General features: G+C 46.1%; 114 protein-coding genes and 1 pseudogene (2 of these 115 cut by a window edge). 18 read left to right on the forward strand and 97 right to left on the reverse strand.

Annotation, left to right across the window (positions count from 1 at the left end):
* From AC5ELV_RS01320 to AC5ELV_RS01525, 42 genes are all read right to left on the reverse strand, one after another.
* Positions 1-368, reverse strand: the start of a protein-coding gene (locus AC5ELV_RS01320; RefSeq protein WP_023988205.1) for a flagellar assembly protein A. It extends 1042 nt beyond the left edge of the window; the window shows 368 of its 1410 coding nt (coding positions 1-368); its start codon is at positions 366-368; its stop codon lies beyond the left edge, outside the window.
* 44 nt (positions 369-412) lie between these two features.
* Positions 413-1201 carry a FliA/WhiG family RNA polymerase sigma factor gene (locus AC5ELV_RS01325; protein ID WP_013309911.1) on the reverse strand — a complete coding sequence of 263 codons (789 nt, stop codon included), beginning with the start codon at positions 1199-1201 and terminating at the stop codon, positions 413-415.
* 14 nt (positions 1202-1215) lie between these two features.
* Positions 1216-1629 (reverse strand): hypothetical protein, encoded by a 414-nt coding sequence (locus AC5ELV_RS01330; RefSeq protein WP_493428848.1) that lies wholly within the window; start codon positions 1627-1629, stop codon positions 1216-1218.
* 2 nt (positions 1630-1631) lie between these two features.
* Positions 1632-2129 carry a chemotaxis protein CheD gene (locus AC5ELV_RS01335; protein ID WP_010346358.1) on the reverse strand — a complete coding sequence of 166 codons (498 nt, stop codon included), beginning with the start codon at positions 2127-2129 and terminating at the stop codon, positions 1632-1634.
* Positions 2122-2748 carry a chemotaxis protein CheC gene (locus AC5ELV_RS01340; RefSeq protein ID WP_071640509.1) on the reverse strand — a complete coding sequence of 209 codons (627 nt, stop codon included), beginning with the start codon at positions 2746-2748 and terminating at the stop codon, positions 2122-2124. Before AC5ELV_RS01340 ends, AC5ELV_RS01335 begins: the two co-directional genes overlap by 8 nt.
* Before the next feature lie 3 nt (positions 2749-2751).
* On the reverse strand, positions 2752-3213 hold the full coding sequence (locus AC5ELV_RS01345; RefSeq protein WP_007430046.1) for a chemotaxis protein CheW: 462 nt from the start codon (positions 3211-3213) through the stop codon (positions 2752-2754).
* Positions 3214-3275: 62 nt separating this feature from the next.
* Positions 3276-5372 carry a chemotaxis protein CheW gene (locus tag AC5ELV_RS01350; RefSeq protein WP_493428849.1) on the reverse strand — a complete coding sequence of 699 codons (2097 nt, stop codon included), beginning with the start codon at positions 5370-5372 and terminating at the stop codon, positions 3276-3278.
* A 33-nt stretch (positions 5373-5405) separates the two neighbouring features.
* Entirely contained in the window at positions 5406-6947 is a 1542-nt protein-coding gene (locus AC5ELV_RS01355; RefSeq protein ID WP_493429335.1) for a chemotaxis protein CheB, read from the reverse strand.
* A gap of 30 nt (positions 6948-6977) precedes the next feature.
* Positions 6978-7865 (reverse strand): MinD/ParA family protein, encoded by an 888-nt coding sequence (locus AC5ELV_RS01360; protein ID WP_493428850.1) that lies wholly within the window; start codon positions 7863-7865, stop codon positions 6978-6980.
* The gene (gene flhF, locus AC5ELV_RS01365; RefSeq protein WP_493428851.1) at positions 7862-9304 is read right to left on the reverse strand and encodes a flagellar biosynthesis GTPase FlhF; all 1443 of its coding nucleotides are present in this window, start codon (positions 9302-9304) and stop codon (positions 7862-7864) included. The genes AC5ELV_RS01360 and flhF overlap by 4 nt, the downstream gene beginning before the upstream one ends.
* Complete coding sequence (gene flhA, locus AC5ELV_RS01370; protein WP_016820963.1) at positions 9301-11334, reverse strand: flagellar biosynthesis protein FlhA; 2034 nt, start codon at positions 11332-11334, stop codon at positions 9301-9303. The genes flhF and flhA overlap by 4 nt, the downstream gene beginning before the upstream one ends.
* A gap of 23 nt (positions 11335-11357) precedes the next feature.
* A complete protein-coding gene (gene flhB, locus AC5ELV_RS01375) occupies positions 11358-12470 on the reverse strand; it encodes a flagellar biosynthesis protein FlhB (protein ID WP_493428852.1) in 1113 nt (370 codons plus the stop codon).
* Positions 12470-13255, reverse strand: coding sequence for a flagellar biosynthetic protein FliR (gene fliR / locus AC5ELV_RS01380; RefSeq protein ID WP_023988198.1), 786 nt, complete (start codon positions 13253-13255; stop codon positions 12470-12472). Before fliR ends, flhB begins: the two co-directional genes overlap by 1 nt.
* Positions 13256-13265: 10 nt before the next feature.
* A complete protein-coding gene (gene fliQ, locus AC5ELV_RS01385) occupies positions 13266-13535 on the reverse strand; it encodes a flagellar biosynthesis protein FliQ (RefSeq protein WP_025723725.1) in 270 nt (89 codons plus the stop codon).
* Positions 13536-13572: 37 nt separating this feature from the next.
* Positions 13573-14328 carry a flagellar type III secretion system pore protein FliP gene (gene fliP / locus AC5ELV_RS01390; RefSeq protein WP_013309901.1) on the reverse strand — a complete coding sequence of 252 codons (756 nt, stop codon included), beginning with the start codon at positions 14326-14328 and terminating at the stop codon, positions 13573-13575.
* Positions 14325-14858, reverse strand: a complete 534-nt coding sequence (locus tag AC5ELV_RS01395) for a flagellar biosynthetic protein FliO (RefSeq protein ID WP_023988197.1) — start codon at positions 14856-14858, stop codon at positions 14325-14327. The genes fliP and AC5ELV_RS01395 overlap by 4 nt, the downstream gene beginning before the upstream one ends.
* A 12-nt stretch (positions 14859-14870) precedes the next feature.
* Positions 14871-15236 (reverse strand): response regulator, encoded by a 366-nt coding sequence (locus tag AC5ELV_RS01400; RefSeq protein ID WP_010346372.1) that lies wholly within the window; start codon positions 15234-15236, stop codon positions 14871-14873.
* A 29-nt stretch (positions 15237-15265) separates the two neighbouring features.
* Positions 15266-16576 carry a flagellar motor switch phosphatase FliY gene (gene fliY / locus AC5ELV_RS01405; RefSeq protein ID WP_493428853.1) on the reverse strand — a complete coding sequence of 437 codons (1311 nt, stop codon included), beginning with the start codon at positions 16574-16576 and terminating at the stop codon, positions 15266-15268.
* Positions 16566-17564, reverse strand: coding sequence for a flagellar motor switch protein FliM (fliM, locus tag AC5ELV_RS01410; RefSeq protein ID WP_029516998.1), 999 nt, complete (start codon positions 17562-17564; stop codon positions 16566-16568). Before fliM ends, fliY begins: the two co-directional genes overlap by 11 nt.
* Before the next feature lie 43 nt (positions 17565-17607).
* Positions 17608-18081 carry a flagellar basal body-associated FliL family protein gene (locus AC5ELV_RS01415; RefSeq protein ID WP_023988194.1) on the reverse strand — a complete coding sequence of 158 codons (474 nt, stop codon included), beginning with the start codon at positions 18079-18081 and terminating at the stop codon, positions 17608-17610.
* On the reverse strand, positions 18078-18302 hold the full coding sequence (locus AC5ELV_RS01420; protein WP_013309896.1) for a flagellar FlbD family protein: 225 nt from the start codon (positions 18300-18302) through the stop codon (positions 18078-18080). Before AC5ELV_RS01420 ends, AC5ELV_RS01415 begins: the two co-directional genes overlap by 4 nt.
* A 60-nt stretch (positions 18303-18362) precedes the next feature.
* Positions 18363-19172, reverse strand: a complete 810-nt coding sequence (gene flgF, locus AC5ELV_RS01425; RefSeq protein ID WP_493428854.1) for a flagellar basal-body rod protein FlgF — start codon at positions 19170-19172, stop codon at positions 18363-18365.
* A gap of 104 nt (positions 19173-19276) precedes the next feature.
* Positions 19277-19657 (reverse strand): TIGR02530 family flagellar biosynthesis protein, encoded by a 381-nt coding sequence (locus AC5ELV_RS01430; RefSeq protein ID WP_272640488.1) that lies wholly within the window; start codon positions 19655-19657, stop codon positions 19277-19279.
* The gene (locus tag AC5ELV_RS01435; RefSeq protein ID WP_493428855.1) at positions 19654-20187 is read right to left on the reverse strand and encodes a flagellar hook capping FlgD N-terminal domain-containing protein; all 534 of its coding nucleotides are present in this window, start codon (positions 20185-20187) and stop codon (positions 19654-19656) included. The genes AC5ELV_RS01430 and AC5ELV_RS01435 overlap by 4 nt, the downstream gene beginning before the upstream one ends.
* A gap of 19 nt (positions 20188-20206) precedes the next feature.
* Positions 20207-21664, reverse strand: coding sequence for a flagellar hook-length control protein FliK (locus tag AC5ELV_RS01440; protein WP_493428856.1), 1458 nt, complete (start codon positions 21662-21664; stop codon positions 20207-20209).
* Between the two features lie 26 nt (positions 21665-21690).
* Positions 21691-22674 (reverse strand): MotE family protein, encoded by a 984-nt coding sequence (locus tag AC5ELV_RS01445; RefSeq protein WP_493428857.1) that lies wholly within the window; start codon positions 22672-22674, stop codon positions 21691-21693.
* A gap of 47 nt (positions 22675-22721) precedes the next feature.
* Complete coding sequence (gene fliJ, locus AC5ELV_RS01450) at positions 22722-23165, reverse strand: flagellar export protein FliJ (RefSeq protein WP_493428858.1); 444 nt, start codon at positions 23163-23165, stop codon at positions 22722-22724.
* Positions 23166-23175: 10 nt separating this feature from the next.
* A complete protein-coding gene (gene fliI / locus AC5ELV_RS01455; protein ID WP_493428859.1) occupies positions 23176-24495 on the reverse strand; it encodes a flagellar protein export ATPase FliI in 1320 nt (439 codons plus the stop codon).
* Positions 24482-25318, reverse strand: coding sequence for a FliH/SctL family protein (locus AC5ELV_RS01460; RefSeq protein ID WP_493428860.1), 837 nt, complete (start codon positions 25316-25318; stop codon positions 24482-24484). Before AC5ELV_RS01460 ends, fliI begins: the two co-directional genes overlap by 14 nt.
* Positions 25311-26327, reverse strand: a complete 1017-nt coding sequence (fliG, locus tag AC5ELV_RS01465; RefSeq protein ID WP_013370674.1) for a flagellar motor switch protein FliG — start codon at positions 26325-26327, stop codon at positions 25311-25313. The genes AC5ELV_RS01460 and fliG overlap by 8 nt, the downstream gene beginning before the upstream one ends.
* Before the next feature lie 11 nt (positions 26328-26338).
* A complete protein-coding gene (fliF, locus tag AC5ELV_RS01470) occupies positions 26339-27922 on the reverse strand; it encodes a flagellar basal-body MS-ring/collar protein FliF (protein WP_013309886.1) in 1584 nt (527 codons plus the stop codon).
* Positions 27923-27957: 35 nt separating this feature from the next.
* The gene (gene fliE, locus AC5ELV_RS01475; RefSeq protein WP_493428861.1) at positions 27958-28272 is read right to left on the reverse strand and encodes a flagellar hook-basal body complex protein FliE; all 315 of its coding nucleotides are present in this window, start codon (positions 28270-28272) and stop codon (positions 27958-27960) included.
* A gap of 39 nt (positions 28273-28311) precedes the next feature.
* Positions 28312-28764, reverse strand: coding sequence for a flagellar basal body rod protein FlgC (gene flgC / locus AC5ELV_RS01480; protein ID WP_013309884.1), 453 nt, complete (start codon positions 28762-28764; stop codon positions 28312-28314).
* A gap of 6 nt (positions 28765-28770) precedes the next feature.
* Positions 28771-29178: a flagellar basal body rod protein FlgB gene (gene flgB, locus AC5ELV_RS01485; protein ID WP_013309883.1), complete on the reverse strand. Its 408-nt coding sequence runs from the start codon at positions 29176-29178 to the stop codon at positions 28771-28773.
* 408 nt (positions 29179-29586) lie between these two features.
* A complete protein-coding gene (gene hslU / locus AC5ELV_RS01490; RefSeq protein WP_493428862.1) occupies positions 29587-30987 on the reverse strand; it encodes an ATP-dependent protease ATPase subunit HslU in 1401 nt (466 codons plus the stop codon).
* A gap of 36 nt (positions 30988-31023) precedes the next feature.
* Positions 31024-31566 carry an ATP-dependent protease subunit HslV gene (hslV, locus tag AC5ELV_RS01495; protein ID WP_013309881.1) on the reverse strand — a complete coding sequence of 181 codons (543 nt, stop codon included), beginning with the start codon at positions 31564-31566 and terminating at the stop codon, positions 31024-31026.
* 26 nt (positions 31567-31592) lie between these two features.
* Entirely contained in the window at positions 31593-32933 is a 1341-nt protein-coding gene (gene trmFO / locus AC5ELV_RS01500) for an FADH(2)-oxidizing methylenetetrahydrofolate--tRNA-(uracil(54)-C(5))-methyltransferase TrmFO (protein WP_493428863.1), read from the reverse strand.
* Between the two features lie 27 nt (positions 32934-32960).
* On the reverse strand, positions 32961-35063 hold the full coding sequence (topA, locus tag AC5ELV_RS01505) for a type I DNA topoisomerase (RefSeq protein WP_493428864.1): 2103 nt from the start codon (positions 35061-35063) through the stop codon (positions 32961-32963).
* Between the two features lie 356 nt (positions 35064-35419).
* Entirely contained in the window at positions 35420-36538 is a 1119-nt protein-coding gene (dprA, locus tag AC5ELV_RS01510) for a DNA-processing protein DprA (RefSeq protein WP_493428865.1), read from the reverse strand.
* Between the two features lie 227 nt (positions 36539-36765).
* A complete protein-coding gene (gene sucD / locus AC5ELV_RS01515) occupies positions 36766-37695 on the reverse strand; it encodes a succinate--CoA ligase subunit alpha (protein WP_342428746.1) in 930 nt (309 codons plus the stop codon).
* Positions 37696-37744: 49 nt separating this feature from the next.
* Positions 37745-38905: an ADP-forming succinate--CoA ligase subunit beta gene (sucC, locus tag AC5ELV_RS01520; protein ID WP_493428866.1), complete on the reverse strand. Its 1161-nt coding sequence runs from the start codon at positions 38903-38905 to the stop codon at positions 37745-37747.
* Positions 38906-39243: 338 nt separating this feature from the next.
* The gene (locus tag AC5ELV_RS01525; protein WP_025723281.1) at positions 39244-39714 is read right to left on the reverse strand and encodes a MarR family winged helix-turn-helix transcriptional regulator; all 471 of its coding nucleotides are present in this window, start codon (positions 39712-39714) and stop codon (positions 39244-39246) included.
* 147 nt (positions 39715-39861) lie between these two features.
* Between AC5ELV_RS01525 and AC5ELV_RS01530 the strand changes: the two genes are divergently transcribed.
* A complete protein-coding gene (locus tag AC5ELV_RS01530) occupies positions 39862-40290 on the forward strand; it encodes an organic hydroperoxide resistance protein (RefSeq protein ID WP_493428867.1) in 429 nt (142 codons plus the stop codon).
* A gap of 335 nt (positions 40291-40625) precedes the next feature.
* On the opposite strand, the gene AC5ELV_RS01535 is transcribed toward AC5ELV_RS01530, so the two are convergent.
* From AC5ELV_RS01535 to AC5ELV_RS01670, 28 genes are all read right to left on the reverse strand, one after another.
* Entirely contained in the window at positions 40626-42248 is a 1623-nt protein-coding gene (locus AC5ELV_RS01535) for a YifB family Mg chelatase-like AAA ATPase (protein WP_493428868.1), read from the reverse strand.
* 163 nt (positions 42249-42411) lie between these two features.
* Entirely contained in the window at positions 42412-42963 is a 552-nt protein-coding gene (locus AC5ELV_RS01540) for a nitroreductase family protein (protein ID WP_493428869.1), read from the reverse strand.
* A gap of 155 nt (positions 42964-43118) precedes the next feature.
* Positions 43119-43502 (reverse strand): YraN family protein, encoded by a 384-nt coding sequence (locus tag AC5ELV_RS01545; protein WP_493428870.1) that lies wholly within the window; start codon positions 43500-43502, stop codon positions 43119-43121.
* Entirely contained in the window at positions 43502-43801 is a 300-nt protein-coding gene (locus tag AC5ELV_RS01550; RefSeq protein ID WP_444955174.1) for an EscU/YscU/HrcU family type III secretion system export apparatus switch protein, read from the reverse strand. The genes AC5ELV_RS01545 and AC5ELV_RS01550 overlap by 1 nt, the downstream gene beginning before the upstream one ends.
* Positions 43798-45915, reverse strand: a complete 2118-nt coding sequence (locus tag AC5ELV_RS01555) for a TP0910 N-terminal domain-containing protein (protein WP_493428871.1) — start codon at positions 45913-45915, stop codon at positions 43798-43800. Before AC5ELV_RS01555 ends, AC5ELV_RS01550 begins: the two co-directional genes overlap by 4 nt.
* Positions 45916-46005: 90 nt before the next feature.
* The gene (gene rnhB, locus AC5ELV_RS01560; RefSeq protein WP_493428872.1) at positions 46006-46653 is read right to left on the reverse strand and encodes a ribonuclease HII; all 648 of its coding nucleotides are present in this window, start codon (positions 46651-46653) and stop codon (positions 46006-46008) included.
* Positions 46654-46861: 208 nt separating this feature from the next.
* Positions 46862-47722, reverse strand: a complete 861-nt coding sequence (gene ylqF, locus AC5ELV_RS01565) for a ribosome biogenesis GTPase YlqF (RefSeq protein WP_493428873.1) — start codon at positions 47720-47722, stop codon at positions 46862-46864.
* An 87-nt stretch (positions 47723-47809) separates the two neighbouring features.
* Complete coding sequence (lepB, locus tag AC5ELV_RS01570) at positions 47810-48436, reverse strand: signal peptidase I (RefSeq protein WP_493428874.1); 627 nt, start codon at positions 48434-48436, stop codon at positions 47810-47812.
* Between the two features lie 101 nt (positions 48437-48537).
* Entirely contained in the window at positions 48538-48882 is a 345-nt protein-coding gene (rplS, locus tag AC5ELV_RS01575; RefSeq protein ID WP_010346403.1) for a 50S ribosomal protein L19, read from the reverse strand.
* Between the two features lie 224 nt (positions 48883-49106).
* Positions 49107-49925, reverse strand: coding sequence for a tRNA (guanosine(37)-N1)-methyltransferase TrmD (gene trmD, locus AC5ELV_RS01580; protein WP_493428875.1), 819 nt, complete (start codon positions 49923-49925; stop codon positions 49107-49109).
* The gene (gene rimM / locus AC5ELV_RS01585; protein ID WP_013309864.1) at positions 49925-50440 is read right to left on the reverse strand and encodes a ribosome maturation factor RimM; all 516 of its coding nucleotides are present in this window, start codon (positions 50438-50440) and stop codon (positions 49925-49927) included. Before rimM ends, trmD begins: the two co-directional genes overlap by 1 nt.
* A 97-nt stretch (positions 50441-50537) precedes the next feature.
* Positions 50538-50768: a KH domain-containing protein gene (locus tag AC5ELV_RS01590; RefSeq protein ID WP_013309863.1), complete on the reverse strand. Its 231-nt coding sequence runs from the start codon at positions 50766-50768 to the stop codon at positions 50538-50540.
* Positions 50769-50791: 23 nt separating this feature from the next.
* A complete protein-coding gene (gene rpsP / locus AC5ELV_RS01595; RefSeq protein ID WP_013309862.1) occupies positions 50792-51064 on the reverse strand; it encodes a 30S ribosomal protein S16 in 273 nt (90 codons plus the stop codon).
* Between the two features lie 67 nt (positions 51065-51131).
* Positions 51132-52508 (reverse strand): signal recognition particle protein, encoded by a 1377-nt coding sequence (gene ffh, locus AC5ELV_RS01600; protein WP_342428742.1) that lies wholly within the window; start codon positions 52506-52508, stop codon positions 51132-51134.
* Between the two features lie 51 nt (positions 52509-52559).
* On the reverse strand, positions 52560-52928 hold the full coding sequence (locus tag AC5ELV_RS01605) for a putative DNA-binding protein (RefSeq protein WP_342428741.1): 369 nt from the start codon (positions 52926-52928) through the stop codon (positions 52560-52562).
* 166 nt (positions 52929-53094) lie between these two features.
* Positions 53095-53745: a PAQR family membrane homeostasis protein TrhA gene (gene trhA / locus AC5ELV_RS01610; RefSeq protein WP_013309859.1), complete on the reverse strand. Its 651-nt coding sequence runs from the start codon at positions 53743-53745 to the stop codon at positions 53095-53097.
* Positions 53746-53903: 158 nt separating this feature from the next.
* A complete protein-coding gene (gene ftsY / locus AC5ELV_RS01615) occupies positions 53904-54920 on the reverse strand; it encodes a signal recognition particle-docking protein FtsY (RefSeq protein WP_025721714.1) in 1017 nt (338 codons plus the stop codon).
* A 38-nt stretch (positions 54921-54958) separates the two neighbouring features.
* Positions 54959-58528, reverse strand: a complete 3570-nt coding sequence (smc, locus tag AC5ELV_RS01620; RefSeq protein ID WP_493428876.1) for a chromosome segregation protein SMC — start codon at positions 58526-58528, stop codon at positions 54959-54961.
* Positions 58529-58784: 256 nt separating this feature from the next.
* Complete coding sequence (gene rnc, locus AC5ELV_RS01625; RefSeq protein ID WP_013309856.1) at positions 58785-59483, reverse strand: ribonuclease III; 699 nt, start codon at positions 59481-59483, stop codon at positions 58785-58787.
* 12 nt (positions 59484-59495) lie between these two features.
* Positions 59496-60734 (reverse strand): beta-ketoacyl-ACP synthase II, encoded by a 1239-nt coding sequence (gene fabF / locus AC5ELV_RS01630; RefSeq protein WP_061832008.1) that lies wholly within the window; start codon positions 60732-60734, stop codon positions 59496-59498.
* A 228-nt stretch (positions 60735-60962) separates the two neighbouring features.
* Positions 60963-61196 (reverse strand): acyl carrier protein, encoded by a 234-nt coding sequence (locus tag AC5ELV_RS01635; RefSeq protein WP_007429985.1) that lies wholly within the window; start codon positions 61194-61196, stop codon positions 60963-60965.
* A gap of 108 nt (positions 61197-61304) precedes the next feature.
* The gene (gene fabG / locus AC5ELV_RS01640; protein WP_025721716.1) at positions 61305-62054 is read right to left on the reverse strand and encodes a 3-oxoacyl-[acyl-carrier-protein] reductase; all 750 of its coding nucleotides are present in this window, start codon (positions 62052-62054) and stop codon (positions 61305-61307) included.
* A gap of 50 nt (positions 62055-62104) precedes the next feature.
* The gene (fabD, locus tag AC5ELV_RS01645) at positions 62105-63049 is read right to left on the reverse strand and encodes an ACP S-malonyltransferase (protein ID WP_493428877.1); all 945 of its coding nucleotides are present in this window, start codon (positions 63047-63049) and stop codon (positions 62105-62107) included.
* Between the two features lie 81 nt (positions 63050-63130).
* Positions 63131-64120: a beta-ketoacyl-ACP synthase III gene (locus AC5ELV_RS01650; RefSeq protein ID WP_493428878.1), complete on the reverse strand. Its 990-nt coding sequence runs from the start codon at positions 64118-64120 to the stop codon at positions 63131-63133.
* 8 nt (positions 64121-64128) lie between these two features.
* Positions 64129-65121 carry a phosphate acyltransferase PlsX gene (plsX, locus tag AC5ELV_RS01655; RefSeq protein WP_493428879.1) on the reverse strand — a complete coding sequence of 331 codons (993 nt, stop codon included), beginning with the start codon at positions 65119-65121 and terminating at the stop codon, positions 64129-64131.
* Positions 65105-65701 carry a transcription factor FapR gene (gene fapR, locus AC5ELV_RS01660; protein ID WP_007429980.1) on the reverse strand — a complete coding sequence of 199 codons (597 nt, stop codon included), beginning with the start codon at positions 65699-65701 and terminating at the stop codon, positions 65105-65107. Before fapR ends, plsX begins: the two co-directional genes overlap by 17 nt.
* 282 nt (positions 65702-65983) lie before the next feature.
* On the reverse strand, positions 65984-66157 hold the full coding sequence (rpmF, locus tag AC5ELV_RS01665; RefSeq protein ID WP_007429979.1) for a 50S ribosomal protein L32: 174 nt from the start codon (positions 66155-66157) through the stop codon (positions 65984-65986).
* Positions 66158-66344: 187 nt separating this feature from the next.
* On the reverse strand, positions 66345-66863 hold the full coding sequence (locus AC5ELV_RS01670; protein WP_493428880.1) for a YceD family protein: 519 nt from the start codon (positions 66861-66863) through the stop codon (positions 66345-66347).
* A gap of 356 nt (positions 66864-67219) precedes the next feature.
* On the opposite strand from AC5ELV_RS01670, the gene AC5ELV_RS01675 reads away from it, so the two are divergent.
* Entirely contained in the window at positions 67220-68455 is a 1236-nt protein-coding gene (locus tag AC5ELV_RS01675; protein WP_493428881.1) for a nucleotidyltransferase, read from the forward strand.
* Here the strand turns inward: AC5ELV_RS01675 and AC5ELV_RS01680 are convergent.
* Positions 68445-69476 (reverse strand): YlbL family protein, encoded by a 1032-nt coding sequence (locus AC5ELV_RS01680; RefSeq protein ID WP_493428882.1) that lies wholly within the window; start codon positions 69474-69476, stop codon positions 68445-68447. The genes AC5ELV_RS01675 and AC5ELV_RS01680 overlap by 11 nt on opposite strands.
* Before the next feature lie 198 nt (positions 69477-69674).
* Between AC5ELV_RS01680 and AC5ELV_RS01685 the strand changes: the two genes are divergently transcribed.
* The gene (locus tag AC5ELV_RS01685; RefSeq protein ID WP_493428883.1) at positions 69675-70964 is read left to right on the forward strand and encodes a nucleoside recognition domain-containing protein; all 1290 of its coding nucleotides are present in this window, start codon (positions 69675-69677) and stop codon (positions 70962-70964) included.
* On the opposite strand, the gene coaD is transcribed toward AC5ELV_RS01685, so the two are convergent.
* The 8 genes from coaD to AC5ELV_RS01725 form a co-directional block, all read right to left on the reverse strand.
* Complete coding sequence (gene coaD, locus AC5ELV_RS01690; RefSeq protein ID WP_013309846.1) at positions 70927-71448, reverse strand: pantetheine-phosphate adenylyltransferase; 522 nt, start codon at positions 71446-71448, stop codon at positions 70927-70929. The two genes, AC5ELV_RS01685 and coaD, sit on opposite strands and share 38 nt — an antisense overlap.
* On the reverse strand, positions 71441-72082 hold the full coding sequence (gene rsmD, locus AC5ELV_RS01695) for a 16S rRNA (guanine(966)-N(2))-methyltransferase RsmD (protein ID WP_061831348.1): 642 nt from the start codon (positions 72080-72082) through the stop codon (positions 71441-71443). The genes coaD and rsmD overlap by 8 nt, the downstream gene beginning before the upstream one ends.
* 314 nt (positions 72083-72396) lie before the next feature.
* Positions 72397-72519 carry a cyclic lactone autoinducer peptide gene (locus AC5ELV_RS01700; protein WP_023988155.1) on the reverse strand — a complete coding sequence of 41 codons (123 nt, stop codon included), beginning with the start codon at positions 72517-72519 and terminating at the stop codon, positions 72397-72399.
* 5 nt (positions 72520-72524) lie between these two features.
* Complete coding sequence (locus AC5ELV_RS01705) at positions 72525-73040, reverse strand: accessory gene regulator ArgB-like protein (protein WP_071640443.1); 516 nt, start codon at positions 73038-73040, stop codon at positions 72525-72527.
* Positions 73033-73665: a hypothetical protein gene (locus AC5ELV_RS01710; protein ID WP_493428884.1), complete on the reverse strand. Its 633-nt coding sequence runs from the start codon at positions 73663-73665 to the stop codon at positions 73033-73035. The genes AC5ELV_RS01705 and AC5ELV_RS01710 overlap by 8 nt, the downstream gene beginning before the upstream one ends.
* Positions 73666-73836: 171 nt before the next feature.
* Positions 73837-74955 carry an acyltransferase family protein gene (locus AC5ELV_RS01715; RefSeq protein ID WP_493428885.1) on the reverse strand — a complete coding sequence of 373 codons (1119 nt, stop codon included), beginning with the start codon at positions 74953-74955 and terminating at the stop codon, positions 73837-73839.
* 178 nt (positions 74956-75133) lie between these two features.
* Positions 75134-76951 (reverse strand): APC family permease, encoded by a 1818-nt coding sequence (locus AC5ELV_RS01720; protein WP_493428886.1) that lies wholly within the window; start codon positions 76949-76951, stop codon positions 75134-75136.
* Positions 76952-77144: 193 nt separating this feature from the next.
* Positions 77145-77981 carry a helix-turn-helix domain-containing protein gene (locus tag AC5ELV_RS01725; RefSeq protein WP_493428887.1) on the reverse strand — a complete coding sequence of 279 codons (837 nt, stop codon included), beginning with the start codon at positions 77979-77981 and terminating at the stop codon, positions 77145-77147.
* 138 nt (positions 77982-78119) lie between these two features.
* Here AC5ELV_RS01725 and AC5ELV_RS01730 point away from each other — a divergent pair, with 138 nt between their 5' ends.
* The 3 genes from AC5ELV_RS01730 to AC5ELV_RS01740 all read left to right on the forward strand — a co-directional run bounded on the left by AC5ELV_RS01730 (position 78120) and on the right by AC5ELV_RS01740 (position 82289).
* Complete coding sequence (locus tag AC5ELV_RS01730; RefSeq protein WP_493428888.1) at positions 78120-80147, forward strand: beta-galactosidase; 2028 nt, start codon at positions 78120-78122, stop codon at positions 80145-80147.
* A 69-nt stretch (positions 80148-80216) separates the two neighbouring features.
* On the forward strand, positions 80217-81443 hold the full coding sequence (locus tag AC5ELV_RS01735; RefSeq protein ID WP_493428889.1) for an MFS transporter: 1227 nt from the start codon (positions 80217-80219) through the stop codon (positions 81441-81443).
* Between the two features lie 210 nt (positions 81444-81653).
* The gene (locus AC5ELV_RS01740) at positions 81654-82289 is read left to right on the forward strand and encodes a hypothetical protein (RefSeq protein WP_493428890.1); all 636 of its coding nucleotides are present in this window, start codon (positions 81654-81656) and stop codon (positions 82287-82289) included.
* A gap of 73 nt (positions 82290-82362) precedes the next feature.
* On the opposite strand, the gene AC5ELV_RS01745 is transcribed toward AC5ELV_RS01740, so the two are convergent.
* A complete protein-coding gene (locus AC5ELV_RS01745) occupies positions 82363-83193 on the reverse strand; it encodes a DegV family protein (protein WP_493428891.1) in 831 nt (276 codons plus the stop codon).
* 21 nt (positions 83194-83214) lie between these two features.
* Positions 83215-83652 (reverse strand): MarR family winged helix-turn-helix transcriptional regulator, encoded by a 438-nt coding sequence (locus AC5ELV_RS01750; RefSeq protein WP_493428892.1) that lies wholly within the window; start codon positions 83650-83652, stop codon positions 83215-83217.
* A gap of 191 nt (positions 83653-83843) precedes the next feature.
* Here AC5ELV_RS01750 and AC5ELV_RS01755 point away from each other — a divergent pair, with 191 nt between their 5' ends.
* Positions 83844-84311, forward strand: a complete 468-nt coding sequence (locus tag AC5ELV_RS01755; protein WP_023988144.1) for a GNAT family N-acetyltransferase — start codon at positions 83844-83846, stop codon at positions 84309-84311.
* A gap of 188 nt (positions 84312-84499) precedes the next feature.
* Here the strand turns inward: AC5ELV_RS01755 and AC5ELV_RS01760 are convergent, their stop codons facing one another.
* The 3 genes from AC5ELV_RS01760 to AC5ELV_RS01770 all read right to left on the reverse strand — a co-directional run bounded on the left by AC5ELV_RS01760 (position 84500) and on the right by AC5ELV_RS01770 (position 87044).
* Positions 84500-85081: an NAD(P)H-dependent oxidoreductase gene (locus AC5ELV_RS01760; RefSeq protein ID WP_493428893.1), complete on the reverse strand. Its 582-nt coding sequence runs from the start codon at positions 85079-85081 to the stop codon at positions 84500-84502.
* Between the two features lie 72 nt (positions 85082-85153).
* Positions 85154-85576 carry a MarR family winged helix-turn-helix transcriptional regulator gene (locus tag AC5ELV_RS01765; RefSeq protein WP_025718540.1) on the reverse strand — a complete coding sequence of 141 codons (423 nt, stop codon included), beginning with the start codon at positions 85574-85576 and terminating at the stop codon, positions 85154-85156.
* A 346-nt stretch (positions 85577-85922) separates the two neighbouring features.
* Positions 85923-87044 (reverse strand): NADH:flavin oxidoreductase, encoded by a 1122-nt coding sequence (locus AC5ELV_RS01770; protein WP_493428894.1) that lies wholly within the window; start codon positions 87042-87044, stop codon positions 85923-85925.
* A 247-nt stretch (positions 87045-87291) separates the two neighbouring features.
* Here AC5ELV_RS01770 and AC5ELV_RS01775 point away from each other — a divergent pair, with 247 nt between their 5' ends.
* Positions 87292-87888, forward strand: coding sequence for a TetR/AcrR family transcriptional regulator C-terminal domain-containing protein (locus AC5ELV_RS01775; RefSeq protein WP_493428895.1), 597 nt, complete (start codon positions 87292-87294; stop codon positions 87886-87888).
* A 95-nt stretch (positions 87889-87983) separates the two neighbouring features.
* On the opposite strand, the gene AC5ELV_RS01780 is transcribed toward AC5ELV_RS01775, so the two are convergent.
* The gene (locus tag AC5ELV_RS01780; protein ID WP_493428896.1) at positions 87984-89135 is read right to left on the reverse strand and encodes an iron-containing alcohol dehydrogenase; all 1152 of its coding nucleotides are present in this window, start codon (positions 89133-89135) and stop codon (positions 87984-87986) included.
* A gap of 344 nt (positions 89136-89479) precedes the next feature.
* Here AC5ELV_RS01780 and AC5ELV_RS01785 point away from each other — a divergent pair, with 344 nt between their 5' ends.
* The 7 genes and pseudogenes from AC5ELV_RS01785 (at position 89480) to AC5ELV_RS01815 (ending at position 98216) form a co-directional block, all read left to right on the forward strand.
* Positions 89480-90514, forward strand: coding sequence for a C40 family peptidase (locus AC5ELV_RS01785; RefSeq protein WP_493428897.1), 1035 nt, complete (start codon positions 89480-89482; stop codon positions 90512-90514).
* Positions 90515-90781: 267 nt separating this feature from the next.
* Positions 90782-91205: pseudogene (locus tag AC5ELV_RS01790) on the forward strand (GNAT family N-acetyltransferase).
* 204 nt (positions 91206-91409) lie between these two features.
* Complete coding sequence (locus AC5ELV_RS01795) at positions 91410-91781, forward strand: iron chaperone (RefSeq protein ID WP_493428898.1); 372 nt, start codon at positions 91410-91412, stop codon at positions 91779-91781.
* Between the two features lie 171 nt (positions 91782-91952).
* Complete coding sequence (locus tag AC5ELV_RS01800) at positions 91953-92630, forward strand: tetratricopeptide repeat protein (RefSeq protein WP_493428899.1); 678 nt, start codon at positions 91953-91955, stop codon at positions 92628-92630.
* A 221-nt stretch (positions 92631-92851) separates the two neighbouring features.
* The gene (locus AC5ELV_RS01805; RefSeq protein WP_493428900.1) at positions 92852-94264 is read left to right on the forward strand and encodes an efflux RND transporter periplasmic adaptor subunit; all 1413 of its coding nucleotides are present in this window, start codon (positions 92852-92854) and stop codon (positions 94262-94264) included.
* Entirely contained in the window at positions 94261-97338 is a 3078-nt protein-coding gene (locus tag AC5ELV_RS01810; RefSeq protein WP_493428901.1) for an efflux RND transporter permease subunit, read from the forward strand. The genes AC5ELV_RS01805 and AC5ELV_RS01810 overlap by 4 nt, the downstream gene beginning before the upstream one ends.
* On the forward strand, positions 97335-98216 hold the full coding sequence (locus AC5ELV_RS01815; protein WP_493428902.1) for a TetR/AcrR family transcriptional regulator: 882 nt from the start codon (positions 97335-97337) through the stop codon (positions 98214-98216). Before AC5ELV_RS01810 ends, AC5ELV_RS01815 begins: the two co-directional genes overlap by 4 nt.
* A 120-nt stretch (positions 98217-98336) precedes the next feature.
* On the opposite strand, the gene AC5ELV_RS01820 is transcribed toward AC5ELV_RS01815, so the two are convergent.
* The 10 genes from AC5ELV_RS01820 to AC5ELV_RS01865 all read right to left on the reverse strand — a co-directional run bounded on the left by AC5ELV_RS01820 (position 98337) and on the right by AC5ELV_RS01865 (position 106723).
* Positions 98337-98975 carry a GDSL-type esterase/lipase family protein gene (locus tag AC5ELV_RS01820; protein ID WP_493428903.1) on the reverse strand — a complete coding sequence of 213 codons (639 nt, stop codon included), beginning with the start codon at positions 98973-98975 and terminating at the stop codon, positions 98337-98339.
* A 71-nt stretch (positions 98976-99046) separates the two neighbouring features.
* Positions 99047-99469: a GNAT family N-acetyltransferase gene (locus tag AC5ELV_RS01825; protein ID WP_493428904.1), complete on the reverse strand. Its 423-nt coding sequence runs from the start codon at positions 99467-99469 to the stop codon at positions 99047-99049.
* A 43-nt stretch (positions 99470-99512) separates the two neighbouring features.
* A complete protein-coding gene (locus AC5ELV_RS01830; protein WP_493428905.1) occupies positions 99513-100067 on the reverse strand; it encodes a nucleotidyltransferase family protein in 555 nt (184 codons plus the stop codon).
* A gap of 19 nt (positions 100068-100086) precedes the next feature.
* Positions 100087-101340, reverse strand: coding sequence for an MDR family MFS transporter (locus tag AC5ELV_RS01835; RefSeq protein ID WP_493428906.1), 1254 nt, complete (start codon positions 101338-101340; stop codon positions 100087-100089).
* A 53-nt stretch (positions 101341-101393) separates the two neighbouring features.
* A complete protein-coding gene (locus AC5ELV_RS01840; RefSeq protein ID WP_493428907.1) occupies positions 101394-103109 on the reverse strand; it encodes an ATP-binding protein in 1716 nt (571 codons plus the stop codon).
* A 48-nt stretch (positions 103110-103157) separates the two neighbouring features.
* Positions 103158-104222: a cobalamin B12-binding domain-containing protein gene (locus tag AC5ELV_RS01845; protein ID WP_493428908.1), complete on the reverse strand. Its 1065-nt coding sequence runs from the start codon at positions 104220-104222 to the stop codon at positions 103158-103160.
* A 191-nt stretch (positions 104223-104413) separates the two neighbouring features.
* Complete coding sequence (locus AC5ELV_RS01850) at positions 104414-104875, reverse strand: MarR family winged helix-turn-helix transcriptional regulator (RefSeq protein WP_013309820.1); 462 nt, start codon at positions 104873-104875, stop codon at positions 104414-104416.
* A gap of 199 nt (positions 104876-105074) precedes the next feature.
* Positions 105075-105524, reverse strand: a complete 450-nt coding sequence (locus AC5ELV_RS01855) for a VanZ family protein (protein ID WP_493428909.1) — start codon at positions 105522-105524, stop codon at positions 105075-105077.
* A complete protein-coding gene (rpiA, locus tag AC5ELV_RS01860; protein ID WP_493428910.1) occupies positions 105524-106192 on the reverse strand; it encodes a ribose-5-phosphate isomerase RpiA in 669 nt (222 codons plus the stop codon). The genes AC5ELV_RS01855 and rpiA overlap by 1 nt, the downstream gene beginning before the upstream one ends.
* 60 nt (positions 106193-106252) lie before the next feature.
* The gene (locus tag AC5ELV_RS01865; RefSeq protein ID WP_307349697.1) at positions 106253-106723 is read right to left on the reverse strand and encodes a GNAT family N-acetyltransferase; all 471 of its coding nucleotides are present in this window, start codon (positions 106721-106723) and stop codon (positions 106253-106255) included.
* Between the two features lie 467 nt (positions 106724-107190).
* On the opposite strand from AC5ELV_RS01865, the gene AC5ELV_RS01870 reads away from it, so the two are divergent.
* The 3 genes from AC5ELV_RS01870 to AC5ELV_RS01880 all read left to right on the forward strand — a co-directional run bounded on the left by AC5ELV_RS01870 (position 107191) and on the right by AC5ELV_RS01880 (position 113917).
* The gene (locus AC5ELV_RS01870) at positions 107191-108960 is read left to right on the forward strand and encodes a methyl-accepting chemotaxis protein (RefSeq protein WP_493428911.1); all 1770 of its coding nucleotides are present in this window, start codon (positions 107191-107193) and stop codon (positions 108958-108960) included.
* A gap of 144 nt (positions 108961-109104) precedes the next feature.
* Positions 109105-112800 carry a non-ribosomal peptide synthetase family protein gene (locus tag AC5ELV_RS01875; protein ID WP_493428912.1) on the forward strand — a complete coding sequence of 1232 codons (3696 nt, stop codon included), beginning with the start codon at positions 109105-109107 and terminating at the stop codon, positions 112798-112800.
* Positions 112801-112918: 118 nt separating this feature from the next.
* Positions 112919-113917: a polysaccharide deacetylase family protein gene (locus tag AC5ELV_RS01880; RefSeq protein ID WP_493428913.1), complete on the forward strand. Its 999-nt coding sequence runs from the start codon at positions 112919-112921 to the stop codon at positions 113915-113917.
* Between the two features lie 90 nt (positions 113918-114007).
* Here AC5ELV_RS01880 and AC5ELV_RS01885 read toward each other — a convergent pair whose 3' ends face one another.
* Positions 114008-114628, reverse strand: a complete 621-nt coding sequence (locus tag AC5ELV_RS01885; RefSeq protein ID WP_493428914.1) for a TraX family protein — start codon at positions 114626-114628, stop codon at positions 114008-114010.
* Between the two features lie 22 nt (positions 114629-114650).
* Positions 114651-115343, reverse strand: the 3' portion of a protein-coding gene (locus AC5ELV_RS01890) for a CBS domain-containing protein (RefSeq protein ID WP_493429336.1). It continues 18 nt past the right edge of the window; the window shows 693 of its 711 coding nt (coding positions 19-711); its start codon lies beyond the right edge, outside the window; the stop codon is at positions 114651-114653.

A 115343-nucleotide genomic window follows, 5' to 3' on the forward strand; every position in this document is an offset into this window, starting at 1 on the left:
TTTACATTTCTTAAACGAGTTAGTTCTTTATAATCCACCCGTCCATCCACGGTTTCAAGCGGTTTATGTGCATCTTCGCCAGTCACAATATCAGCCAGATTAATTTTTCCGTCTGTGCCATGGATCGGCTGCTTTCCCTGAGCAATCAGTAATTTTCCGAAGAAATGATCTTCCGGACTTGCCGCAAATACGCGAATTGCATCGGTCATTAAACCGTAGGATATTTTTTGGTTGCTTAGAAAACGCTCTAATTCTTCCACAGAACAGGCAAAGCCTTCTTCACGTTTGGCAAACTCCAAGTAGGCGGTTTGTTTGTCAGGTGAGACAACCACTTTTAAAAACTGGTCCAAAGCATATTGCTTCTCCACAAGGGTGCTCCTTCCGTCTAACTGTTACTGTAACCTCCCGTACGTTAATCTTTACGCATTAGCAAATCCCGTTGTTTGTCCAATGTCGCTCTCAGACGTAATATTGCTTTGGAATGCAACTGTGAAATTCGCGATGGAGATAGCGACATGACCTCAGCGATTTCGCTGAGTGACAAATCCTCGTAATACAATAAAGAAACAACGATACGTTCTTTTTCAGTCAATTTATCAATGCCTTGTGCAAGGGCATCACGAAGTGTAAATTCATTGACCTTATGATCCGGGTTTTTTGCCTTCTCGTCCACCAAAAGGGAAAGCCGTGTTTCCGATTCCTCTTCGCGGATCGGGTCCTCCAGTGAGACAATCGACATGACGGCGACCTCCTGGATCATATTTTGAAACTCTTTCTCAGAAACGTCCAAATAATGACTCATCTCTTCGTCGCTTACCGTGCGTAGATACCTTTGTTCCAAATGTTGATAGGCATCCTCGATTTTTTTCGCTTTTTCCCTAACGGAACGAGGAACCCAATCCCCTTGACGAAGACCATCCAAAATCGCTCCACGAACACGCCAAGAAGCATAGGTCTCAAACTGCAAACCACGCTCATAGTCAAATTTCTCTAAAGCGTCAATCAAGCCCATAACGCCGTTACTCGCCAGATCATCCTTGGATACATTTTTAGGCAAGCCTACTGCAAGACGGCCTGACACATATTCCACAATATGGAGATACTTTTCAATTAACTGTTTTTTTGCTTCCTTGTCACCGTGTTCTTTCCATTGTTCCCATAGTTCGGAATGGTTTAAATGAGCGGCTTTTCGCTCGTTCATCGGCTTCACCCTCCTTATTTGTCTGTCAGGTGACGAACGGCCTTGGCCAATTCTTCAGGGTCCTTGTTGGAAACCAGCTTAGGTGGGTTTAAAGGTGCGAAATCATTATTCCCCTCGTCCGTCTGCTCTGGTTTCGGTTTCAGCAATTCATTCAGGTCTTCATTTTCGTCTGGTGTCGTCAGGTCCAGATTCCCCCCTACGCCATCTACCTGAGAGCTTGCCCGGCTTTGGGCATTTCCCAGATCTGGCCGCGCTACAACACCTAGTGTCCAGCGCAGCACAAATGCAAGTAGGAACCAAAAAACGAAGGCGATCAAGCCACGAATTAAGCTCGTGGTCAGCAGATTGCTGCCAACGGACAACACAAAAGTCAGAATAAATCCGACTACTCCAGACCAAAGATTAATGCGTAAGCTACCAAATAACATGTTTATAATTCCTTTACACCTTTTTGTACGCTTCGAATATTCAAAACGCCAGTTTCAGAGTCCAACTCAATCGTTCGTCCATAATTGCCACCTGTGTCCTCCGCAATCAAAGGAATGCCGAGATCTACGAGCATTTCCTTGCATGATTCTACATTACGTGGACCAATCCGCATGGTGTCTCCACTACCAGCAAAGGCGAACATCTGCGCTCCCCCTGCCATTTTGGCAATCAGCCTGCGTCGTTCAGCACCCAATTTCAGCATCCGCTCAAATAACTCGGGCAGCGCCGTATCGGCGTATTTAGCAATATTCAGTTGCCCTTCACGTGCAATATCCGAGGATGGTAGCATCACATGTGCCATACCTGCCAGTTTCAAATGAGGATCGTAGAGAGTCAATCCGACGCAGGAGCCAAGTCCTGTCGTGCGAATCGAGTTCGGGTTACTGGTAACATTTAAGTCTGCCATACCCACTTTAATGATGCTTTTATCCTCAATCATCGTTCATCGGGACTCCTAACGACCTAAAGATTTTCCCGAACGATTCTGGATCAGGAATCAGGAAAAATTGACCCTCTATCTGATTCTGCCCTTCCAGAAACGATGTGTCAATCAATAATGCAGCATCCCCCATCTGCCCAAACTGCAGCAGTCCGTAGCTGAGAATTGCTCCTGCCATGTCCAACGCCAGCGCAGGGACTGTTGGATACATAGATAAACGTGTAAAATCGGCCAGCGAAGACAGGTATGAGCCTGCTAAAATGTTTCCGATCTCCGACAGGGCTGAGTGCTCCATTTCATTAAAACTGTCCTCGTCATCTGAAGGAATATTCGCCAAACGGGAAAGTAAGCCTTTTGCCGCCTGAGGCTGCAATATGAAGAATAGATTGCCGGGGGCTTCCCCTTCTACCCTAAAAAATATTGCAACAACAAGTTGCTCATATCCGCCCACTTTGTCCGCAATTTCCTCAAAGGGCAGCATTTGTACTTTGGGGACACCCATGTCGACCGGTTTATTGAGAAGCCGGGAGAGCGCTGTAGCAGCGTTCCCCGAGCCGATGTTGCCGACTTCTTTCAACACATCCAACTTGAAGTCTTCGAGATTCCCAAGATTCTCCATATGTTAATCCTCTAAGCCTTCCAGTTGGTTCATTTCGCTACGATTCAGGACTTCGGACAAGTTCAGCATAATCAACAAGCGCTCTTCGCCAATTTTAGCAACTCCGCGAAGGTATTTAGCCTTAACTCCGCCAATCACTTCCGGTGGTGTCTCGATATTATCAGTATTCAGGTCAATAACGTCATTCGCTGAATCTACGATAAAGCCGACTTGCATTTCGCCCACTGCAACGATAATGATGCGAGTTTGATCGGTATATTCAGCTTCAGGCAATCCAAATCGGCCACGAAGATCAATAACCGGAATGACTACGCCTCTCATGTTGAATACGCCTTTCACAAAATCGTAGGTTCTTGGAACCCGTGTAATCGGCACCATGCGTTCAATAGATTGGACTTTTTCTACTTCAACACCGTATTCCTCTTCACCAAGCTTAAATACGATAACTTTAATTTCTTCTCCCATGTCTAAAAACCCTCCTTATTGATGTCAGCAACTTCACATTTCTTTCATTTCTGATGAAGACATTATTTAATGAAAACATTCGGGTCAATGATCAAAGCAACCTGACCGTCACCCAGAATCGTGGCGCCTGAAATTCCTTGGATATTTGGAAGGTATTTGCCCAGATTTTTAAGAACAATTTCACTTTGTCCCAAAAAGTCCTGTACGGAAAGAGCTGCCAGACGGTCTCCCTTGCGGATGACCACAACCTCTGTCTCTTCTTCTTCATCTTCATTGAAGTCCGGTACCTCAAACAGCTGACTCAAGGAGATGAGCGGGATATGAGAATCGCGGAAAGCAATCATTTTATTACCATGTACAGAACGAATTTGTGTCCGTTTGACGATCGCAGTCTCCACAATGGAGGACAATGGAATCGCATATTTTTCAGAACCGATCTGTATCATCATGGCTGCAATAATGGATAGGGTCAGCGGCAATTGCACAGAGAAATTAGTGCCTTGGCCCAGTGTAGAGTGAACCGTGACATTACCACCCAAAGCGGTGATTTTGGATTTAACAACGTCCAAACCGACACCGCGTCCTGATACGTCTGAAATAACTGCAGCTGTGCTAAAACCCGGAGCAAACAATACCTGATAGGCTTCCTCGTCGGTCATGACCGCTGCTTGCTCTGCTGTCAAAATCCCTTTAGAAATAGCACTGTTTAGTACCTTATCGCGATTAATACCATTTCCGTCATCTTCTATCTCGATGAATACGTTATTTCCGCTATGGAACGCACGCAAGTTAACCGTTCCTGTCTCAGGTTTACCCGCTGCAATCCGATCGGCTACCGACTCAATGCCATGATCCACGGAGTTACGAAGCAAATGCACCAAAGGATCGCCAATTTCGTCGATAACAGTGCGGTCCATTTCAGTCTCTGCTCCAGTAATAACCAAATCAAGTTTTTTGTCCAGCGATTTGGCCAGATCGCGCACCATACGCGGGAAACGATTGAAAACAGTATCTACGGGTACCATCCGCAATTTAAGAACGACGTTTTGCAAATCGCTGCTCACACGACTCATGTGCTCTACCGTTTCTGTCAGTGCTGGATTGGAAGCTTCACTTGCCAACTGCTCTAACCGCACACGGTCAATGAGCAACTCGCTAAATAAGTTCATAAGTACATCCAGACGTTCAATATCCACACGAATCGTACGGTTATGCGTAGGCGCAGCTGCCTTAGCTGCTGGCGCCTTACCTGCAGCTGGCTTAGCCACAGAGGCCGCAGCTGGAGACTGCGGCTGGGATGGAGCAGGTGGTTGCACGGCAACAGGAGCTTCCTGTACCGCAGCAGTCTCAGCCAGTCCAGCAGTAACTTCGCTCATTTGTTTAAGCGATTCCTGATCTAGTTGTACCACTGAGACCGTGTCAATTTCAGAGATACCCGCGATTTCCTTTTCCAGCTCCCCAACTTCTTTCTGCGTTATGTAATATAACGAGAAGCTTTGCTCGAATTTCTCCTGCTCAATATCTTGTACCGACGGATAGGCCTTGACGATTTCACCAGAGTTCTCCAGCGTGTTGAACACCATAAAAGCACGTGCCGCCTTCAACTGGCTCTCTGAGCTGATTGTTACCTGTATATAGTGAACACGATGTCCTTCAGAAATAGATTGCTCCAGTACAGAATACTGGAACTGATCCAAGACAAGCCCAGCACTATCGTTTTTGTCCACTTTTTTAGATGGAGACTCCTCAGTCGAAGCATTTGCGCCGGACTTTTGGAAATCCCCACTCACAATGGATTGTAGTGAAGATACAATAGAGGAGACATCCGCTTTTCCGTCGCCTCCCTCTGTAATGTGCTGCACCATGGACTCCAAAGCATCCAATCCTTTAAATAAGGTATCGAATATAAATTCATGCATCGCCAGCTTGTTGTTACGTACCAGATCAAGAACGTTTTCCATTTGGTGAGTAAGCGATGCTAGGTCTTCAAACCCCATCGTAGCAGCCATTCCCTTGAGGGTATGGGCAGAACGGAAAATCACCTGAACGATGCCTAGATCAGTTGGATTGCTTTCCAGTTGAAGCATTTTTTCGTTAAGAGATTGCAGATGATCATTCGACTCATCAATAAACATGTTTAAATATTGGTTCATGTCCATTGTGAGACACCTCCTCCATGAGTTACACTCCGATTATTTCACAACTTGTACAAGCTTGGGGGCGATCTCCTGCATTGGCAGAAGGTGACGCACACATTTTAACTCTACTGCTGAGCGGGGCATTCCGTACACTACACAAGTTTCCTCATTTTCAGCAAATGTGGATTGTACCCCAGCATCATAAAGCTTTTTCATCATTTTGGCCCCGTCGCTCCCCATTCCAGTGAGCAATACTAGATGCCGCTCCAACGAGGTTAACGAGAGCAACGATTCAAACATCGTGTCTACGGAAGGACGGTGACCATTGCGAGCTTCCTCCATCTTCAGTGACACAGTGTATTTACCACCGGCTCCTGATACAATTCTTAGCTGATATCCCCCTGGGGCAATGTAGGCCGTTCCAGTCTCCAGCGTCATTCCCTGTTCAGCCTCCACAACTCGGAGTGGACTTAACGTGTTTAAGCGTTGTGCCAGCGAACGAGTGAAGTTTGGCGGCATATGCTGAACGATAACGATTGGAGCAGGAAAATCACCAGGAATGCGTTCCAATAGCGTCTTAAGCGCCCGTGGACCGCCCGTAGAACATCCTACCGCCACCAGTTTGCGAAAATTGGACGTGTGTACACCTTTTTTTAGAGATAATCCCATAGGTGCGGCAGGAACTGTAGGTGCCGTTACTGGAGACGTAGCAGCCGCAGGAGTAGCTGATGAAATCACCGTCTTTCGCGACTCCGGCTTAACCAGCCCTGCTTTATCCTTACCATGCAGCGATTTGCCAGCAGCGGTATTAGAACTGTTTAGTTGCCCTGGTGTTCGTCCCATCCCCTTGGACAAGTCTTCCTTTTTCTGAACAGCAGGTGCTTGAACTGACTTGCTTGGCTGAGCAGCTGGCTGCTGTTCTATGCGCCCCGCCGTAACAGATGTTCCAGACTGTTGTCGTTTAGCTTCCTGCTTGGTTGCTGCCGGGGCGGACTTACCAGCATCACGCTTCGGCTGAGCTGGTACAGCAGGTGCAGGAGCATGCGGAACAACAGGAGGCTTGTCTGTTGAAGCTTGACTGCCTGCTCGTTTCTCAGTCACAGCCTGTCCTGGAGGCTTTTCCTGTGGCGTTTTTTTCGCTTGTTCCAATGCAGCCTTGCGCTCATTAGCTTCCTTGCGCTCCAGGCGGCTCCTCACTGCTTGCATAGCAGTGTGCATCTGTTCCAGCAGCGCCTTGCTCACTTGCTGAATATCTTGCGCATGAGCAATAGAAGGCTTTCTTATAAAATCGAAAGCTCCTGCCTCCAAAGCCATGATGGTCTCCTTCATACCTTGTTCATTAATGCCTGACAGCATAATAACAGGTAGCGGATGGGCTGCCATAATCAATGGCAATGCTTCAAGACCATTCATTTCAGGCATCTCGACATCCATGGTGACCAAATCGGGCTGCAATTCCTTCACTTTCTCTACAGCCTCTTTGCCATTGGCGGCTGTACCTACGATGTTGAACGACTCATCCCTTACAATTAAATCTGTAATAATTTTGCGCATAAAGGCCGAATCATCTACAACCAGCACCCGGTAAGCACACATGTTAAACACCTCTGTTTCCTCTCATCAAAATCAATGTACAGAACGCCGCAACCATTTTTGCATAAACCCTTTAATTCCACTCAATGCACCTGATTGCGGAAGCTGTGGCATTGCTGCAAAACGGTGTGCCAGATTCAATACATCTCTTGAAGCCGCACATCCCGGAAAAGCAACCATAAAAGGTACTTGCCTTTTAACTGCTTGTATGACATGAGTATCATCACTGATATGTCCAAGCAACGGGATATCTATCTCCAAAAAGCGTTTCGCAACCAGTGCGATCTTATCAGCAACTTGACGGGCCTCATTATCGTTATCGGCACGATTGACTATAATTTTGAATACCGTATCCTTTTGCAACCCGCTGACGACTTTAATTAGCGCATACGCATCTGTTAAGGACGTCGGTTCCGGTGTGGTTACGACCAGGCATTCGTCAGCTGAAGTGATGAATTTAAGGTTTTCTTTAGATAAACCTGCACCTGTATCAAATAGAATGTAATCCATATCTGCCGCCATTTTTTCTACTTCTTCGGCAAAATAATTCAGATCGTCATCCGATAACGTAAACAATTCGCTCAAGCCTGATCCTCCAGCAATATAAGGCAAACCACCTATACCCGTTTGAATGATTTCATCAATTGATTTTTCACGTTTTAACAGGTGAAGAAGATTGTATTGTGAATTGGCCCCCATTAATACATCAATATTGGCCATACCTATATCAGCATCAAACACAAGTACCTTTCGACCAAGGGATTGCAGAGCTAGAGCAAAGTTCAGCGTAAAATTGGATTTGCCCACCCCGCCTTTGCCACTGGTGATCGTTATAATTTTCGCTTGACGATTACGTGGGGGCAATCGATATTTATCCAAGGAAGAAGCCATTTGTCTAAGTGATTGGGCTTGGTCACTCATATGGAATCTCCGTTAACTCCTATTGATGCTTTGGGTCCAAGCAGCATGCTTGTCACCATTTCTGTATCGGGATGAAGCAGGTCGTCAGGAACATTTTGTCCATTGGTAATATAGGCCAGCTGCATCGGAAATTGATGCAAAAGGTTAAACATTCCACCGCAGCTACCTGTCTCGTCCATCTTGGTAAATACAACCTTACCAAGACCAAACTTACTGAAATGTCCAGTTATATTGAGCATATCTTTGCTTTTGGATGTCAGACTGAGTACCAGATACGTCTCACTTTCATTAATAGGTGAAAGCAGACTTTGCAGTTCCGAAACAAGCAATTCATTACGATAATTTCGTCCTGCGGTATCCATGAGGATTAGGTCACAATGTTCCAGACGTTGAATGGCTCTGTGAACGTCACCGGGAGACTGTACAACTTCAAGCGGTACATTCAAAATCGTAGCATATGTACGCAGTTGCTCGACGGCAGAAATCCGATACGTGTCAGAAGTAATAAATCCAACCTTTCGATGATGCTTAAACAACTGCTCTGCTGCTAACTTAGCAATGGTTGTCGTCTTCCCTACTCCGGTAGGACCCGCCACATACACAATTTTGGTATCTTTAGAGATCCCTTTGTCCAGTCTTGTTTGAATAAAACTGGCCACTTCCTCACGAAAGGCTTGTTCCCAATCAAAAGTTTCAGGTGCAAAGGGGTGCGCACTCCGACGTACATATACCTGTTCGAGCCAATACTCCAGTAAATCACGTTCCACTTCCTGTTCCAGCACACGCTCACAAATCTCTTGCAGCGGTTCCGGCCAAGTACTTTCCAATGAAGAATTTCGGGAAAACCGAGTCATCATGGCTTTCATTTCCCGCAATTCATTAAGCAGAGCCTGATTTTCCTCTGCTCCGCTCTTGTCTGGAACACTTACTTCAATGGGCTGTTTAAACAGCTCACTGGATGATTTCATGTTCGAAAGCAATGCTTCATGAGCAAGTGCTTGAGACATAGTCTCAAAATTATTAGCAGATTTAGATGAAAAATGCTCAGTTGCTGAAGCTGCTTGTTCTGCATCAACCGTTAATTCAGCTTGTTCTTCTCTAGAACTCCCCGTCATCTGCGTTACCCGTCGGTAAGCTTCTGGAGCAGCTTGTCTGGGAACCACTGGCATAAATGATTTTTCCGGCTGCTTAGGAGCGTTCATTTGAGGTGAAGCCGTCTGGGCAAGCTCTTGTGAAGATGGTTCAAACCGTCGTGGCTTTTGAGGTTGCTTCTCCTCTACCGCAGCAACCACTTCGATTTTCTTTTTACTGAACATCCCCATGAAACCACCGACCTTCATTTCCTTTGTACTTAAAATGACGGCGTCTGTTCCTAAGTCACCCCTGATTTGCAGCATAGCTTCTGGCATGGTATCTACTACATATCGTTTCACTCTCATAAGTTCACCACCCCGACACTTTGAATTTCAACGTTCGGCTCCAGCTCACTGTACGACAGCACCGGGACATCCTGCATAGTCCGCTCCATCACTTGCCGCAAATACATCCGGATTGTCGGTGACGTTAACACAATAGGCTGTTGTCCAGATTGAATAAGGCGGTTGATTTGCTCCATCATCCTTTGATACACCGTTTGCGTAGACACCGGATCAAGAGCCAAATAGCTACCTTGCTCCGACTGTTGCACGCTTTCAGCAATCTTCTTTTCCAAACCTGGTCCCACTGTAATAACGCGTAACGTCTCCCCTTGTTGGGCAAATTGCTGCGTAATCTGGCGGGACAACGCCTGACGGACATATTCAGTCAGCACGTCGGGATCTTTTGTATAAGTACCGTAATCAGCTAGTGTTTCGAAAATAGTCACCATATCGCGAATGGAGATTTTTTCTTTCAACAGCTTGGCCAGCACTTTTTGTACATCCCCAATTGCAAGCACAGAAGGAATAAGGTCATCCACCAGCACTGGATAATTCTCTTTGAGATTGTCGACCAGCGAACGTGTCTCCTGTCTGCCAAGCAACTCATGAGCATGTTTCTTGATCGTCTCCGTAAGATGAGTTGCTACAACTGAAGGTGGATCAACTACGGTGTAACCAGATAATTCCGCAACATCCTTGGTGTTCTCATCAATCCAGAGCGCAGGCAATCCGAAGGCTGGTTCCGTCGTTTCGATTCCTGTAATAGAATCATCGTCGTATCCTGGACTCATAGCCAGGTAATGATTTAACAGAAGCTCTCCGCCGCCCACGGTATTACCTTTAATTTTAATCACATACTCGTTAGGTTTGAGCTGAATGTTGTCCCGAATACGAATGACCGGCACAACCAGACCTAGCTCCAAAGCACATTGACGACGGATCATAATAATCCGATCTAATAAATCCCCGCCTTGCTGTGTATCTGCCAGCGGAATTAACCCGTATCCAAATTCAAATTCAATTGGATCTACCTGAAGCAGATTAATGACACTTTCCGGACTACGGACTTCTTCAATTTGTTGCTCCTCTTCCAACTGTTCATCGGCTATCTGCTTGCGTTCCATATTGCCCTGCATTCTTCGAGCCGCGAAAAACAGCAGAATCGCCAGTGGAAGAGTTGTAATGATATGAATAGGTGTGAAAAGCCCCAATAATGCAATTGTGGCAGCCACAATGTAGATCAGTTTTGGATAAGAAAAGAGCTGTCCAGTTAAATCCTCTGCCAAGTTGCCATCCGACGTAGCACGCGTAACAATCAAGCCTGATGCCGTGGATATGAGCAGTGCGGGAATCTGGCTGACCAGTCCGTCACCAATGGTGAGAACAGAATAAGTCGACAGCGCCTCTTGAAATCCTTTTCCCTGAACGGCCATACCGATAATAAAGCCGCCGACCAAGTTAATGATCAAAATGATAATACTAGCAATGGCATCACCTTTAACGAATTTACTCGCACCATCCATCGCTCCGTAAAAATCTGCTTCCCGTTCGATTTTACTGCGTCGTTCACGGGCTTGCTGCTCATTGATCAAACCTGCATTTAGATCAGCATCAATACTCATTTGTTTACCCGGCATCGCATCCAATGTAAACCTTGCGCCTACCTCAGCAACCCGCTCAGATCCCTTGGTGATAACAATGAACTGTACGACCACGAGAATGAGAAAGACAACAAAACCGACGGCAATTTGCCCTCCTGCAATCCAACTACCAAACGTAGCAACTACTTCCCCTGCATGGCCCTCACCTAAAATAAGTTTGGTTGTAGAGATATTAAGTGCTAAACGAAACAACGTTGTAATGAGTAGCAATGAAGGGAAAATAGAGAACTGTAAAGCTTCCTTCGTATTCATAGAAACGAGTAGAATCATCAAAGCAATAGAAATATTAATGACGAGTAGGATATCCAGCAGCCATGATGGGATCGGGAGAATCATCATAAGAACGATGCCGATGACGCCTGCAAGGACAGTTATTTCTTTTATTTTCACGGGTCTCTAGCCCTCCGATCCCTTTATTTCACTTTACCTTTTAATTTATATACATACGCCAGCACTTCGGCAACGGCCTGGAACAGATCAGCTGGTATCGCATCCCCGATTTCGGCTCTTTGAAACAGCGCCCGCGCCAGCGGCTTGTTTTCCATCGTTATAACGCCGTTTTGCTTGGCAATTTCTTTAATTCGGAGTGCAACGTAATCTTGCCCTTTCGCAATAATCTGCGGCGCTTCCATCTCCGAACCGTCATATTTCAAAGCCACAGCAAAGTGCGTAGGGTTGGTGATGATGACATCTGCATTAGGAACCTCCTGCATCATACGCTGCATAGCCATACGGCGCTGACGCTCGCGAATTTTCCCTTTGATCAGCGGATCACCCTCCATTTTCTTGTATTCATCCTTGATGTCCTGTTTGGACATTTTCAGGTTTTTCTCATGCTCATAACGTTGATACATATAATCCAATACCGCTAAAACGAACAGCACCACACCAATTTTGAGCCCCAGTTCCATCGTTAATGAAGCTGTAAAGCTCAACATCTGATCGCCGGACATTTCAGCCAGTTTGGGTAGGTCAGCCTTTGTTTTCCAGAGTACGCTGTACACCAGATAACCAATTACGGTCATTTTTAAAACAGATTTCAGGAATTCAACCAATGACCTCATGGAAAAAATATTTTTGAATCCTTTAATCGGATCAATCTTGCTAAACTTGGGCGTAATGCCCTCTCCGGTTAATAAAAAACCGATCTGCATGTAATTCGCTACTATTCCGATGACAATGGCCCCAATAAAAATAGGTGCCAGCATAATCAAGATCTGCACGCCATACTCGCCCATCATCAGCATCGTTGTGTTCGGCGTTACCTCCATAGTGAGCCGATTCACAAAAATATCTTGAAATAGTCGAACCGCATGGTCCTTAAAATACCCGCCGAAAATCATAAGGCAAAAAAACGTAACCAGCAGGACACCAGCGGCGGGCAACTCCATGCTTTTGGCAACCTGCCCTTTTTGTCTTGCATCCTGTTTCTTTTTGGGTGTAGCTTTTTCCGTTTTTTCCCCTGAGAACAACTGCAGGTTCATAGCATATTTAAATGACAAACTACGTTCCTCCAGACCAGACATTAAGGACGATTACCCATAATATCCAACAAGTTGCGCATGGATTCGAACATCACTGAAAACAATCTTTCGAATATAAAAGCAAAACTTGGCATAAGAAGCAGTAACATGAACAGTCCCACAATAATTTTAAGAGGTACACCAATGACAAATATGTTGAATTGTGGCGCTGTTTTAGCTAAAAAACCGAGTCCCACATCTGTTAAAAAGGTAGCCACTACAATGGGAGCAGCAATTTGAAAAGCAAGCATAAATGATTCCGCAAAAGAACGTACCAGGAATTCAGTTACACTGCCACCATACAGCTTTACAAAAAAATCATTAGTCAACGGTACCCAATCATAGCTGTATAAGATAGCATTTAGCAGATGATGGTGCCCATTTATACTTAAAAAGAACAATACTGCAATGGCAAATTTAAAATTCCCCGTTAAAGGCGTTGAAGCCCCTGTCATGGGATCAAACACACTCGCCATTCCGAAGCCCACCTGTAGGTCTATAAATGAACCTGCGGTTTGAATCGCGGTCATGAACAGATATGCAGTAAACCCCAATAACAACCCAATCAGCACTTCACGACCCACTAACAGCACATATGCTACATCGGTCGGTACCTGTTGATGCGTACCATATGTAAGATACACGACCAAAGCTAGAAATCCTGAAATTCCGACCTTAAAGATATTAGGTACCCCTCGGGTTGAAAAAATAGGCGCTACTACAAAAAATGAGGTAATCCGACAAAAAATCAGCAAAAAAACAGGAAAACTCTGTAACAATATGTTCATAACATTCAGCCTAACCTATATATTTGTACAAATTGTCCAGAATGTTATACGTAAAGTCCACTAATGTGGTCAATATCCAGGGCCCGAACAAAAGCAATGCCAGCAATACGGCGACAATCTTCGGAACAAAGGCCAGTGTTTGCTCCTGAATTTGGGTTGTCGCCTGAAAAATGCTGATAATCAAACCCACGACTAGCCCCAAAATCAGCATCGGAGCACTCACCTTGAGTACAATGAACACCGCTTGCCCAGCCAGGGAAATAATAAACTCCGAAGTCATTGCCGTCCTCCTTGATTGCTGTCCTTGCATGAAGTATTCATGTGTTAAAACTCAGAAGCAATGATTTGACAACCAAATACCAACCATCTACAAGTACAAAAAGCAGTATTTTAAAAGGAAGTGAAATCATTACCGGTGGTAGCATCATCATCCCCATAGCCATGAGTGTACTCGACACCACAATGTCTATAACTAAAAATGGTATAAAAATCATAAAGCCCATCTGAAATGCCGTTTTCAACTCACTGATTGCATAAGCCGGAACCATCACCGTTAGTGGAATATCCTGATAATTCTTTGGTTTTTCCATCTTGGTGTATTTCATAAAGAGCAGTAGATCCTTCTCACGTGTATGAGAGAACATAAAGGTCTTAATCGGTACCGATGCCTTATCCAGCGCCTGAGACTGTGTTATATCCCCCTTGAGATACGGCTGAAGTGCAGTTTCATTCATAGCTGAGAACGTCGGTGCCATAATGAATAAAGTAAGAAACAAAGCCAGTCCGACAAGCACCTGATTAGGCGGCATCTGCTGGGTTCCCAGCGAAGTTCGCACAAAGCCAAGCACAATCACAATTCGCGTAAAACTTGTCATAAGTACAAGCAAAGCGGGCGCTACACTAATGACAGTAATAAGTAAAATAATAGACAGCGAGGTGGCACCGGGCTGTCCTTTGTCCGAATTGCCGACTTGAATATCAATGTTCGGAATCGGTTCCGCAGAGGCCGCCGTCACCGAAATGAAGCTGAACAAGACAAGCAGCAAACATGCAAGTATAATCTTTTTTCTCATGAATCTCCCGACCGATCTGTAGTATTCTCCTCATTGCGCAGCTTTTCAAGTTTATCCTTGCGATTCGGCATTTGCCGAAGCTTGGATTCAAACATCTCGTGAAAAGATGTCTCCTCTTCAGGCTGCTGCTGTGCCGCGTTGTTCCGGCGAAGCTTATCCGCAATTTTAGCGAATAGCGGGGCAATCGGGCCGCGCTGCAGAGAAGCTTCCTGCTCCAGTGCGGCCAAAATTTGCTCCACTTCTTCAGGATCGGATACTTTGTCAACAAGCCGGATATCTTCTCCTACACCAATGAGGTACACACTGCTACCAACTTCAACAAGCTGAAGGGATTTATTGGGACCAAGTCCCACGCCTCCCAGTATGCGAACGGAGCGGTTGCTGAACCAGCTCTGATTTCTTTTACTCAAAAACCGTATCAAGTACACGATCAGTACGATGATAAAGATTAGCACGAAAAGGACCCAGGCAATGTTGCCTATATTGCTGGATGTACTCAATGCGTCAGAGGCACCCTGTTGTGTATCCATACTGGGTGCGCCTTACACACCCAGTGTTTTGTTGATGGCTTCGATAACCCGATCCGATTGGAAAGGCTTAACGATAAAATCTTTTGCGCCAGCTTGAATGGCATCAATAACCATTGCTTGCTGACCCATCGCGGAACACATGATAACCTTTGCGTTCGCGTCAATTTGTTTGATTTCCTTCAGAGCGGCAATGCCGTCCATTTCAGGCATCGTGATATCCATCGTAATCAGGTCCGGACGAAGCTCCTTGAATTTTTCAATGGCCTGTGATCCGTCCTGGGCCTCTCCTACTACTTCAAATCCATTTTTGGACAGGATGTCCCGAATCATCATTCTCATAAATGCAGCATCGTCCACGATCAAAATACGGTTTGCCATCTGAAATAAATCCTCCCTAAATTATGCTTTTATTGTAATTTTTGAATACGGTCCCATTGGCTTACAATATCTGTTACACGCACGCCAAAATTCTCGTCGATGACGACAACCTCGCCCTTGGCAATCAGTTTGTTGTTAACCAAAATGTCCACCGGCTCCCCGGCAAGCTTGTCCAGTTCAATAATTGAACCTTGTGAGAGCTCCAGAATATCTTTAATTTGCTTTTGGGTCCTACCTAATTCTACGGTGACTCTAAGGGGAATGTCCATCAATAAATTTAAATTGTTTTCATCCACTTGCGCAAATGCACCGGACTGCAAGTTAGAAAATTGTACAGGCTGTACATTTACATTACGTCCCGGTACTGCGCCGTAGTGATGAGGCGTTCCGTAAGGAGCTTGCGGCGGTACACCAGCTGGCATTCCATAACCCGGTGTTCCATAGCCTGAAGCGCCTTGCTGCCCATATCCCGGGTCTTGAGGATACGTTGGCGGTTGTTGCCCATAGCTTGCGTCTTGCGGCGCCTGCGCGGCTGCAGGCGGCTGTTGATAGGCTGGTGCCGGCGGTTGCTGTGGAACGCTTGCTTGTTGCGGCGCTTCGGGAGCAGCTGTTGCAGCTACCTGCTGTGCGGACGCTTGCGGTTGTTCCTCATCCTCTCCGCCATTCATTAGGATGCTCACCATTTTTTTGGCGAAATTAACAGGTAACAGTTGCATCAGCGTAGAGTCAATAAGATCCCCGATCAATAACCGGAAGGATACTGTGATGAGCGTCTCTTCATCCGGCAGACTGGATACTCCATCACCGTGCATAGGATCCAAAATATCAATCCCCGGTGGAGAGATATTAACAAAACGATTAAACATGGTAGACATAGAGGTCGCCGACGATCCCATCATCTGGTTCATCGCTTCCTGCACAGCACTAATGTGGATTTCATTCAATTCTTCATCTGCTGGGTTTCCTTCACCACCAAGCATTAAGTCCGCTATCACTTGCGCATCACGTTTTTTGATTACGAGTGAGTTAATACCCTCGAATCCATCGACATAATTTACATGTACAGCTACGTGTGGCTTTGGAAATGCAGTTTCAAATTCAGAACGGGTAATAATTGAAACTTTAGGTGTCGTAATATCCACCTTTTGACCGAGCAGTGTGGAAAGAGCCGTAGCTGCGCTGCCGAACGTTATATTACCGATTTCCCCGAGAGCATCCTGCTCCAGAGGAGTCAGAAAATCGTCAACGGTCTTGCCTGCGGGAGTAGAATCCGTCCCCGCTTCAGACTGTTTCAGCAAGGCATCGATTTCCTCCTGGGACAAATAGTCTTTACTCGTCAATTTCTTCAACTCCTTCGTTGACAATTTCATCAATTTGTACGGCAACACGATCTCTTACCATGCCGGGACTTCCCATAAACTTCAATTTCTCGCCTACCCGGATGGATAGTCCTTCTTTGACAGGCTTGTTCAATGAAATGACATCCCCTACTGAAAGACCCAGAAACTCGGCTACATTTATCCGGGATTCACCCAACTCTGCAATAATAGGGAGCTCTGCTTTGGTGACCCGTAATCTCAAGGCGTCGATCTCTTCGGGCGCCCTTGATTTCTTTTCGGATGTAAACCACTGGTGCGTGGACAGTCTGGCCATAATGGGTTCCAATACCACGTGCGGGATACAGAGGTTAATCATCCCTGTGGTATCACCAATTTTGGTGCTAAGCGAAATCAGAGCAATCGTTTCATTCGGCGAAACAATCTGCATGAACTGCGGATTTGTTTCCATCGCCTCTAGGCGCGGTTCAATGTCCAGTACCGTTTTCCAAGCCTCTTGCAGGCTATCAAAGGTACGACTGAAAATTCGCTCCATAATCGTCGTCTCGATTTCGGTCAACGCAGTAACCTTTGACGGTGCCGAACCTGTTCCTCCGAGAAGCCTGTCCAACATGGCATAAGCAACGTTTGGGTGAACCTCAAGCACCATACGACCTTCCAGCGGTTCAGCTTCAAAAATGTTTAGAATGGTCATTTTCGGAATGGAGCGAATGAATTCATCATAAGGAAGTTGCTCCACCTGAACGACATTAATTTGGACAAAAGTACGAAGCTGCGCTGAAAAATATGTGGTCAGATACCGTGCAAAGTTCTCGTGTATCCGCGTCAGACTCCGTATATGATCCTTGGAAAACCTAAGCGCTCTTTTGAAATCATAAGCGCGAACTTTCTTTTGGGTATCTTCCTTTTTAAGTTCTTCCGCATCCATTTCACCGGACGAAAGAGCTGCTAAAAGGGCATCAATTTCCCCTTGTGACAGTACATCCACCAATGTTATTCACCCCCTTACGTGTTCCTGACAAGTTCACCTGGAATCAAATGGCTGCCAGCAAAAAGTCTGTAATTTTGGCGTTCCCCAGGTGACCTTCAGGGAGCGACTTGTTGATGAGATCCGTCAGCTTGTCACTGAACTGGTCCCGGCCTTTAGCCGTTCTGAGCTCATCAGGTTTGGTGTCTGCAAGTAATTGAATAACAATGGGCTTAATACTGATGTCTTTGATTTTTTCAAAAGATTCTTTTGCTTTGGCATCGTTCAATTGAAAAGATAGGTTCATCTGAACAATGTAATCTGCGTCTGCCAAATTCGTTTTGATACCGGTAATTTCAGAGCTCACTTCCACCAATTCATCTGCTGACAATCTTGGAAGTTGTTCTGCCTGAGCAGCTTGCGCATTCGGTATGACTTCCGACTTCTTCCCGCTAAGCGCTGGTATAAGTACAAAGGCCGCGCCTGCAATCAAAGTAATCGCGAGTAAAATTGTAATGAGCCATGGCAGCATCTTCTTCATTCGTCTTCCTCCATTTGTTGCACTTTTATCGTGGCGGCATGCATGCCGATTTCACGGCTGTAACCCTTGATCAAGGAGACGACATCTGCCGCTTTTTCCAATACAATCAACCGTTTCCCCGTCACCAAAGTGACGTATGTATCCGGTGTTTCCTCCACAGTCTCAATGAGCAGCGCATTAAGCCACATAGGCGAGCCGTTCAGCCGCGTTAACGGGATCATCGTAATACCAACCTCCTGATAGGTGCGGAGGAGCCTCTACTCCTCCGCGTTTAAATGAGATTATCGTTTCAAGTTTACAACTTCCTGAAGCACTTCATCCGAGGTCGTAATGATACGCGAGTTCGCTTGGAATCCGCGCTGAGCTACGATCATTTCGGTAAATTCGCCTGTCAGATCAACGTTGGACATCTCCAGTTGACCTGAGATAATAGCTCCACGCCCCTCTGAGTTGGCTGCTCCAGGCTCAAGTTCATCAATGTTGGAGTTGACCGTTGTACGATACAGGCTGCCTCCAATTTTCTCCAAACCTTCCGGGTTAGTAACTCTGGCTATACCAATTTGCGTGCCATTATTCACTGTACCATCATCTAATTGCTGTACAATCGTGCCATCCTGTGAGATAGAGACTGCCGTAACATTGTCTTCAAGTGTGATTGGATCTCCATCCAAATTTCCCACAAAAAATCCATCGGAAGTAACCAGATTCCGGTTTGCATCTATGTGGAAATCACCCGCACGAGTCAGATAGGGAACTTCCTGTGCATCATTCATTTTGACCAAGAAAAATCCGTCACCATTAATCCGCAAATCCGTTGGGTTATTCGTGGTCATCGCACTACCTGGAAGATGCAGTGTATCAATTGAGCTAACCGAGACCCCCAAACCTACCTGCTTGGCATTCTGCCCGGCGGTTGTTGTTCCGTCTGGTGCACTTGCACCTGAACTCGTTTGGCTCAAAATATCCTTGAACATCACTCGGCTGGACTTGAAGCCTGTAGTATTTACGTTTGCAATGTTGTTACCGATAACGTCCAGCTTTGTTTGAAAGCCCTTCATGCCCGATACACCTGAATACATTGATCTCAACATTGAGTATAAATCCTCCTCTGATTGGTTGCTTAGTTGACCGCATCAGTCGATCCGCGGCTTTTTCATGGCTTTCCTATTCGGGCCAGCCACTTCGTATACATTTTTCATGAAATAATTACAGCACTATCTATCTGCGTAAATACGTTATCCTCCATGGATTTCTTATCCATCGCGGTAACAACTGTTCGATTAGGTACACTTACAATCAAAGCCATATCCTGCATTAAAATCAATGATTCTTTGGCGCCTTTGGCAGCTGCTTTATCCACAGCAGAGTTAATTTTCGCCATTTGGTCACTTCTCAACTCTATTCCCCGCTGCTCTAGACGCTTGGCTGCATGATTGCTCAGCTTGAGCACCTGATCCTGCAATACCTGACCGAATGGTCTGGCATCCTTCGATACCGAATTTACTCGGTTTTGTGAGATCGCTGCCGGGGGCACGTTGGCGGGAAAAAGGCGTCCGACCGTTATCCTGTCATTCATGAGTTCTCACCGCTTCCATTAGAGGAAGAAGATGAAGTTTCCGATTTATCTGTAGCCGGAGTCGTTGTGTTAGCCTGGCTTACTGATGTTACATCTTTTAATGCTACCTCAGCCGCTCCCATTTTGGCATACTGCACACCGTCGCGAATAACGATGGAATCCACGATTCCACTTTTCACTGTACCCGCGCCTGTTTCACCTGTAATGGAGTCTTTTTTACCTGCCTCAATCCAGCTGACTTCTTTTCCTATCAAACCGGAAGCCGTACCCAAAGACTGTCCTAATGCATTCAACTGCGTAGAAATGTTCATCAGTTGTTCCACCGATGAAAACTGGGCCATTTGAGCGATAAATTCTTTATCCTCCAAAGGCTGCATCGGATCCTGATTTTGTAGCTGGGTGATCAAAATTTTCAAAAACTGATCTTTACCCATCGTTTTAGTATCCTTGGCACTCGCTGTTTTGACATTGTTGACATTGTAATTCGGCCAGACGTTACTGGTGGATACATTGTTGTCTGTAGTCGTCATTGTGTTCTCACCTCCATCATTACGCTTGTGCTGTAAAGGAGCCTGTCCGATTCATATCATCTGCGCGTTGTTCAGCTGTCCAGTTACGAAGCTCTTCTGCCATTTCAGCTACCTTCAAAGCATCCTCGCTCTCTTCTCTACCTTGAGCTTTGGATCGTTGATTGGATTGCTGCTGCTGATTAGCTCCAGATCCGCGTCCATCCTGATACATATGGGAGGAAAGCGACTCATTGTGCGTTACTTCTACCTTATCTACCTGGATACCTTGGCTCTGCAGGCTCGTACGCAGCTGCGACATTTGCTGTTCCAGCAAATCCTTCGCTCCGCTATGCTCAGTCATGAACTGGGCAACCAGATGACCATTTTGCATTGTCAGCTTAACCTCCAGCTGACCCAGATGATCTGGACGAAGCATGATAGTCGCTTCCGTCAAACCAGTGTGTTTTACAATGTCAAGTTTCTGCACTACAAATTCGGTCATCTCCTTGGCAAATTGCCGTACATGTACGACTGGTTGAGCCGGAGCAGAAGGTGTTGTTCCTTGCGTTTGTACCGAAAGCTGTCCCGCAGTCGTGATCACTGGAGCCTGATTGTCAGTTGCTGTCGAATCCACTTGCTCAGTCGCATCTACGAATGCACTCGCTTCATCCGTTACAGTCGTCTTAACTGCAGACTGAACGAGAAGATTAGTTGATGAACGTTGTCCATCTGCACCTTGTTGATTAGTTTCGCCCTGACTTGCTTGCTGCTGAGAAGCAACAACCTGTTTGTCAGTAGTAGCTGTAGCTACGGGCTGAGTACCATTTGCTCGATTTGCAGAAGGCTGAACTGTTTGTGAATCCCCACCATCAGCAAGTTCCACAGCTTTCATTACACCATTCCACTGCTCATCGGAAATAGCTCCCGTCCCTGCCGTTGCGCTTTGGAGCGATTGTAGTAACTGTGCCACCTGGGACTTTTGGTCTCCAGAAGCCTGCTCTGCTACATTGGCAAGTTGTGACAAAGCGTCCTGTAATGCAAATCGAAGAGTAGCCGGGTTGGATGCCAAGGCTGTTAAGCCTGTCGCCTCTGTCGTTTCTCCACCGTTTAACTGTTGATTTGTTCCGTCGCCTTGCAAAAACTGTTGTACTTGCTGAATCCACGCTTGCAGAGTTGCAAGCAGAGCAGGATCGGCAGCTACTTGATCATCCAGCTTTTCGAGATTTTGCAGCAAAGGAGCCAGTGTTTCGACCAGCGGCTCGGTTGGAGCTTCCGTGGATTCTCCAGTTGCAATAAGCGGAAGTACCATAACTAATGGAGAACCATTCGCTTCTGTGCCTGCTGAGCCCGTTTGCCCACCTGTCATCATTTGCGTAAGTGTTTGGTTAAAAGCACCTGTAGTTGCTCCGGCAACCGTGGCTGTACTCGTTGTTGAGGCTGTCGTACTGCTAGCTGTTTGACTGGAGCTGACCGATACACTTTGAGAAATAAGGGTCATTTATTTTTCACCTCCCTTCATTTAAATTACTTACTGCCCATCAGTTTGTTCAAAATTTTTGCGGTCTGAGCCGAATCCTTGGCAGACATATTTTGTAGTAAAGAACCACGTGTCGAATCATCCACTGTATTTAATATGTTCAATGCCTTGTCTGGACTGATTTTGTAAGTTTGTAAAATAAGTTCGGCACCGCTCTTCTTGTCCATGGAAGCAAATGTGCTACTGATTTGAGTGCTTTGCAAACTCTTACTCGTTGTTCCAGCTGTGGTACCTTGATCCTTTTTCAGACGAGACTGCAACGCAGCAACTGACAAATCCGTAGATGGCGTTACGTTTTTCAGAGCCATGGTAATATCGGCTGCTTTTTTAGCGTCCATCTTTTGCAAAATCTTTGCACTGTTGGCAGGGTCCATGTAGCTTAACAACTGCACAGTCTCTTCCGTAGTCAGATTCTCCATAATCGGTGCCGCTTTACTAGCTGTCATTCCTTCATACATGCTAGCAAGATCTCTGGCCTGTTTTACATAAGGATCTTCATTTGTTGTTCCACCTGTAGTTTGCGTACCGCCCTGTCCCTGCTGACTGGCCTGTGGCTGCTGTTCCTGTTGCGTTTGCAGCGTATTGACCTGATTCTGCAGTTCAGTAACCTTTTTATCTTGTGTCGTCTTAGCAGCGGTAGCCTTTTTAAGCTCCTCCGTCTGCTTGGCTAAATCTGCCTTTAACTGCTGAATGGTTGCTTCAGAACTTTCAGACTGTGCCTTCTGATCTGCCTCTTTCGTCTGGGTAGCCTTATCTTTCGGTTCAGGTACCCAATTTTTAACAACTGGTATTTTGTTCCCTAATGAAATCATTTCGCTTCTGAAGTCCATATTGAACAATGTAAGCAGGACCCCGACCAGAACGATTGTGAACACAATCGGAATCAGGAAAAACATAAACCGTTCAAATCCCCCGCCTGATTCTTTTCCTAAATCTATATCCAGTTCATTTTCTGCTAACTTCTGTGCCATCGTCTTCCTCCTCAGGCAGCTGATATGCGTATCCTATGACTTTCCGCTTACCGGGCTTTCATGGCAAATCGCACGGAAGCCATTTCATCCAGCTCGTTCTGCTCGCGCAGGAGCATTTCCTGTTGGAATTTCACGTTGGCCTTCTCTCTCGCTTTCAGCCAAACCTGTTCATCCAGCATTTTATCGGTCAAAACGGTTTGTTTGCTTTGCACATTTTGCTGCGCATATTGAACATCCCTATGCTTGCGTGTAATACATTGGTCCAGATGATTAATATAAGCCTGTAATTCCTGAATGGTAGAGAGTGGCGCGCAATCCTCGGCAGCCTTTTGAATGGCTGATATGACCCGATTCCTTTCGCCTACAAGCTGTGTTAATGTCTGCTCCTCAGCCTGCAATTGTCCGACAGCACTGGAAAGCAACCATTCGGCCTGTGACTTTTCGTTGGTTTTCAAGTCTACAACTTTCTGAAAGGAATACTGAAATCTCATCGTTCAACCTTCATCTCCTCGTAAATTCAGAAATCAAACGCTCCCTTACCTCGTCCAGCTCAGCCTTTTCATCTGTTCTTTGTCTTGTAAAATCCCATATATCCCGTATACGCTCCATGGATTCGTCAATTTCTGCATTTGAACCCTGCTGATAGGCCCCGATATTAATCAGGTCCTCCGAATCTTTGTAAACGGCCATCAAGCGCTTAATGTTCTCGGCAGCGTCTATCTGATCTCGTGGTGCGATATCCTTCATGACCCGGCTAATACTCGCTAACACATCAATTGCGGGAAAATGTCCTTTGTTCGCAATCCCACGATTCAAGACAATGTGTCCATCCAAAATCCCGCGCACCGCATCCGCGATGGGCTCATTCATATCATCACCATCGACTAGTACCGTATAAAAAGCGGTTATGGAGCCAGTAGGACCTGTTCCTGCACGTTCTAAAAGCTTAGGTAGACTAGCAAACACGGAAGGGGTGTACCCTCTCATTGCCGGTGGCTCCCCTACGGCTAGGCCGACTTCACGTTGGGCCATCGCATACCGGGTAACTGAATCCATCATCAGCATGACATTCAACCCACGATCTCGAAAATATTCCGCGATCGTCGTTGCAATAAGTGCACCCTTAATACGGATTAACGCAGGCTGGTCGGAAGTTGCCACAATGACCACGGAACGTTCTAGTCCCTCCGGGCCTAAATCCCGTTCAATAAAGTCCAGCACTTCGCGTCCACGTTCCCCGATCAAGGCAATTACATTCACATCGGCTTCCGTATTGCGAGCAATCATTCCCATCAAGGTACTTTTACCTACACCCGAACCTGCAAAAATACCAACCCGTTGTCCTTTACCGATAGTAAGCAACCCGTCGATAGCGCGTACCCCGATACTGATTGGTTCCTGCACACGCGGACGATTCAGCGGATTGGACGGAATATTAAAGGTTGAATATCTCGCCATTCGCGAGGGAATCAATGAGCCATCCAGAGGCTGACCCAAGCCGTCGAGCACTTTGCCTAACAGCTCCGACCCGACCTGCACATTCAACGGCTTCCCTGTTCCTACTACATCACAACCGGGACCAATGGATTGCAATTCTCCAAGTGGCATCAGAAGCACTTTATTGTCCCTGAAGCCTACAACCTCCGCTTGCAACGGCTTTGCCGTTTTACCCGGATAAATGTAACAAACATCCCCGATACTGGCGTCCGGACCTTCCGATTCAACCATCAGGCCGATAACCTGCGTAACCTTGCCATTTACCCGAACCGGGTCCAGCTGGCGCAAATGATCCATGTAGCGCTGCGTATTAAGCCCCTTCATGTCTTCGCTCCTCATTCTCATGTGCCAGACGCAGTAGTTCCTTTTTGATCTCAGCTAATTGCGTATCAATCCGCGCATCCACGCTCCCAAAGGAAGAACGGATAACACAACCGCGATCTTTCACAGTACCATCAGGAATAATTTGCAGTTCTGCCTGCGAATCGACAGTTAATGACAATTCTTCTCGTGCACCTTGCACAAATGCGAAATGCTGAGGTGACACACACAATGTAATGGTTCCTTTTTCCCGCTTACGAGCCAAATTTTTACGAATTAATTCAATCGTGTAGTCCGGCTCAAGGCTCAGCTGTTTCTCAATGACCTTTTCAGCAATAGCACTACTCAGTTCAACCAAAAAAGGCTCAGCTTCCTGAATCAGTTGTTCCTTAATCTCATAGGCCTGACGCAGAATATCCTGTGCTTCTTCCATCATATGCTCCGATTTCGTCTGGAGCTCGGCCTCAGCCAGCTTCTGGCCTTCTTCATATCCTTGCTGAAATCCATCAGCTTTTAACGACTGAGTCAACTGATCGTCATGCTCGCGTCGTTCCTGCCACCAGGCTTCAATCTGTTGCTGTGCCTCCTGAAGCATTCGTTCCGCTTCTTCAGCTGCCTCGCGAACCTGACGTTCGGCAAAATCCTTAGCATCATTCAGCATTTCATCCCGCAGCCGTTCAGCCTCGTGATCTCGCTGAGGCTCCGGCTCCGTATATTCAGTTGTGATTTCTTCGTCCGTCGTTTCTGGCGCATACGTATGTGCCACATCAATTGTTTTCAAAGCCTCTACAGGAACATATTGGAAAGATTTAATCAAGTTAGACAATGATGTCATCTCCTCCGCCGCGTGCGATTATAATCTCACCGGCCTCTTCCAATCTGCGGATCGTCGATACGATACGTGTCTGTGCTTCTTCCACATCACGCAACCGCACCGGTCCCATGTACTCCATTTCCTCTTTGAAGGTTTCTGCCATACGTTTCGACATATTTCGGAAAATCACATCGCGTACTTCTTCACTGGACACTTTAAGCGCCAATTGCAAATCTGCATTGTCGATATCGCGGATAATGCGCTGAATGGAACGGTTGTCCACATTGACGATATCCTCGAACACGAACATTCTTTTCTTGATTTCCTCAGCCAGTTCTGGATCTTGAATTTCAAGCGAGTCGAGAATCGTACGTTCGGTTCCGCGGTCTACGCCATTCAAAATCTGAACAATGGACTCGATGCCACCCGCATTCGTATAATCCTGCGTAGCGGTTGCAGACAGCTTTTGCTCCAACACTCGTTCCACCTGGGAAATAACTTCCGGAGATGTACTGTCCATGACAGCAACACGCCGGGCCACATCTGCCTGTTTTTCCTGTGGCAGAGACGACAGAATTGCAGCCGCCTGCTCAAATTGCAAGTACGAAAGCACGAGAGCAATCGTTTGCGGATTCTCATTCTGTATAAAATTCAATATCTGGTTTGGATCAGCCTTGCGGGCAAAATCGAAGGGTCTTACCTGTAACGTCGCTGTTAGACGGTTAATGACCTCAACTGCTTTTTGCGATCCGAGTGCTTTCTCCAATATTTCTTTAGCGTAATTAATACCACCTTGGGAAATGTACTCCTGAGCCAAACAAATTTGATGAAACTCGGCCATGATGGAGTCCTTCTCAATGGCATCGACCTTCCGCACATTGGCAATTTCCAATGTAAGTTGTTCGATCTCCTCGTCACGCAAATGCTTGAATATTTGAGCAGATACCTCTGGTCCCATTGTGATCAGAAGTATAGCCGCTTTCTGTCTTCCCGTTAAACCTTGACTGCTTGCCTTTGCCAATGAACTCACCTCTATTCGTCAGCCAGCCATGTACGAAGCAGATTGACGAATTCGTCGGGTTTCTTTTTCGCCAGACTTTCAAGCTGTTTACGCACTTGACTTTCATTTGTCACACTTTCCATGGTAATAGACGGGAACTCCGTCGGCGTTGGCATGAGTTGCAATTCTTCATCCAACTCTTCTTCCTGCTTACGACGACCACGTACGATGAGGAAGATTACACCCGCCAGCAGTGCCAGAACAGCAGCTCCAATGCCCCATAGCCAAGGGTTGGAAGCTGAGAAGAATGTATTCGTGCTCGCAGGCGCTGGAACAGCTTGTGAGAACACTGAAACCTTCTTAGCCAAATCAGCGTCTGTAATAGTAGTACCAGAATTCGCCAACGACGCTCTTACAATATTAACCAAAATATTTTGAATTGCTGTCTGAGTTGCAGTATCCAACGTTTGCTGACCTGTTGGTGGTTCAACTGCTACATTAATGGTTAAATCTTTTACAGTGTAGGGACTTTGGATAATATCCCTTGCAATTCGGTTAACTTCGTAGTTAATCGTACTTGAGCTCTTATCTGAGCTGGTATTGCCGGAATTAGCTCCTCCGGGGTAGCCCGGAACATCCTGTGTTCCTGTTCCCGCAACTCCTCCGGTTTGTCCACTACTGCCCGTATAGCTTTCCTGAATTTGTTGGGCGCTAATTTCAATACCCTTCATTTTCGTTTGATCAACAGGTGTGACCATTTGTTCCTTTGATGTCACTTTGTCGAAATTTAGCTGGGACATAACCAGCACATTTACCTTGTCGTCTCCAACAATTTTCGACAAAAATTGTTGGACATTATTCCTTACATCGCTCTCAAACTTCTTCTGTAGAGCCATGTTTTCCTGAACACCACTAGTGAGCCCACCTTGGCCGCCCTTGGCCGTTGGAATCAACTCATATTCCTTATTGGTGATCGTAATGTTTTCCACTGGCAGATTCGGTACAGCCGTTTTCACCAGATTAAAGTAACCGTCGATTGCTTGCTGATTTGGAGTAAAGCCAGGCTCGAATTCCATTTGAATCGAAGCGGAGGCTTTGTCCTTTTCTTCAAGTCCGGCAAAAATGTTTTCCTTTGGCATATTAATAACAGCTTTGGAGCTTTGAACACCATCCATCCGTTCCAACAGTTGCTGTATTTCGCCGTTCAATGCATTATTGTACTTCACATTGAACTCGTTCTCCGTCATACCAATGGCAGAGGAGGACTGGTCAAAGGCACTCATGCCGATTGAACCCTTCTGAATCAGGCCTTGAGACCCAACATCTACCTTCGCCTTATCCGCATTAGCGGTTGGGACTGAGATTTGTGTCCCACCAGCGTTAAGTTGATACGGTATACCCGCAGAATCGAGATACTTAATGACTCCGGCAGCATCGTTAGCATTTAAATCTCGGAAAGCCACTTCATACTCGGTTTTGGTAAACTGCATCGTTAGCACTACAACGGCGATAATGATGAATGCTAATGTCGAAACAAGCAATATCTTCTGTTTTTTGCTGAAATTATTCCAATACCCGGAAATCTTATCCCGATATTGGGCGATTCTCTCGTTCACTCCGTCACCCCATCCGAAACTTTGCTAAACCCTCTTTACATCTGTGTACGCATGATCTCCTGATAGGCTTCGATCGCTTTGTTTCGGACCTGTGTAGTAAGCTGCAGGGAAAGCAGCGCTTGTTGGGAAGTGATCATGACCTGATCTACATCAACTTTGCCTGCCATGAATTGGTCGGACATCTGGTGCGTAGCGGCTTCCTGCTGCCCTACTTCATTAAGAGCATCCTTTAGGAAGGAACCAAAATCCTTCAAGGATTCGGAAGGCGTCGATTTCGTCAACTCATTGTTAGGCGATTGAATCTGCTGTATTACCGGTGTCTGTACATTAAACATGGCGTTCTGAATCATGTTTTACTCTCCCTATTAAGTAGTTAGTAGTCCTAGAACTTAGCGACCGATTTCAAGCGCTTTGGAAACCATAGCCTTTGATGCATTCAGAGCTGTTACATTGGCTTCGTATGAGCGTGTCGCGGAAATCATGTCGACCATTTCTTTCATAATGTCTACATTAGGCATATATACATAGCCATCTTTATCAGCGTCCGGGTGACCCGGATTGTACACAGGCTTTAAAGGTGACTGATCTTCCTGAATTTGCGAAACCTTAACGCCAGCAGCGCTTGTGCTACTTCCTTCCATTTGAGCCTTCAAAACATCGGCAAAGCCAGATTGGTTCGGCTCCAAAACAACCGTTTTTCTCCGATATGGAACTGCTTGTCCATTCTCTACTTTCGCCCGAGTTGTCTCTGCGTTGGCAATGTTGCTAGATATAACGTCCATCCGCAACCGTTGGGCCGTAAGAGCAGATGCACTAATATCAAAGCCGTTGTTAATCTTCACCTAGTCCTATCTCCCTTCTACCGCTGTTCTCATCATCTTGATGCGCTCATTAATTTCTTGGATGTAGGTATTATATCTTAGTTGATTCTCAGCCATAAGACTCATTTCTCTGTCGATATCTACGTTGTTCATATTGTTATTCATGACTGAGTACCCATCTTTGGTGACCGTGGCATCTGGAATGGAGTTCACAGGTCCTATTTGAAAATGTCTTGAATTGGTTACTTTTCCACGTAGTGGTGTGACATCCCCGTCCATTTGCTGCTGAAGCAGTTCTTCAAATGAAACCTCCGAACGCTTAAAATACGGGGTATCCGCATTGGAAATATTGTCAGCCATCACACGTTGTCTCGTATTTGCCGCCTGTACACCTGCCTGAAGCTTTTGAAAGCTCATATCACCCAGCAGATTCATTTAGCTCCTCCCTTCCAGCGTCTACTCCAAAGTAAGATTCAATAAAACAAGATTTTTCACTTTTTTTCGACAATAAAATTTCATAATTATACATTTCTTTTAGGTCTTAAGTAGAAAATAATAACTTTCTGTCATATATTCTAAGTTTCGTAGAGTTGGGACCTAATTACAATAAGAAAAAAGCCCTATCTTTTTTAAAAAAGAGGGCTTTAGATGCATAAATTGTTAAATTTTTCAGGTTTTTTTCAAGAAAATGAATGTTTTCTTAGCACTTTACACCTGTAAAAGATTATACGTCCTACTTTTGGAATAGACAGAAAAATCATCAACTTGACCATTATCTAGGTCTAAACGACGGTGCAAGATAGTGTTATTCTGGACCACACACCCTATTTTTAGAAACCCTATTCATAAAATATACTGACTAAGGTCCCTGTTTTGGGCAATATCTCCCAGCTTCTCACGTACATATTCCGGGGTAATGATCATACGATCCAATGTAAGCTCTGGTGCTTCAAACGACAGATCCTCCAGCAGCTTTTCTAGAATGGTATGCAAACGACGTGCGCCAATATTTTCGGTGTTGCGATTTACAGACTCAGCAATGCTGGCAATCTCACGGATCGCTTCCGCAGAAAATTCGACTTCAATCTCCTCAGTACGGAGTAGATCAGTGTATTGCTTGGTCAGCGCATTTTTAGGCTCCGTCAGTATCGACACAAACTCATCCAAAGTCAGGCTACTTAATTCCACACGGATTGGGAAACGGCCCTGAAGCTCTGGGATTAGGTCAGATGGTTTGGCAACATGAAAAGCTCCTGCAGCAATAAACAGAATGTAATCTGTTCTTACCGGACCATATTTGGTCATGATGGTAGATCCCTCGACAATAGGTAAAATATCGCGCTGGACGCCTTCTCTCGACACATCGGGGCCACTACCCTTACCCTGGCTGGCAATCTTATCTATTTCATCAATAAAAATAATGCCGGATTGCTCAGCACGCTTCACAGACTCCTGAATCACATCATCCATATCGATCAATTTGGCGGCTTCATCTTGAATCAACACCTTGCGAGCTTCCTTGACTGGTAGCTTGCGCTTCTTTGTCCGCTTGGGCAGAAAACTTCCGAACATCTCCTGCATATTCATACCCATTTGTTCATTCCCTTGCCCAGCAAACATATCGAGCATATTGGGTGCAGTATCCTCCACATCAATCTCTATGACATCATCCTCAAGCTTACCGGACAGCAGATCGAATTTAACCTTACGGCGCTTTTCTGCCAAAGATCCATCCTGTTGTTGTGGTTCTTCTTCTACCGAAGTTCCCGTGTTATTGCCAAACAGCATTTCAAAGGGATTACGTTGCGATTTGTTTGACTTTTCTGCAGGTACAAGGATGCTGACAATCCGTTCATTTGCCATATCCTCTGCTTTGTCTTTCACATTCTCTGTTCGTTCCGACTTGACGATGCGAATGGAGGTTTCCATCAGATCACGCACCATGGATTCCACATCGCGACCGACGTAACCCACTTCTGTAAATTTGGTCGCCTCTACCTTGACAAAAGGAGCTCCCACAAGCCGTGCAAGTCTACGTGCAATTTCAGTTTTACCCACACCTGTCGGCCCGATCATCAAAATATTTTTAGGCACAATTTCATCCCGAATATCATCCGGCAGCTTACTACGCCGATAGCGGTTGCGCAAGGCAACAGCAACAGATTTTTTAGCTTCTTTTTGTCCGACAATATACTTATCCAGCTCGGATACCACTTGTCTGGGCGTCAACGATTGATTATTCATTTTGCACTCCTCCACCCTTGAATACTCAGAGCCGATTTACAGTTCTTCCACGATAATCTGATTGTTCGTATACACGCATATTTCCGAAGCAACCTCTAGCGCTTCCCGTGCCATGTCCTTTGCTTCCATGCCAGAGCCATGGCGTTTGAAAGCACGGGCTGCCGCCAATGCAAAATTACCACCTGAGCCAATCGCAAGCACATCATCATCCGGCTCGATAATTTCGCCGCCTCCAGAAATGAGCAGCATCCCGGATGAGTCCATCACAATCATGAGCGCTTCCAGCTTGCGCAGGATACGATCCTGACGCCAGTCCTTGGCCAGTTCCACGGCTGCTCTTTGAAGATTTCCGTGGTGTTCCTCTAGCTTATTTTCAAACTTTTCAAATAACGTGATGGCATCCGCCACCGAACCCGCAAATCCCGCAACGACCTGGCCACGATACAATCTGCGCACTTTTTTAGCCGTCTGCTTCATCACAACACTGTTGCCGAACGTTACCTGCCCATCACCCGCAATAGCTCCTTTGCCATTGTGGCGTACAGCGCAGATGGTGGTAGCATGAAAGGACATATCCATAACGCGCTCCTCCTTTTCCTTCATCCTTATGCCTGTACTTCAGCTGACATAACTCCCGTTTCGTTGATATAACCGTGCAAACTTTCCAGCGCGCGATTAGCGAGAGCTTCATTTTTTTCCTTTTTGTTGCGAATCCGTTTCTCCAGCTTTGGAAGCAAACCAAAGTTTGCATTCATCGGTTGAAAATGCTTAAAATCAGCGGTCGTAATATACCGCGCCATGCTGCCTAATGTCGTTTCTGCAGGAAATACAAACATTTCCTGTCCACGTGCTGCTCGCGCCGCATTCATCCCGGCCAACAGACCCGAAGCCGCCGACTCCACATATCCCTCTACACCGGTCATTTGTCCGGCGAAGAATAGATTACTTCTTCCCTTGAACTGATAGGTTGGATGAAGTTGCTGTGGAGAATTAATAAAGGTATTGCGATGCATCACACCGTAACGTACAAACTCTGCCTCTTCGAGGCCTGGAATCATTGAGAATACACGCTTTTGCTCCCCCCATTTGAGGTGAGTCTGGAAACCAACCAGATTATACAGCGTTCCCGCGGCGTTGTCCTGCCGAAGCTGAACAACTGCGTGGGGCAGTTCACCTGTATGTGGATTTACGAGACCCACAGGTTTCATCGGTCCAAACAATGCCGTTTGTTTCCCACGTTGCATCATCACTTCGATGGGCATACAGCCTTCGAAATAAATTTCTTTTTCAAATTCCTTGACTTGCGCTACCTCAGCCGTAATCAGAGCCTCATAAAAAGCATCAAATTCTGCTTCGTTCATCGGACAATTCAAGTACGCTGCTTCTCCCTTATCATAACGGGAAGCCAGATAAACCTTGCTCATGTCGATAGAGTCCTTTTCTACAATCGGGGCTGCCGCATCGTAAAAATAAAAATACTCCTCTCCCATCAGCGATTTAATCTGTTCCGACAAAGCTGGAGAAGTTAAAGGCCCCGTCGCAATGACCACAATACCGTCCTGTGGGATTTCCTGAAGCTCTTCATTAACAATCTCAATCAAAGGATGTTGATGAAGCGTATCAGTAATATGACCGGAAAATCCGTCACGATCCACTGCCAACGCACCGCCAGCCGGAACAGCATGACGATCCGCTGCACTCAGGATCAAGGAGTTCAGTATTCTCATCTCTTCCTTCAGTACGCCTACTGCATTCGTTAGGCCGTTTGCCCGCAAGGAATTACTGCATACCAGTTCGGCAAATTTATCTGTATGATGTGCTGGTGTTTTTACAACCGGCCTCATTTCGTATAACTTGACTGGCACTCCACGGCTTGCAATTTGCCAGGCAGCTTCGCTGCCCGCCAAACCTGCTCCAATGACCGTTACCTTTTGTAGTTCACTCACGTTTAAATCCCCCTGCTATTGTTGTTCTTAAGAAGTCTCTACGCTCTCATCGCTCTCTTCCAGCATTTCGCTGTGATCGCAGACAGTACAGTTGAGCTTCGTTCCTTGTTTTGTACGTTTTTCGACCATTAGGCTACTGCAACTTGGACAAGGCTTAATGGACGGTTTATCCCAGGAAACAAAATCACATTCCGGGTAGCGGTCACATCCATAGAAGACACGTCCTTTTTTACTCCGTCGTTCGACGACATGGCCCTCACCGCATGTAGGACAATTAATCCCGATATCCTTAACAATTGGCTTTGTGTTACGGCAATCTGGAAAAGCAGAGCAGGCCAGGAATTTACCAAATCGGCCAAGCTTATACACCATTTGGCTGCCACACTTATCACAAATGACATCGGATACTTCATCTTTTATTTCAATTTCTTTCATTTCTTCTTCAGCCACTTCAAGTCGCTTCTCGAATGACTCGTAAAAGTCACTCAACACCTTGACCCAATTACCTTCGCCTTCTTCGACGTGGTCAAGATCACCTTCCATATTAGCTGTAAACTCCACATTCAGAATCTCTGGAAAGAACTCCTCCATCTGTTCGATGACCAATTCGCCCAGCTCTGTAGGGAAAAACTTCTTCTCTTCAATAGCAACGTACCCACGTTTCTGAATGGTTTCCAGCGTCGGTGCATACGTACTTGGACGTCCTATACCCAGTTCTTCCAGCGTCTTCACCAGTCGTGCTTCCGTATAACGGGGAGGCGGTTGTGTAAAATGCTGCTTCGGCTCAACCGCTTCTTTTTTTAATTTATCGCCTGGTTGAAGTGGTGGCAGCAGTTTATCTTCTTCGGTTTTACCGTCGTCATTTCCCTCTACGTACACTTTCATGAAACCTGGAAAACGAACCTTAGAACCTGCTGCCCGGAATATCGTCTCACCCGCTTCAATATCTACGGACAAAGTATCCATAATAGCAGAAGCCATCTGGCTGGCCATGAATCGTTCCCATACCAATTTGTACAAACGGAACTGATCCCGACTCATAAACGGCTTAACTGTTTCCGGATCGCGTAATGCAGAGGTTGGGCGAATCGCTTCATGCGCATCCTGGGCGTTGGCCGCTTTTTTTGAATATTGACGAGGAGTTTCAGGTACAAAAGATTCGCCATATTTTTGAATAATTAATTCTTTCGCTTCCTCTTGAGCTGAAGCGGCGATCCGTGTGGAATCCGTACGCATATACGTAATTAGACCCACGGTCCCTTCTTTCCCTAAATCCACACCCTCATATAGCTGCTGAGCTACAGACATCGTTTTAGATGCACGGAAGTTGAGCTTCCGAGCCGCCTCCTGCTGCAAGGAACTTGTTGTAAACGGAGGAGAAGGATTGCGTAAACGCTCTTTCTCTTTCACGTCGCGCACCTTGTAAGACGATTTCCCTATAGCTTCCAACACTTCTTGTACATCTGCTTCGCTGGAGAGTTCTTTCTTTTCACCGCGCAGCTTATGAAATTTCGCTTCAAAGGTGCTGTCTTTAATAGCTAGTTTAGCTGTAATCGTCCAGTATTCTTCCGGTACAAACTCACTGATCTCGTTTTCCCGATCCAAAATAATTTTCACCGCAACCGACTGCACACGCCCAGCGGATAGACCCTTTTTTACCTTTTTCCAGAGCAACGGGCTGATTTTGTAGCCAACAAGTCGATCCAGTATCCGTCGTGCCTGCTGAGCATTGACCAAATCCATATTGATTTTGCGGGGTGTTTTAAAAGCATCTTTGACAGCCTGCTTCGTAATTTCATTAAATACAACACGGCAATCTGCTGTATCGTCCAGTTCCAGCGCATGCGCCAGATGCCAGGCAATAGCTTCACCTTCACGATCCGGGTCAGCCGCCAGATATACTTTTTTTACTTTTTTTCGGGCATCCTTTAATTCTTTTAGAATTGAGCCTTTACCTCGAATGGTAATGTATTTGGGATTAAAATCATTTTCGACCTCTACGCCGATCTGACTCTTCGGTAAATCCCTAATATGACCCATGGAAGCCTTGACGATATATTTACTGCCTAAGTATTTGCCGATCGTCTTCGCCTTGGAAGGCGATTCCACGATGACGAGTGAATCCGCCATAGGCTCTTCCTCCTCTCAATTACACACATGAATATGATAGACTTCCTGAAATGTGGTGAGCTATAGTTCGTAGAGGAGCTACACGGTGGAATTGATCTTACAATCGCTGTTGTAACGGAATTCTTAGATTTTATAAAACCTTCGACAAAGTTAGAATTCCATTACAAAGGCGAACGCTGTCGCTTTTCCAGATTCAAATCCAACGCTTCACTAGTACGAGCTATAAATTCAACACATTTCAGGAAGTGGGGAAGGAGTAAGAATCCGCGGCGCGGATGAATGCCATACTGCCCTCCACCTGATGTTTAAAATTAAATTTGTGCATTTACTAACTAAGGACTTTGCAAAAACAACTACTAAATAAGCTTGTATTTTGTGCCCGCTAGCTGGGCAATCCTTTTTTTTATGATTAACGATAACAGAACTGCGTGTAAAAGTCCAAAATCCCATGCCGTAGCATCAAGCAGTTCATCCAGTGTCATGGTTCCCTGTTCGAGCAACAGTATGACACGGTTTTCCTCGGAAGTCTCACTTTCTGGCACTTTGGAGACCTGCTTCAGATTAAGACTCTGCTCTCTATTGTATGAAGAAACCTCCCTTGTACGCAAATCTGCTTCATACTCCTCAATAATATCCGAAGCTTCAGTGACTGTTTTGGCTCCTTGCTTAATCAAGCTCAGCGTGCCTCTACTCTTCGGTGAGGTAATGGGTCCGGGAACAGCAAACACATCTCGATTTGCCTCTAGCGCAGCATCAGCTGTAATCAAAGAGCCGCTTCTTGCATCTGCTTCGACGACGAGCGTTCCCTTCGTTAGGCCAGCTATAATCCGATTACGTTGTGGAAACATTCCCGGATGTGACCTCGTGCCTGGAGGATACTCCGATACGATCAAGCCTTTGCTAGCCATCTCTGCAAATAAAGACGCATTTTGGGGAGGATAAATTTGATCAATCGCTGTTCCCAGTACACCAATCGTGTTTCCTCCCCGGCACAGGGCTGTTTCGTGACAAATACTGTCAATCCCTCTCGCCAATCCGCTAACTACTGTAATCCCTGCATTACATAATCCCTCTGTTAGTATCTCCGCTGCTCTACGTCCATAAGCGGTGGGAACGCGAGTTCCTACCATGGCTACAGAACATGTATGCAAAAGTGATTTATCCCCTTTTGTATACATTACCCAAGGTGGGTCAACTGTTTCCTTCATTAATAGGGGATAATCCTCGTCCACATAAGTTACCGTTCCAATATCACCGGATTGAACTCGCTGATATCGTTCATGCACCCATTCTTCATCGTAACACTGGGCCGCAATGCGTGCCTGAGCAGGGCTTAACCCTATCTCGATCCACTTCTGTTCGCTAAAATGCAGTAGCTCATGCAATTGATAGTCACTCGACCAAATACGCTGAATTGTTTTTCTTCCGATTCCCTCTAACTCATGTAAGCCTACCAAAAGCCATCTTTCTTCCAAACTATGGTTCCCCCATTCACGGAAGAGTGAACCCTCCCTTATTTTGTGGCACAATGAATCATTTTGCAAGCGTTTCCCTGATAAGCCTGTCTTAACGCAAAAAAAGCAACCTTTTCATCCCCTGTTTCAGAAGATAAAAAGGTTGCTTACCTTTCTTTCATTATACACTAGCCTGCGGCAAATTTCGATGCAGTTTTATGGCTTGTATATTAATGAAGGAACACGATTTAATGTGTCGTGCACAAATTCAAAATACCACGTGCTTCCAGCACACTTACCAGTGTCGAGCCCATTTCGGAAGGAGTCGGTGCCACCTTGATCCCGCAGGCTTCAAGTGTGGCAATTTTCTCTTTGGCCGTTCCTTTTCCGCCAGAAATAATGGCACCTGCATGCCCCATCCGTTTGCCCGGAGGCGCAGTCACACCACCGATAAAACCAACCACCGGCTTCGTCATATTGTCCCTGATCCACTCGGCAGCCTCTTCCTCGGCTGTACCCCCAATTTCTCCGATCATAATGACAGCGTGAGTGTTGGAGTCCTCATTGAAACGTTGCAAAATGTCAATGAATTCTGAACCTTTAACGGGGTCACCGCCAATACCAACCGCGGAAGATTGTCCTATACCTCGGGTCGTTAACTGATGCACTGCTTCATAGGTCAAAGTACCACTACGTGACACAACGCCTACATGACCTGGTAGATGAATGTAACCTGGCATAATACCGATTTTACATTCTCCTGGTGTAATAACACCTGGACAGTTAGGGCCAATCAGAACGGTCTTTTTACCTTCCATAAAACGTTTGACCCTGATCATATCAAGCACCGGAATGCCCTCCGTGATACAAATCACGAGATCTAAATCCGCATCTACAGCCTCCAAAATGGAATCTGCTGCAAAAGCCGGTGGCACGTAAATCACGCTCGCTGTGGCGCCAGTAGCTTCCTTGGCTTCGCTCACTGTGTTAAACACTGGCAATTTGACCTGTTGTCCGTTCTCCAGTGTAATTTCTACCTCGGTGCCCCCCTTACCTGGAGAGGTGCCACCTACCATTTGTGTACCGTAATCAAGTGCACCCTTGGCATGAAACAACGCCGTTTTTCCCGTAATCCCCTGTGTAATCACCTTTGTATGCTTATCGACCAAAATACTCACGATCTTCACATCCCCTATCGTTTATTCGGCATATCGGAATGCAAACAGGCTATTGAACAAGTTCAACGATTTTTTGGGCGCCATCCGCCATAGAATCGGCTGCCACGATATTCAAACCGGATTCCGCTAAAATCTGTTTGCCGAGCCCAACATTCGTCCCTTCAAGACGGACAACAAGCGGACGAGTCAGCCCCAACTGTTTGGCAGCCTCCACGACGCCGTTCGCAATGATGTCACACTGCATAATTCCGCCGAAAATGTTCACGAAAATACCTTTTACCTTCGGATCGGACAAAATGATTTTGAACGCTTCGGTTACCTTTTCCGTCGTCGCACCGCCCCCCACGTCCAGGAAGTTGGCCGGATCGCCACCGTAATATTTGATAATATCCATGGTTGCCATCGCCAAGCCCGCACCATTGACCATACAGCCAATATTTCCGTCCAGAGCAATATAGCTTAGATCGTATTTCGATGCCTCAATTTCCTTCTCGTCCTCTTCATCCAAATCACGCAATTCCAAAATATCCTTGTGACGGAACAACGCATTAGAATCAAAATTCAGTTTGGCATCCAACGCCAGGACATTCCCATCACCCGTAACGACTAAGGGATTGATTTCTGCAATCGAACAGTCCTTGTCCACAAAAGCTTCGTATAGCGCCAGCATAAACTTGACCGCTTTGTTTACCAGTTCATTGGGGATATTAATGTCATATGCCAACTTACGGGCCTGATACACCTGAAGCCCAACCGCTGGATCAACAACAGCTTTAAAAATCTTCTCAGGAGTGGCTGCAGCCACCTCTTCGATTTCCGTACCGCCTTCTTCTGAGGCCATCATTACGATACGTCCAGTCGCACGATCTACAACAACGCCGACGTAATATTCTTTACGAATATCGCAGCCTTCCTCAACCAAAAGGCGTTTGACCTCTTTACCTTCAGGCCCGGTCTGATGCGTCACCAGTACCTTGCCCAAAATTTCAGAAGCAAAAGTCCGCACCTCATCCAAACCTTTGGCAACTTTCACGCCACCCGCTTTACCGCGTCCACCAGCATGAATTTGTGCTTTTACCACCGTAACAGCGCTTCCAAGCGATTCTGCCGCAGCAACGGCTTCCTCCACCGTATAGGCAACCTTACCGTTCGGTACAGCCACTCCGTACTGCTTCAATACTTCTTTACCCTGATATTCATGGATATTCATTCTGGAATCCTCCTATCAACATGACTGCAACAAGGGCGGTTCACAAGGAAATCTATACTAAACCTACATCATTGTAACATGTTTTTAAAACGCTTTCCTTATAATTTAACCTCATGAATTACAGTATTTTGATATCATTATCATTCCCAAAATCGAATGTTTGGATATTATTGGATATTACTCTTAATACAAATTCACACAAAAAAAGCACCTCTTCAACATGGGATTACCTAATCCACATTAAGAGGCACTTTAATTCTTCAAGCATGATTAGGTATTTTTTCTTTCAGCTGAGAACAACTCATGTCATAAGATTCGCAAGAGCAACTGAAAATACCTTATGATTTTTCAATTTGTACATTCGCTTGATGAACACGATCGAGCAGATCATTGAACTGGAGCAGAAGCGACCCAAATTGATCATGAGTCATACTTGTTTTTTCCTGGATGCATCCTGGTACAGACAGAGCTTTTTCCCGCAATGCGCTTCCCTCTGTCGTCAAAGAAATCAGCACCTTACGCTCATCCTGAGTGGAACGCTTTCGATCGATAAGCCCGGCGTTCTGCAATCTCTTCAATAGCGGAGTTAGTGTGCCGGAGTCCAAATATAGGGCCTCACCCAATTCCTTCACTGTACACTCTTCACGCTCCCATAGCACGATAAGTACCAAATATTGCGAGTACGTCACACCGAGCTTCTCCAGATAAGGCTGGTATAGCTTCGTAATCTCTCTGGAGCATGCATATATGGCAAAGCATAACTGATTATCAAGTTTTAACGCTGTACCTTCATTATGATTGTTTTCCATGCTGTCTGATCACCTACTTTCGTCATTATTTTAGCACATTATATAATAAAATACATGCTAATTGCACAAAATACTTTACAAACAATAATTATTTTGATAAATTTAATTGTGTAAAATATAAATTGAGCGAGAGGCAGTGATTGGATTATGATGACCATTCAACAAAAAATGTATGAAACAACAGTAAAAGCGGTTGGTGGACGTAACGGTTATATCGAGTCTTCTTCCCCTGAACTTCGTTTAGATATTGATACCCCAAAAGAAATGGGCGGCGCAGGCGGTGCAGGTACGAATCCAGAGCAATTGTTCGCAGCAGGCTATTCCGCTTGCTTTGATAGTGCTTTAAATATGGTTGCTCGCATGCAACGTGTTAAGCATGAAGGTACTGAAGTAAAAGCTACGGTCCATTTCGGCAAAGTGGAAGACGGCGGCTTCGGAATTGGAGTAAACCTCGACGTACTGGTAAAAGGCGTAGATCATGAAACTGCAGTAAAACTGGTGGAAGGCGCACATGAACAATGTCCATACTCCCGCGCTACCCGCGGTAATATTGAAGTGAAACTGAACGTCTTGTAACTGAGATTTTCTTTAGCATATGTAGGGGGACATCTTCATCTCTCTTCATTAAATTAATAGTACTCGTTAGAATGAATTTCACAACAAGCCCCTCAACCGTTTTTGTCGAGGGGCTTGTTGTTTTCCATCAAGTTACATGGGAGATGATGCATAATCGTATATACCAAAGTGATATACTCATAGTATAATCACTATTGTCATAATCTTATTTTTCTTCTCCAGGTCTTTTTGTCTGGAGCTTTTTTTTGCCTTTTTTCACTTTCTCTCGTACATACCTTTTGGAAAAACTCTTTCATAAAAAGGATCATACTGTAACTACTAATTTTATCGACTTTTTAACTTTCTGGAAAACTGGTATTTGCTCTATCCATATGGCGGTATTGAATAGCTTCAGCCACATGTGAAGTCAAAATTTTCTCTGAGTCATGTAAGTCTGCAATGGTACGCGAAAGCTTGAGAATTCGATCATACGCACGCATGCTTAAACCGAGTGCGTCCATTGTCTGATCAAGCAACTCCGCTGCATTTTTTTCTAATACGGCATATTTACGAAGCATCTGACCGGACAGCTCACTATTCCATGAAAAGGGAAGCTTGCTGTATCTGTTGATTTGTATCGCTTGAGCAGCCAGCACCTGCCTTCGCATTTCAGCGGATGACAATGATTCTTTTTCCTCCCGCCAATCCTTCGGTTGCGATACTTCAAGCTGAAGATCAATCCGATCCAGCAGTGGACCGGAAATACGTGAACGGTAGCGGGCTACTGCTGCAGGTGAACAGGTACAGCGCTGATGTTCCGTATCATTTCCGAAAAAGCCACAGTGACATGGATTTAAAGAGGCAGCAAGTAAAAAATGCGCCGGATACTTAAAAACAGCTCGCGAACGACTGATCGTAACATTGTGGTCTTCCAAAGGTTGGCGCAGCACTTCTAGTACATGACGGCTAAACTCAGGCAACTCATCCAGAAATAAAATCCCTCGGTGTGCAAGACTGATTTCTCCTGGTTTGGGCATACCTCCCCCACCCACCAAACCAGCAGCAGAGATCGTATGATGAGGCGAACGGAAGGGACGAATATTCATCAGATGGGGCGATGACTCCTTCCACTTCCCGGCAGCGCTGTATACTTTGGTGACTTCAAGCGCCTCCTTTTCAGTCAAAGGCGGAAGGATGGATGGCAACCTGCGGATGAGCATTGTTTTCCCAGCCCCCGGCGGTCCCATAAGCAGGATATTATGCATTCCGGCTGCAGCGATGACTAACGCACGCTTGGCGTGCAGCTGACCCAGCACATCGCTGTAATCCTCCATGTTACTAGTTATCTCTTCTTTCTCACACCACAACGGTATATGCTCTGCCTGAGGTAAGTGGTCATAGGAACAGATCATGACTTGTTTACTGGCAGAACCACTCTGATTTGTCGCTTGGCTATCAACAGTCCCTTGTGCACGATTTTCAATCGGAATAAGATCTGCTAGATGACGTATAGCGTAAATACGTATACCCGTAATCAGACGAGCCTCGCTTGCGTTTTCCTGGGGAAGCAGCACAGAGTTGAATCCTTCTCGCTTGGCCAAATCAACCATGGACAGCACCCCATTTACAGGGCGAATACTGCCATCCAGCGCCAGCTCGCCAATAAACAGTGTCCGTTCTCCCACGGGTAAAACGACCTGTTCACTGGTTGTTAGCAACCCTAAAGCGATAGCAAGGTCAAAAGATGAACCTTCCTTACGCAAATCAGCAGGAGCTAAATTAATCGTGACACGCTGGGACGGATATTTAAAGCCACAGTTTTTGATTGCTGCTCTGACACGCTCCACAGCCTCTCGAATCGCCGAATCAGGCAATCCTATAATCGCTGTTTGAGGCAAGCCATTGGACAAATCAGTCTCAACTTCAATCAAAACGCCATCTATTCCATACAGACAAGCTCCGTGTAATTTTCCATACATATCAAAAAGCACCTCTCCTCATATTGGAATGCTCCCTCTCGGGAATCATTGCATATATGAAAAAAGGTGCTTCCAAATTTTCATTCTTTGCAAATGTGATGTTCGAAATTTCAGCTCCGAACTATGCTTTCAAAATTCTTGACTAAGTTTATCTGACGACAGATTATTTGTCAAACAAGGTCAGCTTTTCGGCTGCTGGAGTACGCGGTCTCGATTCCGGGATAACGTCGGGATAGCCTGCATATATCATTCCGATTACCTTCTCACCCGGTTGAATTCCCAAGGGCTCACGGAACTTAGGAGAATACAAAAATGGCTTTGTTACCCAAAACGTTCCGATTCCTTTGCTCCATGCGGCAAGCATAAAGTTTTGTACAAGCGCACTGACCGCTGCAAAATCCTCATCCCAAACCGCTTGACGCGGGTCTTCTTCCAGCACTACTAAAAGCTGGATCGGGTTGTGCAAAATGCCGCTCTCAAACTTGTTGTCCTTACCGATATCGGCTGCAATTGCTTTTGCAAGCTTTTTCCGTCCTTCACCAGCAAACAACAGAAAACGCCACGGTTCACGCATTTTATGATTAGGAGCCCACACAGCGACGTCCAGCAGTTCTTTGATCGTATCTACCGGGATGGAGTCGGATTTAAATCGTTTAATCGTCCGGCGTTCCTGAATTACATCTATGACATGTTCACTAAAGGTATGCTTTGTCACGTAAATCCTCCTTCACAGGTACAACTTCTAGATATTCCCTTTAAGATGAAAATGATAACTATTCTCAATAAAATATACCTGTAGCTTTCCTTCCTGTCAACCTGCACATATGAATTCAGTCCCGCACTCTTACCTTTGAAAAAGCTCTTACTCGTTTAAAATGCGCCTATTAAATGGTCCGTAACAACAGCCGTTTCGTCAGTTAATCGTACAGAAATCATATCAAAACGGATTGGAGTATCTCCAATCCCGTTCATGTGCAAATAAACAGCGGCTGTTTGGCGAACCTGAGTTATTTTACGCGCAGTAACTGATTCTGCTGGCGTTCCATATTTGGAGCTACTTCGACTACGTACCTCAATAAACACGAGTGCATGCTCCTGCTTGGCAATCAGATCTATTTCACCACTGCGGCATCGCCAATTACGCTCTATGATACGGTAACCCAAGTTTTCTAAAAACAAAGCCGCTACCTCTTCGCCCATCGCTCCTTTGGCTTTCCGTTGATCCTTGCCTCCAGCCTTCATCTCATTCCTCATCACCAGTCATCCCTCGGTGCAAGCCGATCCATTTGATATATATAGGTAAGCACCTCTGCCACCAACTGATAGAGCTCAGCAGGGATTTGTTCGTCCAAATCAAGTTTGGACAGTACTTCAACCAGCGCGGCATCCTCCTGAACGGGAACACCATGTTCTTTGGCTTTTTCTAAAATGCTATCCGCAATACGGCCGCTCCCCTTGGCAACGACAATCGGTGCTTCGCTCTCACCAGGCGTATATTTAAGGGCGACCGCCTTCTTCCTGGAAGGAGAAGGAGGTTCCAACGGCTCTTTCATATTTTCAGATCGACTCCTTTATACGGCTGAGGCACATAGCTTTGTACCTCAGAAGAGGCGAGGCTGTTCTGTTCAGTCCTTATGGGCATGGGCTCGGTACGAAGCGTTAGAAGTTGGTAACCTAGTGACTCCAACGCTGTATGAATGGACTCACGCCCACTGGTTAACAGTGAAGCCGCCCATTCATGATCATTATGGAGCTTGACGCTCACAATCCGATCTACAACCTGGACATCTACCAGAGTCGGTCCAAGCCCTTTCATGTCCAAATCAAACCAAAGACGACAATTGGAGGCGTCCAGCTCTCCCCGTTTGCCGCGGCGGGACTGAATCTGGATCGTAGCTGTTTCACGACCGTCCGGTCCGACGAATGGTATAAACATGTGTACTTGTGCAAAAGGTGCCGTTCGGTCTGTGTTGAGCAGCAACTGCTGACCTGTCAGGTGCTGTACAACCTGCTGAGCCGCCTCTTTCAAAGCGGGCGGCAGGTCGTCACTGCTCATCAGCTGGAGCAGTGCCCCTTTTACGGTGTCTGCGTCTGCTGACACCGTGTCCCCGGCGGACGCAGCCGCTAATCCCGGCAGCGTCTGCGGCGTTCCCTCTGGCGGCTCCATACGTGCCGCCGTCCCGTGCGCGAGCTGCGCAGTCGCACGGTGTACTTGCTGCTCGTGCTCTGCACCGAGCAGCTTCAGTACGCGGCCCACCCACGGGTCTTCCGTGGGGGTGAGCTGCGGGCTGGACGCCACAGGCTGCGATGCAGTGGCGTCTGCGGCCCGCAAAGCGCCAGCCGCCCGCTGCGCCACTTCCGTTGCGGGCTGCTCTGGCGCAGCCGTGCTCAGTGCGGGCGGCACCGCCGCGCGTAGCTCTTGCAACAGCGTGCGTAGCCGCTGGAGCGGCACCTCTGGCGCAGCAGTGTTGCCTGCTGTGGATTGCGACACAGAACCACCAGCCTGCTGTGTGGAGAGACGGTCAGCCGTGGCTGCGGCTAAGGCGGGCTTTGCCCCCGCAGGCTCTGCCGTGGCAGCCGCTGGAGCGCCATCCGCATCCTTAAGCTGTGTGCTTGCCGCAGTAGCTTGCTGTGACTGTGACTGCTCCACTTTGGTGCGAGGACCATTCAATGCATCAGCACCCGATTCTGGCGCATTTACGCCAGCCTCCGATGACACTGTCGCTCCGCGTCCATTAACTGCCTCCGCTTCTGTTAGAGCAGTCCCTCTGGCAGCAGATGTAGCCCCCGTCGCAGTATCTGAATCTGTTGCTAAAGCACTCGCTTCACTCACTGCAGCAGCAAGGTTGGCTGCTTGAGTCCCTTTTAACAATTCCTTGCCACCTGTGGTTTGTCCAGCTTCTGCCTGCTTTGCAGCGGTAGAAGCATCCTTGGACAATATAGGAGCTTGGCCTTCCTGTCCATCTACCACTACAGAAGAAGCACCTGTTGGACTAGCAGACATTCGATCAGCGTTCTTTATAGCTGTCAATTCCCCCACTGAACGGTCAGTGGATATTCCCTGTCCTTGCTGTTTTAATACCGTTTCAAGCTCTTGCTCCAGCGAAGACAACAGATCATTTAAAGGAGGTCCAAACATCGCTTGGCGCAATCCGTTTATGCTTTCTGCCGTCAATGGAAGTCCCCGCTGAAAGGCAACTGCCGCCGCCTGCACAAACGTTCCCAATTGTACATTGCCGCTTTGCTTCGCCATAGCTTCTCGCAAAGAAGCCGCATTTTCCGATGTCAACGGCACACCATTCTTTTGCATTGCCTGTATAAGCTCCCTGTTCTGAGCTGTATCCGGCAGTCCCACCGATTCCAATACATCTGCCAGCGCTACGGTTTGCTGTGGTGTATTGGCCACATCGTTCAGAGGCTTAAGCACCGTCATTCCGCTGGGAGAAGCCGGTTGAACCTGAAACGTGGTAGTCTGTCCAGGTTGAAGAGGGGTTTCCAGCTTTGCCCTGACCTGAGAACCTTGTATTTGCAACACAGCTTCGCCGCCGTCCTCAGACACCTTTAGCACGACTCCTCGCACGACCTGACCTGGCTGCATATCAAGTTTTTTAGCCTCTCCAGCCTTCGCATCTCCAAGTAATCCACGAAATACAGATCCGATGTTCATATCGCCCCTCCTCTCACTCTCCCCCATTCAAATGGGCTTATGGTATTAGTTATCCTTTATATCGGCATTGTCCCGATTCATAATAAGTAACTACAGATCAAACAGCGTCGGTTGCTCCGTCAACAGATTGCCCAGAAAGCTGCGTCTATGCATCTTTGTAGGTCCGAGCGCCAAAATTTGTTCCCTATGCAACTTGGTAGCGTAACCTTTATGTATACTGATCCCATATTCCGGATACTTCGCATCCCATTCACCTTTGCACAGCCGATCACGGGTTACCTTGGCGATGATAGAGGCCGCCGCAATAGACTGACTGTTCGCATCTCCTTTAATAATTGAGAGCTGAGGAATAGGAACATCTACCTTTTCTGCATCCACCAGTAAATAATCAGGAGACACATGTAAAGCCTCAATAGCCTGCTTCATAGCCAAACGAGCCGCTTGCTTAATATTGATATCATCAATCGTCTGCGCGTCTACATAGCCAACTCCTACAGCAATCGCCTTCTCCATAATCAGCTCGTAGTATGCTTCTCTCTTCTTGTCCGTCAATTTTTTGGAATCATCCACACCTTCCAGTAACTCATCCACTGGTAAAATGACTGCTGCGGCCACAACATCTCCAAACAGGCATCCACGACCTACCTCGTCAACACCTGCAATCCGCTCACAAGACTGCTCCCAGCATTTTTTTTCATAATGTAGCATGTCCTTCACTACAATCTCTTTATCTTCCATATTCAATACCTGCCCATCTATATGTAGTTTAACGCGTCATTCATGCCGTAGCTCTAGCGATGAATTCAGCTTACCACAGACCTTCACCGTCCAAAACCCTTTTCTAACGGCCTTCAAATACCAAAAAAACCTTCCTCCTCTCCGGAGAGATGGGGAAGGTTCTTCCTTGCCACAAAATGCCATGTTCTGTATCGGTGGACCAGTAGAATCAGTAAGGAGCTTCCAGACTGAATCGTCCCAGCTTCCCTGCACGCAGCTCACGCAAAATGATTTTTGACGCCTTTTCGAGATCCACACGTCCGCCGCTAACAATACAGCCGCGTTTACGTCCGATCGCTTCCATGACGTTAACAATTTCATCAGGATTTTCTGTATCTTCAGGACGCTCGGTGAGCTCAAAGCGCTCTGCCATTGCATCCCAATAGTACTGGACCAAATATTTAGTCGCAAAAAAGGCAATATCCTCGACATTCAGAATTTCTTCCTTGATCGCACCTGTAACTGCCAGACGATAGCCTACATTCTGATCCTCAAATTTAGGCCATAGAATACCTGGTGTATCCAGCAATTCAATTTCTCCGATCTTGATCCACTGCTGTGCCTTCGTTACCCCTGGACGGTCACCCGTAGCTGCAATATTACGTCCCGCCATTCGGTTGATCAGTGTCGATTTACCGACATTCGGAATACCAACAATCAACCCACGCATAGGACGCGGGTTCATTCCCTTCCGAATCTGCCGATCTATCTTTTCCTTAAGCAGCAGCTTAGCCTGAATCGGGATTTCTTTTAGCCCCGTTCCAGTTGTGGCATCCACCGGAAAGGCCACATGCCCCTGCTCCTTAAAATAGGCAATCCATTGCTGTGATACTACGGGGTCCGCCAAATCTGCTTTATTCAAAATAATCATTCGCGGCTTGCCTTGCAAAATATCATCAATCATTGGATTTCTGCTGGAGAGCGGCAATCGAGCATCAATCAGCTCAATGACCAAATCAATTAACTTTAATTTTGCTTCAATTTGGCGGCGAGCTCTGGTCATATGACCAGGGAACCATTGAATCGTCACCGTCATCACCCCATTGATCGTAACCCCTACTTTTACCCTTAGGCTCTTAGTTAGGATTTACGGCAGCTATGCTGCTTATTAGTTATTCTAGTGGTTAATCCACTGCATATCTTTCGCCGGCCAGAAAATAACGTCAGCCCGACCCACGACTTCTTTCAAATCAATATATCCGATCATCCGACTGTCTGTACTATTGGAACGGTTATCTCCCATTACAAAAATATGCCCAGCCGGAACTTTTCCATCCTTAAACTTCTCATTTGGAAAATTTGTAAACTTGTTGTAAAGCTCGCCATTTTGATGCGCTTCTTCCAAAGGAGCTTTCAGGTAAGATTCCTGAATCGGCTTACCATTTACTGTAATCGTGTCACCTTCTACCTTGACCGTATCTCCTTCAACGGCAATGACGCGTTTGATAAAGTCTCTTCCTTCCTCCGGCACATGAAACACGATCACTTCGCCTGGTTTAGGGGCACGGAAATCATACAAAATCTCATTTACAATGACGCGTTCTCCGGTATGAAAGTTAGGTTGCATCGACGGGCCATCCACAATAAACGGCTTAAAGAGAAGCCAGCGGATTAAAAAGACAAGCACTAACGCAATAATGATGGCCTTGAGCCACTCAAAAATCTCATTTTTTGGTTTACGCTTGGGCGTACCATCCTGATCAGTTGGCTGCTGTACAGTTCCTTGTCCTACTTCTTGCTCCATAGCTCACTGTCCTCTCTTTACGGTCAATAATCCACAGTTCCCTATGTACGTAGAAAAAACGAAAGGAGCTTGTAACCAAGCCCCTTTCGTTATTCGTTGTATTAACGACGAATTTCTTTAATTCTCGCTGCTTTACCGCGCAGTTCACGAAGATAATAAAGCTTCGCACGACGCACTTTACCACGGCGAGCCACGTCGATTTTATCGATTTTTGGGGAATGAAGCGGGAAAGTTCTTTCCACACCTACACCGTAAGAAATTTTACGAACTGTAAAAGTCTCACTGATTCCACCACCACGGCGTTTAATTACAACACCTTCAAACAACTGGATACGCTCACGAGTTCCCTCAATAACTTTCACGTGCACTTTCAAAGTGTCACCAGGACGAAAGTTAGGCAAATCTTTACGCAGTTGTTCTTCAGTGATCGCTTGGACGATATTCATCTATGACTCCCTCCTTCCGTACAGGTGTTCATGCTTCTTCTGGAAACACAACCGTTTCCTTCATCATCCACAGAGGACCACCGTATTACACACAACAGATGTATTGTATCATGGAGGATACCGCATTGCAACAACAAAAAGGGATTTGACCAAACATTATTTAATTGACTCCATTATAAAACAGGTCACTGCCTGCTTTCAAATCCACTCATGTCTAAAGCGCTTTATTGCTTATCCTCCAAACCGTCAGCTTTGCGCTGCTTCTCAATCCACACGCGCTCCTTGCCTGTCAGTTCAGCTTGTTCCAACAAATCCGGTCGGCGTTCCATCGTGCGACGTAACGCCTCTTGTCGTCTCCAAGAATCAATATTGACGTGATGCCCTGACAGAAGTACATCGGGTACTTTCCAGCCCCGAAACTCCGCAGGTCGGGTATAATGGGGGTACTCAAGCAGCCCCGTACTAAACGAGTCCGTTACCGCACTTGTTTCGTTCCCCAGCACTCCCGGCAGCAAACGTGCCACACTGTCAATGACGACCATGGCTGGAAGCTCACCACCAGTCAATACATAATCTCCGATAGAAAGCTCATCCGTCACCAAATGCTCTCGAATACGCTCATCATAACCCTCATAATGCCCACATATAAAAATAAGATGGTCCTCTTTGGCCAGCTCTTCCGCTTTCTTTTGCGTAAAAGTCTCGCCTTGTGGACACATCAAAATGACACGCGGAGCTTTTATATCTGCGTTAAATTCGACCTCTTTATGTTGGATAATTTTATCGGTAGGCTCTAATGTCGGTTGCTCTGATTTATCCAACAGCGCTTCCACGGCAGCAAAAATAGGGTCAGGCTTCAAAACCATGCCGCCCCCACCACCATAGGGCGTATCATCCACTTGTCCATGCTTGTTGCCAGCATACTGACGAAAATTAACCGCTTGCAGTGATATAATTCCCTTATCCCTTGCTTTTCCCAGAATGCTTACATTAAATACTCCATCAAACATCTCTGGAAACAGGGTCAGCACATCCACCCGCATTACAGCAGACCTTCCATCAACCGTACCGTAACCCGTTTTTCGCGCACGTTTACATCCAAAATAACATCCTCTATATACGGCAATAGTAGTTCCTTGCCTTTAGGCATTTTGACTACCCATACATCATTGGCTCCCGGAGTCAAAATTTCTTTGACCACGCCGAGCTCATTTCCGTCTTCGGTCACCACTTCCATGCCGACTACTTCATGAAAATAGAATTCGTTTTCTTCCAATTCGCCTAACCGCTCAGCAGATACCTTCAACAAAGTACCTTTATATTTTTCAACTTCATTGATATTGTGATATTCTTTAAATTTAGCGACAACCATGTTTTTTTGAAAACGCGCTGTTTCAACAGTTACGGGGATCGGGGCTTTACCTTCCGCCGGAACAATCAGAAGCTCGCTGCCTTTAGCAAAGCGATCCTCTGGGAAATCTGTTGTCGTTAATATTTTAAGCTCCCCACGGATTCCATGGGTGTTCACAATTTTTCCGACATTAAACAATTGTTGCATCTTGTTCCTCCTGCTTGTAATCGGTCCCGCTCCATATCATCTTCATCATGTACGAAAAAGGGTTAGGACATACATCCTAACCCACTTTCGTATATCTTTAAGATATGATGTCTACGGTAACCCGTTTATCCATCTTAACGGCTGCTGATGCAACCACAGTGCGAAGCGCCTTGGCGATACGACCCTGCTTACCAATGATTTTGCCTACATCCTCAGGATGTACACTAAGCTCATATACAACAAGCCGATCCTTCTCCAAGGTCTTCACGGTTACATCTTCCGGATGATCGACTAAAGCCTTAGCAATGATTATCACTAATTCTTCCATGGTTGACCCTCCGTATCAGCACCTTATTTCTGTAGTTTAGACTCATGAAACTTTTTCATTACGCCCGCTTTGCTAAGCAAGTTACGGACTGTGTCGGATGCTTGTGCACCATCTTGCAACCATTTCAGCGCTTTATCTTCATCAATTTTTACAACCGCTGGTACTGTGATTGGGTTGTAGTAACCGATTTCTTCGATAAAACGACCGTCACGCGGGGAACGAGAATCAGATACCACGACGCGATAGAAAGGAGCTTTATGTGCACCCATACGTTTCAGACGAATACGAACTGCCACGAAAATTCACCTCCTTCAAAAAGTAGACTGTATATTGTTATCCCATAATTCCGAGGGCCTATTGGCCTTAACGGAAAGGAAACTTCATACCTTTACCCATACTCTTCAACTGCTTCATAGCCTTGTTTTTGCCACCCTTAGGTCCCATCATATCTGAGAACTGCTTCATCATGCGACGCATTTCGTCAAATTGCTTTATCAGACGATTTACCTCAGCCAGTGATGTCCCACTGCCTACAGAAATACGTTTGCGTCGGCTATGATTGATCATGTCTGGGTTTTGCTTTTCCTGTGTGGTCATAGAATGAACGATAGCCTCAATCCGGCCCATCTGTTTGTCATCCACTTTGATATCTTTCATTTGCTTCATGTTGCCCATACCGGGAATCATATCAAGAATTTGGTCGATCGGGCCAAGCTTCTTAACTTGATCCATTTGCTCCAAAAAGTCTTCAAAAGTAAACTCGGCATTACGCATTTTCCGTTCCATTTCCTTCGCCTTATCGGCGTCGATATTGGACTGCGCTTTTTCAATCAGGGACAACATGTCACCCATGCCTAAAATCCGTGAAGCCATCCGTTCAGGATGAAACGGCTCCATCGCATCCAGCTTTTCACCCAATGTAGCAAACTTGATCGGACATCCCGTTACAGCTTTAACCGATAAAGCTGCACCACCACGAGTGTCGCCATCCAGCTTCGTCAGTACAACTCCCGTTAACTCCAGGCTAGTATTAAAGTGCTCCGCAACGTTAACCGCGTCCTGCCCCGTCATGCTATCTACAACCAGTAGAACTTCATCCGGGTTGACGTTGATATGAATCTGGCGCAACTCTTCCATGAGCTCTTCATCAACATGAAGACGACCGGCAGTATCTATAATAACGTAGTCATTGCCATTATCCTTAGCGTGCTGCAAACCCTGTTTTGCGATTTCCACTGGGCTTGTCTGATCTCCCAGAGTAAATACAGGAGTATTAATCTGCTCCCCAAGAACCTGAAGCTGCTTGATCGCGGCTGGTCTATAAATATCACCAGCTACAAGCAATGGACGATGATTTTGCTTTTGCAGCAATTTCGCCAGTTTACCAGACGTCGTCGTTTTACCTGCGCCCTGGAGACCCACCATCATAATGACCGTAGGCGGTTTGTTTGCTTTGGCAAGCTTGGCCTGACTACCACCCATCAACTCGGTCAGTTCCTTGTTCACGATGTCGATGATGACCATGCCTGGCGTAAAGCTGTCCATCACTTCCTTACCAACGGATTTCTCCTTTACCTTGGCAATAAAGTCCTTTACAACCTTGAAGTTAACGTCCGCCTCAAGCAAAGCTAATCGTACTTCACGCATAGCCTGAGCTACATCATCCTCAGACACTTTTCCTTTACCGCGCAGTTTACTGAATACATTTTGCAAGCGAGTCGATAATCCTTCAAATGCCATACTTCCGCACCTCCTTGTCTACCAGGGTTGTTTGTTCTTAATCTATATGTCCTACAGTTCCTGCAGGCGATTTATAATTTGATGAACATGTTGCAGAGTGCCTTCATCGGACTCACTGATTTTACCGAATGCCTCATACAACGTCTTATTTAATTCATCGAGATCTTGGATTCTGCGCTCATACTTACTTAGCAAACCAAGCTTTTCCTCGTACATTTCCAATACCTGTTCAGCACGTTTAATATGTTCATATACTGCCTGACGGCTAATTTGAAATTCCGATGCGATTTCCCCTAAAGAAAAATCATCATGGAAGTAATATTTTAAAAACATCTGTTGCTTCTCTGTAAGCAGAGGTTCATAGAAGTCAAACAGTCGGTTAATCCGGTTTGTCTTTTCCAGCCGATTCTCCTGACTCATCTTGTATACCTCCATCGTCAAGGAAAAACACTTTACAGTTCTTTTCAACGTTCCTTATGATACCTAAAAGAAAAGAAGATGTCAAGCGTTATCCCTTGTCATACAAAAAAAAGCCGATCCACTGTCCTTAAACGGAAGTACGGATCGGCTTTTTACCCACTGTTACTTAAACCCTTACCGGAGTAAGATACAGCAGAACAGCCAGAAAATGAAGTATGCTGCCTGCCAAAACAAACAGATGCCAGATCGCATGGTGATATGGAAATGCCCGCCACACATAGAAAATCGTGCCCAACGTATACATAAGACCACCTACGAACAATAACGTCATCCCTCCGGCGGGAACAGTCGCAACCAGAGGATTCCAGGCAATGGTGATGAGCCAGCCCATCACAATGTAAAACACGGTAGACATAAACAGGAAGCGCTTGGTGAAGAACGCCTTGAACAACACACCAAACAGTGCAATCCCCCAAATCACTCCAAACAGTGTCCATCCCAGAGTACCACGCAGTGCAACGAGCATAAACGGGGTGTAGCTACCTGCAATGAACAGGTAAATGCAAGAATGATCGAATATTTCGAACAAATCCTTCATTTTCCCTTCACGCAGGCTATGAAGCAACGTTGAATTGGTGTACAACAGCAGCATCGTAATCCCGTAAATCGTAAAGCTGACGACATGCCAAGTGGTTCCTTTCAAGCTAGCAAAAACAATGAGCAACACAAGCGCTGCCACGCTTAAAACGGCTCCAATTCCATGTGTAATGGCGTTGGCTACTTCTTCCCGTCGGGAGTAAGTATAGGTGTTTGCCATCGGTTTTTCACCCGGCTTCCTGATTAATATTTTTATTTACAAGAAACATATACGGCATCGACAGATCTCTTTCTTTCATTATACATCTGGGCGAACTTGACCAGCAACAGGATGGCTACTTAGTCCCAAACGTAGCATGAAAGCCTACTTTAAACGTATCAGTTCTGTTCTTCCTCGCCTGTAGCAGTTGCTTCGACGGTCTCTTCCTGAATCAACCCCGCAAACAACGCATGAACGAATTGCTCGGAATCAAACGGTTGAAGATCATTCACTTTTTCACCTAAGCCCACCAGCTTAACAGGCAAATTCAGCTCCTGACGGATGGCCACAACAATCCCGCCCTTCGCTGTACCATCCAACTTCGTTAGTACCAGCCCGGTTACACCGCTTTTCTCACCAAACAGCTTGGCTTGGTTAAGTGCATTTTGTCCAGTCGTCGCATCAAGTACCAACAACACTTCATGAGGAGCATCTGGAATTTCGCGTTGAATTACACGGAAAATTTTGTTCAGTTCCTCCATCAGATTGCTTTTATTCTGAAGACGTCCTGCGGTATCACACAATAAAACATCCACTTGTCGCTGCTTGGCAGCCTGTACGGCATCAAACATAACCGCAGCCGGATCGGAACCGGATTGCTGCTTAATAACCTCTACACCTGCCCGCTCGCCCCATACTTCCAACTGTTCGATCGCACCCGCCCGGAACGTATCTCCGGCAGCCAACAATACTTTTTTGCCCTCTTGTTTAAAACGATGAGCTAACTTGCCAATGGTTGTCGTTTTGCCGACGCCATTGACTCCCACGAATAGAATAACTGTAATCCCGTCAGGACTCATCTTGAGCTGACTATTGTCATTACCCCGCAGCAACTCGGACAGCTTTTCCGACAATACAGGCTGTAACTCGGATGCATCCTCGATTTTGCGCTTTTTCACTTCTTCTCGCAGGTCTTCAATGAGGTTCATAACTGTGTTGACTCCTACGTCCGCTCCGATCAGAATTTCTTCCAGTTCCTCATAAAATTCCTCATCAATCTTTTTACGGCGAATCATCAAGTCCGTTACTTTTTCAACAAAACCTTTACGTGTTTTTTCCAAACCATCTTTGAACTGTTTTGTGACAGATTCAGTTTTGTTTGCAATGCTTTCCTTCAATTTTCTAAAGAAACTCATGGATTCCCTCCGTTGATCTGAAAGTATGTTATTTAATGTCAGGCAATCTCAGCTTCATCGTTGTCCAGCTTGACAGATACGAGTTTGGAAACCCCGCCTTCCTCCATCGTAACCCCGTACAGCACATCTGATTCTTCCATTGTGCCCTTACGGTGTGTAACTACAATGAACTGTGTCTGCTCCGAAAATTCTCGTAAATACTGGGCAAAACGCACCACGTTTGCTTCATCCAATGCAGCCTCTACTTCATCGAGTACACAGAACGGAACAGGTTTAACGTGTAAAATGGCAAATAATAACGCCATCGCTGTTAACGCACGCTCACCGCCCGACAGTAGCTGCAAGTTTTGCAGTTTTTTGCCCGGTGGCTGAGCTACGATGTCAATTCCCGTCTCCAGCAAGCGTTCCGGGTCAAGCAGCACGAGATCAGCACGTCCGCCTCCGAACAGCTTGGAGAATACCGTTCCAAATTCGCGCCGAATAGCATCGAACGTAGTCTTAAAGCGTTTGGACATTTCTTCATCCATTTCACGAATAACCTGATAAAGTGTTGTCTTGGCCTCCACCAAATCAGACTTTTGCTCATCAAGAAACGTATAACGCTCATGCACACGCTGGTATTCCTCAATGGCGCCCAGGTTCACCTCACCCAACGCGGAAATACCACGTTTGAGCCTTTCTACCTCGCTCTGAGTCCCTTCAATATCTTCCGGTATAGGGTAACGCTGCTTGGCTAACTCATAGCTGAGTTCATAATCATCACTTAATTTTTTCAGAACGTTTTCCAGTTCCACATCAAGCCGATTTACTCCAATTTCCGTTTGACGGAGCAACTCTTCCACTGACTTGAGCTGAATTCGCTGTTCTTTCGTGTCGTTCTCAGCCACTTCAAGCTTTTTGGACAAGTTGCTGCGTGCAGCCCGCTTGAATTCCAGTTGCTGTGCGGCTTCTTCCTTTTTCATACGATATTGATTGAGATTTTCAATCTGTTTCACGGTCTCCTGCTCATTGGTCAGCAAATCTGCTTCAATGGAAGCAAGTAAGGTCTTGTTTTGTCTCGAATCCTTACCAAGAGTATCATAATCCCCGCGCAATCTGCGCAACTGCTCTTCCAATGAAAAACGCTCCTGGTCCAGCTTTCCTTCTCTTACCTTGAGATTCGTGAGTTCTCCCTGCAGCTGCTCTTTGGCAGATTCGTTGGCTTTACGGGCAAACTCGGCAGCGTGAATAGCTTGATGCGTTTTCTTTTCTTCTTCCTCCAGCGCAGCCAACTTTACCAACGCTTCTTCACGGGAAGTTTCCAGCTCCTTGATTTCCTGATCAAAGCCCTTTTTCTCCTGACCAGACGCAGCGACCTGCTCCAGAACATGACGAAGTTCATGCTCCAGTTGCTTGAGTTCCATTGCCATCTGTTGCTCTTCACCGCGCTTCACATCGCCGCCCTGACGCAGCTCGTCCAGACGGGTCTGTGTCTCCTCCAACTGGCGTTTGGTATCTATTGCACTCTGACGCAACCTTGCAATTTGCTGCTCTGTATCTACAATATCTTGATCCAACTGATCCAGCTGGCGTTTGCGTCCAAGCAGATTAGCATTTTTCTTGAACTGGCTTCCCCCAGTCATAGAACCCCCTGCATTGACAACATCACCTTCCAAAGTGACAACGCGGTATCTATATTGGCAACGGGCCGCAATGCGGTTTGCATCTTCCAACGTACGGGCAATGACCACATTCCCCAAGAGACTGCCTACAATTCCGGCATATCGATCATCATACTGAACAAGATCAGCACCGATCCCGACAAAGCCTTCGGCTCCTTCTGCAATTTGGCGTTCTCCTGCGCCGATTTGACGCGGGCGAATAACATCCATAGGCAAAAATGTCGCTCTGCCCAGTTGACGTTGCTTTAGAAAACTGATCGCCTGTCTGGATACGGATTCATTTTCCATCACGATATGCTGAACTGAAGCACCCAAAGCGGTTTCCATCGCCTGCTCTAAATGCTCAGGCACCCGAATCAGCTCCGCTACCGCTCCATGCACACCGTGCAAGGTTTCTTTTCGTGCAGCCTTCAATACCTCTTTAACTCCAAGCATGAAGCCGTCAAAGTCATCCTGCATTTCCTTCATTGTATCTCGCCGTGAAATTTGAGCCTCACGTTTTTGTTCCCATTTACGAACCGTACCCTGGTTTTCTTCCAAAAGTTTTTGCAGGGCTTGGTACTTTTCACTTCCCTGAATATAGCTACTACGCAAACTACTGATTTCCTGCCCCAGCTTCTGAACCGCAGCTTCCAAACCCTTTTTGCGCTGTTCAAGTTGTACTTTCTGGGCTTCCCATTTGCCGGATTCGTCACTTACGCGAGTCACACGCCGTTCCAATGCTTCCTTCTGTTGGTCTGTATAACGGATTTCGTTACGCGCCTGCGCCATCTGATTCATCAGCTCCAGCAGACCACCCTTTAGGCTTTCTTCCTGTTCTTGGCTGATTCCGCCTGTAACTCCAATCAGTTTGGCCTCTTCGTCAGACAGCCGCGCACGCAACTCGTCAAGCTCTACATTCAGTGCAGACAGCTTTTCGTTCAGCTGATCCAGTTCACTTCTGCGCTCGGAATGCCGTGATTCGCTTGTACTAAGTGATAAGATCAATTGTTCCCGATTAGCCGCCAGATTGCGTGTGCGCTCTTTGAGCAATTCGCCGTAGCCTTCACTTTTCTCCGTCGCTTCACTGTATTGCAGCAGATCCCTTTGCAACTGTTCTACTTGCTCTTCCAGTTGGCGTAATTCGTTGCGGTCGCTTTCCAGCATAGCGTCATGGCGGGATACCACCGTAGACAACTGAAGTTGCTCCTGCTGCAGCAAAGCTAGTTTGGAAGTCGCATCGCTCCACGAAGTATGAATTTGTTCAATTTGATGGACGTACATTGAGATTTCTTTTGATTTCAATTCACCGCGTAGCTCTTTAAAATGAATCGCCTTTTCAGACTGCTCCTTAAGCGGTCCAATCTGATCCTCCAGTTCACTAACCAAATCGTGAATACGCAGCAAATTTTGCTCCGTTTCATCCAGCTTGCGAACCGCATCTTTTTTACGCGATTTATATTTTACGATACCCGAAGCTTCTTCAAAAATACCTCGACGATCCTCAGATCGGGTACTCAGAATTTCTTCAATGCGTCCCTGCCCAATAATGGAATAAGCTTCTTTACCAATCCCTGTATCCATAAACAGCTCTGTAATATCTCGGAGTCTGCATGATTGCCGATTAATGAAATATTCACTATCTCCACTTCGATGTACACGTCGCGTTACCGTGACTTCACCAAAATCCAGAGGCAACGCCTGATCTTCATTATCCAACGTAAGCGATACTTCACCGTAATTAACAGCCTTACGAGCATCACTACCCGCAAAAATAATGTCCTCCATTTTGCCGCCACGCAGTGATTTGGCACTTTGTTCGCCCAACACCCAACGAATCCCGTCGGAAATATTACTTTTTCCGCTTCCGTTAGGCCCGACGACTGCCGTAATGCCGCGGACAAATTCCATTTCCGTTTTATCTGCAAACGATTTGAAGCCCGCCAGCTCAATGCGCTTTAAAAACATGCTCAATCTCACCTCTAACATTTCAAATATGCTTGTACAACACCGTATACCTGATTGATATGAATTATCCCTATTGTAGCATAAACTAGCTTGTATAAAGCACAGTACCGACACTCACATTACACCAGCAAAGCCACGAAAAAAGAGCAAAACGCAGTCCATTCGCCATTACGGGCCGGGACTCCCCGCGGACTGCCCTTTGCTCTTACTTTGTGTCCCCTGCTTGCGTAACCCGTCAGGGCTGCTCAGGTACCGATTACGATTCTGCCAGCTTCAAACGGTTTAAAGCTACTGCCGCCGCTTGCTGCTCAGCTTCTTTTTTGGAGCGTCCCGTACCTGCCCCTAGCCGTTCGCTGTCCATATATACCTCGGCTACAAACTCGCGCTCATGGGCTGGTCCGCGCTCCTCTACAATCTTGTATTCAAGCATCCCCATGTTATGATGCTGCGTCAGTTCCTGAAGCTCTGTTTTGAAATCACTCATCTGAAGTTTACCGTTTAATACAATTTGAGGAAAAATATAACGTTCCAGAAACGACCGGACTGCCTCCAGACCCTGATCCAAATAAAGCGCACCTACGAACGCTTCGAATACATCAGCCAACAGAGCCGGACGAGTACGTCCACCTGTCAACTCTTCACCTTTTCCAAGCAGTACATATTGCCCAAACTCAAGCCCGACAGCAAACTTCACCAGAGAAGGCTCACAGACAATAGCTGCGCGCAGCTTGGTGAGTTCGCCTTCGGGTCGGTTAGGGTACTGATTGTACAATTGCTCGGACACTGTCAGTTCCAGAACAGCGTCACCTAAAAATTCAAGACGCTCATTGTCTGCATGCTGACTGAACCGATGTTCGTTTACGTAGGAAGCGTGCGTAAAGGCCTGCTTCAGAAGCTGCCGATTGTTGAATTGAATATGAAGTTTCTGCTGTAATTGCTTCAAGTCTCCACTCAACGAACTGACCCCTTATGCTTCATATTTTTTTAGAATAACCGTAGCATTGTGACCGCCAAAACCAAAGGAATTGGACATAACCACATTCAGTTCCGCTTTTCTCGGCTTATTAGGTACATAATCAAGATCGCATGCCGGGTCTTGATTATCCAAATTAATTGTTGGCGGAATCGTCTGATGCTGAAGGGCTAGACCACAAATCACGGCTTCAACACCGCCTGCTGCGCCCAATAAATGCCCTGTCATCGACTTGGTTGAGCTGATCGCTACCTTATAGGCATGCTCTCCAAGCGTTTTCTTAACTGCTTCCGTTTCGGATTTATCACCGACTGGCGTAGACGTACCATGTGCATTGATATAATCAATCTCTTCAGGATTTAATCCAGCATCACGGATCGCCATTCTAATGCAGCGTGCTGCTCCCTCTGGATCAGGCTCCGTCATATGATGAGCATCGCCAGAAAGACCGTAGCCAATCACTTCACCGTAAATACGCGCACCACGCTTCAAAGCATGATCCAACGATTCTAGAATAAGAACACCGGAGCCTTCGCCCATAACAAACCCGTCTCTTTCGGTATCAAAAGGACGACTTGCCTTTTGAGGCTCGTCATTACGCGTGGACATCGCTCGCATGGAACAAAATCCAGCCATACCAATCGGACGAATCGTCGCCTCAGCTCCTCCGCAAATCATGGCGTCTGCGTCACCGCGCTGAATCATGCGGAAGGAATCGCCAATAGCATGGCTGCCCGTGGCACAAGCCGTAACTGGTGATGTATTGGGGCCTTTAGCACCAAGTGAAATCGACACTTGACCGGAACCCATATTAGCAATCATCATCGGGATAAAGAAAGGGCTTACGCGTTTAGGTCCTTTTTCAATCAGTGCGTTGTGCTGATCTTCCCAAGTACCCAATCCGCCAATACCGGAACCGACAGATACACCAACACGCTCAGCGTCCGCATTTTCTCCGATTACAAGTCCGCTGTCCTCAAGCGCCAATTTACTAGCAGCAACCGCAAACTGCACAAAGCGGTCCATTTTACGCGCATCCTTACGTTCAATATAATCCTCTGGATTAAAATCTTTAATGGAAGCGGCTATTTTCGTAGTGTATTCACTTGTATCGAAAGCTTCGATTTCACTGACGCCGGATTTTCCAGCCATCAGATTATCCCATAGTGTGTTCAAATCCTGTCCCAGCGAAGTGATTACACCCATTCCTGTTATGACAACACGTTGTTTCAAAGATAATCACCTCTATGTCTACTGCATATTGTATTGTAAGACCGCACGCTCTTGTGCGTGAAAATAATATAGAATCAACTAAAGTTAGTAATGCCGCATACTTCTCAGCCTTTGACTAAGTGAAGCTGAGCCAAACTCAAAAATACGCGGCAATTCCGTCTTTAGTTCAATCTGTATAATTAGGAGAAAGTCCCGCCTGTAACAGAACGGGACTTTTGATGACATGAATTAGGTATGAGATTGTATGTACTTCACAACTTCACCTACAGTTGTAATTTTCTCTGCATCTTCATCAGAGATTTCCATATCAAACTCATCTTCCAATTCCATTACCAATTCAACTACATCGAGAGAATCAGCGCCTAAATCATCTTTAAAAGATGCTTCAAGTGTAACTTCGGCTTCGTCGGCTCCCAAACGGTCAACGACAATGCGTTTTACGCGCTCCAATACATCGGACATCCGGCTCACCTCCTCTTAGGTATTATACGAAAATTACAATTAAAATGCCATAGAAGAGAGTTTTCATTGACAACTCTTCATCGGGGCATGCGGATTGGCAACATGCTACTACATATACATGCCGCCATCCACATGCAAAGTCTGGCCCGTCATATATGAGGAAGCATCCGAGGCCAAGAACAGCACCACGTCAGCAATTTCCTCAGGCCGTCCAAGACGGGCCAGCGGAATACCGCTAAGCATATTGTCACGCAAATCATCAGCCAGTACCTGCGTCATCTCAGTATCGATGAATCCAGGAGCCACACAGTTCACTGTGATACCTCTCGACGCAAGCTCTCGAGCAGAGGATTTGGTAAGACCAATTACCCCTGCTTTAGCAGCAACGTAGTTGGCTTGTCCTGCGTTGCCAAGTACACCGACCACGGAGGAGATATTGATAATTCGGCCAGAACGCTGCTTCATCATTGGACGTGTTGCCGCCTTAAGACAATTAAACACACCCTTCAGATTCGTTTCGATCACCTGATCGAATTCCTCTTCCTTCATGCGCATGATTAAATTATCTCTTGTTATGCCGGCATTATTCACCAGGATGTCAATCTTGCCCCAAGCGCCAATCACATCCTTGATCAACTGATCTGCTTCGTCAGCGCGACCGACATTAGCCTGAACTGTAATAGCCTCTACACCTTTGGCACGAATCTGCTCTGCTACCTCAGTCGCAGCCGCTTCACTACCAGCATAGTTTACTGCCACATTAGCGCCTGCTTCAGCCAGCGCCAGCGCGATACTACGGCCAATTCCGCGCGACGCTCCCGTAACGAGCGCCGTTTTTCCACTTAATGGCTTAGACATCATAGTCCCCCCTTGCAAGTATATAACCCGTTAAGGCAATGATTATACTTTTAACGGGCCTCCAAGGCTTCCCTTACAGAAGCAAACGACTCCAGGCTGCTTATATTATACAGCTTAACCGTTTTGTCGATTTTTTTAACCAATCCAGTCAAAACACTTCCCGGTCCAAACTCAACAAAGGTGTCAACACCTTGTTCTAGTAGCCATGTTACACTGTCTTCCCACAGTACCGGAGAATAGACCTGATCCACCAACAGTTGGCGGATTTCGCTCCCCTCACGTACAGGTTTAGCTGTTACATTGGCAACAACCGGAATCTGAGCTTTGGAGAAAGTTACAGCCCCCAACTTGCCGGAGAGCTTGGTCGCTGCTTCCTTCATCAATGACGAGTGGAAAGGACCGCTAACCTCCAGAGTAATAGCGCGCTTGCCTCCTGCTTCCTTCACACGTTCAGCGACAGCAGCTACGCCTTCCTTCGTACCAGATACAACAATTTGTCCGGGACAATTGATGTTGGCTAGTTCGACCAGTTGACCAGACTCCGTAATATCACGGCACAATGCTGCCAATGCTTCACGATCAGCTCCCAACACAGCAGCCATCCCGCCTTGTCCATCAGGAATGGCCTGCTCCATGAACTTGCCACGTGTACGAACGATCTCAACCGCATCCTCAAATGCGAGGACACCGGAAGCGACTAGCGCGCTGTATTCTCCTAGACTGTGCCCAGCCACATAATCGGGATGAATGCCCATTTTCTCCTTGAATGCTTCATACAACGCAATGCTCGCCGTTAACAGTGCAGGCTGCGTATTGGATGTTTGCTTCAAAGCTGTGTCCGGCCCTTCAAAAACCAGTGTGCTTAGTGCGAACCCTAACCGTTCGTCCGCTTGGCGAAATACTTCTGTTGCAGCTGGAACTGCTTCATAAGCATCTTTAGCCATACCTACAGCTTGTGAACCCTGACCAGGAAAAATAAATGCCGTTTTGCCCATCGTGTATGCACCTCTCTGTATCCAATGCTTATCCTGAAAAACACTACACAAATTTAATATTATATCAAAAATTCCATCTTATTACCAGACAAGAACCGACGCTCCCCAGGTCAAGCCACCGCCAAAGCCCACCATTAACACACGGTCGCCTTCCTTCATGCGGCCTTCCTCTGCTGCTTCCACAAGAGCGAGAGGAATGGATGCTGCAGATGTATTCGCATATTTATGAACATTAACAACTACCTTTTCCTCTGGTAAATCCAGACGTTGCATCGCCGATTGGATGATGCGAACATTGGCTTGATGCGGAACGAACAGATCAATATCATCTTTGGACAGCCCTGCTTTTTCCAGCACATCAACCGTTGCCGTTCCCATAACACGAACCGCAAACTTGAACACTTCGCGTCCGTTCATGTAAATATAGTGCTGTTTATTTTCCAGGGTGTCCGCACTCGCAGGCAAACGCGAGCCTCCAGCTTCCAACTTGAGTAAGCTGCCTCCGGCACCTTCAGCCCCGAGGTCAAAGGATAGGAATCCTCTACCTTCAGGCACTTCGCCAATCACTACAGCTCCTGCACCATCTCCGAATAGGACACAGGTATTGCGGTCGGTATAATCTGTAATCCGAGAAAGACAGTCTGCCCCAATGATTAATGCATTATTATAAATACCTGTCTTAATGAAGCTCGTTGCCGTAGCCAGTCCGTATACAAAACCCGAGCATGCCGCAGACAAATCGAAAGCCGCTGCGCCTTTGGCTCCCAGTTTGTCCTGAAGAATGCAGGCAGTTGACGGAAACGCCATATCCGGTGTGACCGTAGCTACAATAATTAAATCCAGATCCTGTGCCGTCATACCCGCGGACTCCAACGCCTTAATTGCTGCTTCATAAGCTAAATCAGATGTAGCCTGCTCTGGAGCTGCAATATGGCGCTCCTGGATCCCTGTACGACTGACAATCCATTCATCACTTGTTTCTACGATTGCTTCCAAATCTTTATTGGTCAGAATTTTCTCAGGTACGTATTTCCCTGTTCCGATAACACCAACCGGCCGTAATTTATTCATATCGTCACTCACTTCCTGCTGATTTCCTTGGATATACTTTCCACCAACCGGTTTTGCAAGGCCGTACGAGCCTGCCTTACCGCATTTTTGACGGCAACGCCGTCAGACGAACCGTGACTTTTCAGGACGAGTCCACTCAAACCCAGCAAAGGAGCCCCGCCATGCTCTTTATAATCCAATTTACCTTTCAGACTGCGAAGCTCAGGCATAATCAAGGCTGCCGCAAGCTTGGTCTTCAAGGATTTAGTGAATTGCTCTTTTAAGAGAGAGAATATGGCTCCAGCTGTACCCTCCAGTGATTTTAGCATGATATTTCCAGCAAATCCATCACACACCAGCACATCGCAATTTCCGGTTAACACATCTCTCGATTCAACATTACCCACGAAATTGACAGGTAACTGCTCGATAAGTGGAAATGCCAACTTCGTCAGTTCATTGCCCTTCCCAGCTTCGGTCCCCACATTCAGCAGACCCACCCTTGGAGAAGCCACACCATGAACTTTCTGACGATACAAGCTCCCCATCAGTGCATACTGGGCAAGATGCTCAGGCTTAGCATCCATATTGGCTCCCAAGTCAAGCGCCAGAATACCCTGATCGTCAATCGTTGGTATCATCGGCGCGAGAGCCGGACGTTCAATGCCCTCCATCCTTCCAACCACCAGCAACCCTGTGGTCATTAGCGCACCTGTATTACCTGCGGATATCATGGCATCCGCTTCGCCTTCTCTGACCATTCGACCAGCTACGACCATAGAAGCATCCTTTTTACGGCGCACTGCCTTTACAGGCTCGTCCTGTGCATCTATCGTTTCGGATGCATGGCGAATGCTGAGGTTCGTCGGCAACGCCCTACCGCTCAGAACCGATTCAATTCGTTCCCGGTCACCAACCAGCGTAATGTCCGTATCCTTCCATTCCGCCGCCGCAGATAGCGCGCCCTCTACTGTCGCCTCAGGAGCATTATCTCCCCCCATGGCATCAATGGCGATCCGCATGCTGACTTCCTCCTTCGCTATACTCTTCCTCCGTGGAGCGATAAATGACAAAGTTGCCTTGGAACACCATTTCTTCTCCTACGTAGGCAAAGACTTCCACTTTGGCCTTCCCTTTTTGTTCTGGATTTGAGCGTACATATGCCTTGGCAATGCACTTCTCACCTAAATGAACCGGGCGAACAAAGCGTATATCCGCTGACGCGGTCAATGCTATCTCATCATTAATCACGGCAACGGCCAATGAATTGGCCTGGGCAAATACATAATGCCCCCGCGCAATGCCAGTACGCGAAAAAATATGTTCTTCTTTAATCTCAAAAATTGAAATACCGCTTCGATCCAACTGCAGATCAACGATATCCCCGATCACTTCATGCAAAGGCAAGGAACGAACCTGGTCGTAGGAGCGCTCAGCCATCAGCTTTAGCCGTTCCCGTAATTCCGGGATTCCCAGCTCCATCCGGTCCAGCCGAATAGTCTGAATACTTACCTTCAGCTGTCTTGTCAATTCCTGATCCGTTACGAACGGATTATCATCAATTAATTGAGTCAGCCGCTGCTGTCTCTGTCTCTTCGGCAAACGTTCGATGTCAGTGACGCCTCCTTTCCCTACAATAAACTGTCGTTCAGAACGACAGTTCGGGTTACTTTACTTCACTTTCTAACGGCAAAACTTCAAGCCGATTTGTCTTCTTGTATGTATAAAGGAACCCCTTTGCCCCTTCTTTCTTAGAACCTGGTACTAAAACAGTATATAGCATGCTGACGTAAAAAGGAAGCATGCAGACAAAAAAAGTAGCGCCTCACTGAAGTGAAGCGCTACTCTTCCTGCGAAGATTCCAAAGAATCCGCTTATCGGACATTATTGAGAGATGATCTCTCTAGCTTTGTACGTTCCGCAAACTTTGCACACATGGTGAGCAAGTTTCAATTCGCCGCATTCGGAGCATTTCACCATACCTGGTACTGCCAGTTTAAAGTGAGTACGACGTTTGTCGCGACGAGTTTTGGATGTTCTCCGTTGAGGTACTGCCATTATTCCCACCTCCTTAACCAGATCAACCCCGCATAACGGGTATGACTTCTTATCTCATTCAAGACTGAAAGAAAATGCCAGAAGCAATTATCTTACAGCCGGTGAATCAAGCCTGCAACATCCACGCATCGGTTCAATAACTCTCCGGCACAAGCGGATGATGATTTTTCAGAATTGAACTCAATTCTCATTTAAAAAAATCCTTAAGCCCTGCCAGACGCGGATCAATCTTTTCCGTATCGCTATCGCTACTGTCATCGGAGCCAATACTCCAGTTTTGTCCGGTCTTTGGTGCGATTCCCTGACAATCCTCACTGCACAAAGGCGCAAACGGCACATGCAGCACAAACAGTTCTTCACAATACGGTGCAATGTCGAAGGAGTCCTCCGTCACTGCGATAAAATCGCCATCTTCATCCTCCTCTTCAACACTCGAAGAGGTTTGCTTGAACCGTTCACGGAATTCAATCTTTAAATCCTCGTGCATCGGACTTAAACAGCGTGAGCACAGCATGTCCAGACCTGCGGTCAACGTGCCTTCCACACTCATCAAGCCTTGACCCAGACTAACGGCGACCAAGTCGGTCTCCAGCGGGGAAACGGCTGTAACATCAGCACGATCATCCACCAATTCACTCACATTAAGAGATTCACGGATAGGAAAAGGACCGTCACTTGTTGCTACTTTGCGAAAAAATAGTTGCATCACTATCACTCCAAACAAACAAAAATTATTATACCGACTGATCGAGTCGTTTGTCAACACCTTTCACTTTACACCACTCACAAATTCACCGGTTTTCCAATGGTTCGACGAGTTTTATGCAGAAGCAAAAATGCATTGTGCTAAACATGTACCGATGAGTATTCGTACCCCCGCCACTCTTCGTGTACAATAATGCGAGTATAAAGCTTTTTCGTCCAGGTCTCAATGGTCTTGTTCATGCCGATGATGAAAAATCAGTATAGCTTCCCTAAAAACAATCATTCACGGGTACTTAACCATTATTATCAAAATAGTTACCCAATAAGCTACTTTAAGAAAGGAGACGACATACGGTCTTGAAAACACTCGGTATGATTGTAGAGTACAATCCCCTGCATAACGGACATGTCCATCACTGGGAGGAATCTCTTCGCATCACTGGTGCACAGCGAACAGTGGCTGTGATGAGCGGTCCTTTCCTTCAGCGGGGTGAACCCGCGATTACAGACAAATGGTCCCGCACCGAAATGGCACTCGCCATGGGCGTGGACCTGGTTCTGGAGCTGCCTGTGGCCTATGCCGTCCAGCCTGCAGAATGGTTTGCCCGCGGAGCAGTCGCCCTGCTCCATGCGACGGGCATCGTCGACGCGCTCTGCTTCGGCAGCGAGAGCGGAGACATCGCCCCGCTGCGCGCGCTGGCCCGCGTGCTGGCGGCAGAGCCGGCCGAGCTCAAGGCCGGCATCGCGCAGCGCCTGAGCAGCGGCGCGAGCTATCCCGCTGCCTACGCGGGAGCCGCAGCCGCGCTCGCGGCCGAAGGAGTGGACGGCGCTGCGCTTGCCGCCCTCATGCAGCAGCCCAACAATACGTTAGGGCTGCATTACTTGATTGCGCTGGAACGGCTGGGCAGCACAATCAAGCCCTTCACGGTAGCCCGCACAGGATCGGGCTACCATGAAGCCGTGGCCCCTGCGGACGGAGTCATCGCCAGTGCCACGGCCATCCGCCGTCTGCTGCTGGACGGCGGGCCGGAGACCGCGTCGCCGTACATACCTGCGGCGACACTGGAGATTTTGCGGCGCGAGTGGCAAGCCGAACGCGCGCCGCTGCATTGGGAAGCGTTCAGCCAGCCGCTACTAAACGCCCTGATCACACGTAGCCCGCAGCAGCTGGCGGAGCTGCATGAGGTCACTGAAGGGCTGGAGCATCGTCTGCGACAATCGCTGTACACGCTCCCTCAGCCCTCTGTGGAGGCTCTGCTCACCGCGATCAAGACAAGGCGCTATACTCGTACGAAGCTTCAGCGGATGTGTGCACATATTTTGCTGAATCATGCCAAAGCCGATATGACTCCGGCTGAGCTGGCGAAAGGTCCAAGCTATATCCGCGTGCTCGGCTTTAACAGGGCTGGACGCGAGCTGCTGGCACGTATGAAGCAGACAGCTACCCTTCCGGTATGGGTCAAGCTGTCTGCCGGATCACATCCTCATCTGGACTGGGATACAGCCGCAGCCGCCATACACGCAACCGGGATGCCACGTCCCGCCATCCGCAACATGTATGCTGATTACTTGCGACCGCCCATTATGGTTTAATGGGCAGCTTTTCCATATAATTCAGTGCATCGCCAAGCTTGCGAACCGGAACAAGCACCATTCGGGTTCCAATTTGCTCAGCTTTGGCCTTGGCCTCCTTATAATTATCCGCAGGGACGAAGAACAAGTCCGCACCCTGACGGTCAGCAGCAACTATTTTATACTTTGCACCACCGATCGCTCCAACCTGACCGTCCTTATCAATGGTACCCGTACCGGCTACACGATATCCCTTACTCAGATCACCTGGTGTCAGTTGGTTATAGATTTCCATGGTAAACATCAAACCTGCCGAAGGGCCGCCAACATCCGTAGATGTAAAATGAATCGTTTTACGTCCATCCTTCGGCTCTACCTTCTGTACCGTGGCAATACTGACGCCAAATCCGGAACGTTGCTTGCCCGTCTCACTGTCCGTAATGGTCGTTAAAGGAGCTTGCACGGTCAGCAACTTTCCATCGCGCTTTAGCTTCACTTTAGCCATTATTCCCGGTTTTTCGCCCTCCAAAGCCTTCCGAATGGAACGATTATCGGTCACTCTCACGCCGTTCAGCTCCAATATTTCATCTCCAGGCTCAAACACGCTGTTCGATCCTGGGACCTTAAATACATACACGTAATCTGGCACAATGCGATAGGGGACACGGGCACGGGTGTAGGCAGCCTCCATCGCGGAAGATTGGGAATCCCCCATATACCATACCTGTTCTGCCGCATATTCGTCTTCACTTCTTCCATGCAGACGATCCTCTTTGCGTTGAATCTCCGAATTGCGGTCCATCTTGGACAGGCCCAACATGATAACATTGGCATAACGCGCCGATACCGTCGTCATCATAAAGGTCCCCCGTTCGATGCTGTCACTCTCCTGAACTCTAACCATCGGTTTGATCTCGTTTGCCCCACCTGGTCCATAGATCAGATAAGGGGTTGGCATATAGACCAGCACATAAACCATTGCAGCCAGCATTAAGACATAACCGGTTGTAAAAAAAGCTCTTTTCCGGTTTATTCGTTTCATTGCTTCTCCCCCTTGCAGCCTAACTTCTCCTATCTTACCCAAGTGCCTCTGCGCCACCTGTTCTCAAGCCTTCCGAAAAAGCATACATTGTTTACGACAACGTATACGAACAACCTATCCCAAGACAACGAACGTGAATAAACACTGGAGACAGCATCTCGACTCTCCTTAGTATATTTATGAGAGGTGAATTCTTTGATGCAAAAGGAAGCCCATTCCGCTCCTTACTGGACAACCGTACTGCTTGGCCTTGGAGCCATTTTGCTTGTACTGGCTGTTATCGCCTCACCAGAAGAAGTATTTCAAGCCTCTACTCAAGGCCTTAAGCTATGGTGGAGTATTATTTTCCCGGCCATGCTGCCTTTTTTGATGCTGTCCGAAATGCTCATCGCCTTTGGTCTAGTACATGGACTAGGTGTCCTGCTGGAGCCGTTTATGCGATTCTGGTTCCGTCTACCTGGACGAAGCGGCTGGGTGTTGGCTCTCGGCCTGACCGCGGGATTCCCGGCTGCTGCGGAAGCAGTACGCCAATGGTCACAACAGGAAGACATGACCGCGCTTCAGCTTCGGCGTCTAACCGCTATCGCTCATTTTTGCAATCCGATTACCATCCTGCTCGTCATCGGGACAGGGCTAATGCACAATGCTGCCACAGGCGTGATGTTACTTGCCGTTCACTGGATTTCCGGGCTGCTGGCAGGCTGGATCACCGCCAGACTACCTGTATCGTCCAAAGAATTGCAAAAACAAAAACGGGAAACGCCAGCTGCCCTCCGGCGCACCTCAGTTTCCCGTACTTCTCCCTCCCTGATCCAATCCGCATGGGAAGCTACCCGCTCTGCCAGAGAACGGGACGGCCGCAGCTTCGGAAAACTGTTGGGCGAAACCGTATCCCATGCTGTACAGACGCTGATGGTGACAGGTGGATTCATTATTTTCTTTTCCGTACTGATTCGACTGCTGTCCATATACACAGGCCAAGGATCGCTTTCTTTCATATGGCCTGCTTGGATGGAAATCCATCTGGGTTCCTATGAAATCAGCCGTCTGCCCTACGATCTCCGTACACAAGCAGCCCTGATCAGTGCTGTGTTGGGCTGGGGCGGCCTGTGCGGCTGGCTTCAAATTACCGCCGTCACCAGACCTTCCGACAAGGGCATCACCTTCACCTTGTCACGAGTGCTCCATGGGATCATTGCTTTTGGACTTACCTTGGCGACATGGGTCCCGCTTAACCGCATCGTCAGCAATACAACTCCCGCTTACGTCAGTCGCAGTTCTGTGTCTTCTTTTGTGGAAAGCGTAAATGAATCCGCCACGCATCCTGTCATGGCCGGAGCCAGCGGCTTACTAACACAAATAGAAGGAACATCTATGTACCCCTGGCAACTAACCGTACTGTCCATTGCGCTGCTGGGTACAATTATAGTTACCCTGCTGGCCTTTTCCTTTATGACTTCATGGTGGAGCCGCCGCGATTCGCGTTGACCTTCGCACGCAGCGCGTCTTCCACCTCCGGTGCCACCAGATCTACAACCTTGCCATCAAAATGCGCAATTTCCTTCACCATACTGGAACTCAGATATGAATAAGCCGGATTGGTCATCATAAAGATCGTTTCCGCATCCGGGTTCAGCTTATGATTTGTAGAGGCTAATTGCAGCTCATATTCAAAATCAGTCACCGACCGGATTCCTCTGACAATAACCTGGGCCCCTTTTTGACGTACATAATTAGCTGTCAGATCACGGAAGCTGTCCACTTCAACGTTCGGGATATCGCGAGTCACCGTTCGCAGCAGCTCCATTCGTTCCTCAAGTGAAAACAGCGGATTTTTACTAATATTGTTAAGAACCGCGACAATCAATAGATCAAACTGTCTGGCTGCTCTTTGAATAATATCCTGGTGCCCCATCGTCACGGGATCAAAGGTTCCCGGATATACGGCAATACGTGGTTTGTGCTCAATCATGATGATCCTCCCCGTCTGATTCGCTGATGCCGAATTTGACCACTCCGGCTTCTGTATGTTCTACGACATCCGACAAAGCATCGGCTGCAAAATGATAAATAGATAACGCCGTTTCACCATAGACTGCTTTTCTGACCTGTTCGAACGGTCCGAAGCTTTCCGGATATTCATGTCCCGATTCATACTCCAGCACGATGATTGCATCTGAACGAAGCAAGTTCAACTCAGCCATACGGCTCATTAATTCATCTCCGTGTTTGAGACGATAGGGTGGATCGAGAAAAACAGCATCAAAAAGAGCTCCACGTTTTGCCAGCACCTTGAGCGCTCGTCCGGCATCATTGCGGAACACTTCAGCCTGTCCTTCCAATCCAGTTTTTCGCAAATTTTCTTTAATGACATCAATGCTTTTGGATTCCATATCAATAAAAACAGCCTTGTCCATTCCCCGGCTTAGCGCCTCTATACCCAGGCCACCACTACCAGCAAACAGATCAAGTGCGACTCCCCCATCAAAATAAGGACCTATCATGCTAAATAGCGCTTCCTTGACCTTATCCGTGGTCGGCCGCGTCCCTGTGCCGGGAACTGCCTTTAACGGCCTTCCTTTGGCACTACCCGATACCACTCTCACGCTGAAACTCACCTATTTTCTATATGTGTTCATAACCATATAAGATTATGACGCTATCGTACCACATGCACCGCCGTTTGAAAAACTTAGGATGAGGCAGGTATAAAAAACCATTCCCTGGGCATCCTTAGGATATCGGCATTCAACCAATGTCGTAGACAACCGCGGAGAAGACTTACGTTTCCCCATAAGCTCTTCGTCCGGTTTCTCCTCTCCCATTCGGGCGCTCTTTAATGGAGCGCCTGATTTTTTTACATAAAAAGAAGCTGCTTAATAGCAGCTCTATGTATCATTTTTCGATTTCGGCATTTTGTTTATTTCAGCAGTTCCTCGGGTGTATCCCCTTGATAAACATACACATAACTCGCCACTGATACAGCAAATGTTGCAAACATAGACAACGATGTGGCTAATCCATATACCATTTTCCTCATCATTCCACTCACCTCCTTCCCCGGATCAATGTTAGACTTTGGACCAAAAAAGCAACAGCCACTACAGAGGAACCGATTACAAAATTAGTACATACAAGCAAGGAGGATAACAGTCGCAAGAGGGGATAAAAACGTACTGGAATGCGCGACTGCTTTTCAATTCTGGACGGGGCAAAACATAAAACGAGAATGAGAGCTATTCCGGTAAACAGGTTTGTCCACCAACTATTTAAGGCAATGCAGGATATGTAAGTAAAAGCTGCTGAGGTCACCAACACACATGCCATGCCCGTTTTCAAATGAATGCCTCCTGATATTTGGCGTAGCAGGGCGAAAGCGACGAGAATCGTTACAGCTTCTACCATCCGCCCCGTGAAGATTGAGGCGAATAGTGTTAACACAATGATCATGGACGCATTCAGAATGAGAGCAAGTGCGTATTTAAGTACCGCGACAGAGGCTGGATGATCAGGCACAGTACGTTTGATCTGGTTAGCAAGTTTGAAAGCCATCGCTTCAATCATCCCGGTATTCCTTTCCGATTGCATAATAGATGAAAAATCCCGAAACCAGTGCAAAAAATATCATACTTAACCATACCTCGTTATAGTAGAGCACAATAGAAGTTGAAATGAGAGACAGGATAATCAGCGTGATGACAATGCCATATTCCTCTTTGAATTTAAGCTTCTTGAAATTAGGGGAAAAGCCAATCCCTTTTCGATACAACATCAATGAAATAAGCAGTCCTACTGCCGCGCTTACTACTTGTAGCAGATAGCCCTTCAAGGACCCATCCTGCAGCTCAGAAACCGGAAGGTTGCCGAACATGACTTTTAAGAATACTGACTGAACGACGGCATATGTGAAATAACCTGTAACCGTCATAATACCGGACCACACAATCGGAATCTTCACGACCGTTGCGAGTAAAAAAATAAAAAGCAGCATATTTACGACAGGCACCAAATACGAAAGGGAAAATTCCTCTCGGAGCATATAGCTCTGCATATTCATAATCAGGTTAACAAAAATGGCCTGCCATAGATAAGGGGTCGTTTTAACTTTAAAAATACTCAAAATCAGCGCAAAAACAGCTACTCCCTCAAGTGTGGAGAAAAGCAAAAAGCCGATTGGCTTCAAAAGCATGCGTGCATCTCCTTTGCAATTCCAACAAACCTCATCGGTGTATTCAAAAACTTGGATGTACATCGAATATAAAGGGCTGGGAGCTACTTTTCAAGAGGTGTTTTCAATTATTTCATAGATTTATTCAAGCACTTCAACCAAATGTTATCGGATGCTGCTTCAAATTGCAGCTTAGGCAACACTTTCTTTGACCGAATCTTCCTGCTTGCGCGCAGGCTTCATACGGGATAAAAGCTTTTTCCCCCAACGGATGCCAGGCTGTTCAATCCACAAGTAGGTAAGCCAGGATAGTCCGACGGTGAATAGTAACGTCATGAAAAACATAAGTGTGAGGCTGATTAGGGGAGTAAAAGGTATTTTAACCTGTACGATTAGTCCCAGAACCAGCATATGCGTCAAATACATGCTGTAGCTAAGGCGGCCGATCCATGACCATACCCGATTAAGCAGCCACATCGGCTGCCAGTTATACAAAGCATACGCTCCCAGCAGCAACCCGACACCTATGAGAACATCGGTCATGCCTCCTAAAAACGCAAATAGCACAGAAACAAGCAGCAAACCTCCACTGACCCGGTCTATACTTTTCCAATGCTGCTCGTCTTTCCAAATGAAAAACAACAATATACCTAGCCCAAAGACAGGCAATTGATTCGGAAACCATAAATACAGATAGTGCCCCCATAAAGAGTGATTACTAATCCATGGATATTGAGCAAATACCGTATTTAGCCCGAGGCTTACCACAAGCACCATCACAACAAACCAGGTCGCATGACGGATTGATCGGATCGTTTTAAATAATAGGGGGATAAACAGATAAAACATACATTCCACCGCAATGGACCATTCCACACCAATGATGCTGTTGATCCAGTACGGATTCAGACCATTCAAAAACAGGACATGAGCTGCGATATTGGCGGTAGTGACTCCCTCCTGATCTCCAAGCCAAAATCGTGGACCTGTCCCGTTCACAACTAAATAGATTCCTAACATCACGTAATACAAAGGAGCAATTCGAAAAAAACGACGCAACAGGTAAGCTGAAATCCTTTCCCTCTTGTCACCCGAACGTCTGCTCAAGGACAGAAATAGCGTAAAAGCGCTGGCCATATAAAATAAAGCGACTCCTTTAGCACCTATACTCAAGCCTTTTTGCAACCATCCGCTTAATCCGTCTACATGCTGGCTGACATGCACAAGTAAAACTCCAATAATAGCCAGCGCCCTCAGCGTATCTACAAATTGCAGCTTGTCATCTTCCATTTCCCCCTTGGCTTCGGGCATCGTATCCCTCCATAACAGTCTCTAATGATACATTTCGTATCTATAATACACAAATTGTATCACTAAAGTAAATATCTCCGTTATGCAAAAAAAACACCTTCCGACCGCAAAGAAATGCGGCCAAAAGATGTTCATTTTGTCATGCTATGTCAGCTGTACTCTGCAATTGGCAGTGATTTTATTTGTTTAAATGAAAAGGAACGGTCGTTACGATCACGTCTTTATAATTAATCAAATAAGCTCTCATCAGTAAGCTGGTCTGATTGTGTAGAATATTTTCCCACCAGTGCTTGGTGATGAATTGTGGAATGAGAACAGTGATATGGTCCTCGTCTGCTTTTTTCCACTCTACTGTATCGATGAACTTGCGAAGCGGATTAATAATGCTGCGATAACGGGATCTCAGCACTACTAAACGTATGCCCACATCCCACTCTTCCCACCTCTGTTCCATTTTTTGAATCGCTTCATCATCCACACCTACATATACGGCAACCACATTGTCCGACAAGGTTTTGGCATAGCTGATCGTATTCATAACGACTCGCGTAATACCAGCCACCGGAATAATAATCGTATTGCCTTTCACCATAGGTTTATCCTTGGTGATATCAATGCGCAGTTGTTCAGCCGTATTTTTGTAATGCCGGTTGATCTTCATAAAGAAATACAGAACCAAAGGCAGGAAGATAAAGACTACCCACACCTGGCTAAACTTGGTGAAGATAAAGATGAGCGTAATCGACAGCGTGGTCAGCATCCCAACTGTATTAATAGCAAGCTTGACGATCCAGCCTGGCGGTTTGAGCTTGATCCAGCGAATCATCATACCAAGCTGAGAAAGGGTAAACGGGATAAATACCCCTACCGCATAAAGCGGGATCAGATTTTCTGTGTTGCCGCCAAATACGATGACCAGCAATGCCGAGAAGATACTCAGAAACAGGATACCATTAGAGTATCCGAGCCGATCTCCACGAACCATGAACATGTGCGGCATGTATTTGTCCTTCGCGAGCATAAAAGCAAGCAATGGAAAGGCCGAATAGGCTGTATTCGCCGCCAAAAACAAGATGAGCGCCGTTACGCCCTGAATGATGTAATACATCACACCGCGCCCGAAAGTGGCATTCGCAATTTGCGAAATGACCGTTTCATGCGGATTAGGACGAACACCGTACCAATAAGCCAGCAAACTAATTCCGATAAACATACACCCGAGAATCAAACCCATCATCATTAGTGTAGTTGCTGCATTTTTAGCAGCAGGCTTGCGGAAGTTCGGAATGGCATTGGAGACAGCTTCTACCCCTGTTAACGCCGAGCAACCCGAGCTAAACGCCTTCAGTAACAGAAACAGACTGACATTGGATACTGTAGCTCCAAATTGCGGTGCTGCAGCATGAGCTCCCCCGGCCACGTAATGAATGATACCGCTAATAATCAAAACAAAAATGGCAACAACAAATAAGTAAATCGGTACAGCCAGCACCGAGGCAGATTCTGTCACCCCGCGCAAGTTCATAATAGTCAAAAAGATAATCATAATCAGAGCAATGGCGATCCGATGATCATGTAACGACGGGAAAGCCGATGTAATGGCATCTGTACCTGCTGATGAGCTAACTGCTACCGTCAAAATGTAATCGACCAGCAAAGAACCGCCTGCAATTAGACTCGGACTCTTTCCCAAATTATCCTGTGCAACAATGTACGCTCCTCCGCCACCAGGATAGGAAAAGATGGTCTGTCTGTAGGACAGGATCAGAATGATCAGCAAACCCAATACCGCAATGGATATAGGAATGGAATACCATAGGGCAGCGAAGCCGGCTGTAATTAAAACCAGCAGAATTTGCTCCGTTCCGTAAGCTACAGAGGACAAGGCATCTGAGGACAGAATGGCCAGTGCTTTGAGCTTATTCAATTTCTCATCTTCAAGGGCCGTCGACTTTCGCGGACGACCGATTAATAATCTTTTGACTTTACTCAGCATTTCGTTGACTCCTTCTTTGGATGAGGGTTTTGCACAAGAACTTTGAATCGTATGTTTATTATGTCACCTGGACATCAGATTGATGAAACAAATGAACTATTATTTTATACTCCCTCATCCTGAAAAAAACAATAAGGAATGCTCCCTAAAAAGAGTATTCCCGAGTAAGAAAGAGTATTTCGACAAAATACCCTTATGTATACAGTAATTTGAACCTTTCCGGGGTAATTCCTTCAGCCCGGCGAAAAGTTGCCACAAAATGACTGGCATCTCGGAAGCCAACTCGCTCCGAAATCTCCTTTACTGTTAATTGCGGATATTCCGTCATCATTTCCTTGGCCTTCCGCAGCCGAATTACAATCAGATAAGCATAAGAAGTCACACCAAACGCTTGCTTAAATAATGTATTTAAATGACGGGAGCTGACATTCATCATAACTGCCATATCACCTAGGCCCACATCTGGACTGGCATAATTTTGCTCCATAAAGGCCAGTACAGGGGTTAAACGTTCCACATTATGGGATAGGGAAGGCATCGAGCTATGTTGTCCATGTTTACGCAGTAGAGTCAGAAAACGATACATATTGGCCGAAGCATCTAATCCAGACAAATCACGTTCACTAACCATGGAATGGAGCATAGTTTCCCCAAAGCTGTGTAGCTCGCTATCCGGGTCCCAATGATACCCACGCGTATGCTTCAATCCCAGTGCAGTCAATACAGCAGCGGCGATGGGGCCGTCAAATGTAATGTATAACGTTCGCCATACCTTGGTCGCCCGTCTGTATGCATGGGATTCCCCAGGCAGCAGCAGAACTCCGGACTGCTCTCCCAGACGGAAGGTCCCCCCTTTAAATGTAAATATCCCTTCACCAGACACCGTCTGAATCCAGTGAAAGCACGGATAGCCCTCTGGACGGGACACATCCTCCTGCCTGCTGTTAAATCCGATACTTTCAATAAAAAGGGGTAAGGAGTGCTCACGCGTAGTCAGGAAAAATCGCAAATGATGGGGAGTTAAAATCATAAAAGGCACCTCCGGCGTATGCGGGTATATATTTCTCATGTAGATCCATATTGTTATATACACGTTCATTTTATTATATTTAAAAGCAGTTATTTGTATTATAAGATAGAATTATTCTTATATACAGAGGTGATTAGCATGATAAGCAGCAAACTTCCTAAAGTATTTTACGGTGGAGATTATAATCCTGAGCAATGGGATGAGGCCACGCATCAGGAAGATTTACGGATGTTCAGACAAGCAGGGATTGATATTGCCACGATCAACGTATTCTCATGGGCCAAAATTCAGTCCGACGAAATCACATATCATTTTGAATGGCTGGATCAATTGATTGACAGTCTTTATGAAAGCGATATCTTCGTTTGTTTAGCTACTAGCACTGCCGCGCATCCAGCCTGGATGGCCACCCGATATCCCGACATTCTGCGGGTCGATGCTGACGGGCGTAAGCGGAAATTCGGTGGACGCCACAACTCCTGTCCGAACAGTCCAACGTATCGAAAATACGCGGAGCAGATGGCTGATCGACTTGCAGAACGATACAAAAACCATCCCGCGATCCTCGTGTGGCACGTGTCCAATGAGTACGGCGGGGATTGCTACTGTGATAATTGCGCCGCCGCATTCCGGGTGTGGCTCAAGCAAAAATATGGGACACTGGAAGAGCTAAACCGGGTGTGGAATACTTCCTTCTGGGGTCACACCTTCTATGATTGGGATGAAATCGTGCCGCCAAATAATCTGAGCGAACATTGGGGAGAAAATCACTCGACCTTTCAGGGCATATCCCTCGATTATGCACGCTTTAATTCAGACAGTATGCTTGATTGTTATCTGTTGGAGTATAACGCGATTAAAAAACATATTCCCCATGCTGTGGTAACGACCAATCTGATGGGCTTATTCAAACAACTGGACTATTTTAAATGGGCTAAGCACATGGATATTGTATCTTGGGATAGTTATCCTGCAGCCAATACCCCGCCGAGCTATACCGCAATGGCACACGATCTGATGCGCGGCTTGAAGGATGGGCAACCCTTTATGCTGATGGAGCAAACACCGAGCCAGCAGAACTGGCAGGCGTATAATTCGCTTAAACGGCCCGGCGTTATGCGGTTATGGAGTTATCAGGCAGTCGCGCATGGCGCGGACACGGTCATGTTCTTCCAGCTTCGCCGCTCGATCGGCGCTTGTGAGAAATTCCACGGGGCCGTCATTGAGCATGCCGGGCATGAGAACACACGTGTATTTCGCGAGGTGGCACAGCTTGGCAGTGAGCTTGGCGCATTAGGCAACACGCTACTTGACGCGACCGTTAATGCCAAAGTAGCCATTTTATTCGATTGGGACAATTGGTGGGCTTTGGAAAAATCAAGCGGCCCTTCTGTCGCCTTGAAATATGTGGATCAGGTGCACAAGTATTACGCTCCCCTCTTCCGGCGGAATGTACAGGTAGACCTGGTTTCTGTTGATGCAGATTTCCAGAAATATGATCTCATTATCGCGCCTGTACTCTACATGGTCAAGCCGGGTATCGCCGAGAAGCTGGAACAATTTACAGAACATGGCGGCACCTTCGTAACGACCTTTTTCAGTGGCGTTGTAAATGAAAACGATCTGGTCACAACCGGAGGATATCCTGGTAAACTGCGTAACTTGCTTGGGATCTGGGTGGAAGAAATTGACGCGCTTCTGCCGGAATCACACAATCGCATTGTATTGAAAGAAAAGGTTGGCGTATTACAAGGTGAATATAAATGCGGTCTGCTCTGCGACTTGTTGCATAGCGAAGGCGCCGAGGTGCTGGCGGAATACGGCGATGATTTCTATCAGGGCATGCCAGTGCTGACACGCAATCGTTTTGGTCAAGGTGAGGCATGGTACGTTGCTTCAGATCCTGAAGAGACATTCCTTGATGGCCTGCTGGGCTACATTTGTGAGCAAAAAGAGATTCCATCCCTGCTGTGCACTCCTGCGGGTGTAGAAGCCACTGTACGGACCAAAGATGGAAAATCGTATCTATTCGTTCTGAATCATAACGCCCAGACGCAGCAATATCATCTGGATGATCAGAAAGGGAATGAGCTAATCAGCGGTAAATACCTGGAAGGAGATATTTCTATTGAAGGCTACGGCTTTCAAGTACTGGAGCTATCATAATCACTCAGATTTGACTCATGCAATTCAATTTGCTGCATGAGTCAAATCTAGGTATCAAAGGAGTTCATCATGAAACGACTGCTATGGATCGGCAGCTTATCTTATTTTTTAATCGGCCTGGCACACGTGGTTGTAGGCTCTCTACTGCCTGTGTTGTTAGAGCATTACGGTAGAAACTATACGGATGGCGGGAGCCTAATCTTTGCTCAATTTTCCGGTTTTCTGGCTGGAGTCCTGCTGTCACCATGGCTTGCCCGGAGTTTCGGCAAACGTCGAAGTCTGGTATTCGCCCTGCTCCTGCTGTGCGCGGCAGAAGTGCTGTACTCATTGCTGCCGCCTTGGGGTTGGCTATATGCCATCGGGGCAGCAGCTGGGTTTGGCTTCGGCATGGTAGAAACACTCATTGGCACTATTATTATCAGCGGTATTACTCAAGGAACGGGCGCGGCGATGAGCCGTCTGGAAGTCTTTTTTGGGATCGGCGCTTTGGCTATGCCCGCTATCGCAAGCCAGCTCATTGCTCTCGGTTGGTGGCGATTGGCCTTTCCCATCATTTCCATGTTTGCAGCCGTGACCATCATAGCTTGGCTGCGTGGGCCCTTCGGCACGCTGGACGCTGTATTAGACCAACAGGAACACCGAGGTGACAACCATGCGCGTTCCACTAACTCACCCAAATCCCCCACGGTGGAGGCTTCTAAAGGTAGCCCTATAGGCAATTGGAAGTTACTTGCACTATTTATCGTCTTTTTCTTTATCTATGTAGGAACAGAGATGAGCCTGGCTAATTTCCTGCCCTCCATGTTCATCGAACGTTTGGGTCTCACACAAGCCGAAGCAGCACTTAGTGTCACCTGCTTCTGGTTAGCAATGGCTACCGGCCGGTTATTCACAGGCTACATTGCCGATCGATACGGCTACGGTGTCTTTGTCGCCCTGAGCTCGCTGGCAGCGACCGTGCTGCTGTGCGTGTTCCCGCTGATCAAAGGCACTGCCGGCGCCTTTATCCTTATTGTACTGCTAGGGCTGGGCATGTCTGGCATCTTCTCCATCGCACTTGTTTTTGCCAGCAAAATGATGCCAGGCACCGAAGAATCCACCACCAGCCTGCTTATAGGCGCAGGTGGAGTTGGAGGAGCTCTGCTGCCTTTATGGCTCGGAAATAGCATGGATCGTGGTGGAGCAGTCTCATCGGCGTGGTTGCTGGCAGGCTTCGCCTGCATCCTGTGTCTGCTTGGGGGCATCTTGTACGCCCTATATGTGCGCAAAAAGCGGCTTCAAACCTCTTCATCATGATGTACACCTCTACTGGCGCCTTTGTCTGTTCCTTGGTTGTCATCCAAGTGCACATTCAAAGGTGCTTTTTTACATACTAGACGAATGCACCTTGTACAGCAGCCTGTTTTTAGTCAAAATAGATCGTTTCCTATGAATCACAGGACAGATATCCATGCCTCCTCTAGATGAATGGAGTAGTATACAACAAACCATATGGAGGTGTTTGTATTGGGTCATTCTGAATTAAAACGAAAAAAAGGCCGTAAAAAAAATGTTTTTGTCCGTGCCTGGTTTGATAAGTTAGAAAAAAAGTTTGAGGAGAAGCCCCCAAAGAGAAAAGGCCGCTCGAAACGGAAAGGGTTCGGGAAAGACATCATCGTCAAAAAACAACTTGTAAGTGTGAATATTAATCATGGCGCTTTAGGGCCTGAAGGGGATTCTGGAACCATAGGTGATTTAGCGCAGTTCGGTTATATTTATAATGTGAAGCCCCAAGTTGTTCCGATTGAAGGGGATGTTATTTGGGATACGAACGGTATACTTACACCTGGAATTGCTCATGTTCCAGGAACTACACAAATTGCTGTATCTGATGCTGGAAAATATGAAGTTCACTTTTCGGTGTCCGGTGTGGAACCTAACCAATTCGCCATCTTTATTAATGGCGCACTGGCAGAGGGAACTGTATACGGCTCAGGAGCCGGGACACAACAGAACACAGGGCAAGCCATCCTCGCTCTGGCATGCGGTGACGTCCTTTCTCTGCGAAATCATAGCTCTACTAATGCTGTTACCCTGCAAACACAAGCCGGAGGAACTCAAGCCAGCATAAACGCTTCTGTCCTCATTAGAAAATTGAGATAGGCTTGAACTCCCGCAAAGCCTCAATGTACTAAAAAAGGGTTTATCCTTACAGCGAGGATAAACCCTGAATATTTCAAAAGGCCATAATGATCCCTTTGTCATTGGCATACATTGAACTAATCCCTCTGGTGGACACAATATGAATATCTTTAAATTGATAGCGTTTCTTCAGCGCATTCATTAATTTTTCCGCCAGCCCAGGATTATTGCAGTGAGTAATGACGATGCTTTCCCCTTCGGTAGCCCGGCCACTTTTTTCAATAGTATCTGCCAGCTTTTCGATAATTTGATTTTGACCGCGTGCTTGAGTGAAAAATGCGATATTCCCGTCACCATCCGAGCCTAAAATAGGCCTGATATGCAAGAGTGAAAGTATCTTTCCAGTGATTTTATTCATCCGCCCGTTCTTAACCAAATTATCCAGATTTTCTAAAACAAAGTAGGTTTTCATTTTGCTGATAAAGCTCTCCAAGGAAGAAATAATTTCGCTTTTATGATATCCCTCGTCAATTAACTTGCGTAGTTTTAGAGCTAACAAGAGTTGTCCAGCCGAAGCGCTTTTCGAATCAAATACATGAACATCCGCCCCCTCTTCTTCCGCCATATCTTTTCCTACCAATGCACTGGAATACGAACTGGAGAGGTTGCTGGATAATGTAATGGCAAAAGAAGTATGCGCACCTTGAAAGGCTTCCTTATACAGCATAGGTGACGGTGATGCGGATCCAATTTTGGTTGTACAGGCTTTCATTTCTTCCATAAACTGAGGTAAGTCCAATGTGTCATCATCTACAAAGCATTTATCTCCCAGCGTCATATTTAACGGAATCGTAGTAACTTGCATCTCTTCTCTAAGCTCTGTCGTTAAATCACAGCAGCTATCTGCTATTATTTTATATCTCACCCGGTACACCCTCACATTATGTTATTTTTCAATAGAACCCGCATTCATAATATTCAAAGAAAGCTCAATTAACCGTATAAATTCCTTCACATTCTTCTCACCCAAACCTACTACAAGCGCTTCAAAATAACCCTCAATTCTCTGTTGCTTCTGTTTGATCATGGATTCACCATCTTCTGTGAGCCTTACACACATTCGTCGTCTGTCATGCTCAGACATTTCCATAGTCACATAGCCTTTTTTCCTTAATCCCGTAAGCGCTGCCGTAATTCTTGATCTGGATACATGCAGATGATCGCTGAGCAAGGAAGGATTAATTTCATCATCCCGATGCTGAACTAAATATTGAAGCACATGGTTTTCCCCCTGAACAAGCTCCGTCAGGCTACTGAATAATTCCATGTCATAAATCCGGTTAACGGATTCTCTCAATTCGTCCCTTAGTTCATAATCTTTCATAGTGAACCTCCGCAAAACACATAATACATACAGTTAACTATTAATACTATGTACTATAATGAATTGCCCACGATAATAACAATGAAATATTTGTGAATTTTAATACAAGGGTTAATGAGCGCAGCGTCGAATAAGAAAAAATACGCTTGATCACCTCTTGCCAGTTTACAGTAAAGGAGTTGTTACATAAGATGAAACGGTTTACTCTTCGCCAATCCCACAATTCGGATATTGAAAGCATTGCTAATTTACGGGCGATTGTACTGCGGAACGATTTAACCAGATTAGGAAGGTTTGATGAAGAGAAAGTTCGTCAACGCTTTCGTGATGCATTCGATTCTGTCCATACCTGGATCATTGAGGAAGACTCTTCTTTTGTGGGCTGCATAGCTTTTAAACCAAGATTAGACGGTTATTTATTGGAGCATTTTTATATTCATCCCAGTTACCAAGGTAAAGGGGTCGGCAGTCAAATATTAAAAAATCTGCTAGAACAAAATCATGTAAAAGGAAAACATGTAACCTTAAATGTTCTGCAAGGAAGCTCAGCCAGACGTCTTTATGAACGGTTTGGTTTTAAAATTGAACGTGAGGACCCTATTGACGTTTACATGTACTTAATCGTAGAGGGACATTCCAAAACCGTCGAAAGATCATAGAGTCATGCTTCAACACACCTTGAATGTCCAGTTACATCTGCCCCAAGATGTTATTACAAATTCAAAAGATCTATGGACCGGGATGTTGGAGAAGTATTAGCTTTTACAAGAAAAGGCCAACCCCTAAATATGGGTTGACCTCATCATTTAAAGAATGTCTTACGTTTCTAAGTGAATATGAACTAACTTTACAGCACCGTTTTAACCGTGGCTTGGACTTGCTTCAGCAGTCCTTTATAGCCATCTTCATCAAGGTAACCAATACTTCCGAGCAGCAAGTGACCAACCGATTCAATTCCAACGAAATCAAAAATTCCCGTATCTGATGTGATCTTCAATCCTGCGGTCATACCGATTTCATCGTAGATCGCGTTAGGAGTACCATGTGTATTCACGATAAAACCTTTTTTACCTGTAAGCAGCTTATTAATCCCTTCTGCACCAGCCGTATATGCAAAGCCGTATGCAAATACACGGTCAACGTAACCTTTCAGGATGGCAGGAAGACCCGTCCACCAGATGGGAGAAATAAAAGTAATCGTATCCGATTGTGAGATGTATTCCTGCTCCACTTTGATATCAGCCGGAGTTTGTCCAGCTCTCATAGCCGCAGTATCTTCAGGTTTTAATACAGGTTGAAAATCAAGGGCATATAGATCGCGTACAACGACTTCGTCACCTTTTTCTTTCAAGGTATTTACAACGGTTTCGAGTATCGCGTGATTAAAGCTTTCTGCGTTAGAGTGAGCATAGATAATAAGATGTTTCATTTTAATAACCTCCAGATGTTTTATTATTATTTTGATATTAATATAGATATCTATACATTTACTTAAAAAAATTTATAATCTGTTTTTTACATGCTCTAGCAAATATTCCAGCTGTTCTTTTTCTTCATCTTTAAGACCACCATAGATGGTTTCTTGTAATCTATTGGAGATCATCTCAAATACAGGCTCTATCTCTCTTCCCTTATCGGTCAGAAATATCAGGGTAACTCGGCTATCCTCCCTTTCTTTTTTTCTTTCGACATATCCCAACTTCACTAGCTTGTCGATCAAAACAGTAACAGTGGGTTGCTGACGAGAAATTTTTTGCGTCAATTCCTTAATGGAGAGCCCGTCCTTTTGATAAAGGAACATTAGGATTCCGCCATGAGTAGGAACAATCCCTTCAATTCCATTCGATTCGAGCTCAGACACAATCAATTTATTGATCGAGTCTCTAATGGTTCCTATCAGTGCAGCTGCATTATTTTTTAACATACAAGCATTATTACATAGACATCTATATATATCAAGTGTTGGTGTCAGTCTGATCTGGTTTTAGTATATGAATGATTCAAAGAACTACGATTAAGTTGGATATAATGAAATCTAAAATAGATAGGAGCTTGTTAAATGGAGCAGCTTTTAAAAAAAATTCAATACTTGAGTACCCAAGAAAAAACAACTTTAGAGCAAATATGACTTAATCTAAAATGGTTCATGGTGGACTACTATCGCAGACGCATAAAAAAGCCAAAATACCAAAGTTCCTTATCTGACTTTGAGTATTTTGGCTTACAGTGTTTATTTATGAAATGAAGAGGTGTTCAAAGTATGATATGTTTTAGTTGAGCGTTTGAAGTACCTCAGGTGTAAAGGTTTGAAGATCATGAATTCGGCCTTCACGTATTTTCGTAGCCCATGCAGGATCTCCCAGAAGCGCACGCCCAACAGCTACCAGATCAAATTCATTGTTGTCCAGCCGTTCCAGAAGTTCATTAATATCTTGGTGTCCTGCCCCTTTCCCTTCCGTATAACTTACAAAATCTTCATCCAGACCTACAGAGCCAACCGTAATCGTGGTTTTTCCAGTCAGCTTCTTCACCCATCCGGCAAAGCTCAAATCGGAGCCTTCAAATTCAGGTACCCAAAAGCGACGTGTCGAGCAATGGAAGATGTCCACGCCCGCTTGTACTAACACATTCAGGAGTTGCCCCAGCTTATCCGGTGTATCGAACGGTTTTGCGTTGTAATCATTCATTTTCCATTGGGATAGGCGCATGGCAATAGGGTAGTCAGGGCCAACCTCAGCACGAATAGCTTCCACAAGTTCAATGGCGAATTGAGCACGTTTTATGATATCGCCACCATAGCGATCCGTACGTTGGTTCGTTCTCTCCCAAAAGAATTGATCAACCAGATAACCGTGTGCTCCATGAATTTCAACGCCGTCAAAGCCCAGTCGTTTTGCATTCGCAGCTGCATCCACATAGGCCTCAATGACCTTAACGATTTCTTCTTCTGTCATTGGCTCGGTCACTTTATTACCTTCCAGATCCAGCCCCGATGGACCAATCGATAGCGCTTCAGGATTCGGCTGAGATCCCAAAGGACGAGCCATCCCCATATGCCAAAGCTGTGGAAAAATTTTACTACCGGCTTCATGAACCTGTCTGACCACTTCAGCCCAACCGTTTAAAGCCGCTTCTCCATAAAAATTAGGTATCATCGGCTCACTTGTTCCAGCCGGATGGTCAATTACTGCACCTTCAGTAATAATAAGACCTACACTATTCTCTGCGCGAAGGCGATAATAAGCAGCTACATCCGGTCCTGGCACACCATTTGGTGAAAAAGCGCGGCCCATTGCTGGCATTACAATACGAGTCTGTAGGGTCAGATTATGAATGGTATAAGGTTGAAATAAAGCTTCTGTTGAATGGACATTTCGCGGTTGATTACTCAAGGATTGTACCTCCCCATTTTCTTTTATCGCTTTTTAGCGATTATATAAAAAGCTCGTGCACCATCAAACGGGGTGCAAGTGAAATGTTAGCAATGTTTAATTTATCATTCAACCGACAAAATGTTCATTCTGTTGCTTAACCAAAAGGGTTATGAAATTGTTGTATATCTAAATTCACTTGTTGACAAAACAACACATGTTTATAATGGGGGAATCATTTGATTTACCTGAAAGGAGTGTCTTGAGAATGCCTGGTGTAACTTCACCAAACCCAAACGATCCGCGCGTCATTCGAACACGTAGACTAATTCTCGACGCATTCGTTGACCAATTAAATAAGAAAGACTTCTACACGATTACGATCAATGACATTACCCAAAAAGCCACCATTAACCGTGCCACATTCTATGCACATTTCCAAGATAAATATGCATTGCTTGAAACTCTTTTGTCAGACGCATTTTTGGAGTATGTTATCAAGAGGATTGATGCTGAGGCACGTTTATCGGAGGAGACCATTCAGAAACTTATTCTTTCATTATGCGACTATCATGACACTAGTAACCAATGCGTTCATAAATATAATTCAGTGGCACCGATCCTGGAAGAACATATTAAGAATCAATTAGAGCAATTCATACTTCAACTTATAACAAGAGAAGCCAATAATACAGACCAAAAAACGTTAGAGCTTGCCGCAACCATATTAAGCTGGTCCATTTATGGCGTAACCTTTCGTTGGAATGTGGAAGGAAAAAAAGAGTCTCCTACAGCTTTAGCCGAAAAAGCAGTGCCATTAATCTTCAATGGGGTTGTCTTATCTCTAGTCTCACAAATCTCTTAGTAGAAAATGCAAATAAAAAGGGCCGTTTCCAGTATTCTTCGATCATTTCCTGGAATAGCCCTTATAGTATTTAGTAAAATAATTGCACCTTTTATTTAAAGAATTTTCTTAAACATCTCAATAACTTGTTCTTTGCTAGGTATGAACGGATTGCCCGGAGCGCAAGCATCCTTCATTGAGTTCTCGGCAAGCAGATCCAAATCCACCTCATTTACACCCAGTTCAGAAAGTTTGGAAGGAATCCCCACTTCCTTCGACAGATCTTTGATTCTTTGGATTACATAGTCTGCGCATTCCTTATCCGTTTTCCCCTTATCTTCAAAACCGATGACCTTAGCGATGGCACGAAATTTCTCCGGTACATGCTTGGCGTTCTCCTCCTCCACAATTGGCAGCAGCATGGCATTGCAAACACCATGAGGCAAATCGTATACGCCGCCAAGCTGATGCGCCATCGCATGAACGTAACCCAATCCGGCATTATTAAATGCAAGTCCTCCCAAGAAAATAGCGTATACCATTTGCTCACGTGCTTCTATATCATGACCGTTGCTCACCGTACGGGCCAAATGATTAAAAATAATCTCTACTGCTGCCAACGCAGTTGCATCCGTTACAGGATAGGAACCTGGCGTAACCAAAGCTTCAATAGCGTGGGTCAAAGCATCTAGCCCTGTGGCTGCCGTTAATGCGGCGGGTTTGTCTACCATCAGTTCAGGGTCGTTAACCGAAATTGTAGCTACACTATTCTTGTCAACCATAACCATCTTGACCTTGCGCTCTTCGTCTGTAATGACATAATTGATCGTGATTTCAGCAGATGTTCCTGCTGTGGTATTAATAGCGACAATAGGAAGCGATTTATGCTTGGATTTATGAACGCCCTCATACTCTGTTATATGTCCCCCATTGGTAGCAATAATGCCAATCCCCTTAGCCGTATCCTGTGGTGATCCTCCACCAATCGAAATTAAAAAATCACATCCGTTTTCTTGCAGAAACTGAACGCCATCATGTACATTTTTACAGGTCGGATTTGGTTTTACTTCATCGTATACCGCATAGTCCACTCCAATATCATCCAGCACAGATGTAACCTTGCCTGCAATGCCACTCTTCATCAAAAATTTATCCGTAACGACTAGAGCTTTGTTTAAATTCAGTTCTTTTATATACGGCCCAACTTCATGCAAACAACCTGTTCCCATAAGATTGATAGATGGTACAAAAAATACATGTGCGCTCATATAAAATCGACCTCCTAAAGGATTCACTTCTTGTTGCCTTGCTAAGTACGAAATTATTCTCTAAAGTGAAATATTTCACATTTATAATTTTATCTTTATTTTATTTTGATGTCAATTATAAAACACAGATATTATTTTGTTTTATTTTTGTTTATTTATGTTTTTCGAAAATAAACCTGCTGTCTTCATTTTCAATGTGCTATTTATCAAGTCTGGGCTGGACCCGGGCGATTCGGCTCCTTTGACGAGTATCCTGTAGAATCGCTCCAATATTTGGTACACAACTAATCGAAGGAAGCCTCGTACAATTTAGATGAACACATTAACAACGAGGTGATGACAGCATGACAATCAACAAGGGAGTATTGCTGGCTCTGCTAGCGGTATCGCTGCTCCAAGCAAACCCGTCTTATGCGAAGTCGGTACCACTGACTCCGGTGACGACCGTTTATGTGGATGACCATCCGCTTCAGCTTGCCGCCCAGCCGCTGCTGTTAGACGGGACAACACTCGTCCCCATGCGCCCGTTGTTTGAGGCGCAAGGAGCCAGACTTTCCTGGAACGGATCCAGCAAAACCGTAACGGCAACCAAAAACGACACGGTGCTGATCTACCGCATCGGGGAACTCGCTGCCACCTTAAACGGCAATACGCTGTCCCTGAATGTTCCCGGACAGTTGGTTAAGGGCAACACGATGATTCCACTACGTTTTGTAAGCGAAGCACTTGGGAGCACAGTAAAGTGGGAGGCCTTGACCCGGACCATCCGAATTGCCTCCAAGGACGATTTTTTCACAACGGTTCTTTCCGGGGTCAACCTGCGCAGCAAGCCGGATTCATCGGTAGCTTCCCCTTCCCTACGGCTTATTCCAGCCGACGAAAAGGTTCATGTCATTCGCGAGGTCAATGCTCTCTGGCTGGAAGTGCGCACTAAAGACAACCTGACCGGATACATATCGGCTAAACCAAAATACAGCGACTATTCCAGTCCATCCCTGGCGGAACGGCAGGGAGATGAACTGATCGCCTACGGTGAGAAATTTCTTGGTACCCCTTATGAATTCGGCGCAGCAACCGGACAGACATCGACCTTTGATTGTTCTTCTTTCGTGGGGGAAGTGTTCCGGCATACGCTCTCTGTCGACCTCCCCCGTGTCTCTTACGATCAGGCTAAAGAAGGCCGGAAGGTTGGGCTGAACGAGCTGCGCAAAGGCGACCTGCTGTTCTTCAGCGCACGCGGCCTGGAGATCGGCCATGTGGCGATCTATGCAGGGAACAACAAATTGCTGCATACATACTCCAAAGAACGCGGCGTTCATTTTGACACGCTTGATGGTAAATGGCAGAAACGTTTCGTAACAGCCCGTAGGTTGTTTTAAGACAAATCGGATGGCCAATAACAGCAGGCTATTCCAGTACTACATTCAATTTTTTCTGTTTGCCTTTTGCCGGACGCCTCCCTTGCGGTTTGCGTTCAGGCAGCAAAAGGTATTGATACGTTCCCATTGTTCAACACGTAATTCGATCCTCTTCTCTAAGACTTTCTCTCAAAATCTTGAATCTTTCCCATCAGATCTGCTTGAATAGGTTTAATAGATTGCGCAGATAACGAATATGTATGCTAATTATAGACAGGAGGAATCGTTATGCAATTTGAGACAGATCGGCTCATCATTCGTGATATTTGCAGATCCGATTGGGAAAGTATACATACCTACACGTCATTGCCTGAAGTTACTAGTCACACAGCATGGGGACCCAATACAGAAGAAGAAACAAAGGCATATATAGAACAAGTTCTAGCCTCACAGCAGGAAAAGCCACGACAAGAATACGAACTAGCCGTATGTCTGAAAAACACTGGAATCCTGATCGGCGGTGTTGGTATTCATGTCAAAGATACTAATGCAGAAATGGGCTATATTTTAAACCCAGATTATCAAGGAAAGGGGTATGCAACAGATCGGGATGCAACGTGAAGGTATAATGCGAGAACACTGGTACTACAAAGGCGAGTTTCATGATTCATATTTGTACTCTATTCTTGCTGAGGAATACAACAGGACATAAAAAGGTATTTTTTACATCTTGAGAAACATGTTGCTGCGATAAAATGATAGTTAAACCATTTTGACTATCTAGTTTGAAAATATATATAGTTGGAAATAGGTGTTGTTAAGAACGTGCCTGAGCCATTCTATGAGGAGTTTTAACGACAAATAGGTTTGAGGAACTTTTCTGAACGATATAATTTTTAATTAAGGAGGGAACAACATGGAAGCTTTTGCAGAATATTTAGCGCGTATTGATAACCCCCAACATCGGGCCCGAACGCAAGAGGTTTTGTCTTGGGTAGCCAAGAAGTTTCCAAATTTAATGGCAAAAATTGCGTGGAATCAGCCTATGTTTACGGATCATGGCACATTTATTATTGGCTTTAGCGTAGCCAAACATCATTTGGCCGTTGCCCCTGAAAAGGCAGGGATTAATCATTTTTCTGAGTTAATTGTGCAGGCTGGCTATGATCACACCAAGCAGTTGGTACGTATCCAGTGGGATAGTCCAGTTGATTTCTCATTACTTGAGAAAATGATCGAGTTTAATATTTTGGATAAGGCAGACTGTTCAACCTTTTGGCGGGAATAAAAAAAGGTTCTTTTTCTCGTAAAACTACACATCGAGCATCACAAATAAGTGTTTTTTTCTCGCCCCCTCTACCATCCTTCAAAATCTCATCAGGCTAATGCCCCTTAAAGTGACCCTATGCTATAATGTGGAAAGTATGGATTGTTACATGCATAGGAGGACTGGAGCAAAATGATTGGGAAATTTTTAATTTTCTCTCTACTATGGAGTTTGCTCGGCAACCCGTTTCTGGCGCTGCTCGTACTCTTAATCGTGATCTATATATTGGATCGCAGCTTTGTCGGTGTATTGCCCAGCATCAGCAAACCATGGAAAAGAAGACGCAACGCCGCTCGATTGCGCCAACAGATTGCGCTAAACACCAACGATGTGGCTGCCAAGTTCGATTTGGCTCGTATCTGGATCGAAAGCAAGAAATATCCGCAGGCTTTGGAGCTGTTATTGCAAATTCAATCCCGTTATGAAGATTCAGCAGACTATTGGAACGCACGGGGAACGGCTGAAGTACACACAAACCATCTGGAGGATGGAGAACAGCATTTACTGAAAGCACTGGATATTAACCCGCGAGTGCAATACGGTGAGCCTTATTTGCATTTAGCCGCTGCTTTCAAAGAACGTGACGTAAATAAGTCGCTTCATTATCTGCAGCAATTTCAGGAGATTCAGTCTTCTTCCAGCGAGGGCTATTATCTGACAGGTTTGATGTACCGTATGCTGGGACGCAAGGATGAAGCCACTGTAGCCTTTAACCAGTCCATTGCCGTCTATCGTTCTCTACCCAAATACCGCAAACGAAGTGAACGCAAGTGGGCTGCGCGCAGCTTATTCCGTAAATTAATCGGCTGACGAGCTTAAATTTTTTCTTAACGACCTTTCTCATCTTTTGAGAAAGGTCGTTTTTATGTTGGTCCTCCCTGCACCTCCACTAACCTAAGTCGGCTCCTTTGGTTTCCTGAATTTGGGGTGTTTTTTTATAATCAGTTGTTGACATGCCACAAATCGAGTCATATAATCCGTTATGAACTAATGAGTTTATATATATACTTTAAAGTATAAAAACAGAAAGGATGATCATTTTGTTGAAACCCAGTCTCTACATATCTGCCATATTCATTCTTCTGTTTACCTCAGCTTGCTCATCTACAGGATCGAGTAATCATGAAGCAGCAGAACAACAAAAGCAAAAGGTGGAAGCAATGACTGTAAAAAAGGAACCGCTGTCGACTTCTTTTCACCTTTCAGGCACACTACAGCCCTATGAAGACACCACTGTATCTTTTGAGTTATCGGGTCTGATACGTGACACACTTGTGAACGTAGGAGACTCTGTATCCCAGGGGCAGATCTTGACGAAGCTTGATCCATCCAGCTACCAGCTACAACTGGAGCAGGCTAATACAGCTATTCTTGAAGCACAGGCTGGTATCAAAAATGCAACCGCCGCTATTTCAAGCGCAGATGCCTCCATTCAATCCGCTGGTGCGCAAAAAGCAGCAGCTCAAGCTGGAGTCAACAAAGTGAACAAGGGTGCCCGTGAGCAGGAAAGGGCACAGGTCCGTACCAAAGTGCAAAGAGCGCAGTCCGCTTTGACTAAAGCGCAAGCCACCGCTGAACGCACCAAGCTTTTATATGATCAGGGAGCTGCGACCAAAAACGATTATGAAAATACGCAGCTCGCTTTAACCAACGCCTCCAAGGATCTGGAAGATGCGCAAGAAGCCCTCTCCTTAATACAGGAGGGAGCCACATTAGAAGATCGGCAATCGGCAGAATCCAGCTTGCGGCAAGCCCAAGCCGGGAAAGAGTCTGCCATCGCCGCGAGGGAACAGGCAGAAGCCTCCAAGGATAACTCTACTGCGGCATATCAACAGGCGGTCATTGCCAAAAAGCAAGCCGAACTTTCCCTCTCCAAGACAGCTTTAAAAGCCCCCATTCTCGGCGTTATTCTGGAGAAAAAGGCAACGGTGGGACAATTGGCGAGCGCTGGACAGCCGGTATATCGTATCGGACAAATCGACAAGCTCAAGGTGCTGCTCCCTGTTCCCGATCATGAAATCACGAACTGGAAGCAAGGTCAGACAGTCCAGCTTCAATTGTACGATGAGAACAGAGAAGGAACGGTCAGCAAAATTTATCCGGCCACCAACACCAATACGGGCAGTATCAACGTGGAAGTGATTGTTCCTAACACCCAGCATGATTGGGCCCCGGGACAAGTCGTAAAGGCAGACCGCCAATTGACCCAAAGTGAGCAAATTTTGCTCCCAGCCAAGGCCGTCATTAATAACGGTACAGATACTTTTGTCTATAAAGTGGTGAACAACAAGGCGGTCAAGACGGTCGTGAATGTCGGTCAGATGTCCAACAATAAGCTCGAAATTACCAAGGGCCTCCGTGTCGGAGAACGTGTGGTTACAACCGGAGTAAACCTGATTTATGATGGGCTAGCCCTTCAGGTCACGGAGGGAACAAGCAAATGATTGAGTATTTTATCCGGAAGAAAAAACTGATCCTCTTTATTTTTGCGATGGCGATTGTAGCGGGATTTTATAGTGCCTCTCAGCTTCCCCGGCAGGAAATGCCGGATATCATTCAGAAAACCGCCATGGTTACAACACTCTACCCGGGAGCTGCTCCTGAAAAGGTAGAACAGACGGTTACAAAGCCCCTGGAACAAAAAATGAAGGAGCTCAATCATATTAAAAAAATCTCCTCGACCTCCGAAAATGGGCTTTCAACCATTGTCATTGAGACGGAAGGCTACGCCAATGCCAAGGAAGTCTGGGATGAGCTGCGAAAAAAAATGAACGATGTCCAATCCGCACTGCCTGCAGACGCACAAAAGCCTGTCGTTTACGATGATTTGAACAAGGTATTTATCCATTCCTATGCCATCACGTCGGATTCGGCGAAGCAATTATATCAATTAAATGATATGGTGAAATCCTGGCGAGATCAGTTAAAAACAGTCTCCGGCGTGTCGGAAGTGATCATCAAGGGATTGCCGGAGCAAGAGGTGCAGATTCAAATCGATGCCCAAAAGCTCCAACAGTACCATATCAGCTGGGAACAGCTGATGAGTGCGGTACAAAAGGAAAATGAGCAAAATCCAATCGGTAATCTGGATTATAATGAACGTACATACCGAATGAATGTGCACCAGTCCAAGAATGCGCAGGATTTGAGTAAAGTCATCATTTCCAGAACCGAAAGTGGAGCGCCTGTGTATCTCCAAGATGTCGGGACCGTATTGCTTACACATAATACCAGCAGCTATATGGCCTTTTTTAACGGTAAACCAGCCATTACCCTGACGATTAACGGCAACACCGGTTCGGACGTAGAGACCATTTATGGCAAAATAAATGAAGAAATGAAGCTGTTGCAACCGGAACTGCCGAATACGTACCAATTGAATACGTTATTTTCACAAACCGAGCGGATCAATCATATTTTTTCAAACTTGACCCGTGAATTGCTGTTTGCGATTGCAGCTGTTATTCTCGTATGTACCCTGGGCTTGAATCTGATGACTTCCGCCTTTGTGGCGCTCGCGATTCCGATTTCGATCGGCATCGGCTTTATCCTTCTTCCCCTGCTCGGTGTGACGCTGAATCAGGTTACGGTCATCGGCTTGATTATCGTAATGGGGATTCTCGTCGATGATGCTGTAGTGGTCAATGATAATATCGAACGCAGAATGGTAACGATGGGGGAGAGTCCCAAAATCGCTGCAATACATGGAACCAAGGAAGTGGCCGTTTCCATTCGGACCGCCACTCTGGCCACTGTCGCCTCCTTCGCTCCGCTTTTCTTTATATCAGGAGATGCCGGTTCCTTTGCCAAACCATTGCCTTTTTCTGTTATCCTTACTTTGTTGTCTTCCATGCTTATGGCTCTTACTGTCATCCCGATCTTTAGAGAATGGTATGGGCAGCGAAGTCAAAAAACAAACGGCTCCACAAAGCCGTCCGGACTTTTAGGTAAACAAATTGACGCCCTGCGTAATGTATATGCCGGCAAGCTGATTCCCAAGGTGCTGAAACGGCCTGCCTTATATGCCGCCTCGGGATTGTTGATCAGTACCACATTATACGGTGTGCTTGCGTTTATTCCGATCGACCTGTTCCCTAGAACAGACGATCCGCAATTAAGCATTAATGTGCGTATGCCCATAGGCACTTCTATAGGAGAAACCAGACAGGTTACCGAAGATATTGCCAAATGGGTGAAGCAGCAACCTCATGTGGAAACGATCAGTTATGCGGCTGGCGGCGACGCTCCCCCATTGTTTCAGGATATGACCGCTGATGCCAAAACAGGCACAATCGTGGGGCAGATTGCTGTCGTTGGTGAAGAAGGCGAGTTTGACCCGGATGAAATGGCGGAGCGCTGGTCTACTGTTTTAAAGGATCGCTATCCGGGGCAATCCATCTCCGTCAAAATAGCCAAAGTCGGGCTACCGCTCGGCAAGCCAATCTCCATTCGGATTTTGGGGAATGATGTGAACCAACTTCGTACCTTGTCCCAACAGCTTAAGGAAGCCGTTATGTCTACAAAAGGAACCCAGGACGTTAATGACAATATGGAGAATGAAGGGTATACACTGGATTTCCAATTGAACAAACAAGCCATGGACCAGTATCTGGTAAGCAATAATGATCTGACGCGCACACTCCTGCTCATGGGCAATGGGGTCAGCTTCAGCAGGTTTGATACCGGTAATGATTTAATTAATATTAAGTTAAAGGTCGAGCAGGCGGAGCAGAATCCGGAAATATTGTTCCAGCAATTGAATGTGACCAATGCCAACGGGGTTCAGATTCCCTTATCCCAACTAGCGGAGTTAAAGCCATCATTTGCAACGCAAAAAATGAACCATTATAATTTAAAGCGTTCCATTACGGTAGAAGCGGAAGTTCACGGACGGACGGCTTCCGAAGTTATGAAGGATGTCGAGCTGAAATTGCAGGACATCCAATTCCCATCGGGATACACTTGGGAAATCGGCGGAGAGCTTTCAGAACAATATGATATCTTGGCAGAATTGGGATCACTATATGTTGTTGTCATATTTTTAATCTTCATGCTTATATTTTTGCAATTTTATTCCTTCACGACCCCGCTTATCATTCTGACCACGGTGTATATGGCGGCTGCAGGCGGATTTCTTGGCCTGTTCCTCCTGAATATACCCATCACTTTTATGGGTGTGCTGGGCTTGATGACCCTGGCAGGCATTATCGTGCGTAACGGCGTTGTACTGATTGAATTTATTGAGGAGGCCAGACGCGAAGGGACAGATCTGAAAGAGGCTGTAATTGCGGCGACCAAAGCGCGTTTTCGTCCTATACTGCTTACGTCGGTGACGGCCATCGTCGGGCTGCTTCCGATTGCCCTTATTGGAGAACATATGTTTAGACCTCTGGCGTATACCATTATATCTGGATTAATGTATTCTACGATCCTTACCATGTTTGTAGTACCTTCCCTGTATATGGTCATCGCGCGCTGGAAATTAAAGAGAAAAAGTAGAACATCGGGGGTACAATGAAAAAAATAACAAGTGAAGATATTATATATGCTGCCCTTTCCCTATTTTCAGAAAAGGGATACGATGCCACCTCGGTCGATGAGATTGCACGTGAAAGCGGGATGGTGAAGGCTTCCTTCTATAAATACTTTCAAAGTAAAGAAGAGTTGTTGCTGGGGACAATCGTCCTGATCGAAAAACTTCTTGATACAGATATTAAAGAGCTTTATTTGAAGCATCAGCTGTCCCCGCGTGAGAAGTTAAGACGACTATACTTGATTGCTTTGGGTCGAATTTATAAAAACAAGATTCATTTGCTCGTATACTCTGTTCCCTTAATCGGTTCGAAAGAAGTAAAAATCGCCCAAGCCATTGATCGTCTTGAACATCATTTATCTAACCTGATGGTTGATTTCCTAATTGATGCTTATGGACCATCTATACGTGACTATGCGTATGATATCGTTTTTGTCGTTAAAAGTATCATTATTAATACCTTCCGAATGAGTAGTTCAGAGCTCTCTCAGACGGAGCACCAAACACTGGCTGAATTTATCGTCAGCATTACGGATATGCTGGCACAAGGAATGCTGAGCCCTGATGTTCAACATCAAATCATGTGGGGCCGCGATTCCGTATTCCATGAAGATTCTGATCAAATCTGGACCAAGGGAAAACAAATCTCCTATGCGTTACAGCGTATGGATACGGTTCTGAAACAAACTGAATTAAATGAAGCTACCCGGAATGAATATGTGCAAATCCTAAGCAGATTACAGGGTGAACTCTCGGAACAAAACGTGGAAATAGCCCACGTGAAAGCTCTCCTTCTATTTTTGGGGCAGCTGCCCGAGTTGCTGGAAGACTGTACCAAGCTGAAGGCTATATTGGAGGTTTAGCAGTTTAAAATGCAGTAAAAAGAGGTTCAAGATGGTCCGGGGTCAGTCCCCCGTTTCTTTCACCATCATGAACCTCTTTTATTTGAAACACATTGCGCGTTCAAAAGCATCCTCCCACGCTCATCGTAATGGGGCATACCCAAGCCGATCCAGCTCTTCTGCAATCACGCGATAACCACGACTGTTCGGATGCACCCGGTCTAACGAAAGCAGCGCCCGTTCATAACCCTCAAATGCGGGATAAATGTTCGCCACCCGGTAATTCGGTCCGCCCAATGTATAGAGAAACGAGTTGTACTGACGCACATATACTCCCGCCTCTCTTACCTCTGGAAAAGGATTATATAATCCCACCATTCGGATGATAAATGGCTCACGCTGACCGGACTTTATCTGATACAGGGCATGTACAATTTGGCGTACATGTTCTTTTGTGTGATTCAGCGCTTGCGGAATGGAAGAACCCGATAAGCCGGAACCTCCAGCAAGGGCGCTGATGTATGGGCGCAGATCATTCCCGCCGATCGTTACCGTTATAAGTTCAGCCCGGCTGATCGCCGACCGAAAAAGTGGATTGTTGCGGACCATGGACACCAACTCCTGCGATGTCAGCCCGTTAATTCCCAGATTCTCGTAACTGACTGGCGTACGGAGATGTCTTTCTGCCATTCGCCGATAGATAGGTACAAATCCGCCGCTCAGCAACGTCCCTGCACCTGTTGTTAAAGAATCTCCAATCGCTGTGTAGTGGTACGCCAATGAAACCCACCTCCCTCTTTCTGCATAACATATCTTATGTAGAAAGAGGGACGCGGGACCCGGAGATTCGCTTATTCTTCGTCTATTTCATATACACAATGGAATTGCCCACCATCCGGCAAATCCCCTGATCCATATACGGCAAAGCCCACGTTGCGGAAGAAATCTGCCCCCTCCGCATCTGTGTCCACAGTAAGCCTTTTCGGATTACGCTCCTGAATGAGCGTAAGCAGCATACCTCTGGCATATCCTCTGTGACGGTTTTCAGGCAACACGGCCAGATGGCGAATTACGGTTATACCATCCTCCTGCTCCTCAAAGCCAATAATACCTACAATAAGTCCTTCATCTTCTACACCGAACAGCTTCCAGTCATCCGAGGCTTGATAGGTACGTAAAGCTGCTTCTCCGCGTTCAGGATGATCCAGCACAGCGTAGGTTAACAGCTCCAGAACTTCCTCTCGATCTGAATCTGTTTTTATATTTTTAAACATTGTTTGTCGTCTCTCCTTAATATCCTGAATTTACAATTACACTTTAATTCTCCATAATAAGCAACGGCCAGTTATCAAGCCACTGCTTCTCAAATACACGCTGACGAAAAGCCGTTGTGTGACGAAACAAAGGGCTTTGCCGTACCCGCATATCCAGCAGATCTTCCAATCCATGCGGACAAATGACCTCTATTTGATCCTTGTCATTCAACCTAACCGCCACAGCCGTTGCCGTCTCTGGCCAGCGGCTCATCGCATCCTCTACCGAGGAATAAGGAGCCTCCCCGTTCCGAATATGCATCCGAGCCTGATTTTTTACAGACCAGTTACGTCCGGCCTGCTTACGGTTCAAGGACAATTCTAGATGCTCATCTCGTTCCTCTAGCGTATTTTTCGGGTCAAAATAAATAACATCAATATCGTTTAAAGGTGTAGCGGTTGTATAGCCATGGAGTTTGTCCCAAACCCGGTTGCGTACATAGCCTGCGGCAATACAGCCTTGCGACAGCCTAAGATCTCGCACATAGCGCAAGTCTTGCAGCACCTGCGGATCATTCATATATTGTATGATTCGTAGTACATTTTCTTCCGACTTCATCCTGCACTCAACTCCCTTTTTATGATGACAGTTGCTGCACCGATTCTCCTCCTTGAGCCGCGATCCGTGCTGTACGCTGCACCAGACGGCGGCGTGCGACCAGAAGGAACGGAATGCCAATCACAACCGACAGGGCAACCGGAACAAAAACAGCAAGCGGAGCCGTTTGACCATAGATATCCAGCAACCAGCCACCAAATAAAGGAGCCAGCACGCTACCCAAATTATTAAAGCTGATTGTACCGAAGTAGGTCCCTTTATATTGAGCATCTGCAATTTGGTCAATCAATACGTCCAGCATCGTGAACAATAACACTTCACCAATCGTAAACAGCACCATATCCAGTATAAACATCCAGCCTGAGTTTAGCATACCGCACAGCAACAGGCTGACCGCAATACATATATTCCCTGCAATCAAGGAATTCACCGGGGAAAATCGACTTGCCAGCCGCACCAGCGGATATTGAAATGCCAATACACAAACCGCGTTGACCGTCAGCATGTATGTAAACCATCGGGTTCCTTCTGCGAAGGATAAGGACAAGAATTGAGGCATTGTGGAATTGGAATGAGCATAGCCCATCACACAAAATACCGTTCCCAGCAAAATCGGCATAAACACCGGATCACGGCTGGCTGTACGGAATGCCTCGCCCATTCGCAGTGGAGCCTCTCCCGCCGTTGTACCTATATGCAGATCCGATGCATAACGGGCAAATTGGATCAACAACAGTACCCCGTATAGTGCGTACACACCAGCAGCTACCATAAACGGCGTACCATTGGATGCAGATCCTAACATCAAACCAAGCAACGGCCCTGCCACCACCCCAACATTAATGGCCGCATATCTCATATTGTAGATAAGCAGTCTTTTCTCCTTGGGGGTTACATCTGATAATAGCGCCCGTGAGGTTGGCTCGAACAAGGATCTGCACAGTCCATTCAGAGCATTAATGACAAAAAAAGCCCAGGCCGCTTCCGCCAACGCAAAAGCAACGAATACAAGCGCCCAGCTCGCAATGGACACCAGCATCACCTTACGCCGTCCGATTCGATCTGAAATATATCCACCGTAAAAGCTGGCAAAAATGCCAACCAACGAGCTGACCGATACGATCACCCCCGTATGAAAGGGGGACACCCCTAAACGGGTGGTAAGGTAAATAGACAAAAACGGGATACTCATGGATGTCGCCATCCGCCCAAAAATAGTACCGACAATAATCGTCCAGGCCAGCGGGTGAATGGAACGCAACTGTTCTTTCATATATGTCTCTTACGTCCTCCTTCCGTATGCAAGTCTAACAAGGGAGAACCTGTCTAGCACCGGTGAATATAGTGTTCCAGTTCTAAACACGTTGCTTGATAGACAAATTGGAGCGCAGACAACTTCGCTTTCGCATTCTCGAGTCGGTTCTCCCGTGCAAGCTGTTCAATATCGGACAGCAACGAGGACAAACGTCCGACACCCAGACTCACGCTGCCTGATTTCAACTCATGAGCAGCCTCTACTACTTTTGTGGCTTCGCCCGCCGCAGCCAGTTCATTTAACTTTTTGATTTTGGCAGGTGTATCACTTGTATACATTTCGATCAATGACTCCAGTAGCCCCGTGCTGCCATCCTCGTCCAGCAGCATAATTTCACGTATAACTTCCTCATCCAAAATCGGCTCGGCTTCCGGCTTTGGAAGCCATTTTACAAGCTTTTCAGAGAGCTTTTCAATCGTTACTGGCTTCATCAAGTAATCGTTCACTCCAACCTCCCGGCCCCGTGCCTGATCCTCCTCGGACACATTTCCGGTCAAAGAAATGATCGGTACAGGTGGTTGCTGGTTTTCTGCTTCCCGCTGTCGGATCGCTTTCGCCGCATCATGACCATTCAGCAGAGGCATATGATGATCCATTAGAATACAAGCATAGGATCGTTTGGAGGCCGCTTTTACAGCAGCTTGTCCGTCCTCAGCAAAATCAATATGCTGGAATCCTAGGTGGTTAAGCTGTAATTGCACCACCTGACGATTCACCCGATTATCCTCAGCCACCAAAATAGTTTGAGAATGACTGTGTTCACGAAGCAACTCGCTAAATACCTTCAAATCACCATTTTCATGCTTCTCCATTTCGCCTGCCTGCTCCGACCCTTTCATGAAGGGAATTTCAAACCAGAACGTAGAGCCTTGGCCTTCTTCACTGACGACCCCAATTTCTCCCTGCATGAGTTCCACAAACGAACTGCATATCCATAGCCCCAGACCCGTTCCTCCATATTGGGAGGCGCCGCCTTCACCGGCCTGTACATAGGGCTGAAACAGCTTATTCTGATCCTCCGGTGAAATCCCAATACCCGAATCCTGCACCTCAAACCGAACACGTTGGGAATCTTTTGTTTCCTCCACTAATTTTGTTCGAACGATGAGCAATCCTTCACTCGTAAATTTATTCGCATTGTTCAACAGATTGAGCAAGATCTGCATGATCCTTGCCGAATCTCCCTCCAGATGCTCTGCCACATCGGTATCGGTCTCTATACTCAAACGGTTGCCCATCTGATAGATTTGCGGCTCCAACAACTGAGCAACGTGGCTCATAATCGCCTGAACTCTGACATTTCCGATCTCCAGTTCCATCTGTCCTGCTTCCACTTTGGATATATCGAGCAGATTATTAATCATGTTCAACAGCAGGGATGCTGACTCACGTATCACATCGATGGCCTGCCGTTGATCTGGAGAAAGTTTGGATGAACCTAACATTTCGATCATTCCAAGTATTCCGTTCATTGGCGTTCTGAATTCATGACTAACCACAGCCAGAAAAGTGCTCTTTAGGTCATTAGCCCGTACCGCTTCTTCCTTCGTCCGTGTTAATTCCGCATTGCTTTTGGCAAGCTGACGCTGTAGATTGACCAGCTCGTTGTTCATTGATGAAAATTCATTCAACAACTTTTCTTCCTCAGCCTTGCTTTTCACAATCTCATCCGTTAATTGTTCGACCGTTTTCCGCAGGACAGCCATTTCTGCTGTCGGTTCCTTCATATTAAAGGCCCCCTTTACAAAATGACTTACAGGTTCACAAAACTAACCTTATTTCCTGAGCGAAAGTAAGTCACCTGCAACCTCCAGCGCTTCCTCCGCACCTGGTGCGTATCCGTCCGCCCCTACTTCCTGCCACAAGTGGAAATCGAGATTAAAAGGTAAGCCTCCGACCATAATTTTCACATGGCTAGTCGTTGGGTCTTGCCGAATGAGAGCAATCAAATCTTTCACTAGATGGACATGATAAGCCATGGTAGCTGAGATAGCCACCACATCCGCCTTGTAACTCACAATGGCCTGAAGCAGACTCCGGTTAGGTACATTGGCGCCTAAATAGTACGTATCCCAACCATCCATCTCAAATATATCAGCCAGCATACGCAGACCTATTTCATGCTGCTCGCTGCCTACACACGCCGCCACGAGGCAGCGTTCCTTAGTTCCACTCCCCATCCATTGGGGATACAGGCTGGAAATAATAAATTGAGTCACGGCAGTGCAAAAATGCTCTTGACCGACGGTGATTTTGCCTTCATGCCATAGACGACCTATTTCATATTGCGAAATTTGAAAAATATATTTATACGTATGTTGAATAGAGATACCCTCATCCAGCAAACGAACGATCCAATCCAAAGCCTGTCTGCGATTACCTGAGAGTAAATATTCCAAATATTGAGCCACGTCAGCAGCATAGGGATTATCATCTGTAATAAAAGAGGCATACTCCTCTTTCTTCCCAATTTGCTGTATCCCCAAATCCAGATGCTCCAGTACCATGGTTTTATCCGTATGATCAAAGTGCTCTACCAACGTCTCCTGGATTAATCTGAAATTGATGCTCAAATCTTCTTGGGTTATGCCGAAACCTTCCAGAAGCTTTTTTAACCAGGAAACATACTGTGTAAATAAAATAGGGCTGTTCATGATTACACTTTCAGCCAAATAGTTCAAACTATATATGGAATCTTGTTTTGTCTTTATTTTACCGTTATCCCCAAAACGCCGCAAAAGCTCGGGCTGTAATTTATATTGCTTATGGGTAACTAATTCAACCAAAGCTCCTGCTTGCATCAATAGCGATTCACCTGCGGTATATTGCTGTATACTCATGTACAGCTCCTTTCCCGACAAGGTTTTGTATTCGAAACAGGTACTGGGGATTTGTTCCAGACGTGACTATTACACAATTATACCTGATTTGCGTCTCTACATTAACCCTACTCCCCAAAATACGACAAAAAAATAAAATACCGAGAAGTCGGTATTTTATCTAAAGCAGATTTAACCTGCACACGCACAATTTATGATCCGTTACTCTTCTGCCCCTCAGCCGTTAGTCCAAGCTTTTTTAACAGATGAATAGCCTGCTCCTTCTCTTCCACGGATAAGCCATCCACGGTCTCCATAATGACACGATGATGCTGCGGGAATATTTGCTCAAAGAAATGACGTCCATCATCAGTCAATTCTGCATAAATCACGCGCCGATCATCTTGCGAAGCACGACGGGTAAGCAAGTTTTTTTTCTGAAGTTTATCGACCACGTACGTAATATTCCCACTAGAGATTAGTACCTTTTCTCCAATTTTCTGTAAAGGCTGTGGCCCCCGATAATACAGCAGATCAAGCACACCAAATTCTGTTGTATTTAATCCATGACTATGAATGTCCCGATTCGTACGAGACGTGACCGAATTATAAGCACGAGCCAGAACAACGAACAAATTAAGTGCTAGGTCCTGATCATCTGGTTTTACAGACATATTAACAGCCTCCGTTACTCATATCTTTATTCAAAGATATCTTAATTGTGCGCTTTTGTCAAGTTTAAGCGTTCCTCCCCCTACTCCTACGACCCATAAATGGAGGAATTGTCGTCTATTATGTGAAGATTACAGTTCATTATGTAAAAAAAGCCCGCTCTCAGCCAGTCTTAACACACTGATCCAGAGAGCAGGACGATTATATTGCAATCCCTAACTTCTTACGTAAAAATACGTAGGCAATACGGCCGCATAATACTCCCAGAACATTCAGTATGATGTCATCCACATCCATTGTACCTGCGCCCAGCAGCATTTGGGACACCTCAAGAATGGCCAGTGCGATCACTATCGTTAACAATAGACTGCCTATACTTCGCATGGACACCCAAATGATAGGCACAAGGATACCGAAGGGAATGAATACGCCAATATTACCGAGCAAATTAACACCCCATACCCGAAAAGGAAACGACTCCATTGCCCGCCAGTATTGCCTGATCGTATCAAACGGCACAATATTATACGAATACGGGAGTCCTGGCCGTAATGTACGACCAAAACCGAGAAACATCCAATATAATAGAAGCCCTGTATATAAAATCAATAACACCAATGCCACATGGTGAAGCAGACGGGTCCTAGACATTACTTGTTACGGACGTCGATCTGTCCATTGGCCCGTGCGATAATCACCTGGTCCGCCATATTAATGAACAGTCCGTTATCGACTACACCCGGAATTTGATTCAAGCGGATTTCCAAATCCTGTGGATTCTCGATCGTACCATAGCGACAATCGGCAATATAATTACCGTTGTCCGTAAGGTAGCGCTCGCCGTCTTTCATACGCCATTCTGCTTTACAGCCCGTCTGCCGCAAGGCCTCCAACGTCCATTCACTGGCGAAGGGTACGACCTCAACAGGTAAAGGAAATGCACCTAGCACCTTCACATCCTTGGACTCATCGACAATAATAATTAATCGGTCGCTATTGCTTTCCACAATTTTCTCTCTCAGTAGGGCTCCGCCTCCACCTTTCACCAGCACCAACTGCTCGTTCACCTCATCTGCGCCGTCGATAGTAACGTCAAGCCTTCCAATCTGATCAAACGGAATGATGGGAATTCCCAGCTCCCTGGCCTGATCCTCCGAGGCTTGGGATGTAGCTACAGCCTGTATATGTAATCCTTGTGCCACACGCTCACCGATTTTTTGAATAGCCCAAAAGGCTGTCGAGCCTGTACCAAGTCCTACTTTCATGCCGTCCTGAATCGCCTCAACTGCTTTTTCGGCCGCTTTTTGCTTTAAATTCATTATCATCTCTCCCGCTATATAGGCTAGTATTGATCATCATCCATTTTATAAGAGAACGCTTTATATTAATAGAGACAGCTTTTTACCATAACAAAGGCTGTTTTCATCGTGTTCATACTCCCCAAATCGTTCAATAGGTTCGTATCCCCGCTTGGTATAGAGAGCAATCGCTTCAGGTTGAGCCGCTCCGGTCTCCAGTTTAATTCTTACAACTCCCCGTTTACTGGCTTCCTCTTCCAAAAAAGATAATAGGCTCACCGCAATTCCTTGTCTGCGATAAGAGGAATCGACATAAAATCTTTTAAGCTCCATTTCTTCCGCATCTATAGGCCTAAGCCCTCCACAAGCCACCGGTTTTTCGTCCACATACACAACAGCGAAAACCATTTCTTTAACTTTCGGATTGGAAAAATCGACCAAGTAAATTTCGTCGGCAGGATACCTTTCCAGCAAGTCCTCGTCCAGCCTTTGAATCAACTCATGCAGATCCTCATGATTACTCTCAACCTTTAAAATCGTAAGCTTGGACATTCTTCTTATCCCTCTTCTCTTTGCATGAATATAAGGACTCATTTCGCAAACAATTCACAAAAACCGCGATAAATCAAGCATTTCCAACGTCAAATATGAAAAATGTCCCAAATTGATAAGTGCATTTGACTCTATTATAAAGTATGATGGTTTCTGTTGAATAGTTGCTTATGGACTGTAATGAATTCGAATTTCAAGTAGAAGTATAAATTGGAATATACTGAAACACAGACAGCGTTTACCTATTAAAAATTAATTTTTTATTGTGTAAGGTATTCATTTCAAGAGCTTTTCGTACGACATATATATAGGGATATCATACTTGTCTATAAAAGGACTTAAGACCTATTACATAAAATTCAAGGGTCTATGATCTCTATTATTATGTTTGTAAGGGGGACTTGATTATCTCATTCGATAAGCGGTTCAACACCATATACAAAAATACAACCAGGGAGTGGAACATTTTGAAAAAGTGGAGTAGCTTATCATTCTTCACCAAAAACTTATTATTATCCTTCTTCAACATCGTATTGATTGGGCTAGTCCTTATTGTGTCCAGCTATTTGATCCAACGTACGATTTTGATAGACCAATTGCATGGGCAAGTGGAAAAAATCACATTGAAGTGGGCTCAGGGCATTAATTCCGATGAAGTAACCCAAGCTGTTCAAGAGAAAAATTATGATGGACCCATTCAAACCAAACTCCGCGCGTACCTAGATAACATCATGGCGACAAATCCGAATATCTCCCATGCCTATATTTTCGGGACGGAGCTCGAAAATGGAAATCTGACATCTATTGTGGCGATGCCAACGGATCTCAGAGAAGCATTTGAAAAAGATAAGATGCTCGTCGGCTCTATGTACGAGCAACCCAATGTCGTGGCAGTCGGCGTAACCGGTATGCTGGACAGTGGAAAACCAACATTCACCAGCTTCTACGATGATTCTTTTGGTACATGGACAACTTTGATGACTCCGATCAAAGATCCAAGTGGCAAAATCTTTGCATATTTTGCAGTTGATGCAGATGCCGGTGCCGTACCTGCAGGATTGACCAAGCTGCTCATTAGCGGCGCTACCATTTTAGTGATTTTCCTACTGATCTGCCTGGCGCTTCAATATTGGGTTGTGAAACGCACGCTGTCCCCGATTAAGCAACTGATGTACGGTATCAGCGAAGTAAGCAAAGGAAACCTGGATGTTCAAATTCACGCAGGTCAGGATGATTTGGGGCTCGTGAATCAGAACTTCAACGATATGGTAAGCCATATTAACAGCATCATGACCAAAGTGAAGCAAACAACTGATGAAGTCAATGAATCTGCCAAGGAACTACTCGCAATCTGCGAACAAAACGGAATCAATTCCAACATCATCAATCAAAACATCAGTGAAATCACCGAGAATATCCGTTCACAGGAAAAAGCAACAGGAGATAGTGCACGTGCCATGGCTGAAATGGCTTCAGTAATTCAAAATATCGCCACTAGTTCTTCCAATGTTGCGGAGGAAGCCAATTCGGTAGAGAAACGTTCTAATGAAGGCAACGAGATTGTAAGTAAGGTATCATCCCAAATGCACTTGATTACCGATACAGTAACCAATACTTCCCGTATTATCAAGTTGCTGGACAGTCGTTCGCAGGAAATCGGCAATATTATCAGTACCATTTCAGGCATCTCCAGTCAAACCAACTTGCTCGCTCTGAACGCTTCTATTGAAGCTGCGCGCGTTGGTGAAGAAGGTAAAGGCTTTGCCGTTGTTGCTAGTGAAGTACGTAAGCTGGCAGAACAATCTGCGGATGCAACCAAACAAATTACGTCCCTGATTGAAGAAATTCAAAGCGAAATCGGGCAAGCTGTGAAGTCGATGGAGCAAGGTAACGTTGAAGTTCAAAACGGAATCGTCGTTGCCGGACAAGCAGGCGTGCTGTTCAATGATATTCTTCAAGCAACTAAAAATGTAGCATGGCAAATCCAAGAAGTTTCCAGTGCTACTGAGCAAATATCTGCGGGTACACAGGAAATGACAGCGACAGCAGACGATCTTTCTTCCACCGTAACCAAAACAGCCAATAACAGTGTTCACATTGTGCAAACGGTGGAGGAACAAAAAGCTTCTTTGGATTCGATCATTGATTCATCTCATAAATTGACGTCCATGTCTGAAGAGCTTCAAGAAATTACATCTTATTTCAAAATTGCAGACACCAACCGTACCAAATCATAATAACCATTTATCGACTCCAAAATTTATTTCATAAGTAAATCATTCAGTGATGCCTCCCTCCTGTTCATGCATTTGAAGGGATCGGAGGCATTTACTTAATTTACCATTTATATTAAGACATCATACATTCAGGAGGTTAGCGTAATGGCTTCATTACTACAAAACAGCATACAAACAATCCCATCCCCATTCCTAGTTCCCTTGGATTGTGCACGTATACAACGCAAGCATACATCCTCTACTTATCAAGTAGAGTTAGAAGCGTCCATCTCGGAACAATTAAATCAGCAAAAAACTGCGGAAGACAAACAAGCGTTGCTCTTGTCAGCATATACTGCATGGGTATATCGCCTATCCGCAGAAGAAGAAGTTTCTTTTTCTACATTTGTGCCACAAACCGGTCTGCTTACAGCTTCGCTGACAGTCGAAAAGGACACGACTTTTCATGAACTAGCAGACTTATTTCAAGAGATGCTCCGTGAGCCTAATGCATACCTTGCGGAACCACAAGCCGATACTTCATTTTCGGCAAATCTGCCTACGGACAGCGGTGTAGAATCCCGTATTATGGACTGGGCTGTTAGTGAACACAATGGCGTTTATCAAATACAGATACGATATGATCAATCACTCCTGCTGGAAACAACGGTTGTCCGATACGCAGAATACTTTGAAACCCTTTTGCGTGGCGCGCTAAACAACAGCCATGCACTTGTGAATTCAATTGATATATTATCGGATGCGGATCGAGCTGCTCACGAAGCTTTAAATAATACAGTCGTGAAATACCCTGAGCATCAAACTATTCATGGAATGTTTGAGGAGGCGGCTTCACAATACCCTGATCGTCTGGCTATTGCTTCCCACACTGGGGAGTACACGTACCGTGAGTTGAACGAACGTGCTAACCAAGTCGCACGTGTCTTGTTATCCAAAGGTCTTACCAAAGGTGAATTCGTGACCATCTTTATGGAACGGAGCTTAGAGACCGTTATTTCCCTGCTTGGTATCCTGAAAGCCGGAGGCGTATATGTGCCTGTTGATCCCGCCCACCCCGCTGACCGGAGTAGCTACATTGTCGAAGACACGCGTTCTCCTTTTGTCTTAACAACTTCCGCACTCATGGACCAAGCGACTGAACTGTGCGGTTCCATTGAGACGGTAAAAGAAATTTTAGCGATTAACGGACCGCTGGCAGGCTATGCTGCAAGCAATCCGAACGTTAGTGTAAATCCGGATGATCTAGCTTATGTCATCTATACATCCGGCTCTACAGGCAAACCAAAAGGTGCCCTGATCGCTCACCGCGGTGTCGTTAACCTAGGAGCTGTCGTGCAACGCGATTGCGACATTACACCTCAGGATGTATTGACCCAATTTGCAACCTACAGCTTCGATGCATCCGTTTGGGATACCATTGGAGCCTTGTTTTACGGTGCAAAATTGTACTTGCTGTCTTCCGAAGAACGTGTATCTGTTGAAGAATTCGCTGAAGCCATTGCACGTACAGGCACGACGATTATTACCATTTTGCCGACCGTATTCTTTAATCAGCTATCTACGTACTTGTCAGACGAAGGCTATCGCAAACTCGCTAAGGTACGGATTGTTACTGTAGCAGGCGAAGCGCTGTACGGCTCCCAAGTTCGAGCGTTCCAAAGCAAATTCGGCACAGATACCGACATCGTAAACGTATACGGACCGACCGAATGCACCGTAGCGACGACGACCCATCGGGTCCGTGGTGCCGTGCCTGAGCATGTCGTCAATATTCCGATCGGCAAGCCGATTTACAATTACAAAGTGTATATCGTTAACGAAGATAACAAGCTCTGCCCTGTCAATATTCCAGGTGAAGTATGCATTGCTACTCCTGCGTTGGCCCATGGCTATCTCCATCAGCCAGAACGTACAGCCCAATCGTTCGTGGACAATCCTTTTGTCCCGGGTGAAAAAATGTACCGCTCGGGTGATATCGCCAAGCTGCTGCCAGACGGTACGATTGAATACGTAAGCCGCAAGGATTCGCAGCTCAAAATTCGGGGAAATCGGATTGAAATCGGGGAAATTGAAGACCATTTTTCTAAGTATCCAGGTGTTCAGGATGTCGCCGTGGTAGCCGTCAAAGATCACACAGATCAGAACATGTTAGTTGGCTATTTCACCACGGCGGATGGACAATCCATTCCACAAGACGTTATTCAGTCTTATATTGGGGGCAAGCTACCTTCTTATTTTGTACCAAGCCATGTCGTTCATCTGGAAGCTATGCCCATTTCACCAACTGGCAAGATCGATCGCAAAAAGCTGGCCCTGCGGCCACTGCCGGAAGCGTCTGATCTTTCATTTGGCGGGGAACCTCTTCGAGAAGGAACCGAAACACTCATTGCCGAAGCATGGACTCAAGTGCTTGGTAAAAATAACATTGGCGCTACCGATGATTTCTTCCTGATCGGGGGCGATTCGCTTCGTGTCATTCATGTGCTGGCTATTCTGAAACCGCGTTATGGCGCGCTGCGCATCGGAGACTTTTTCCGCTACAAAACCGTTCGTGAGCTTGCTGAATACGTGGAACAATTAGGTACAGAACAAACGCCGCAACGCAAGCCACTCGCGATTCCTCAAGAAAAAATGGATTTGAATGAGCATCCTATTGAGTTGTCTGGTGCTTCTGACTTAGCTGAAGTCCGCGACTTGCGCGTGATTTTGTTGACCGGGGCTACAGGCTATCTGGGCTCGCACATTCTGTATGACCTGCTTCAACGGACAGAAGCCAAAGTATATGCGATGGTACGCCCTTCTCAGGACGGTCCATCTGGTATCGAGCGTATTCAGTCCGTATTGACGGGATATTTTGGACAGGATATCTCCAGCTTGATTGAAGGACGGGTAAAGGCTGTCTATGGGGATCTGGAGCAAGCTGATCTGGGTCTCTCTTCCGTCGACCGCCATATGCTGGAGCACCAAATCGACGGTATCATTCACAGCGCCGCTGACGTTCGCCATTTTGGTGATTCGGCAGCCTTCGATCGCACGAATGTGACCGGAACACTGGAACTGCTGAAAATCGCCCAAGCCAAGCCAGGAGTATCCTTCCATCATGTTTCCACTATGGGAATACCGGAGGATCTTGCTAACGAGGGAAAATGGGAGTCGGCATTAGAGCTTTCTTCCTTCCCAGACGAACTGAACGTGGACAACCTGTACACGAACAGTAAACTCGCGGCGGAGAAGCTGTTGTTCCAAGCAGCTCAAGCGGGTACGCCTGTCTCGATCTATCGCGCGGGTAATTTGACAGCCCATTCGGCCAACGGACGCTTCCAGCGAAATATTGACAGCAATGCTTATTATCGTATGATGAAGGCGATGCTGCTGCTGGGCAAAGCGCCACAAGCCGATTGGCATACGGACTTCACACCGATTGATTACGCCAGCCGTGCTATCGTAGAACTGTCTGTTCATCAAAAAAGCGCAAACCGTATTTTCCATATCTGCAATCCGAACCCACTGCCATATGATGAACTGATCGCTATGGTAAACCAACTCGGTTACGCAGTAGAAACCCTGCCTTTTGACGATTACAGCGCCTGGTTGCTAAATCCGTCTTCCGGCATTCAGGAGGATGCACTTCATCTTGCTATGGGACAACTGGAAGGTGACGGAGCCAAGGATTCAGCTTACCGTTACGGATGCTCTGTAACCGCAGCTCTGCTGGAACAAGCTGGCGTTCAATGCCCGGCAACCGACCTGAATTTTATTCGGAACATGATCCAGCATGCCGTCGAGATCGGTTACTTCCCGACCTCTTCATCGGTATCTGTAAAAGCAACACAGAGGTAACAAAGTTGTGATATTTCTCCCGCATGTTTTCGGTATGATAGACTAGATTTTGCTAGTTTCATATTTAGTATAAACCTCTATACTTTCAGAATTTTTTACATGCGGGGGATGTCATTCAATGAAACACACTTTTTTTAAAAGAACATTGCTAATCATAAGTTTGTTGGCTATTTTAGGAATTTTGGTGTATGAAGCACGTAGCATATACCACACACCTACAGTTAAAGGGACTCATCGTACACGCACAGCTCATGCAGATCGACTGGTACGCCATTTATTTTCACTGACGCCTACACCAGATAAAGTATATTACCAAAACAAAGTCATAGTCCTGATGTATCATGAGGTGACCAAGACTCCACCTGATCCCGGTGCTCTCAAGCTAAGTAATTTAACGAGGCAGTTGGACGAAATGAAAGCTAACGGCTTCCACTGGATCACGATGAAAGAGTATACGGATTTTATTTTACATAAAGCCAAGGTTCCTGATAATGCGGTACTCATGACATTCGACGACGGCTATGAGTCTTTTTATACGGACACTTTTCCCGTGTTGAAAAAGTACCAGGTACCAGCAACCAATTTTCTTATCACGTCCACGATCAGCAATCCCAAACATATTGGTATTCCAAAGCTGACATGGGATCAAATTCATCAGATGCATGCCGAGGGCATTGATTTTTACAATCATACCAATGACCAGCACGCGTACGGATACTCCAATACAGCACGCACCAAACAAAAGCCGCTTCTGATGGGTCCGGTGTATTCTAAAAAACTGGGCCGAATGGAAACCGAGGATGAGTTCAAACAGCGGGTTTATACCGATTTGGACATGGCTGACAAGAAGCTGTTCAAGCATCTACACAATGATCAGAATGTACTTGCCTTCCCTTATGGTGGGTATACCAAGGAAACGCTGGAAATTTGCCATTCCTTAGGAATTGACGTTACGTTCACGGTAAAACGGGGGATTAACTCGCCAGGGCAAATGAACGGCTATCGCGTCAATGCAGGTGGAATACACAATATTCCAGAAGTATTGGTGCAATATATGAAGGAAGGTGCTCCCCTTCGCCCACTTCCTTTTGCCCAAGGTCCCAACAAGGTATCCTAAACGTTGGTTAGCTTAATGAAGGAGAAAAAAGAACCTTTAAAACCATTTATGTCGTGGTTTTAAAGGTTCTTTTGTTGTTTGAGATGTAGATTAGGGCCAGATGCGAATTGCAGCAATAACAGCCAGATGTAACGGGTAAAAGCTACGCCACAACCAGCGCGGTACCCGACTATAAAATCCGCTTTCTCCAGTTGCAAAACATACGATCAGAATGCTGGACAGCAGACTAAAGTGTTGGAGATTCGCGTGATGCACCATATCATATACGACGTTCAAAACAAAATGGGCTGCAATCATCATATATGAACGAGTGTATCGATAAATGAGAACCAATAGCAGTCCATAGGCTCCGTAATCCATCTGGCTGAGCTCCATAACCAGAGCTAAAAGGACGTACAGGCCCGTTACAGCCGTCCAATGCTTCAAGCGTGATGTAGCAGCCAGCACGAGCAACGAGGCCAATAGCGTCCAGATTACGTTCGGTCTAAGCACATCAAACGCCAGCATATAGGGCACCTGAGAAATCAGAGCCAGTCCGAGTAGACGGAGCATATAGCTCTGCATGTCTCGGGTATGAGTATATCCCAAATACAGCGCGTACGCGTAGATTGGAAAAGCAAGCCTGCCGGCAATTCTCCAAGCCGGATCCGTCGGAAAAAACACAAGTCCGACATGGTCAATCAGCATCGTCAGCATGGCCAACCAGTACATACAAGGCCCCCTTATTCATGTTTTACGTTTTTTCTTCTGTCAAGCTCAGAATGGCGTTCATGATGTCCGTTTTCGTAACCCGTCCCACCAGCCCCCGAATTGGAGTTGAGGAGCTACATTGCTCGTCCAAAACTGGAAGACAATTGACCTGATGCCGAATCAGTTTCGATATCGCTTCCAGTAAAGTGTCTTCTGGAGCAAGCGTCGTCATTTGGGCCCGGCGCGTCATTGCCATGGTCACCGGGACGGTGTGAAGATCGGTATGCCCCAGCATGACCTTCAGCAAATCCTTGCGGGTAACAATTCCAATGAGCTCCTGCTCCTCCCCTGTGACCATCAGCGTACCTGTATTTTGCTGAAACAGCATCAGCACCGCATCATAGGCGGTCGTGTCACCGGAAATCAAAATCGGATCACTAAGTATATCCGCCACCGTCAGCTTTTTGAGCATATTGCCGATATGACTATCATATTTGGGGTAACGTCCTGGGAGGTAGCCTACCTTCGGCTTGGCATCCACCAGCCCGAGCATAACGAGCAGAGCAAGGTCAGAACGGAGAGTCGGACGTGTCAGTCCCAGTGTTTCAGCAATTTTATCCCCCGTAACAGGTGCCAGACGCCGGACAATATCAACAATTTCCTGCTGTCTTTCAGACAGTTGAATAATGATTACCTCCTTATGGAGTGGGGTAGTATACATTATAAGTGAGCATGG

The organism is Paenibacillus sp. NMA1017, from assembly GCF_058895805.1.

Coding starts and splice junctions, on each gene's coding strand:
- AC5ELV_RS01330 (WP_493428848.1), bottom strand. CDS start 1,629: ATGTTATTTGGTAGCTTACGCATTAATCTTTGGTCTGGAGTAGTCGGA.
- flgB (WP_013309883.1), bottom strand. CDS start 29,178: ATGAATCTGCTGGGTGATATGAGCTTTCAAAAGCTTCAGGCAGGTGTA.
- AC5ELV_RS01730 (WP_493428888.1), top strand. CDS start 78,120: ATGATAAGCAGCAAACTTCCTAAAGTATTTTACGGTGGAGATTATAAT.
- smc (WP_493428876.1), bottom strand. CDS start 58,528: ATGTTTTTAAAGCGCATTGAGCTGGCGGGCTTCAAATCGTTTGCAGAT.
- AC5ELV_RS01545 (WP_493428870.1), bottom strand. CDS start 43,502: ATGAGGAATGAGATGAAGGCTGGAGGCAAGGATCAACGGAAAGCCAAA.
- fabD (WP_493428877.1), bottom strand. CDS start 63,049: ATGGGCAAAACGGCATTTATTTTTCCTGGTCAGGGTTCACAAGCTGTA.
- AC5ELV_RS01835 (WP_493428906.1), bottom strand. CDS start 101,340: ATGAAAGAACAGTTGCGTTCCATTCACCCGCTGGCCTGGACGATTATT.
- AC5ELV_RS01530 (WP_493428867.1), top strand. CDS start 39,862: ATGATGACCATTCAACAAAAAATGTATGAAACAACAGTAAAAGCGGTT.
- AC5ELV_RS01845 (WP_493428908.1), bottom strand. CDS start 104,222: ATGAGTATACAGCAATATACCGCAGGTGAATCGCTATTGATGCAAGCA.
- AC5ELV_RS01700 (WP_023988155.1), bottom strand. CDS start 72,519: ATGATGAGGAAAATGGTATATGGATTAGCCACATCGTTGTCTATGTTT.
- AC5ELV_RS01605 (WP_342428741.1), bottom strand. CDS start 52,928: ATGAGTCAGGAGAATCGGCTGGAAAAGACAAACCGGATTAACCGACTG.
- hslU (WP_493428862.1), bottom strand. CDS start 30,987: ATGAATAATCAATCGTTGACGCCCAGACAAGTGGTATCCGAGCTGGAT.
- AC5ELV_RS01400 (WP_010346372.1), bottom strand. CDS start 15,236: ATGGCAAACCGTATTTTGATCGTGGACGATGCTGCATTTATGAGAATG.
- AC5ELV_RS01850 (WP_013309820.1), bottom strand. CDS start 104,875: ATGTCTGTAAAACCAGATGATCAGGACCTAGCACTTAATTTGTTCGTT.
- trhA (WP_013309859.1), bottom strand. CDS start 53,745: ATGGCAAACACCTATACTTACTCCCGACGGGAAGAAGTAGCCAACGCC.
- flhF (WP_493428851.1), bottom strand. CDS start 9,304: ATGAGAGTGAAACGATATGTAGTAGATACCATGCCAGAAGCTATGCTG.
- fabG (WP_025721716.1), bottom strand. CDS start 62,054: ATGTCTAAGCCATTAAGTGGAAAAACGGCGCTCGTTACGGGAGCGTCG.
- AC5ELV_RS01800 (WP_493428899.1), top strand. CDS start 91,953: ATGATTGGGAAATTTTTAATTTTCTCTCTACTATGGAGTTTGCTCGGC.
- fliP (WP_013309901.1), bottom strand. CDS start 14,328: ATGAGAAAAAAGATTATACTTGCATGTTTGCTGCTTGTCTTGTTCAGC.
- sucC (WP_493428866.1), bottom strand. CDS start 38,905: ATGAATATCCATGAATATCAGGGTAAAGAAGTATTGAAGCAGTACGGA.
- AC5ELV_RS01350 (WP_493428849.1), bottom strand. CDS start 5,372: ATGGACATGAACCAATATTTAAACATGTTTATTGATGAGTCGAATGAT.
- AC5ELV_RS01395 (WP_023988197.1), bottom strand. CDS start 14,858: ATGGATACACAACAGGGTGCCTCTGACGCATTGAGTACATCCAGCAAT.
- AC5ELV_RS01825 (WP_493428904.1), bottom strand. CDS start 99,469: ATGTTTAAAAATATAAAAACAGATTCAGATCGAGAGGAAGTTCTGGAG.
- AC5ELV_RS01680 (WP_493428882.1), bottom strand. CDS start 69,476: ATGAAACGAATAAACCGGAAAAGAGCTTTTTTTACAACCGGTTATGTC.
- hslV (WP_013309881.1), bottom strand. CDS start 31,566: ATGGATATGTCCTTTCATGCTACCACCATCTGCGCTGTACGCCACAAT.
- coaD (WP_013309846.1), bottom strand. CDS start 71,448: ATGATTGAGCACAAACCACGTATTGCCGTATATCCGGGAACCTTTGAT.
- ffh (WP_342428742.1), bottom strand. CDS start 52,508: ATGGCATTTGAAGGATTATCGACTCGCTTGCAAAATGTATTCAGTAAA.
- rnhB (WP_493428872.1), bottom strand. CDS start 46,653: ATGGAAGATAAAGAGATTGTAGTGAAGGACATGCTACATTATGAAAAA.
- AC5ELV_RS01880 (WP_493428913.1), top strand. CDS start 112,919: ATGAAACACACTTTTTTTAAAAGAACATTGCTAATCATAAGTTTGTTG.
- AC5ELV_RS01550 (WP_444955174.1), bottom strand. CDS start 43,801: ATGAAAGAGCCGTTGGAACCTCCTTCTCCTTCCAGGAAGAAGGCGGTC.
- AC5ELV_RS01875 (WP_493428912.1), top strand. CDS start 109,105: ATGGCTTCATTACTACAAAACAGCATACAAACAATCCCATCCCCATTC.
- rimM (WP_013309864.1), bottom strand. CDS start 50,440: ATGCAACAATTGTTTAATGTCGGAAAAATTGTGAACACCCATGGAATC.
- AC5ELV_RS01670 (WP_493428880.1), bottom strand. CDS start 66,863: ATGCAACTATTTTTTCGCAAAGTAGCAACAAGTGACGGTCCTTTTCCT.
- AC5ELV_RS01775 (WP_493428895.1), top strand. CDS start 87,292: ATGCCTGGTGTAACTTCACCAAACCCAAACGATCCGCGCGTCATTCGA.
- lepB (WP_493428874.1), bottom strand. CDS start 48,436: ATGGAGCAAGAAGTAGGACAAGGAACTGTACAGCAGCCAACTGATCAG.
- AC5ELV_RS01760 (WP_493428893.1), bottom strand. CDS start 85,081: ATGAAACATCTTATTATCTATGCTCACTCTAACGCAGAAAGCTTTAAT.
- AC5ELV_RS01435 (WP_493428855.1), bottom strand. CDS start 20,187: ATGACGACTACAGACAACAATGTATCCACCAGTAACGTCTGGCCGAAT.
- fliJ (WP_493428858.1), bottom strand. CDS start 23,165: ATGAGATTTCAGTATTCCTTTCAGAAAGTTGTAGACTTGAAAACCAAC.
- plsX (WP_493428879.1), bottom strand. CDS start 65,121: ATGCGGATCGCCATTGATGCCATGGGGGGAGATAATGCTCCTGAGGCG.
- AC5ELV_RS01750 (WP_493428892.1), bottom strand. CDS start 83,652: ATGAAAGATTATGAACTAAGGGACGAATTGAGAGAATCCGTTAACCGG.
- AC5ELV_RS01325 (WP_013309911.1), bottom strand. CDS start 1,201: ATGAACGAGCGAAAAGCCGCTCATTTAAACCATTCCGAACTATGGGAA.
- AC5ELV_RS01805 (WP_493428900.1), top strand. CDS start 92,852: ATGATCATTTTGTTGAAACCCAGTCTCTACATATCTGCCATATTCATT.
- topA (WP_493428864.1), bottom strand. CDS start 35,063: ATGGCGGATTCACTCGTCATCGTGGAATCGCCTTCCAAGGCGAAGACG.
- AC5ELV_RS01725 (WP_493428887.1), bottom strand. CDS start 77,981: ATGATTTTAACTCCCCATCATTTGCGATTTTTCCTGACTACGCGTGAG.
- fliR (WP_023988198.1), bottom strand. CDS start 13,255: ATGAACATATTGTTACAGAGTTTTCCTGTTTTTTTGCTGATTTTTTGT.
- fliE (WP_493428861.1), bottom strand. CDS start 28,272: ATGATTCAGAACGCCATGTTTAATGTACAGACACCGGTAATACAGCAG.
- AC5ELV_RS01535 (WP_493428868.1), bottom strand. CDS start 42,248: ATGTATGGAAAATTACACGGAGCTTGTCTGTATGGAATAGATGGCGTT.
- AC5ELV_RS01855 (WP_493428909.1), bottom strand. CDS start 105,524: ATGTCTAGGACCCGTCTGCTTCACCATGTGGCATTGGTGTTATTGATT.
- AC5ELV_RS01735 (WP_493428889.1), top strand. CDS start 80,217: ATGAAACGACTGCTATGGATCGGCAGCTTATCTTATTTTTTAATCGGC.
- AC5ELV_RS01340 (WP_071640509.1), bottom strand. CDS start 2,748: ATGGAGAATCTTGGGAATCTCGAAGACTTCAAGTTGGATGTGTTGAAA.
- AC5ELV_RS01555 (WP_493428871.1), bottom strand. CDS start 45,915: ATGAACATCGGATCTGTATTTCGTGGATTACTTGGAGATGCGAAGGCT.
- rplS (WP_010346403.1), bottom strand. CDS start 48,882: ATGAATATCGTCCAAGCGATCACTGAAGAACAACTGCGTAAAGATTTG.
- AC5ELV_RS01355 (WP_493429335.1), bottom strand. CDS start 6,947: ATGTGTGCTTACCGGGTGCTGGTTGTAGATGATTCGGCCTTTATGCGC.
- rpmF (WP_007429979.1), bottom strand. CDS start 66,157: ATGGCAGTACCTCAACGGAGAACATCCAAAACTCGTCGCGACAAACGT.
- AC5ELV_RS01525 (WP_025723281.1), bottom strand. CDS start 39,714: ATGGAAAACAATCATAATGAAGGTACAGCGTTAAAACTTGATAATCAG.
- trmD (WP_493428875.1), bottom strand. CDS start 49,925: ATGCGGGTGGATGTGCTGACCCTGTTTCCAGAGATGTTTGATGGAGTA.
- AC5ELV_RS01430 (WP_272640488.1), bottom strand. CDS start 19,657: ATGAATGACAGGATAACGGTCGGACGCCTTTTTCCCGCCAACGTGCCC.
- AC5ELV_RS01785 (WP_493428897.1), top strand. CDS start 89,480: ATGACAATCAACAAGGGAGTATTGCTGGCTCTGCTAGCGGTATCGCTG.
- AC5ELV_RS01710 (WP_493428884.1), bottom strand. CDS start 73,665: ATGCTTTTGAAGCCAATCGGCTTTTTGCTTTTCTCCACACTTGAGGGA.
- AC5ELV_RS01685 (WP_493428883.1), top strand. CDS start 69,675: ATGCAAAAGGAAGCCCATTCCGCTCCTTACTGGACAACCGTACTGCTT.
- AC5ELV_RS01830 (WP_493428905.1), bottom strand. CDS start 100,067: ATGAAGTCGGAAGAAAATGTACTACGAATCATACAATATATGAATGAT.
- AC5ELV_RS01765 (WP_025718540.1), bottom strand. CDS start 85,576: ATGTTAAAAAATAATGCAGCTGCACTGATAGGAACCATTAGAGACTCG.
- rpiA (WP_493428910.1), bottom strand. CDS start 106,192: ATGAATTTAAAGCAAAAAGCGGCCGAAAAAGCAGTTGAGGCGATTCAG.
- fliI (WP_493428859.1), bottom strand. CDS start 24,495: ATGAAGGGGCTTAATACGCAGCGCTACATGGATCATTTGCGCCAGCTG.
- AC5ELV_RS01705 (WP_071640443.1), bottom strand. CDS start 73,040: ATGATTGAAGCGATGGCTTTCAAACTTGCTAACCAGATCAAACGTACT.
- AC5ELV_RS01360 (WP_493428850.1), bottom strand. CDS start 7,865: ATGAGTGACCAAGCCCAATCACTTAGACAAATGGCTTCTTCCTTGGAT.
- AC5ELV_RS01635 (WP_007429985.1), bottom strand. CDS start 61,196: ATGTCCGATGTATTGGAGCGCGTAAAACGCATTGTCGTTGACCGTTTG.
- AC5ELV_RS01445 (WP_493428857.1), bottom strand. CDS start 22,674: ATGGCACAGAAGTTAGCAGAAAATGAACTGGATATAGATTTAGGAAAA.
- flhB (WP_493428852.1), bottom strand. CDS start 12,470: ATGTCTGGTCTGGAGGAACGTAGTTTGTCATTTAAATATGCTATGAAC.
- AC5ELV_RS01720 (WP_493428886.1), bottom strand. CDS start 76,951: ATGCTGAGTAAAGTCAAAAGATTATTAATCGGTCGTCCGCGAAAGTCG.
- AC5ELV_RS01795 (WP_493428898.1), top strand. CDS start 91,410: ATGGAAGCTTTTGCAGAATATTTAGCGCGTATTGATAACCCCCAACAT.
- AC5ELV_RS01345 (WP_007430046.1), bottom strand. CDS start 3,213: ATGGGAGAAGAAATTAAAGTTATCGTATTTAAGCTTGGTGAAGAGGAA.
- AC5ELV_RS01885 (WP_493428914.1), bottom strand. CDS start 114,628: ATGTACTGGTTGGCCATGCTGACGATGCTGATTGACCATGTCGGACTT.
- AC5ELV_RS01815 (WP_493428902.1), top strand. CDS start 97,335: ATGAAAAAAATAACAAGTGAAGATATTATATATGCTGCCCTTTCCCTA.
- fliQ (WP_025723725.1), bottom strand. CDS start 13,535: ATGACTTCGGAGTTTATTATTTCCCTGGCTGGGCAAGCGGTGTTCATT.
- AC5ELV_RS01440 (WP_493428856.1), bottom strand. CDS start 21,664: ATGACCCTTATTTCTCAAAGTGTATCGGTCAGCTCCAGTCAAACAGCT.
- AC5ELV_RS01715 (WP_493428885.1), bottom strand. CDS start 74,955: ATGCCCGAAGCCAAGGGGGAAATGGAAGATGACAAGCTGCAATTTGTA.
- AC5ELV_RS01650 (WP_493428878.1), bottom strand. CDS start 64,120: ATGAATAAATTACGGCCGGTTGGTGTTATCGGAACAGGGAAATACGTA.
- flgF (WP_493428854.1), bottom strand. CDS start 19,172: ATGTTGAGATCAATGTATTCAGGTGTATCGGGCATGAAGGGCTTTCAA.
- AC5ELV_RS01415 (WP_023988194.1), bottom strand. CDS start 18,081: ATGAAGAAGATGCTGCCATGGCTCATTACAATTTTACTCGCGATTACT.
- AC5ELV_RS01755 (WP_023988144.1), top strand. CDS start 83,844: ATGAAACGGTTTACTCTTCGCCAATCCCACAATTCGGATATTGAAAGC.
- ftsY (WP_025721714.1), bottom strand. CDS start 54,920: ATGAGTTTCTTTAGAAAATTGAAGGAAAGCATTGCAAACAAAACTGAA.
- AC5ELV_RS01780 (WP_493428896.1), bottom strand. CDS start 89,135: ATGAGCGCACATGTATTTTTTGTACCATCTATCAATCTTATGGGAACA.
- AC5ELV_RS01865 (WP_307349697.1), bottom strand. CDS start 106,723: ATGTCCAAGCTTACGATTTTAAAGGTTGAGAGTAATCATGAGGATCTG.
- AC5ELV_RS01590 (WP_013309863.1), bottom strand. CDS start 50,768: ATGGAAGAATTAGTGATAATCATTGCTAAGGCTTTAGTCGATCATCCG.
- AC5ELV_RS01840 (WP_493428907.1), bottom strand. CDS start 103,109: ATGAAGGAACCGACAGCAGAAATGGCTGTCCTGCGGAAAACGGTCGAA.
- AC5ELV_RS01420 (WP_013309896.1), bottom strand. CDS start 18,302: ATGATCCCGTTAACGCGGCTGAACGGCTCGCCTATGTGGCTTAATGCG.
- AC5ELV_RS01335 (WP_010346358.1), bottom strand. CDS start 2,129: ATGATTGAGGATAAAAGCATCATTAAAGTGGGTATGGCAGACTTAAAT.
- AC5ELV_RS01810 (WP_493428901.1), top strand. CDS start 94,261: ATGATTGAGTATTTTATCCGGAAGAAAAAACTGATCCTCTTTATTTTT.